The sequence below is a fragment of the Ruegeria sp. AG6 genome, from assembly GCF_056541565.1.
Map to the genome: position 1 here is coordinate 115344 of NZ_JBQFYQ010000002.1, position 112877 is coordinate 228220.

The window sequence follows — 112877 nt, forward strand, 5'->3', positions numbered from 1 at the left end:
GTCAAAAACACGTCAGAAGTTGGAAGAAGAAGCCGAAAGGCGCGGTATCACGTTGAATCCTGCAATCGTTGCGGAAGGACGCGAGGCCGTGCGCGAGCTTGTGGCCTCGGGGGCAGGCATCGGGTTTGTCTCTCAGGCAGAGTATGGGCATGATGATCGGTTGCGACAAATCAAGCTCAAGGACGTGAAGTTGCAAATGGGTGAAAGCATGATTTCGCTGTCGCAACGGCGCAACGTAAAGATCATCCGGGCCTTCATGGACTTTGCCCAGCGCGCGCTGGAAGAAAAAAGCCCCCCCGCCGATACCTGACCGGCGGGGGCACGGTTCCTTTGGCTACCGGCTTCGCCAAGCCTGAGTGCGCTTCAGGATGCCTTTTGAAGCAATCAGGTGAACGATCCGGGCAGCGGCGTTGGTGTAAAAGATCATCATGCCCATCGCCGCCGCAGGCGCGATATCCCCGGCATCATCCATGTTCAGCACCGCGATGGACGCAAGCGTCGTTTTGGGAGAATAGAGGAATACCACTGCCGACACGGTCGTCATCGCATTGACGAACAGATAGATTGAGATGTCCAACACCGCTGGCAGACAAACCGGAACCGTTACCCGTGCAAACAGCTTCATTGTCGGCTGTTTGAGCGAGGCAGACACTGACTCAAATTCTCTGTCCATTTGCTTGAGCGCGGTGACGGCCGTCAGGTGCGATACGGTGTAGAAATGCGTCACAGTGCAAATCACCAAAATCGCCATCGTGCCGTAAATCCCGTTCAGCGGATTGGACGGGTTGTTGAAGAAGAAGATGTAGGACAGCCCCAATACCATTCCCGGGATCGCCATGGGTAGCATCGCGAACATCTGGAAAATCGACCGGCCGGTTCTGAACCCGTTTGATTTTTCAACCAGATAGGCCCCGAAGAACACAACCGTCGTGCCGATGACTGCCGTCAGCAACGCCAGTTTGATCGAGTTGAAATACGACCCCCAGCCGCCGCCGTCCATTCTGTTGAACTGATAGTTCTTGAAGCTCAGACTCAGGTCGTAGGGCCAGAACTTGATCAGCGCCGCAAACTGACACACAGCCAGAAGACCAACGATGAACAGGCCGATCAGGCTGCAATAGATCAGGAATATGCGGTCAGCTTTCGGGTTTGGCGTCGCCTGATATGGCACGGAACGCGCCGAAAGCAGCGCAACCTGCTTGGACTGAACCATCCGGTCAATGGCAAAAGCCAGAATGGCCGGAATGACCAGAACCACAGAGACCACGGCGCCCATTTCAAAGTTCTGCTGGCCGATCACCTGTTTGTAGATATCCACAGCAAGCACGTTGAATTGACCACCGATGACCTTTGGCAATCCGAAATCAGTGATCACCAGGTTGAACACGACAAAGGCCGCCGAGATCAGGCCATAGCGGGCCCCGGGGATGGTTACGGTCCAGAAGGTCCGCCATGGCGTCGACCGCAAGCTGGCCGCAGCTTCATACAGGCGCGCGTCAGATATCGCGAGCGCGGTCGATATGATCAGAAACGCGTGCGGAAAGGTAAAGAAAACCGATCCGATCACGATGCCTATGGGGCCGTAAATGCTGGCACCGAACAGCAACTCCTTGATCATGCCCTGATTGCCGAACAGATAGACCAACGCGATGCCCGGCAAGAGCGACGGAACCAGGATCGGTGCCATCGCGATAAGGCGAAAAACACCCTTGAACCGCATGCAGCTTCGGTTCAGCGCATAGGCGAACCAAAACGCCAGTGTCACCGTCACAATGGTGCTGACGACCGAGATCCAAAGCGAGTTCTTGATCGAATTGAACAGTGCCGGTGTCGAGAAGTAGTTGATGAAATTGTCCAACCCTCGCGACTGGACCGGCCGCATTTGCACCCGGCGGAACGTGTTGGAATCAAGCTCGACCCAATCGGCGCCTTCATTCAATGTCGATCCGACCAGAAAGCGCCCGGTATCCGTCGTGTTGCGGATCTTGTACATCACCGGGCTGCGAAAGCTGAAATCAGGAAAAAATCCGGTTACCGGCAAGCGCCCGTCCGAACCCGTCACCAGGTCAGAGTCGGAATAGACCCCCAATTGCCTGTTCAACTCGTCTGCCGACAGGATCGTTCCGTCGAAGACGCCTGCGTCGTCACTTACCTGAAACTCGTACTGGGACAGCTCGACCCGATAGGTCGAAAACGACTTGGACAGCATCGTGTAAAGCGGCAACGCCAATGTCACGACCAGATACAGCGCGATCACCATCATACTGCCGCGCATCAGGATATCATCACGGCTGAGCTTGGGCTTGATGTCCGGCCCGACAGGCAGGCTGTCCTGATTGGTAGAAACCGAGCTCATGCCTTGGCCTCCGGCGCTTCAAACGCCATAAGGCGGTTCTCGGGAAGCTCAATCACCACGCTGCGCCCCTCTTCCAGTTCCAGACGACGCACGGCATTGATCGAGAAATCCGCGATCAGTTCCGATGATCCGAACTTCTCGTTGTTCAAGCGGCAGCGCCAGAACGAACCCAGGAACTCCATCTCATCCAGCGTCACCTCTATGCAGTTCCGATTGCCGCCCGTGTCGAGATAACCAGCTTCATGAGGGATGATGTCTTCGGGTCGAATGGCCGCGATGATCGGGGTTCCATCGTTGAACTTGTGGCTGAGGCAGGCAAAGGTCTTTTCACCGACGCTCAAACGTCCGCCTTTGGTGACCTGCGACCGGATCTGGTTCATTTCACCGATAAAGTCGGCAACGAACAGATTGGCCGGATCCCGGTAGATTTCGGTAGGAGGCCCCACCTGTTCGATCACACCATGATTCATGACCACGATGCGGTCTGCCATCGCCAGCGCTTCTTCCTGATCGTGGGTCACCATCACGGTGGTCACACCCAGCTTGCGCTGCAACTCCTTGATCTCGTGCCGCAGATGAACACGCACTTTGGCGTCCAGCGCCGACAGGGGTTCGTCCAGCAGCAAAAGTCCGGGGTTGGTCGCAATGGCACGCGCCAGCGCAATTCGTTGCTGCTGACCACCTGACAATTGCGCCGGATATTTCTTGCCCTGATCCGGCAGACCAACCAGGGTCAAGAGTTCGTTTACGCGAACAGCGATATCCGATTTGCTGCGGCCGGTGTTTTCAAGGCCAAAAGCGATGTTCTTTTCAATCGTCAGATTTGGGAACAACGCGTAGGACTGAAACACGATCCCGAAATCACGCTCGGACGGGGGCAGATTGGACACGTCCTTGCCATCCTGCATGACCGTACCCTTGGTCTGCAAATCCAATCCGGCGATTGCCCGCAAAAGAGTGGTCTTGCCGCACCCGGACGGGCCGAGGAAACAGACAAACTCGCCCTCGTTGATTTCCAAAGAGATGTCCTTGAGCGCCAGAAAGCTTCCGAACGCTTTCCACAAATTCTGGATGCTGAGATACAGTTCACCGGGTGGTGTTTTCTGAAGCACGGGAGAAGTCCTCACATCTGCACCTCGGGCGCGGCCGGTCCTGGCCGGTTGAAACCGGGTGAGTAAGTTGTTTTTCGGGGAACAAGAGACTGGTGTGCAGGAGAGGCACGAAAGCCTCTCCTGCCAATGGGGTTACTTCGCTTCCGACTTTCCGTCATAGCGAGACTGCCATTCCTTCAGGATTGCCGCGCGATTGTTGGCGGCAAACTCAAAATCATTTTCGATCATTGCATCCAGAAGACCCTCTGGGAAGTGCTCAACCGGTTTTGCAACGCCCGGATAGGCGACAACTGCATAGCCGGTGTTGTACATCTCGTTGGCTTCTTTGGTGACGGTGAAATCCACCAGCTTTTGCGCGGCCTCCAAATTGGCGGTGCCAGCAACAATTGCGGTGGCTTCCATGTCCCATCCGACGCCCTCGGAAGGCACGATGATCTCAAGCGGCGCGCCGTCGGCTTTGGACTTTGCCCCGCGGAACGCAAAGGAAATGCCAATCGGGATTTCGCCTGCTGCGGCCAGTTTGCAGGGTTTTGAACCTGAATGGGTGTACCGCGCGATATTCTCGTGCAGCGCATCCATGTATTCCCAACCACCTTCTTCACCGAACATCTGCAACCAGCTGGACACGTCAAGGAAACCGGTGCCCGATGAGTTCGGATTGGGCATGATCACCTGATCTTTGTACATCGGATCGGTGAGATCCTTCCAGGATGTCGGCGGGGTCAACCCGGCCTTTTCGGCCTCGACGGTATTGTAGCAGACGGATGCAACCCAGGCGTCCATGCCGACCCAGGCAGGGGGGTTGTCGCCATCAACAAATTTTTTGTCCAGCTTCTCCACACCGGCCGGCGCATAAGGCTCCAACATACCTTCTGATTTCAGCAGCAGCAGCGACGTGGCGGCCAGGCCCCAAACAACGTCTGCCTGCGGATTATCACGTTCTGCCAGCAATTTCGCCGTAATGATCCCGGTCGAGTCGCGAACCCAATTGATCTTGATATCAGGGTGGCTTTGATTGAACGTCTCGGCATACCGGGCCAAGTCTTCCGCCTCGACTGCGGTATAAACTGTAAGTTCCGTTTCCGATGCCGCCGCCGTCGCCGTCAGCGCACCGATAGTCAGAGCTGCGAGAAGTGATGCTTTGTGTTTCATTGTGATCCTCTGTTGGTAATTATGTTGTTTTCGCCATTCTTGCGCGGCGTTAGAACTCGATTATTGTGCACCGATTGTTTGACAGCAGTTTGACAGATAAAAACGCCAATAAAAATCGATTATATCTTCGATGTCATAAGCATCTCCTATAGATGAAATCCGCTCGCCCCGGAAGATCAGCGCGGAACCGGCCATGACGATCAACAGATCATCAAGGCATGTCAAAGGAGCTTAATTCTCAAAACTTTCCCGCGGCGGCGCAAGAACGCTCAACGTGTCATCGCAAGGAGTCCGATCCCGATCGCGACAATAGTCGCTGCAAGAAGCCTGTTGGATTTCGGCCCTTCGCCGAACCACATCACACCAATAAGCGATGCAAAGATAACCGAACTTTCCCTAAGCGCGGATACAACGCCCAAGGGCGCGACCGTCTTCGCATACAGCACCAGCCCATACGCCACGCCAGAGATGACGCCGCCTGTCAGACCCGCCCACACATAACGCCTGGGCAGTGCGACGAAACGCTGCCATCTGGTTGCGAAGATAAATCCGGCGACAAAAATTTCCGCAACGAACAATGCCGCAATGTATCCCAGTATATTCCCGGACAGCCGGATACCAATGCCGTCCACAATCGAATAGGACGCTATCATCAGGCCCGTGCCAAACGACGCCGCCACGGCGACCCAGCTTGTGTTTCGGCCCAGCCCGACCAGGGACAGGCACCCAATCCCAGCCGAGATGCAGACAATGCCGACCCACGCGATCGGCGGCAGAAACTCACCCGCGAAAAGAATGGCACCCACCGTGACCAGGATTGGCGTCATCCCGCGTGAGATCGGGTACACCACCGACAGATCCCCATGTTTGTAGGCGGTGTTGAGAAACCAATAGTACCCCCAGTGGATCAGGGTCGAACCGATGATGAAGGGGAACGCCGCCCAAACCGGCAAGCCGATAAAAGGCAACGCAATCAGCGCAGGCACGGCGTGGCCAAGCGCCACCAACCCCAAAACAACCGCTTTGTCGGGCGCGCCTTTGACAACCGCATTCCAGAGCGCGTGCAACACGGCTGCGGTCAATACGATGAGAACTGCCTGTAGTGTCATTGTGGCCCGACGATATGAGCTGAATATTTGTCTTGCGTCAGATTTCGACTTTCAGCGCGCTTGTTTGCGCGCGCATGCAGTGACTTGACCAAATCTTGATCTGTATCGCGGCAGCAACGGTTTAGGGGGCTCAATCCCGCTGGGCAATGCGACCCCGGCGAGGGGCGGATCAGGTTGGTCATCGCGGGTTGGTTGCACAACGGACCAACCAGACCAGCCACATGCCATGTGGTGCCACGGCTTGGTTGCCCCTGCTCAATAAGCACCACTTCACGTTGCCACTTTCCGGTCAGATGATACGCAACCGTGCAGCCAATGATGATGCCTCCGACAATAACATGCTGCGCTGTGCGAAAGTTTGGTGTCAGCCATCGGGTCGCTCCGTACTCAGGGATTCGGATTTCCCTTCACCCTATTTGTACTTTGCAAAATTTGGCAATTGCTTTCCTGTATTTGCGTTATGCTTTCACAATATCCACGGGTTGGCTTTGCAGCGCGCCAGCTATGCTGTTTGGCAACTCCTCATCCACAACCAGAGTCGCTTTCACCGGCAGAGGTTTCATCACAATCGGACCAACCACGTCGAACTTGCTGCTATCAGCCAGGATCAGCGGCCGCTGCGCACGTTGCATCATCATATGACGCAGGTTGGCGCCTTCCAGTGAGAAATCCGTAAACAATGCCCGAGAGCTCACACCGCCGACCCCGATCAACGCATATTCCGTATTGTATCGCGACAGGTGGTCGAGCGTGTCCAAACCCAATGTGACATTCTCTGAAAAATCCAGCCGTCCGCCCAGCAGCGTGACTTCGGCGGCTGCCGACGCCAGCACAGATGCAATCGTCAAATCATTGGTATATATTGTAAGGTTTTGTCGCACAGCAGCCAGAGCCTGCGCCGCCGCCACTGTCGTTGACCCGCTGTCGATTATCACGCTGGCCCCGTCCGGAATCACGCTTGCCACATAGACTCCAATCCGTTCCTTGCCTTGCGGGTTGGTTTGAGCCCGGTCGGCCATCGGAGGTTCCCGCCTGCGAACACTGGTCGCGCCGCCCCGCACCTGATGAAGCTTGTTCTCCAGTGCCAACTGTTCAATATCCTTGCGCACGGTTTCCCGTGACACACCAAGCCGTTCCGTCAGCGAACGGATCGAGACCGCTGGCTGGCGCGAGACTTCTTCCAGTATGATGGCGTGGCGTTCAGGTGCGAGCATTGGCCGGCCCTTTGGTTTTGGACTGCACGAATATGCCAAAATTTGCAAACATGGTACAGCCCAAACACCCAATCAGGCATGCGTTGCCATGGCGCAGCGGTGACGCGCTCACACCAATGGTCCAGAGCGGTCAATGGACCCTGCCACCGGGCACGCAGTGACTACGCTGGATAGATGGGGAACGATTTGCACAACGTTGCGACCGAGGCTTTGCAGCGCGGAATTGTCGCGTCGGTATCACCCGTGGCCTCAGCTTCGATCAAATCCGCAATCACGTTTGCCAACTGGTCGAACGCGGCCTCTTTCATGCCGCGGGTCGTTGCCGCGCTCACGCCCAGGCGCAATCCAACCCATTCTGACGGTCGCGTGCTGTCATTGGGGATCGCGTTTTTGTTGGTCGTGATATTGGCCTTTTCCAGAACGGCCTCGGCGCGTTTGCCTGTGATACCCTTGGGGCTGAGATCCACGAGCACCAGATGCGTGTCAGTACCACCGGACACGATACGCAACCCCCGGGACTGCAAGGTTTCTGCAAGTTTGGCGGCGTTGGCTTTGACCTGCGCTCCGTAGTCCTTGAACTCATCCGTAAGCGCTTCGGCAAGGCAAACCGCTTTGGCCGCCAGAACCTGGCTGTGGATCGAACCCTGAACGCCGGGGAAAACCGCAGATTGCAGCCTCTTGAACCAGTCCTCGTTGTTGGTGAGGATCAGCCCGCCACGAGGACCACGCAGTGTTTTTGTCGTGGTGCACGTCACAATGTCCGCATGCGGAAAAGGCGAAGGATGCACGCCCGCGGCGACCAGCCCGGCAATATGGGCCATGTCCACATGAAAATGCGCACCAACCTTCCTGGCGATTTGCCCCATGCGCCCGAAGTCGATTTCCCGTGGATAGGCAGACCCACCCGCGATCAGCAGCTTTGGCCGGATTTCCTCGGCCAGTTTTTCCAGCGCATCGCAGTCAATGACCTCGGATTCGGCATCGACACCATAATGATGCGGTTCGAACCAGCGACCCGACAGGTTGGCCTTCAGGCCGTGACTCAGATGACCGCCGGCAGCCAGATCCAGCGACAAAACCCTGTCGCCAGGCTTAAGCAGCAGAAAGAAAACAGCAAGGTTCGCCTGGCTGCCGGAATGGGGCTGAACATTGGCATAGTCGCATCCGAACAGTTCCCTGGCGCGGTCGATTGCCGCCTGCTCGACGACGTCGACAAACTGACCGCCCCCGTGGAACCGGTTTCCCGGATACCCTTCAAGCGTCTTGTTGGTCATCTCATGCCCGAGAGCATCCAGCACCGCGCGGCTGACGATATTTTCGGACGCGATCAGCTCAATTTGGTCCTGCTGGCGCTTTTTCTCGTTTGCAAGAGCTTCTGCGACGACGGGGTCGGTCATCCCAACTGGGTTTTCAAAGTGCCGCGACATCCGGGCTCCTCCGATGCGATTGCGTTTTCTCCAAAATTCCAGAGTTCCACTGGCCGAAGCAAATCAGTATTGCTATTTATTTGCCGCAGAAAAACTAAGGCTTAAATGGATGTCACTTTCCCCTCGTCGCCCGAAAGGCCCACATCTCAATGCTTTACGAGCATTCGAAGCGGCGGCTCGGCTTGGAAGTTTTGCCGCAGCGGCAGACGAGCTATCCGTTACTCCGGGCGCGATAACTCAGCACGTCAAGGCCCTTGAAGCCTGGGCCGGCACCCAACTTTTTGTCCGAAATGCCCGCGGGGTCGAGATGACGGCGCTTGCCGAAGAGCTTTTGCCCGGGTTCACCCAGGCGTTTGATCAATTGGGAATGGCCGTGCAGGAACTTCGAACCAAGGCCCTGCCGCGCAAGGTCAAGGTCGCCGCGCTGCCGTCGATCGCGCAATTGTGGCTGGCGCCCAGACTTGGAACGCTCAGACAAATTGCCCCGGATTTGTCCGTGTCTGTTGTGGCCCTTGAAACGCCGCCAAACCTTACGCGTGAACCATTTGACATGACTTTGTTCTTTTCCGGTGAACCGATCGGAATCAACGAAATCAAAATAGCCGAAGATGTGATTTTCCCGGTTTGCGCCCCCTCGGTCGCGGATCGATTGAAATCTGTTTCAGATCTTTCGCAGGAAACCCTTCTCCATGACGGGGCATGGGCAAATGATTGGGACAATTGGCTGAACAGCCAACCAGATGGCGCACGTGTACCGAAGACGGGAACCGTGCACTCGTTGTATTCCGTCGCGCTGGAAGAGGCGCGTCATGGCGGTGGCGTGTTGATGGCGCACGAAGTTCTGGTTCAGAACTTGCTGGACAATGGCGATCTGGTTCGCCCGTTTTCGGCCTCGTTGAAGCTTCCTCGCGCAATGGTGGCCAAATTCACACCCTCTTTCAGCAGATCCCCCGTATTTAAAGAGTTCAGATCGTTTTTGCTGAACGCAAACTGAAAAGCGGTGCCCGCAAAACGGGGTGTTCGCGCCGATCAGGCCCGCCTTCCCCTGACAGTCTCGGCTGGCCAAATTTGGCGACGAATCCTTCGGGCGATACCATCAAATCCGTGAAGCTTCACATACTTAAGTCGTGGTCCGGCCTCGGACTGGAAGGTTGAGAAACGCGCCCCGACGATGCAAGCTGCTGTCAAGAACCATGGTTCGGGACGGAGGAAGAATGTCAGACGCGCGCCCCTCGGCGGAAACCGATCCTGGTCTCGCCGTACGCGACCTGAGCTTTCATTATGGCGCCAAGGCGGCTTTGGATGCTGTCTCTTTTGACGTGTCGGCGGGGATGTTCTGCGGTCTGCTCGGTCCGAATGGGGCCGGAAAATCTACACTGGTGTCGCTGCTCACGCGATTGCTTGTGGCGCCGGACGGTGAAATCACGGTCGCAGGCCATGATCTGCGCCAATCCCCGCGCAAGGCGCTTGCAAAGCTTGGCGTGGTCTTTCAGCTACCGACACTGGATCTGGGTTTGACGGTGCGCCAGAACATGACCTATTTCGCAGCTCTGCATGGGCTACCACGATCCGAAGTCCCTGGCCGTATCGACGCGGCGCTGGATCGACTGAACATGCGGGAACGTGCCGGGGAACGTGTTCGCGATCTCAATGGCGGTCATCGCCGCCGGATGGAGCTGGCGCGTGCCCTGCTGCACGACCCTTCGGTGTTGCTGTTGGACGAGCCGACCGTTGGGCTTGATGCCGCGGCTCGGCACGCGATAACCGACCATGTGCACGACCTGGCGGAACAGGGGCTGTGCATCCTGTGGGCCACGCACCTGACAGATGAAATGCGCGACGACGACCAGCTGCTGGTTCTTCATCGCGGTCAGATTCTTGCCAGTGGGCAGGTGGGCCGCCTGCGGGGGGATCAAACACTGTCCGATTGGTTCCTGTCCCGAACCGAGGTCCCGACATGAACGGATTCCTGGGAGTCGCCCGCGCCATCATCGGACGCGAGTTTCTGCGTTTCATCCATCAACGCGAACGATTTCTGGCAGCTCTGGTTCGGCCAATGGTTTGGCTTTTGATCTTCGCAGCAGGGTTTCGCGCGGCCCTCGGCCTGTCGATCATTCCACCCTACCAGACCTATATCACTTACGAGACCTATATCGTCCCCGGCCTGTGTGCGATGGTTCTGTTGTTCAATGGGATGCAAAGCTCGCTCAGCCTTGTCTACGACCGCGAGATGGGCTCGATGCGCCTTCTGCTGACCAGCTCGTTCCCGCGCTGGTGGCTTTTGTTCTGCCGTCTGCTGGGATCAACGGCGATATCCATCCTGCAAGTCTATACGTTTCTCGCATTGGCCGCTGTGTTCGGCATTGTACTGCCGTTACCCGGTTATGTCGCGGTTTTGCCGGGGCTGGTTCTGGGTGGTCTGATGCTGGGCGCGCTGGGGCTGGTGCTGTCCAGTTTCATCAAGCAGCTGGAGAATTTTGCCGGGGTGATGAACTTTGTCATCTTCCCGATGTTCTTCCTGTCCTCCGCCCTTTATCCGCTGTGGAAAATGGCTGAAAGCTCGCCATTGCTGCGGGATATCTGTGCGCTGAATCCTTTCACGCATGTGGTCGAGTTGATCCGGTTTCTGCTTTACTTGCAGATCAACTGGGGGGCCCTGCTGTGGGTTCTGGCGTCAACCGCGATACTGAGCGCGATCGCCGTTTGGGGGTACGACCCGGCCCGGGGCCTGATGAGGCGGAAATCATGACGGCCGCGCCACAAACCGCAAAGCGGAGTCTGCTTCTGAAAACACGCTTGGGCCTTGGGGCCGTCGTGCTTGGATCAGGCACCCTGCTGGCGGCCGCAATCCTTTACTTCGGGATGCAGACCGTCGCCAGCCGCCTGGAAACGGCACTGGCATCGGAGACCCGCATGGCACGATATGCTGCTCTGTCGACCCAGGCGGCCACATTTCTTGTGATCGCAACCGAGTCGATACAGACCGGCCAAACGGTCGAGTCTCGACTCGATCGCCTTTCGCCGATCCAAGACCAAATTGGGGCAACGTTTCTGAACCTTCGTTCCGATGTGGAAGATGCCGTTGCCGCGGTTCAATCCCTGGGGCTGGACGAACAATCGCGATACGGAACCCAATCCCTGGGTCTGGCCAGAATGGAGGCGCTGCTGGCCAGCACGCTGGAAGGGCTAGCCGACGCAGACGCCGATCAGGCCCAGCTCCGCGCCTATGTCGACTCGTTTGCGTCGGCGTTTGATCCCCTTCTCAGCCAGGCGGTGAATACCGAGGTACTGTTTCGAAACTCCGTCATGGCGGGAATCGAAAGGACCCGCTGGGTTCTGACCTGGGCGGCACTGGCACTGGCACTGTTCGCCTTGCTCAGCACGGCGTGGTTCTATTTTGGCCTGGTGCGACCGCAGTTCTCTCGTCTGGATCGGCTGCGCAACGCGGCGGTTCAGGTCGGCCGATCCGAATTCGCAATTTCGCTGCCTCAAACCCGCAATGATGAGATCGGCCAGTTATATGGCGAGACCAACCGCATGGCCGCTGCATTGAGAAAACGCCAGGCCGAGGTTGACGCAGAATGGGCCCGGTTGAACGAGACCATTGCCCAGCGAACCTGCGAACTGAGCGCTGCAAATGAGTCCCTGTCCAAGATCGACGAAAACCGGCGCCGCTTTTTTGCTGATGTCAGTCACGAACTGCGCACACCGCTGACGGTCATCATGATGGAAGCTCAGATAGGCCAGAGGGATAACCAGAACGCGCCAGAGGCGTTGGCAACAATCGAAAGCAGCGCGGCAAAACTGAACCAGAGAATCGATGATTTGCTGCGCGTCGCCCGTTCCGAAACCGGTGAGCTGGCTCTGGAACCAACCAACGTTGCACTATGCGATCTGATGCAAACAGTTGTGAGCGACATTCAACCTGAAATCGACGGCGCCGACATGCAGCTTGAAACGGGCGACTTCCCGGATTGTTCGTTGCACTGTGACCTGAACTGGATTCGTCAGGTCCTGCTCAGTCTGATACGCAATGCGATCCGACATGCGCGGGACGGGAAGGCGTTGTTGCTGTCCGGTCAATCGGTTGATGGTGGCGTTCAAATACAGCTGACCGATAACGGCCCCGGAATTCCCGACGGCGCCCAAACCCGGATCTTCGAGCGGTTTGTACAAGGAGGGGCAGCAAACAGTCAGGGTTTCGGTGTCGGGCTGGCACTGGCCAGGTGGGTTATAGAGGCCCATGAAGGAACCATTTCGGTGGCAAGCCCGGTTCCGCGTGAAGACGCCTTGGGATCAAATGCCGGTACAAATGTCTGCATTCGACTACCACTGGCGGAGGCATAGAAAAATGGTCTCCAGACTGCTGATCATAGATGACGACCCCAGAATCACGTCGGCCCTTGTCCGGGGCCTGTCGCTGCACGGCTACTCAGCCGAGGCTGAAAACCGCGCCGACCAAGGGTTGGAGCGGTTGAAAAGCGGTGTATTCTCGGGCGCGATTGTCGATGTCATGCTGGGAACCGACAGTGGTATCGAACTGGTCCGGGCCGCGCGTCTTGCCGGGGTCGGAATCCCGATATTGATGTTGTCTGCCCTTTCCGATGTCGATCATCGTGCCGCCGGGCTTGAAGCCGGGGCCGATGATTACGTCATTAAGCCGTTCAGCTTTGATGAGCTTGTCGCCCGGTTGCAGGTACAGGAACAACGCGTGCTGTCTCAGCGCCCGGACCCCGCGCGCCTGTCGTCGCGGGACAGAACACTTTCGATCCGCGAGACACGCATTGCGCTCACCGAACGTGAATTCGAACTGCTCACACTGCTCAACAGCAAGGCCGGATCGCCAATATCCCGAGGAGAACTGTTTGACACGCTCTGGTCACAGGACGGGTCCAGTAACGAAAACGTGGTGGACGTCTACATCGGATATCTGAGAAAGAAATTGGGGTCGGATGATTTTGGATTTGAAATCAAAACCATACGCAATCAAGGCTTCTGCCTTCAGGGAACTGCTCCACTGTCAGATGACGCCTGAGTACCGACCAAAGTCTAAATCCTTCTTATGAATTAAGAGTCGCACGGGCGCATGAGACCTGCCACATTGCTCGCAAGCACATTCTAGGAGGAGGACCCTGATATGGCTTGGAACAGACCTGTTATTCGCGAAATCGAATGCGGCATGGAAATCAACATGTACGGCCCCGATCACGACGATGAGCGCGGTGGCGGCCTGATTTGATCAGCTGCAAGCGCCAACATTAAATGACGTTGCGCGCAATAATACTTGGGGCCGCTGCTGGCGGCGGCCTTCCGCAATGGAATTGCGGATGTGAAAACTGCAATCTGGCCCGAAGCGGACATATCCCGGCGCAGACGCAATCATCACTCGCGGTCTCACCCGATGGCCAGAACTGGGCCATCCTGAACGCGTCTCCGGATATTCGAACGCAGATCGGCAATACGCCTGTCCTGTATCCGTCCGGGTTGCGAGAGGTGCCGATTCAATCGGTGCTGGTGACAAATGGTGACATCGACCATGTGGCCGGCTTGCTGACGCTGCGCGAGATGCAGTCATTCACGCTGTTTGCAACCCAGAGCATTCAGGACGTCATCGCGCAGAACCCGATTTTCGACGCCTTGAACGCCTCGGTCGTGACTCGCGCGCCTATCTCGTTGAATCAGACGTTCGATCTGGTTCCCGGCTTGCAGGCAACATTGTTTTCGGTGCCCGGCAAAGTGCCTCTGTATCTGGAAGGGGAACATGTCGAAACCGAATTGGTTGGCGAACAAACCGTCGGAGTGGCGCTGAGCGCGCAGGGGAAGACGGCATATTACATACCGGGCTGTGCCGCATTGACGCCCGAGCTGCGCGCCCGACTTGACGAGGCCGATCTTTTGTTTTTCGACGGCACGCTTTGGCACGACACGGAAATGGTGCAGGCCGGGTTGGGTCAGAAAACGGGCAAGCGCATGGGCCATATGTCGATGGACGGCCCCGATGGATCGATCGCTGGTTTCGCCGATATGAAAATCGGCCGGAAAGTGTTCATCCACATGAACAACACCAATCCGGTTCTGCGCCCCGACAGCGCCGAGAACGCCCGGGCAAGGGCGAAAGGCTGGACGATAGGCCAGGATGGCATGGAGATAACGCTATGACCCAAAGCCACAAAGAGTTCGAGGCCCGACTTCGTCAGATCGGAGCCGAGCGTTACCACGACCTTCATCCGTTTCATCATCGCCTGCACGGTGGTCAATGCACGCCTGACGAAGTGCGGGCTTGGGTGATCAACCGCTACTATTATCAGCATTCCATCCCGATGAAGGACGCCGCCTTCATGTCGCGTGTAGAAGATCCTGCGCTGCGCCGAGCCTGGCGGTCGCGGATCGAAGATCATGACGGCACGGAAGACAACGAAGGTGGTATCCGGCGCTGGTTGCGACTGGCCGAAGCCGTCGGTCTGGATCCGGACTATGTCGCCTCATGCGACGGCGTATTGCCTGCCACCAGATTTGCGGTGGACGCTTACGTGCGATACGTCCGCGAAAAATCGTTGCTGGAAGCGGTTGCGGCCTCACTCACTGAATTGTTTGCTCCCAAGATTCATGCCAACAGGATCGAAGGCCTGCTTCGGCATTACGATTTTGCGGATGACAGCTCGCTTGCCTATTTCCGCAACCGCCTGAAAGAAGCCCCCAAGGATGTGGCCTTTGGTCTGGCATGGGTATTGGATCATGCCGACACCGCTGAAAAACAGGACGCGGCAGCCAAGGCACTGATATTCAAAACCGATGTCCTCTGGTCGCAGCTGGATGCCCTGTGGGGCGCCTATGTCGAACCTGCCCGAATTCCTCCGGGGGCATGGAAGCCGGACACCGGTTTACGGATGCGGCAGGCGTCGTAATGTTGGCGCAGGAGGTCCCCTTGCTACCGCGTGGTGTCCGCATCCATTTCGATTCCGTGCGAGAACAATGGGTTCTGCTGGCACCTGAACGGGCCGTGACGTTGGATCAGATCGGACATGCGATTCTGAGCGAAGTTGACGGCCAACGCAGCTTTGGTCAGATCACCGCGAGACTGTCCAGGCAATACAACGCCCCGGAAGAACAGATTGTCGAAGACAGCTCGGGGTTTCTGGATGCCCTTCGGGCCCGTCGCTTTCTGGATGTCATCTGATGCAGGTAAAACCCCCTCCCCCCATTGCCATGCTGGCCGAGCTGACGCACAGATGTCCGTTGTCCTGCCCCTATTGCTCCAACCCAGTCGAAATGGCCAAACTCGACAATGAAATGGATACCGAAAGCTGGGCACGTGTTTTCAGAGAAGCGGCGGCACTTGGTGTCTTGCAATTGCATCTGTCCGGTGGCGAACCCGCATCCCGCCGCGATCTGGTTGCACTGGTCAATTCCGCGCGTGAGGCCGGGTTGTACACCAACCTGATCACGTCGGCGATCGGCCTGTCCGAGCGACGCCTGTATGAGCTGGACGAAGTCGGCCTGGACCATATCCAGCTTTCTCTTCAGGGCACCGACGCCGCGATGGCGGATAAGGTAGGCGGCTATCGCGGCGGGTTTGACCGCAAGATGAAAACGGTCGAATGGATCAAGAAGATCGGGTTTCCGCTGACCCTGAACTTCGTGCTGCACCGTCACAATGCCTACCAACTGCCGCGGGCGCTGGAACTGGCACAGGAGATGGGTGCCCGGCGGATCGAAGTTGCAACAGTGCAGTTCCACGGCTGGGCCTTGCGGAACAGGGATGCGTTGATGCCGACGCGGGAACAGGCGCAACAGGTGACGCGACAGGTGGCCGAGGCCAGGAAAGACCTCAAGGGGCAACTGGTCATCGATTATGTTCCAGCGGACTATCACGACGACTACCCCAAGCGATGCATGGGCGGCTGGGGGACAACCGGGCTGAACGTGGCGCCAGACGGTCAGGTTCTGCCCTGCCATGCGGCTCAGTCCATCCCGCATCTGACATTTGACCGGGTACAGGACAAACCGCTTGCGGATATCTGGTTCCATGGCAGCGCGTTCAATGCCTATCGCGGAACGGATTGGATGTCGGACCCGTGCAAAACCTGCGAACGCAAAACCATTGATTTTGGTGGCTGCCGCTGTCAGGCCATGGCCGTTATCGGAGACGCAAGCGCCACTGATCCGGTTTGCATCAAATCACCCCACCATCAGACCCTGCAAAACCAGGCAAACGAACATGCCGCCAAATCGGATGCACCTTTCACATATCGTACCGCACCCGGTGCGGCGAGAGAGCCTGCGGAATGACCCTAACCAAGAACCGCACCGCTGGGCCCGGGTACCAGGGTCAGGATCCGGTCGGAAAGCCGCCGTGCTTCGGGTTTGGAATGCGTCACGAACAGGGTCGCCGGGCGATGCCGCGTGATGAGGTCCTCGGTCAGAGTCAGCATCGTCTCGGCCGTTTCGGTATCCAGTGATACAAAAGGCTCGTCCATAATCAGAAATTCAGGCTGCCCGGCAAAGGCGCGCGCCAGAGAAAGCCGGCGCTGCTGACCCAATGACAATTGACCGGGAAACAAATCCCCCTTTCCGTCCAGGCCGACGTCTGACAGCGCGGCGTCAATGTCAGCCTTCGACAGGTCACCATGGATCAGGGCGAGATTATCGAAAGCCGAACGCCATGGCAGCAAAGTGGGTTCCTGAAACACAATGGCAAGCCGATCCGGCCGCACGATTTGGCCTTCGAAATCCGGGTCAATGCCTGCCACCAATCGCAGCAGCGTCGTCTTTCCGATGCCCGATGGTCCGGTCAGCGCGACCGTTTCCCCAGCGGCGATGTCAAATGCAATGGGGCCCAGAACGGCGTGGTGTTCAAAGCGCTTCCTTTGGATGTCAATTCGGATCATGCAGTTCTCCACCGTCGAGCATTGCGCTCCAAAGGTTGAAGAACCAGCCATTCGACAACCAGCATGACAGCAATGAACGAAAACGCGTAGACCAGCACCATTGCCACATCGAACAGCTGAAAATACAAATGGATCTGAAACCCGACACCGGATGAGCGCCCAAGAAACTCGACCACGAGGACGATTTTCCAGATCAGAGAAAGCCCGGACCGTGCGGCAGCTGCGATAAACGGGGCAAGCTGCGGCAGGATCACATGGCGCTGTCGCCTTTGCCACGGCATCCGGTAGACCCGTGCCAACGCATCCAGATCCGGGCTCAGCGCCCGGCCGCCCTCTCGGAGGATCGTTGCGACATTGGGGATTTTGTTCAGCGTAACCGCCGTGATCGCCGCAGCCTCGGTCAATCCGATCCAGAGGTAGCACAGCACGATCAGAACCAGCGCGGGCAGGTTCAGGAAGACAACCAGCCATGGATCAAGCCAGCGGTTCAGCGCATCCGACCGCCCCATGGCCAGGCCAATGATCGTTCCCAATGTCATCGCCAGCACGAAGGCCCAGATCACGCGGGACAGGGTCGCGCCAAGGCTGCGCAGCAACTCTCCTGACGCAAGCTCTTGATGAAACCTGGGGATCAGGTCCCAGGGTTGCGGCAGTATCTGAGGGTCTGCGGTCAGCGACGCCGCAACAATCCACAAGGCCACAAGGCCTGCGATAGACAAAAGCGGCGTGAGGCGCGCGTTTTGCATCTGATCCTATTCCACGTCAGCAAAAAGACCCTGTGGCACTGTCGTCGCAGCGCCCACCAGTTCAGCCCCGCCCAATTCGGCCATAAGTTCCAGCATCCTGTTGGCCGCGACCGCATCTACCGGGCGGCGATCGGGAATACCGGCGATCCAATCGAGCTTGAGTTGTTCAAACTGTGCATCGGACTTGACGTTCATCCGCGGTCTGATCGCCTCCCATGCCTTGGGCGAATTGGCCAGCAGGTCCTTGGCGTCGCGGCTGGCGGCAAACAGGCTTTGCGCAAGGTCGGGGTGTTCGTTCAGAAAACTCTCTTTCAGGTAATAGCCCAGCAAGGGCGTATTGGTGTCGAGCCCCAAGGCCTGCCCGGCATCCTCAACCGAGATCAGTTCTTTCATGCCGGACGCTTTCATCTTGGCCAGGAAATGCCAGAAATTGATCGCCCCGGCATAATCGCCGTTCAAAGCAGATTTGAAGATCAGAGGCGGCGCACCGAACACCTGTTCGGTGTCGGCTTTCAAGTCCATCCCGTATTTCTTTGCTGCATAGGCGCGCAGGATCAGCCAGGATTTATCCAGCGGTCCACCCGCGATGCCGATCTTGCCGCCCGACAGGTCCTTCAAACTGGTTGCCGGGCTGTCAGCGGGCACAACCACCCCGCCCACGGCTTTGGAATAAGGGATGAACACATAGTCCTTGCCGGCAGCCCTTTGACGCGCAACCCAAATCCAGTCGGCAACTGCCAAATCAGCCTCATCCCCCTCGACCGCGATACGCGTCGCGCCATTGTCGGCAAACGGTTGAACATCAAGGACAAAGCCATGTTTCCGATCCAGACCGTTCCGGCGAATGGTCTCAAGCTCCCAATTCACCGTTCCGATCTTGAGTACGGCCGCGCGAATGGTCGGCAGGGTCTCGGCGGCCAAAGCCCCCGAACTGAGTGCAAATGCAAGGCCCGCGGCAAGAAGTTTGAACATGACCCGATCCCGTTTAATCGCTATTCCGCCTTTCGGCTGATTTCATTCAAGTCTTTGTCCAGTTTGATGTCGAACTGGTTGCCGCCCTTGCAGATGACATCGTCCAGATCATAACCATCATCTTCAACCTCGATGTCATCCGGGTCCATCTGACACTCGACAGAGACAAGATAGGCCTCGATCTTTGCCACCGTTTCGGCGTCAATGTCGTCGGCGAAAGCCGGGGCCGCCAGAAGCCCGACGGTTATCAACATTCCAAATCTTTTCATGACGTTATCTCTCCGTTACTGAATACTCACCGTAATGCGTTGCGTGTCACCGGTGGAACCGGGGATGCGAATTTCATGACTGCCGGGTTTGATCGCGATAAACGACAATTCGGCGACGCCGGCCTTGTCAAACTCGATGCTGTCCACCGCCATAGGACGGATCTCGATCTTGTTGATCACGATCTCATTCATCCAGATCGCGCGAAAGAAAGACGGCCCCTCGATGGCCAATTCCGCCGAACCGTCAGCGGTGATCTCAAGCTTGTAATACGCGCCGGATTGCAGAACCACGTCCTCACCCAACGGTTGCCCCGAAGCAAGCGTCAGCTTGATGGTTTCCCCGCGGTTGCATTTCGCCAGAAGCCCGGCAAATCCCAGATCATCGCAAAGAGGTGCCGCCGATATCGGCCCACCGAGCGCCGCGACCATGGCCGCGATCATAAGTTTCTTCATTCCTGTCCCTCCCAGAACTTCAGTCAATGGTCACCACACCCCAGGGCTGTTGCCCGACCTGCACCGATTTGATCGCCTTTTCAGAGGCGACATCGATGATGGTGATGTCGTTTGAATTGCCATTCGTGGTCAGCAGATATTTTTCGTCCGGTGTGAAGTCCAACTGCCAGACCCGCTGCCCCACCAAGATATAGTCCAGCACTTCAAGACTTTGCGCGTCAACGACGGCAACCCGGTTTGCGGGCCCCAAAGCAACGAACAGGCGTTTGCCATCCGATGTCACCTCGGCACCGACAGGCTGCAACCATTCCGGCTGCACGCCCGCTACTTCGAAGCTGATCTTGCCGACAACCGTCGGCGTTCCGTCTTCTGCAATATCCATGACCGTGACGGTTCCGCCGATTTCCGATGTCACGAACAGGCGCTTTCCATCCGCTGTATACTGGGCATAGCGCGGGCGCTGGTCGACCAGGACATTATGCTTGATAGAATAATCCTCGGTGGAAATGAAATGCGCCATGTTGGTGGTCTCGGACGTATTGACCACGAACTTGGCGTCGGGGCTGATCCCCATGCCCTCGGGCTCGACGCCGACCGGAACCTCGGCCAGAATGGTGCGGGTTTCAGTGTCCGTGACCGTCACCAGGTTGTCGTCCTCATTGGCGATATAGAGCCGCTTGCCCGAGGGTTCGAGAATGAAAAGCTCGGGGTCCGGACCAGAGGGCAAACTGGGAAGTTCCTCATAGGTCTCTGTATCAAATACTCGGATAATATTGTCATCCGAGGCACAGACATACAGCGTGCCGCCATCCGGACTAACGGTGATCCCGCGCGGTCGGTTGCCGCCTGGAAATTCGGTGATCACCTCCCAGGTTTCGGTATCAACCACGGTAATCGTATTGCCCCGCTCGTTCGAGACAAAAGCCTTGCCCGCAAACACGGGACCCGCGGTCAGCGCAGCACAGGCAACAGTCAACAAAAGTCGTTTCATCAATACCTCCGGTTACTCAAATGCGTGACAGCTGGATTCCGCCCGATCCAATCCCATCGTATCGAGCGGTGAGACCTGGTGCAGAAACCCCTCTTGCGGACTGACGCTGACAGTGATCGACCCGTCATACAGAAGGATCGGCTGACGCAACTGCCCGTTCCATTCGCGGAATGTCACTTTCTGTCCTTTGAATGCGGCAAGCTCAAACTCGTCCGACAGAGCATAATCCCGAACACCTTCGGGCTCTGCCGTACTGGCGCGGGTCACGGCCTCGCCGATCACGCGCAGTGCAAGCCAAGTGTTGTAGTCTTCGGGGCGGACATAACGGCCTGTCAGATCCTCGAAACGGGTCTGGAACTGGGTCGCGCCCCATGCCTCATGCGCGCCGTGAAACGTCGTCGGACGCAAGCCGCTTGACCCCATCACCGGGCGCGGAGTCCAAAGGTGATAGGACAGATAGCGCGCGAAATAATCAGTTTCGTCTGCGGCAATCACAACGTCATGGTCTCGCGCATCTTGCGTGTCCAATGGCAATTGGCGCTGAACAAGGACATGACCGGAATCCGTTCTACGAGATCCCCCGGTATCCGCAAAGGTTCGATCTTCTGCAATCTTCGCGCCAAACTTTTTGGCTGCGCGGCGATACACGTCCGCAAGCTGGACATCCTCGGGGTTGGATCCCGCCAACAGGAACCAGTCGCCCCATTTCTTCCAGACGGCAAACTGTGCAACCGCATCGGCCTTCATGGCGCGGGACGGGGCGATATGAAGCAGGTTGCCCCGGCAGTTTGCGTCGCGAAGATCGACATCAGGTGCAGACACGTTGAAAACAAGCGCCCCGGACTCTGCCGCCTTGTCTGTCAGGCGCAACATGTCAGGCGCTTTGGCCAAAAGGACGATCAGGCGCACGCCTCCGGCAAGGATCTGGTCCATTGCGGCATCAGCTTCTTCCGGCGGAACGGCCATCGTGATGGTCTCGTAGGTATGTCCCAGAAATCCGCCCGTGGTTCCGTTATCCTCATCCCCAAGCGCGGCACCGGCAAACCCCAGGTCGTCCGGTTTCAGATCATATCGCGAGATCGGCAGAAGCGACGGATAGTCGATCCGCAGCACCGCAGCCTTCACATCCAGCGCCGCGGCGGTCATCGCGGATGCACACCAAAGAAGCGCCGCAAGCAGCGGCAGCAGGCGAGTATTCAAGATGTCCTCCCGTTGCCTGAAAGTCAGAGTTCAGATTGAAACACCCGGAGCATAGCGCCCCGAAAAACGGAACCGATACTTTTGGCCGTGTTGTAAAACAAAGCCTATCAGCTTCATCATTGAGCTCGATTCTTATTTTATAAGAATGCGCGTATACGTTTGATCTTGCTGCGGTTTCCCGCGACACCCGCCGATTTTTCAGGGGGTGTGACGGGTGACTGGCGAGGTGCGCCCGGCCGTCAGGTCTGACAGAAGAAACGCCGCGAGCGCGCAGCGTCTGCCAACGCTCTGCGCATTCAGGGAGGACATGGAATGCATCGACGATTTCTTCTTGCCGCAACCGCCGCTCTGCTGGTTCCGGGTCTGGTTTGGGCCCACGGGCCGACCCGGCAGAAAGTCACGCTGACTGCCGAGGTCGCAGCCTCACCAGAGGAAGTCTGGGCCGTTGTCGGGAACTTTGATGACATGTCGTGGCATCCGGCTGTGTTTGCGACCGAAGGAAACGGCGGCAACGAGGTCGATGCGACCCGATTGCTGACACTTGGCCAGGAAGGCGGTCCGACGATCAATGAAATTCTGTACAAGTACAGCGCGGAAAAAATGAGCTACTCCTACCGGATCACCGAGGTCGCGGTAGAGGTGCTGCCTGTCACCAACTATTCGTCGCATCTGACGGTAAAACCGCGCGACGGAGGTGGTTCGATCATCGAATGGCGCGGTGCCTTCTATCGCGGGTATCCAAACAACGATCCTCCGGCCGAGTTGAATGACGAAGCCGCCATTGCCGCCGTGACCGGCGTCTATCGGGCAGGTCTCGACGCGTTGATCGAGCGGTTCGGTGCGGCAAGTTAGCCAACTGCTGATGTTGTTTTTGGCGCTCTCTGGCAGCCCGACACTGGCACAGACAGCATTCATCACCTGTCAGAACGGTGAGGAACTAAGCCGGATGGATCTTGCGCGGATGCAGGAAACGGCCCGCTGGCCCCTTCCTGGCAAGCCTGCGGGTGTGGCGGTTGGTCTGGATGAGACGCTGTTCACCGTGTCCCCGGACAGCAAGATGGTCAGGCGTTTGTCTGCCGAGACCGGTGAAACGATCGCACAAGTTACGCTTGAAGGAGGGCCGATTGGAATCGCACTGGATCAGGATCGCGGGCGGGTTTTCGTCTCGGACTGGTACAACGCCCGACTGTGGGTGCTGGACAGTGAAACTCTGAAAGTTCAATCCGAGTTGCCCACCGGAGCCGCCCCGGCGGGTATTGCGATGTCGAAAGACGGGCGTTTTCTGGCGTCGGCCGACAAGGACGCGGACCAGGTGTCGGTTTTCGATGCCGACACTCTTCAGCCTCTGCACCGCAGCCCGGTTGGATCACGCCCCTTCGGGCTGCGTTTTGACCCGGATGGGCGTCTGTTCGTCGGCAATGTCGGCAGCAATGATGTCACCGTGGTCGATGCGGAAACCGGCGCCGTTCTCGCAACGGTCCCGGTCGGGGAACGCCCGTACGGTATCGCTTTCGCCCACGGCCGGGCGTTCGTCACGAACCAATATGCCAATACGCTCAGCGTCATATCTCTGGAGACGCTCGAACATGAGGGCGTGGTTGATGTTGGAGAATACCCCGAAGGCATTGATGCGACGGCGGGCGAAGATCTTCTGGTCATCGCAAACTGGTTCGACAACACCGTCAGCATCGTGGACCCGCAGGCACTGTCGGTGGTAGAAACTATGGAAACCTGTGATGGGCCCCGTGCCTTTGGCAGGTTCCTGCAAGGAGGACGACCATGAAAGTTTCTCATCTGATTGCAGTCCTGTTCTGTGTGCTGGCGGCTCCGGTTTGGGCATCCAACGAGGCATGGGAAAATGTCCGAGCGATGTTGTATGGCGACCGACTGATGCAAAACGGAGATGCGTTCATCGCGATTGATGCCCCCTATCGCACGCCCGATGATGCGCGGGCTCAACTGGCGGCTCAGGTTGCGGCCCCTCAGGGGACGAAAGTGGCCAAGGTGACGTTGGTGCTGGACGAAAACCCGATGCCGGTTTCTGCCGTGTTCGAGTTGGAAGAACCATTGCCGGGTTTCTACTTCGACGTGACCATGCGCGTGAACGGCCCGACCCCGATGCATGTCATCGCCGAAACCACGGATGGCCGCCTTTGGGTATCGGAAACTTTCGTCAAAACCTCGGGCCTTGGCGCTTGCGCGGCACCTCCCGGAACTGATCCGGAACTGGCGTTGGCAAACCTTGGAACGATGGAGGCCGAACTGGTGGGCCGCGTCCCTGCGTTGAACACGCGGGCACGATTGTCCAGCCTGGGGGCGAACCGGGCCAACAAGATGGATCTGAACATTGATCACCCGTCGCATTCCGGAATGCAGATGGATCAGATTTCCCTGCTGTTCATCCCGATGCGATATGTAGAGACCGTGGATATCGATCTTGATGGCGCGGGGTATGTCCAGATGACGGGGTCGATTTCACTGTCCGAAAACCCAAGGGTCGGCATTTCCGTTCCAAGCAGGGCGCAAGCGGTTGACGTGACCATGACGGATACGGACGGCACGGTCAGTCACTTACACAAAAAACTGGCGGGTTTTTAGATCAGCCGCCTCCGGCAACGGGCTGGCCCGGGGCTGGCTTTACCCGTTCCAGCGGATAGCCCCACAAGGCCCAGCCGTCGGTACCTTCCGGGAACCAATAGACTTTGGTGTATCCCCATTCGATTGCGCGTCGGGCGGCATTCCAGCTCATCCAGCAATCTTCTAGACAAAAGAACACGAGACCGTGGTTGATATCGCCATCGGTGCTGGCCTCTAGACCGGTACGAAAATAGTCTGTCGTAACATCGGCAATTGCGCCGTAGCCGACATTGGGCAACCACAGTGATCCCGGAATGCTGTCGCGCGGCTTGTCGCGCCAGATCGTGCCTTCAGGCAGATTGGCCGGTTTGGGAGGCTGCGGCAAAACGTCGATGAACGCGACGCTTTGTTCCTGCCATAGGCCGTACGCCTCTTCCGGGCCGATGACCGTCCCGCCGGTTATCTGATCCGGCACCGGCGCGCGGTAGTGGTCCATGCGATAATCACTTGGTTCGGGTACTGTCTGCGCTATTGCGGCAGTCGAGATCAACGCAATTGCCACCGTTGCCCGCATCATTGCGACAGGTCCAGAACCTCTGTCCCCAGATCATTCACCAAGGGAACACCGGCCTCGGCCAATAACGAATTGATCCCGCCCTGGTTACGCCGGATCAGGGAATTCAGCTGTCTTTGCCATACCTTCTCACCCTGCCGCACGCCCATGGTGATGCGATAGAACAGGCGCGGTGGCAGCTCTTCCTTGACCAGCGGGATCACCTTGAAATCAGGATAGTCTGCCTTGACCAGTGGTCCGCCCAGCGGACCCCAAAGAATGGCCGCATCGATCTCACCTGTTTGCAGGTCATCCAGCATGTCGATGGCCGGGCTTTCCACACGTCGGTCAACGAAGAGGTTATAAGGCTTGGCTTGCCCGATCAGCCCGTTCCGCGCCATATGAGCCGCGGGTGGTGTACCCGCCACGATCCCGATCCGTTTCCCTTTGAGCAGGGGATCTTTCAGCCTGTCCACCTGGGCCAGATCACTGTCCATCGGCACGATCAGCGCATAGGCGGACGTGTAGTAGTGGTTGGTGTTCTGCACCAGCTCATGACCTTGCGCATAACCGATCACCACATCGCAACGTTTGGCGGCCAGCGTGTTCCGTATGAAGCCCGTTGCCTGCGGAAACCAGACATATTGCACGGGCAATTCCAGCTTTGCGGCAATCAATTCGGCCAGTTTGTTTTCAAATCCCGATCCATCCTCGGATGACATGGGATAGTTGGCTGGATCCGCACAGACGCGAAAAGCCGTTCTTGAAACCAGGTCAGACGTCTGCGCCGACACGGGCACTGCCTGACAAAGCCAGACGCAAAGTCCGAAAATCGGCAGGTAGGCCTTAGCCCATACACGCATCTTCATCCTCGCGGATCACGTCGGATTTCGCCTCTTTCTTGGGCGGGCGGCCACGCGGGATCGCGCCCGATCCATGAGCCTTCAAGTATACATAGATGTCATCCAGAAAGCACATCACATTCGGGTTGTCGCCAAATCCCGGCATTACCGAGTTTTCAGCGGCGTTCACCACCTGGCGGCCATTGGTGACGACATCAACGAAGTCGTAATAATCCATTTCCAACGCAGACTCCTTCAGAGCCGGCGCATAGGTCGAGCCCTCGCCATCCGGGCCGTGACAGACATGGCATTCCGCGTGATAGCGCCGGAAGCCCGAAAATGTCATCCAGTCCACGGTTCCATCCTCGGCCACGTTGAATGTCGGGATATCGTCTTCGGTGTAATACCGTCCATCTTCGGAATACGCGACTGCCAGATTGTCAGCGATCGCGGCAACAGGAAGGCACAATGCAAGAATTGAAGCCAGAAGACGTACAGAATGGTTCATGGAACGCTCGTTTCTTTTCAAGTGAATACCGGCGCGGCCCGATTGAACCGCGCCGGCCAGATCTTTGGCTTAGTTCGGCAATGCGAACACGGTCAGCTGACCGCCCAGCGCGGTATAGTCGCTGAGTGCGGCATAGCCACCCACGGCGCCCAGACCGTCATTCGGGTTGGTCAAACCAGCCGCCAGACCGATACCGGCCCAGCCACCGACACCGGACAGGATGCCGATATACTGCTTGCCACCTTGCTCGTACGTCATCACGTTGCCGATGATGCCAGAGGGCGTTTTGAACTTGTACAGTTCTTCACCTGTTTCTGCATGAACAGCCTTCAGATACCCTTCGAGCGTTCCATAGAAGACAACGTCACCCGCTGTCGCCAGCGCACCCGACCAGACCGAGAACTGCTCTGGCAGTGACCACTTGATGCTTCCATCAGTGTTGTCCCAGGCAATGAAGTTGCCCATGCCACCATGGCTGTCTGGTGCCGGATACATCGCCAGAGTTGCACCCACATAGGGCTGACCAGCGGTATAGGACACGCGGAACGGCTCATAATCCATGCAGACATGGTTGGTTGGCACATACATCAACTGAGTCTTCGGCGAATAGGCCGCAGGCTGTTGGTCCTTGGTGCCCAAAGCCGCCGGGCAGATACCGGTCGAGTTCACGTCCTCGCCGTTCTGTTCCGTCGAATACTGCGCAACCACGGCCGGGCGGCCATAGGTTTCGCTGTTGGGATCCATGTCGACGCCAGTTGTCCAGTTCACAACCGGGTCGAATTTTTCGGCCACCAGCAGCTCGCCCGTCACGCGGTCCATGGTGTAACCAAGACCGTTGCGGTCGAAATGGGTCAGCAACTTGCGCTGCTCGCCATCAATTTCCTGTTCCGTAAGGATCATTTCATTGATGCCGTCATAGTCCCATTCATCATGCGGCGTCATCTGGTAGAACCATCTTGCAACGCCGGTGTCGATGTCACGCGCCATGATGGTCATCGACCAGCGGTTGTCGCCCGGACGCTGCGCCGGGTTCCAGGTCGACGGGTTCCCGGTGCCATAGTACATCAGGTTCTCGTCCAGATCCGCGGAATACCAGCCCCATGTGGTGCCGCCGCCGATCTTCCACTGATCGCCTTCCCAGGTGTTTGTACCCGAGTCCGCGCCAACCGGCTTACCCAGATGGGTGGTCTTTTCCGGATCAACAAGAATGTCCGAATCCGGCCCCATGGAATAGGCCCGCCAGACCTGCTCGCCCGAGTTCATATCATAGGCCGTAACAGACCCGCGCACACCGAATTCGCCCCCCGAGATACCGACGATGACCTTGTCCTTGATTGGCAACACCGTGGCCGTGTTGGTTTCACCAATCGCCGGGTCGCCATTCTGGACTTCCCAGACGACATCGCCGGACTTGGCATCAAGCGCCACAACCTTGGTGTCGGCCTGATGCAGGAAGATCTTGCCATCCGCATAAGCCACACCGCGGTTCACCGTGTCACAGCACATGACCGGAATCACGTCCGGATCTTGCTTGGGCTCATACTTCCAGACGATTTTGCCCTCATTTGCCAGATCCAGAGCATAGACAATGTTCGGGAACGGCGTGTGGACATACATCATGTCACCAATCACCAGCGGTGAACCCTCGTGCCCGCGCAGAACACCGGTCGAGAAGGTCCACGCCACTTGCAGATCACCTACATTGTCTGCGTTGATCTGATCCAGTTCGGAATAGCGCTGATTTTTGTAGTCACCCGTCTGGATCGCCCATTGTTTTGCGTTCTCCATCTGGGCAACCAGGTCGTCATTTGCATAGGCCGTGGTGGCCAGTGCAATGGCAATCCCGGAGGTCCAAAGCGATAGATTTTTCATTCAATCTCCTCCCTTTCGTGCAGCGATCTCTCTCTGCATTGCAACACCTCACCCAGGTCGGATTACGGTGTCTGTTGATGCTCGCCCCGACCGACGGTTTTCCGGTCGCTTAGGTGGGAGAGCAATGCGATCTCCTACGACCCGCTGTCCTCAAAGGTCGCAAGATATGCTATGATGTTGGCCCGATCGTCCTCTTTTCGCAGCCCGGCGAAGGTCATCTTGATCCCCTTCGCGTAGTCGCGCGGTTTCGTCAGAAACGCGTCCAGTTCTTCGGGTGTCCAAACCAGCCCTTCTTCGGACAGCGAAATCAACACCGGTGAATAGCCAAATCCTTCTACGGTTGCGGCCTGACGTCCAACAATGCCGTTCAGCATCGGCCCCACCTTGTTTTCAGCCCCCTCGCCCACCGCATGGCAGGCCTTGCACTTGCGAAAGACTTTCTCACCCGCTTCGGGGTCGCCTTCGGCACTTGCGAAGGCGGGGGAAAACATGAGGCAGGTTGCTGCGAATACCGTTCTGATCACTATCAATCTTTCCTTGCTATTTTCATTGGCTGAGACGTTCCGCGTGCCATTCGACATGGTCGCGCGCAAAACTGTTCACGAAGAAATACGAATGGTCATACCCTTCCTGAATTCTGATCTGTCCGGGCTGGCGGCGCTTTGCCATCATGTTGGCCAACGCTTCGGGTTTGAGCAGATCAAGGAACTGATCATCCGCGCCCTGATCGATCAGCAGGTCACCTTTCCAGCCGTGCTCTTCCAGCAGCAGGGTGGCGTCATGCGCGACCCAGGTGTTTTCGTCGTCACCCAGATAGCTGCTGAGCTGTTTACGGCCCCAATCCGACCGCGTCGGGTGCGCAATCGGCGCAAATGCCGAAAGAGACCCGAATTTGTCGGAGTTGCGTATCGCGATCGTAATCGCACCGTGCCCACCCATGGAATGGCCCGTGATCCCGTGACGATCCTGCACAGGGAAATTCTTTAGTACGATGTCGCGCAGTTCGTCGACGATGTAGTCATACATCCTGAAATGGGCCCGCCACGGGTCCCGGGTGGCGTTCACGTAAAACCCGGCCCCCTGCCCCAGATCATAGGCGTCATCATCGGCAACATTGTCACCACGCGGGGACGTATCGGGAAACACAACCGCAACACCGTAATCCGCGGCCGCCTCCTGAAATCCGCCTTTGGTCATCGCGTTTTCATGGGTGCAGGTCAGGCCGGACAAGTACCACAACACCGGCACCGGGCCGGATTTGGCCTGAGGCGGCAGGTAGACGGCAAAGGTCATCTCGCAATCACAGGTCTCGGACGCGTGGGAGTACACGGTCTGCTCCCCTCCGAAACTGCGGTTTTGCGAGATGGTTTTCAAACCCATGTCAGTACTCCACGACCGCGCGGATCGATTTACCCTGGTGCATCAGGTCAAAGCCGTGGTTGATTTCATCAAGCGTCAGCTTGTGCGTGATCATTGGGTCGATCTCGATCTTCCCGGCCATGTACCAATCCACGATCTTCGGAACATCCGTCCGGCCCTTGGCACCGCCGAACGCGGTTCCGCGCCATGACCGGCCGGTGACCAGCTGGAACGGACGCGTTGAAATCTCGGCGCCAGCGGGTGCCACACCGATGATGATGCTTTCACCCCAACCTTTGTGTGCGCATTCCAAAGCGGTCCGCATCACGCCGACATTGCCGGTCGCATCAAAGCTATAATCCGCACCGCCGCCGGTCAGTTCGACCAGATGCGCCACGATATCACCGCTGACGTTCGAGGGGTTCACGAAATCGGTCATACCGAAATGAGTCGCCATTTCGGCCTTGCCGTCATTCAGATCGACACCAACGATCTGATCACAGCCCGCCATGCGACAGCCCTGAATGACGTTCAGGCCGATCCCGCCCAGACCAAAGACCACGCAACGCGAACCAATTTCGACCTTGGCGGTGTTGATAACGGCCCCGATGCCGGTGGTCACGCCGCAGCCGATGTAACAAATCTTGTCAAACGGCGCATCCTTGCGCACCTTGGCCAGCGCAATCTCGGGCACCACGGTGTGATTGGCAAAAGTCGAACAGCCCATGTAGTGGTGGATCGGTGTGCCATCCAACATGCTGAACCGGGTCGTTCCATCCGGCAACAGACCGGCACCCTGAGTCGCCCGCACTTTCTGACACAGGTTTGTCTTGGGGTTCAGGCAATATTCGCATTCGCGGCACTCGGGTGTGTACAGCGGTATCACGTGATCGCCGACGGTTAGGCTGGTAACGCCTTCCCCGATCTCCAGAACAACCCCGGCACCCTCATGGCCCAAAATTGCAGGGAAAATCCCTTCGGGGTCATCTCCGGAACGGGTAAACTCATCCGTATGACATAGACCGGTCGCCTTGACCTCGATCAGGACTTCACCTGCTTTCGGGCCGTCCAGCTCAACCTCCATGATTTCCAGAGGTTGGCCTGCCGCCACAGCAACCGCCGCGCGTGTTCTCATCTCCGTCTGTCCTCCCATGGCACCGGAATCAACCGCAGTCCGGCAGCTTGGGTCAAGTATGGGGGCGAGCACCACGTGCAAACAATTAAGACAATGGTGTGTATTGGGTTGAATGGACTTCGCGCGCACATTTCATGCATGATGTCCGCGTGGAGGAAAGCTGTGATGTCAAACGGCAAGCTGATTGTTTTGGCGCTGGCCTGTCTGGGTGCGGCTGGCCCTGGCTTGGCTGCGGATTTCTCCGATCCAACATGGCCGTGCATTCAGCGCAAGGTCGAGGACCTGTCGCTGGGCCTCATGTGGCCGTATCAGGTTGTTGACGGCGAAACCGCTAAAAACACTGCCGACATCGACGAAATCGCCGGGCTGTTGGCCCTGAGGCGGATCGAACTGGAAGACCTTCGGCCCCAGGTTGCAGAGTTCGCCGCGCGGTACAATGGGGATCCGGATATTCTGGGTCAGGTGTTCCAGCGCGTCTTTGACACCTTGTCCAAAAGGCGCAAGCACATCATCGCGGGGATCGGAGAGTTTTCGCTCAAGCAGATCGATCTGGCAGAAAAGATTGATCTGGCCAGGGTGGAAATGGACCAAGCCCTGTCTTCCGACCCGCCCGACCATGACCGCGTTGACGCCCTGGAAGAGCAGCTGGATTGGGATCAGCTTATCTATTCTGACCGTCAACGCTCGATCACCTATCTGTGTGAAACGCCGCAAATCATCGAGCGGCGCCTGTTCGCGATTTCGCAAATGCTGCAACAATTGACCTCAGACCAGGGTTGACGCAGCGCCCTCGGGGGCAAGGAGGGACACATGAAACACGTATTGATCATCTTTCTGACGCTGTCGCCCCTCTCGGCCCTGGGCCAGTCCCCGCTCAGCGGCGTTGACATGACCCTGCCCAAAATGACCCAAGCGCAAATGACCCGCGTCGATGTCGTGGCCCAGCTTGCGGCTGCAACGGCCGACGCCCCTGCCGATTTCACCCGGGTCTGGCTGAACAATCTCGACTTGTCCGGGTTGGATTTCAGCAACGCAATCCTGCGGGCGACGTCATTGAACGGCACCAATTTGTCGGGATCCACTCTGGACGGCGCGATTCTCAGCCAATCCTGGATGATCGGCGCCAACCTTTCAGGCGCATCGCTTGTCGGGGCCGAGCTGTTCCAGACCCAGCTCAGCCGGGCGGATCTGAGCGATACGGATTTCACAAATGCCAGAACAGCCGCCGATTTTACCAAGGCCAATCTGAACCGGGCAGTATTCAAAGGGGCGGATTTTTCGGCCGACATGCGCAACCAATCCATGGGGCTTATGCGCGGTGTTCTGTCCTCGGCTCGTGGATCGGACGTGGATTTCACTGATGCGCAAATGTCCCGCGCCGATCTGGAATTTGCCAAATTGCCTAACGCCAATTTCACCAATGCCGATTTGTCGATGGCCACATTGGGCGGGGCTGACCTGTCAGGGGCCACTTTGTCCGGTGCCGATTTTACGAACGCCGATTTGACGGCGACGCGGCTGACTGATGTTCAGGGCGCAGATCAGGCCAATCTGAACGAAGCGAAAAACGTGGATCGGGCCATTCGCTGACCGGGCTATTCCCATTCGAGTTCGGTGAATGCGACCGTTGCATTGCGCGGGTTGTAGGTGTCAAACAAGTCCCAGTGCACTGCTTCTTCCTGAGCGATCGTTTCAACCGCATCCCCCAACCGCTGGCCACTGTCGATTGCTTTGCGTGTGTCGCTTTCCAGCACGTTCAAATAGCGCATCATATCCTCGGCCCCTTCAGGCCACGCCAGGATCGGCCCACCATGGCCCGGTACGATTTGGGTGACCTCAAGCCCGGTCATCTGTTTCAAGACGCGTTGCCAGCCTATCAGTTGACCATCCAATGCCGGGGTGTGCCGGTGAAATACAAGATCGCCGGTGAACATGACGCCGGTGTTTGCATCCATCACGGTCAAGTCATTCCCGGTATGTGCCCGGGGCCAGGCCCGCAGGATCAGTTTGCGCCCACCCAGATCAATCTCGTGCGTGGTTTCGACGGCGATGTCGACGGAAATCGGCCCGATGCCCACATAGGCGCTTTCGCCGATCGCGGCGCTCAGGCTTTCGACATAGTTGCCCAACCGGTCCAGCAACGCTCTCTCCAGCCCCACATGGCCAACAACCTGCGCACCTGAAAGGACCAAAGGCTCTGTACCCAATGTGTGATCGGGATGCATGTGAGTCAAAATTACGTGACTGACTGGCTTGTCCGTCTCGGCCCGAATGGCCCGCCAGACAGCCTCGCCTATCCATGGTGCCGTTCCCGTGTCAATCACTGCGACACTCTCCTGGCCAATGACAAACCCGATATTGGACACGTCGCCCAGATTGTCCGCGTCGGGTTCCGCTATCAAGCCGCGATGCACGAACAGACCCGGCGCAGCTTCTTCAAATTCCAGAGCCAGGCCAATGGGTTGGCAATAAGGCGCGCCGCTGCGCCGATCGGACAGCGGCGGAGGAGTTGATTTCAGCTTCTGCTCGCATTCAGCCTGGGATCGGGCTTCGTAACCCGGCAAAAGTTGTTCTCTGCAAGGCTCTGCCGCGACCTGCGCGCATAGCAAAATTACGGCTTCAAACATGGCAGCCCTCCGACCGGAACATTGGCACAGATCTCTGCCCGAACCACCGCGCCTTTCGTCGGCATGTATTTTCCCCGCATTTTGTGGCACATTCTTGGCCACCGGTTGCCGGAGGAGACACCATGGCCAGAGCACTAGCACCCGCAGCGATCCTTTCTCTTGCGCTGTCCCTGCCTGCATGGGCACAGCAGCCGATCAAAAATCCGCTGGTCGACAGCGAAACCTGGAAGGACCTGCAATACGATGTCGTGGGCGACGCCCAGATCGGGAACGCGGACACGCTGCTTTCGCTGGACGCCCCATACCGGGCGCATGATGCCGCAACGGTGCCGATCGTTTTGAAACAGCTTGATCCCGATGCCCAGATTTCTGCTGCCACCGTCGTGATCGACGAAAACCCGGCCCCGATCGCCGGCGTCTTCAGCTTTTCACCGGCCATGGGTCAGTTGGATTTCGAGATGCGCGTTCGCGTGAACCAATATTCAAATGTACGCGTGATCGCTGAAACGCCGGACGGGCTTCATATGACAGGCCGGTTTGTCAAAGCATCGGGCGGCTGTTCGGCACCGGCCAGCAAAGACCCAGAGGTCGCATTGGCGTCCATGGGCAAGATGAAGCTGCGCAGCTTTGGGGAAGAGGCGCAGATTTCCACATCACGCCGAGAAGCTCAGATCATGATCCGCCATCCGAACTATTCCGGCCTGCAACGCGATCAGGTGACGCAACTGTTCATCCCCGCGCATTTCATCGACCATATCGAAGTCTGGCAGGGCGATGAGTTGCTGTTCACGATGGATGGCGGCATCTCGATCTCGGAAAACCCGGCTTTCCGTTTTGCCTACAATGACAACGGCTCGACCATGTTGACGGTCAAGGCAACGGATACCGAGGGCAACACGTTCGAAAAAGACCTGCCCAAAGCAGCGGCCAGCTGACGGACGGGCCTGCGTTTATCGGAAACAGACAACCTCGGCTTCTGCCTGCGCCCGGCGCAGGTCAGCCACCATGTTTTCGGCCAGTACCGCGCTTTTGAAAAACGCCATACGCTCTCCCCCGACCCGACGCATAGACAGAACAGTTTCCGCCTGTTCATAATGCTCATACGGCAGGATCGAAGCGATCAAATCGATCGAGCATGAACACCTATCCAGCATCTCGCGGGTTTGACCGTTGGTGACCATACATGCAAACACGTAATCCGCGCGCGCCGCGGTCGGGTAGTCATTGAGCCGATCCGCAACGCTTTGTGCTGACGCTGCAATGGGCGCGGCCAGAATGCCCGCGACCAGGGCCGTAAAGGTCATGCGGCTGCGTTCCCGAATTTGGCCTGACGTTTTCATTCGCGACCCTCCTGCATTCCTTCAAACCGCATTTCCGATCGATAAACGGCCGTGCCGTCACGTTCGGAAACAGCTTCCGCCACAAGGCTCAGATACCAGCCCGGAACCTCTTCTGACACCGTGACGCGAAGAACTAGGTCTCCGAACCCTTGCATCCGGTCGCGGTTCGGATCCTCGGCGAAAGGACGCATGAAAATGGTCCGAACGGGGATGGTTCTGCCACCAATCGCCGCCTCGCCTTCGACGATCTCGGCAGGTTGAACCAGCGCATCCTTGATACGGTTTCGGATGTAAAACGGGCTGCCTCCGGCGGACTCGGCCATATCCCGGATGGCGCTTTCATAGAAAACCATGATCATCGGATTGCCGACGCTGGCCGGAAAAACACCCATGGCGCGGTGTTTGTCATCTTGGCGAAATTCCAGATGGGCCATCTCGTTCCCGTCATCCAAAAAACTGACAGAGATAAGACCGGTATCGCGTTCCGCCGCATCGGGTCTTAGCCGGTTTGTGACGGTACGCTGATAGATTAATTCCTTGTCACGTTCGATTGTGTCCAGAACGCCATTTTGGAACAGCAAATCATAGGCTTGCTCGGCATCAACCGATGCCGCGGAAACGGCTTTCAAACTCAGAAACAAAACGGCGATGCCGCAAAGAATCCTTCTCATAACCTGGCCCTCCCAAGGATGAGAGTATGGGCAAATCGCCCCATGTCATCGCCGACTTTTGTCGGTGTTGAGCGTTTGCGCGTGCAGGGCATTCTGTATCTTCCAAAAGATCAAGGACCGCAGCCGAGGCAGCTTGACCGGTTTCGCCATAACCGAAATTTCATGCCGCAATCCGTCTTTGCGCAACGCTTCGCTGCGATCAGCCGTGATCAGAATCGCCGGAACTTGAGTCTGCGTCATCTCTCGGATCCGGTGAATGGCCATCACGCCAGTTTCCCCATCATCCAATTGATAGTCGGCCAGAATGATATCCGGGGGCATTCCTATGTCTTTTATGAATTGCAGCGCTTCCTTCGGCGACCGAGCCGGCAGAACACTGGCGCCGTTCTGTTCCAGCCACTGGGTTGTTCCAAAAAGAACATCGCGGTCATTTTCAATCACCAGAATGATGAAATCCAACGGCACGTCGCCCGTATTGGCCAGAAGATCCAAGGGTTCGATGGTGCTTGGCCCACTTTCGACCCTGTCCATTTCTATGCTGAACACTGAACCAATGCCAGGTTTGGACCGCAGCGACAGCTTGTGACCCAACAGCCGGCAGGCGCGGTCCACGACGGACAAACCCAGTCCCATGCCGGACCCCAATGGCACGTTTTCGGCCCGAGTGAATTCCTCGAACACGCGTTCCTGGTCTTTGCGTGCGATACCGATACCCGTATCCCAGACCTGCAAAATGACCTTGTCGCCGCGCCTGCGGCACCCCACCAGAACCCGACCACCCGGTTCGGTATACTGGATGGCATTCACGACCAAATTCTGGATCGAGCGCAACAGATAGACCGGGTCGGATTTCACGATTTCCGAACACGGAACCACATCAAGCGTCACATTCTTGCTCTCGGCCACCAGCGTTTGGTCGCCCTGTATCCCTGCAATCATCGTAGCAAGGCTAACTTCTGTGGGTGAGACCGTGTCCGGGTCAGCGGTTTCAAGCCGCGATATATCCAGCAATGAGTGCAACAGTTGTTCAGCAGATCCAAACGCACCGTCCAACCGCTCCATCATCTCATGAAGCTCTGTCTCACGCGTGATCTCCAGCAGGGTCGAGATCATGAGTTTTGCGGCATTGATCGGTTGAAGCAGGTCGTGGCTGGCGGCCGCAAGAAATCGTGTCTTGGAAGAAACCGCAGCTTCGGCGCGTTCCTTTGCGATCCGCAGCGCCTCTTCCACCCGCGCTTTTTCTTCGTATTCCTGAACCAGCTTGGCGTTGGCATGGGTCAACTCTGCCGTGCGTTCCATAACCCGGTTTTCCAGGGTTTCGGTCGCGCGTGCTTCGAACGTTACGTCTTTCAGCTCGACCAGAAAACCACCATCCGGCAGCTGGTTGACCTGAATGTCCAATACGCGGTCTGATCCGTCGCGCACACGTTTGCGCAACCAGCCACGGCTTTTCAGCTCGTGTTGCCACTTGCCGATCCTGAGTTCATCATCGGCCTTGATCAGCCCACGCGCCCGCATCAGATCCAAAAGCGTTTGCACTGGCATATTTGCCTGCAAGACGGATAGCGGCAGGTTCAGTATTTCCCGGAACCGCGCATTGTGCATCATGATCTTCGTATCTGACGAAAACGTGCAAACGCCTGAGCTCATGTTTTGGAAAACCGCCTTAAGGTAGTCCTCCTGACGGTCAATAAGGGTTTCTTTCTCATCACGGTTTCTGCGAACAACGGATGTGATATCGGTCAACAGAATGACCACATTCTGAGGCGACGTGTATTGTGCGCTGAGTTGATACCAACGATCCCCACGCAGTTCGATCACGTCGCTGGACACCATCCCGGTATGGCAATTGCGCTCAAGCGCATCCAGCATTTTCGATATGCCATTATCGGACGATACGAATTCAGGACTGTTCTGCACCAACAGAAAAAACCGACCCAGGCTGAGGCCGGGCCCGACAACATCAGACATATCCGGGAAGATCGCCTGAAACAGCTCGTTGCACAGGTTCAAATCACCATCCGTGAACAGCGCAAACCCTTCTTCCATGGAAGACAGGGCCTTGACGAGGCTCTTGCGGGTTTGTTCGCGTTCGTATCTGGCGCTTTCAAGTTCGGTGGTCGCGCGTTCCAGATCGCGACTCTGCTTCATCACCTGCTGCTGCAACTCTATCGCCGATTGAAACGCCAGAAAGGCGGACGGGCCTACATCTTTCTGACGGTTGGCGCGCCGCATCAGCGCATCAATGATCTTGGCCTGTTTGGATATCTGGATCTCTGGCGGGTCGTCAGGATTAAGCATGATCAGCTCAGTTCCCGCTTTTCGGGTTCAAAGAAAGCGACCCCTACAAAGGTCTGGTTCATGTGAACGCCGGATTGCTGTTCGCCGTAGGTGTTGAAGCCAACCACCCGGTGGGATTGCAAAACATCCGAAACCTGTTTGCTCAACTGCTTCTGTTCGATTTCGAGTTTCCGCAGAATACAGTCGAATCCAAGAATGAAATCCGGGGCCGTCCCGGTGTTGTCGCGCACATTCAACCCAGCTTCGAGCGTTTCAATAATCTCCTTCCCGCGCCCCAGTGTCATGATAAGGCCGTCATCGATCGCCGCTAGAAAAGACAGGGATCCCCCCTCCATCGGTTCACGAATGGCACGTACATAGTAATTGAGGTTCTGTCTGAGAAGCAGCGGGTTTTCCGCGAATACCAGTGGCGAAAGATCTTCGGCCGCGCACCCGACCAGTCGTGCATATTCCTGCGCTGCCGGCGCCCCGTTGATCTCATACACCACCCGTTCTTCCGGGTTGGCGTCGGTGATGATGATCTCTGACCCGATGGGCAGGAAATGATCAAAACCGATACCCTGAAAACCAAGGTTGGTTTCAATCAACAACAGGACGGCAGCATTGTTGTGCGCGCTGCCACCGTGAAAAACGAACGTCTCTTCATATTGAAGGCCATCCCCGGCAGAGCCGCCAAATATCGGCAATCCATCCAGAACGGTTTCCAGCGTTGAAACCAGCAAGTCTTCCTGCTTGGACAATCCATCCGTAAACACCAGAGCCAGCCTGTTCCACCCCGCCGTGTGGCGGAATCTTTCGGCCAACCGCTGCGCTGCGGCAGCGATCTCCATTGAATTGAGCGGCCTGAGCGACTCGAACAAAATGGACGAACACCGAAAGTTGGACTTTGGAAAGGCCAACAGCAAAAGCGCATGGGATTCATAACCCGATCGCGTGATTTGACCTGCGGTAGTGCAGCCAAATACTGGAACACCCGCAAGTCTTCTGTTCAGGCAACGTGACACCTCTGCCGGGTCAAGAGTGCTGGGAATAAAGGCCAGGACAAAGCAGGACGACAGACTGTCGATTTCCGCGCAGGCTTCTTCAACGGCGGTCGTCGGGTCCAAATCATCGGAACGGCCAATCGCAATGAAATTTGGTTCATGCTCCAGATCCCGCATGTGTCCCCCCTAGTGTTGAAGAAAGGATTTGACCTCCGGTTCGTGTCGCGACTGTCTGGCGACAACCGAGTCGACCAGAACAGCGGCCTGGGTCCGGTTGCGCACCCCAAGGCGGCGCAGCAAAGCGGTGATATGTGCCTTGACCGTCGCCTCGGCCAACGACAGCTCATATGCAATCTGTTTGTTGGATTGGCCCACGCAGATAAGCTTGAGAATTTTAACCTGCTGCGGCGTCAGTGATGAAAGCTCGGGGCTGGATTGGTAGACGGTGCTTTCGGAGGGCTTCAGCTCTTCGACGCGGTTGTATTCGGTGGGTACGTATCTCCGCCCAGAGGTGATCTCCTGAATGGCGTGTTTCAGGGTTTGCGCCGGCGTATCTTTCGGCAGAAATCCCATCGCACCGTGGTCCAGCAAAGATCTTACCAACTCTCCGGATGCCAGTGACGATATCACCAGAACCGGCGCATTCGGACAGCGCTGCCGTAGCTGCTGAAAACCCGAGATACCCGTTACGTCCGGCAATTTCAGATCGAACATGATCAGATCGGGCTTGAAGCCTGCGCCAAGTATTTCAAGTGTCTGCTTCAGCGTGTTGGCTTTTTCAATTCGGCAGTTCTCGAAGCTCAGCTGCAACGCCGCGGCCAAGGCATCGCTGAACAGCGGATGATCATCCACGATAAGCACGCTGGACACCTGGTCCACCGGTTTAGGGCATCCCGCAATGTGCATTGCTTCTCCTCCGACAGGAAAGGTACAGCATTTCCCGATCAGTTCAACTGTTTCATTTTGAGACACGCGAAAGATACCATAGATAACAAATGCTTGATGACTCAGCCGGTCTGGTTCCCGAGGAAGACCCTGGCAAACGCCTTCAAATCGGGCGCCGCAGCATTGGGATCAAAATACTGCCTGTCAAAGTCTTGCATGTGCTTGAGTCGACTGGATGAAGGGCCGTCGCGGCGCAGAATGGCAGAAGCCGCTTGCCGCAGCCTGTCTGCGCGGCCAGCCCTAGCACTGCGTCGCAATTCCCGGGCCAACGGATCAAAAACCCCAAAGCGACGCAGTGCCCTTGAAACGGCCAGTTTGTGACCGGACATTCCAAACCCCAAACCGGCCAGAAAAACGACAATGGCGGTTGCGGCCATTGGCCAACCCAACAGCGTTGCTGGTGGCGCATCTGCCTCTGCGCCGCCAAGGTTTACGTCTTCGATGGCCGTGCCATAGGCAATGCGTTGCGGTGAGATGACAACCTCTCGGGTTTCACGGGCCACGGTATCAAAGTAACTGAATTGCAAGGGTTCAACGATGCCGGATGTGTCGTTTGAAGGGCGTATGGTCCAGCGCCAGAACGCATGGGTGACCGGCCCTTCCGGGGTCAGTTCGACAAGCCGTTTCTCAGGATGCGGGAAGATCAGGGCCGAAGGCGAAGTCAACTCGGGCATGGGCGGGATCATCTCGGGCGTCGCGCCCAGAGCTTCCAGTCGAATGACGCGCAAGACCCCCTCACCCGGTGCAAGTTGATCCGGCGCATTCGACCACTGATCCGAAATCTGCAATTTGCGAACCGGAAACCACCACTCCTTGGTGGCCGGGGCTTGCGCCACCTGAATGGTCAGCGGCTCTGATTGAATCTCGTGTTCGAACCAGTCGTCATTTTCGTCTGTCAGGGTCAACCTGTGCACAAACGGACCAATTGTAAGCTTGCCTGCCTCGACAGGATAGATCGCCATCCGTCGGGTGAACACTTTGTATTTCCGGCCATTGATCCTTTGCTCCGACCAGCTGTCCGGGCCCAGTTGCGCCCAGCTGAACCCATCCAGGCGGGGTTGGATCAGCTCTTCGCGCGTGATGTGCCGACGATAGACACCCCGGATCGTCAACAGCACCATCTCTTGGGTGAAGGGAACCGGGGCATTGTCTTCGATGGCAACTTCGATCAACGCCTCGGAGGGCAGCACTGTTTTCGACTGCGCCAAAACCTGCATCGGAAGTGCAATAAGAAGCAGAAACAGCCACTTCATTCCGGGTTCTCCGCTTCCGGAGGCGAAAGACCAAGCTTTTCCCGGCGCTTATGTTCGTGTGCGATCCGTGCCGCCATGAACTCACCCGGAACATCGGAAAGCTGATTGAGCCAGCGCAGATCGGCAACCATGAACTTGTCATCAAAGATGCGGCGCACGCCCAGTTGCCCGCGACTGTCCAATTCCGCCAGTCCCAGCATCGTGTTCGCGTTCGTGACCTCACTGCCGGTTCCCGCCGCCCGCGCATTCCCGCGCGCGACAAAACTGTCGGCCTTGGGGCCGGATTTCCGTTCGGGGAAAAGGCTCAACGCCTCTGGGGTGATCTGCTGCCCTGCGTAATAGGCGGCCAGCACATCGAAATTCGCCTGGGCATCCAGGTTTCCCCTGGCCATGGCCTGATCATAGGCTTCCAGCGCAGCGGCCAATTGGCCGGTCCGGGCGTAAGCATTGCCGAGGTTGTACTGGTTCCCGGCGTGCTCGAAAGCACTGGCTGCTTTGTCAAAAACGCCCGCACGGTAGAAGGCAACACCTTGCCAGTCAGGGTCGGAAAACAGCTTTGCAGCCATTGGATACAGACCGATTGCCAATGCGACGCGGCCAAAAGGGGCAGCGCCGCCCAGCGCAAAGGCAACGGCAATACAAGTGGCACCTGCAATCGCGAACCACCTCATGCCCCTTCCCTCCAGAACAAAAACAGCAGGGGGAGCAATGCGAAATACAGAAAGTACCGCCCCAGATCATGCCAGAACAGCACCGGATAGTCCGCCCGTATCAAGCGGGTTGCGGCATCATCTGCCAGCCAATTGGCCAGATCATCTGACTGGTCCAAAGTGAAGACAGCGCCACCGCCGAGCGCGGCGTGGGTTTGGATTTGCGCAGTCGTGCGGTGAGCCGACACCAAGGACACGCGCACCCCTCGTGCAGCAAGCAATGCGACCCGCTGCAATGAGGGTGATCCCAGCCCGTCCCCGTCAGTGAACAGGACGACGTCCCCGGCCAGGATGCCCGCCCCTTCCATCCGCTGCAAAGCCAAAGCCAGCGCGCGTTCGGGTCGCGATCCCTTGTCCGGAACGGTCTGTCCATCGATGAGCGACAGCGTTTGACCCAATTGGCGGTGATCGGTGGTCATATCCGTGGCGACATAGGCATCGCCCGCGTAAACGATGATGCCGCCGGGGCGGGACCCAAGCGCACTGACACCCAAACGCCCCATGCTCAGCAGTTGCGGCCAGCGGTCGCCTTCCGCCACGCTGTCAGATGCATCCACAAGGAACAATACGCCATCCAGATTGCGATAGGTCTGCGCGTCGCGCCGTTCGATTGCCGGGCCGGTCAGGGCAATCGCGACGATCCCGGCGGTCAGAAGCAAGGCGGCGGGTTTGAGCGGGAAGGAGCCGCCTTCGATCCGGCCGATCGCGGCCATCGCCTGGACAAGCTGCGGGTCGGTGATCTTGTCCCAGGCTCCGAACCCTCCGGCACGGGAAAGCAACCACCACCCTGCCCCGCAGATGACAGGCAGCAAAAGCCCCCAGACCGGTCTGAGTAAAGTGACATCCAGCTCAATCATCACGCTTGCCTCCACGCCGCCAACAGGGCAAGTGCGGCCGCCATTGCTGCGGGCCAGGTCCAGAATGATCGGTAGACCTCGGCCGTAAGGCCCGCGCTGTCCGTCGCTTCCAGCCGATCCAAGGCCTGAGTCACGTCGACAAGATCATCGGTGGTTTTGACGCGAAACGCTTCGCCGCCTGAAATTTCGGCAATGGCGCGCAGGGTTGTCGCATCGACGACGCCGCGCTCACCAGGTTCGGCGCTTTGCAGGTCTTTCGGGCCCAGAGCAATCGTATGGACCCGCACCCCCATCTCGGCCGCCAGTTCGGCCACGCCACCGGGGTTCGTGGCGCCCGCGTTGTTCACTCCATCCGACAACAGAATGACGACCCGCGACGCCGCCTGGCTGTTGGCCAGGCGCTTCAAAGCAAGGCCCAGACCATCGGATATGTTTGTCGCACGGCCCGAGATACCGATCGTGGCCTCTTGGATCCGTCGCGCGACGGCCTCGGTATCGAAAGTGAAAGGCGTGGCGAAATAGGCTTCGGACCCGAAAACAATCAAGGCCACCCGGTCGCCGGCGCGGCGTCGGGCGAACTCGGATCCAACGCGTGTCACCGCCTGCAAACGGGTGATCTGGCGCCCATCGAGATAAAAATCCTCCCGCACCATCGATCCCGAAAGATCCAGAACAATCGCAAGGTCCCGTCCGGACACTTTCAGGGCGCTGACGGGTTGCAGTTGGCGCGGACCGGACAGTGCAAAAATCATGAGCCCCCAAATGATCCACAAAATCAGGAGGTCCGCCAAAGTCCGGGTCCTGGCCTGAGCCTGCGGGCTGGCCGCCATAAGCATTCCGCCTATGCGGTCCGGAACTGGGAACCCCCGCTCGAAAACCGGCCGCGGCTTGACCAAACGTGTGATGACAAGAGGCAATGGCAGCGCCAACAAGATCCAGGGGTCAGCAAGCTCAAACACGACTAGCGACCTCCTTTTGCAGGGTCGCCAGATCCGGTTCACCACCGGGTCGATAAAGATCACCCGTCAACTCTGCATAACGCGTCGGATTCTGAGCGCGCAGTTTGTGCAATAGAGCCACCCTGCGGCGATCCACGGACCACCCCGGTTGTTCAACAGATCGATCCGGTGGATCCGGCCGCCTGTTTGCTGCGGTCTTAACACTCAGCAACCGCAAGATGGCGACACAGCCGACCGAAGCCAGCGCCGCGATACCAAGAACAGCCGCGAATTCCGCAACCGCCCCACCTGCGGCCTCGGCGGGCAAATGGATATCCCGCAGGCTGGCCAGCATCGTGGCTTCAGAGAGTGCTTTCTCACTCATGCCACATATCTTGCCGCGAAAACCGACGAAATGCGACGAGAGGTTTGTTCGACCGGGTCACTGGCATTCAGGACAAGCGCAGGATGTGTTGCCACCTTCTGAAACGCAAGTTCGCCGGCAGGCTCTGCCCGGGCCAGATAGACCCGCTTTTGCCGCCCATCTGAAAGGCGGATCGGATACCAGCCTCTTGGCATCTCATGCGCTTTGCTTTCAGTCACAAGCAGCAGTCTGGGGGTGCGGCGATGATTGAGCCGGTCCAGCACGTCCGAAAAGCCCTCTCCCTGCTGATCAAAGCCAGACGCGATGATAATCTCGGCGCCCGTCGGCGTCAGGCGCTCAACGCCGGCAAGTGCCTGTTCCAGCGTCCAGCTTTCATCCTCACCTTTTTGCAGCGCGGTCAGACTGCGCGCATGAGCCTGAACCAGGCCACCGATCACATCCAGCATTCCGCGCGTTTTCCCTCGCAACGGGACGATGACGGGTGCGCCGGGGGTAAGCGCCAATAGACCGACACGCCCGCCGCTTTCAACTATGAACCATCCGATCAGGGTCAAGGCTTCGGCGGCAGCGACTGACAGAAACGCCCGCTGGATGCCCCAGAACATCGGTGCACGAAAATCCGCAACCAACAGGGCGACGCGGTCCTGTTCCTCCTGAAACTGCCGGATATGCATACGCCCCGTGCGGGCGGTCGTTCCGCGATCCAAATGACGAATGTCATCCCCGTCCACATATTCGCGTACATCAGCAACCTCGACGCCCTGCCCGCGCTTTCGGGTCAGAAATCCTCCGGGCAGGGCCGCCATTGTCGGGTTGCCGCGGTCGGTCAATGCGATATGACGCAATGCAATCAAGGCCTCGGTCGTCAGGCGAACCCCCGCATGTGCCAGCACGCCCGTCACAGCGGCTCGACCGCATTCAGAATGTCGGCCACCAACTCGCGCGGCTTTTTCCCATCTGCAACGGCTCTCCAGGTCAGCACCATGCGGTGGGCCAGCGCATCGGGCGCAACAGCGGCGACATCTTCAGGCAGGGCGAAATCCCGGCCCCGCAGATAGGCGCGCGCGCGCGATGCCGAGGCCAGGGCCAATGACCCGCGCGGCGAGACTGCGTGTTCGATATATTCGGAAAACGGACCTTCACGGGTGGCAAGCACAAGCCGTACGATATAGTCCCGCAATTCTGGCGCGACGTGAACCGACTGCGCTTCGGTGCGGGCAATCTTCAGCTCTTCAAGCGTCATCCGCTGCGCGTCCGGAGGCCCATTCCGGGTTTCGGCGATGACCAGATCAAGAATCTCACGTTCCGTTTCCAGATCCGGCAATGTCAGTACGACATGCAGCAGAAACCTGTCCAATTGCGCCTCGGGCAAGGGAAAGGTCCCGTCATGTTCAATGGGGTTCTGGGTCGCCACGACCAGAAAGGGATCCGGCAGAGCGTATGTTTCATTGCCAACCGTAACCTGGTGTTCTGCCATGGCCTCCAACAAGGCAGACTGCACCTTTGGCGGCGCGCGGTTGATCTCGTCAACCAGCACCAGAGTGTGAAACACCGGCCCCGGAACAAACTCAAAGCGGCCTTCCTGAGGCTGGTAAACCGGTGTTCCGGTCAGATCAGAGGGCATCAGGTCAGGTGTGCATTGAATACGGGCAAAGCCGCCCTCGACAGCGTTTGACAGCCATTTGACCGCCCGTGTCTTCGCCAGCCCGGGCGGACCTTCTACAAGAAGATGACCACCTTCCAGCAGCGCGATCAAAAGAGAGTCCACCAGATGCGCGTGACCGATAAGCCCCTGCGACAGATACGCGGACAATCCCGCAATGGCGCGTGGCGGGTTTTCAGGCCTCGTATCCATATGTCCTCCCATAGCCTCTGAGGGCGCATTGCCTGCGCTCAGGCTACCCGGAGTCACCCGCCCGATAAAACACGTCAGATGGTATTACCTGGGCACACGAACCGAATTGGTGCAGCCTTCATCAAAAAGGGCTGCAAATCTGGGATTGGCCAGGGTTTCGTCCGCCTGCGCCCATAGCCGGTCATATTGGGCATCAATGTATTCGATAAAGCCGGGGTCTATGGTTTGATCCACCGGGGATTGCGCGACAGCATGCATCATGAAGATGTCAAACGCACAAAGACCGCTTGGGTTCGAATCCAGCAATGCGCGCATGAAGTCGTGCGAACTCCAAGGCAGGCGCTGCAAGTTTACCGGCGTTTCCTGCAATTTCGACAAGAACCCTGACGATTTGTCATATAGCAGGATGTCCATGCCAAAGGTGAAGGACTGAAACAGCTCTTCCAGCAGGATCGATTTGTGAAAATCCCTTTCCAGCTTGCTGGTTTGATCATGCGCCGGTTGTTTGACCACAATATGGGTCCCCTGCCCCCGATAACCAAAAAAGGTCTGTGCCATCGCCGGTGATGTCACCACATAGTTTCGACCCGCAGGCAAACCAAGCTGGTGGAGTTCACTGAGCCAGTCGATATCTGACGAAAGGTCCCGATTGGGAGGGTACCCGGAATACAATCGCAAAACCACGGTTCGACCGGTTCCACAATCGCGCGCAGATGGGCCTGCGTAGCGCATGGGTGTCGGGTGGCCGAAGCTGTGTTTCAGCAACGCCCGAAAAGTATCAAGAACGACAAGCGTTTGCGGATGCGGTTTTTCGCCAACCAGGCACAGGGCTGCACCGGCCTGATCGCGGCCATTGATGTGAACGGGGATCGCCATGTCGCGTCCCAGCATCGTGGACCGCAGCTCATACCCCCATCCTCTCTGTGCAAGTTCGATATAATCGCTCTTTTCTGCACAAAGCGCGCCTGCAAAAGCGACAATCGCCAATACTTGCAACAACAGATACCGCATTCAGCCCCTTTCAAAGTGACGCGCATTCTATCCGGGATACGGGACTCTCGCAAAATTCTTTTAAATCCGCCTGGATGGGAATAACGATCCTTTAAGCCCACCAGCTGAGCAACCTGCTGAACCGGGCAGGTTCCGGGCGTGAATTGATCCTTGGGGATCATGTTAACCAGTTCGATGCCGGCTAGGGCAGATGCAGCTGAAGAGAAAGACCTGAAACCCAACATGGGCCTGATGCGACGTTTGATGACTCGATGGTCCTGTTCCAAGATGTTATTCAAACACTTCCGCCTGATCATCTCGATTGGGATCGGGCAGCCAAAACCTTTTCAGCATTTTGTTGATTGCTTTGAGACCGGCAGTGTTGGCCGGCTTTTGTCGATGACAATCTTCCGTGGCAAACCGTTCACCTCAAGCGCCCAAGAGAAAAACTCTGTCGCAGCGGTCTTATTGCGGCGCTTAGATAGCATGAGGTCCAGGGTCTTGCCGTGTTTGTTGATGGCCCGATAGAGATAAACCCACTCACCCTTCGCTTTCACATAGGTTTCATCCATGCGCCATGAACGATCAGCGGCGCTTTTTGTACCGCGACGCATCCGCTACAAGACCGGCATATTGGTTCACCCATCGGTTCAGAGGTGCGTGATCCAGTTCAACGCCACGTTCCGCCATGATTTCTTCCAGATCCCGGTATGAACACCGTATCAGAGATAGAAGAAAACAGCATACAAAATCCCCTCTTTCGGAAAATGCGCGCCCTTGAATGAGATCGTCATGGTTTGCTCCTGTCATTTTGAGCACGCGCTACCAAAACGACGCTTGATCTGACAGGTGGGAACAGTGTTTGCGAAAGAGCCGAGCTAGACTGCAAATGTCCAGGACGGTTGACTAAACCCTTTTAATTGCAGTTTCGATTTGACCACAAAACTTATCAATATCGCGCTCCAGCATATCGCTTTCTCGGGTCTCATCTCTGACTGCGGATAGTTCATCTACAACAGCCCGCGCTTTCTTTTCTGGAGCCGCTTCAGCAATGCGCACCAAAGCTCGAATAAGGGCGGCCGTCACGAGGCCATTGCCCCGAGCGGCGCGTCTTAGAGCTGGCATCGAGTCGTTAAACAACGACTCTGCCGTGATGGATGGGTAAACCACCCGCACGGCTCCGTCGTCATCTCGATACACACCCGTGCAGAGCTTGGACGACCACGCACGGGCCAGAGAGGCCGACAGACGGTCGATGCAGACTATTGCGGTGAACGTGTCGTTGACACCCGGCGACAATGCCCGAAGTGCGATTTCAACGAGAAGATGGACAGAAAAACGGATATCTCCGTTAGGGTCTCGCGCGGGGATCAACGGAGCTGCCGCCGGCACCAGATCATTGAGATTCTCATCAATATCACCATAAACATTGGCCAAAATGTCCGATGGAACCATAAAGTCACCAGGCTGCACATCAAAAACGACGACTGCTCCTGCTTGTTTGGCCGCATGCACCAGTTCTTCGGTGTTGATCGAGTTCACATATCCGGTGCCCGAAGCCGGGACCGGGCGCTTGTCTCCCTCCTCAGGAATTGCCTCTGAGGATGGAATATCTGCACTGTTTTCGATCGCGGTGCTCACTTGGCGATCCAAGGCTTCAGAAATCCGCGCCGCCTCCTGATCAATGGTTACGCGCGTCGATACTGTATGGACGAAGAGCAGCAGCAATAGAACTGAGACGATCGAATAGATTATGCCAACCACCACGGCTAGGTTCACTGATGTGTCATCGCGTACCAACCACAAGATCATCAAGCTGTATAAAAACGTTGCTCCAAGTGAACCAACTGCAACCTGGTTTACCCTGTCTTCGCCAAAACGCTGCAAGAGCCTGGGGCCAATAGATCCTGCTGCCAAAGTGTAGACCAGCAGAACAATAGAATAGACCATGACCAACGCGGACATGGATGCTGCCGAGATTGCGCTCAGTACATCGCTCGCAGTGCGATTGGAAACGCTGAGCCAATCGGAAGCGGACCAACCCCAACGTACGAGCGCTTGCTCGGTCTTGAAGACAATCCCAGCCACCAAAAGCCCTGAAAGACTTATGGCAGCAGGGATGGTTAGGAACCCGCGAAAGTATCTCACTAATTCTCTGGGTGTTTGCATTCCAGTCCCCATTCACAACACGCGCTTTCTTGACGAACCCTGCTTTACGCGAACCGGTCGGCCGCTTTTTTCAAAGCACTCTGCATGTCATTCCATGCAGCCTCGTAGCCCTCTTTGACATCTTCCCAGGCCTCGTCGCTGGTCGACTTCAACTCTTTCAGCTGAGCTTCTGCGTCAGACCTTACCTTGTAGAGCATGCTGAGTTGTTCCTCGAGCTCGATCTTGGCATCCGCTTCCGCCACTTTCAGCTTGGCTTCAAGAACATCAATCTGGGCATTCCAACTATCCAGTTGCAGCTGTGCCTTTTTCTCGTACCCAACGCGTGTCATCGTTTTTCCTTTCTTCGCAAACTGTGGTTCAGATCGACGGGAGCCGCCCACTAGGCCGCAACAATCGCCTTGAGCATCCAGACTGCTTCTTCATGCTTCGCCATCCTGGCGTTCATCAGATCCTCTGTAGCCCCATCGCCATAACGGGCGGCGGTCGCGGCAGTCTCACGCAGGTTCCGGGCAATTGCTTCGTGGTCTGCAACCAATTGTTTGATCATGCCCTCCGCATCTTTGACCGTCTCTTCTTCGGTCAATTTTGCCTGACTAACCATGTCAGTGAACGAAATCGGTGCCACCTGACCCAACGCGCGCACACGCTCGGCCAATTCATCAGCGGCCTCGAACAGGTCACGATACTGACGCTCTGTCAGCTCATGGATCGGCAGGAATAGTGGGCCCACAACGTTCCAATGTGTGCCTTGGGTTTTCACCATCAGGATCATTGTATCGGCCAGTATTTCCGTCACCGCGTTGGCGATCCACGCATTTTTGTCGATGCCTGTATCGTTCGTTTCTTCCTGAACTTCAGACTTCAATACTTGCTGTATCATATTCACTCCGTTTCGTTGCTTATGGAGTAAAAACTAATGGGGACACAAAAAATTACAAATAAAAACATATACTTATTATGGGTATCCGACGCATCATGGGGTGCTTCATGATCCTGGGTATCCTGCCCCACATGCCAATATTGATGTAGACACGCAGGCCCAATGCCATACATGCTTGGAGTAACTGACGTAAGCTACTGAGGTCATGCCAGTGTCTGATCAAAATCGACCACCAAAGCGCACCGAAAAACTGCAACTGATGCTCGACCTCGAAGAGCTTAAAGTCATCGATGATTGGCGGTTCGAGAACAGACTGCCCTCCAGAGCGGCCGCCATTCGAGAACTCATCCGTCGCGGTCTGATTTCCAATGAGTTTGAAGAACCACCGACTGATGCGCCTTCCGGCGAGTTTCGTGTTGTGGATGAATGACAGGAACATTCACAGAGCCCCGCGCGAAAACCATTTTTGATTAAGGTGATGTTCAATTCTCACCTTCGCGCCGGTAGTTGACCAGCCTAGCGCGCCGCGAACACATTGGGGACGACTAGGAAGGGCTGTCTTCAGAATTAGTTCTTGGCGCCAGACTATCCTTCACATCGGGGCTGGCGCCCAGCCCGCTCTCGGCGTCAGCAAGCGAAATTGCCTCATCTTCACCGACAGCAAGGACGGCAGTTTCAGGCGTAACCACCCTTGCCGGAGCGCTGACGCGAAATGCGGTTTTGTCACTTTCAGGTACGGCTGACTTGGCCATAATCCGCCAGAACGTAAATACAATCATCAGGCAATGCGCTGCCACAGTTGTCATGAACAGGCCCTGTGGCCCTAATCCAGTCATTGCTACACCTGCTATCAGCGGCCCGACAATCGATCCCAGCCCGTAGACCATCAGCAACCCACCTGAAACCTGAATCGAGGTGCCCGGCGTAGCATGGTCGTTCGCGTGCGCAACGATGATTGGATACATCGCAAAAATTGCAGCGCCGAACATCCCGACCAAAGCAAGGTTCATGACGCGCGACTCCGGCGCAAGAAGGACGAAAGCCAGGTCCGAAGCGAGAGCCACACCCGCTGTAAACAGCAAGACTTTACGCCGGTCCATTCGATCACTTGCAAAACCAATCGGGACTTGCGCAAAGGCTCCGGCTAAAACCGGAATACTCGCGAACAAAGCAATTGCAGTAAGTGATAGCCCGACGCGATCCGCATACACCGCAGCAAGCGTCCCAAATGCTGCATTTGAAATGCCAACAAGAAAGACCGCGGCAACCGCAACTGGTGAGTTTCGCCACAACGCCGGCAGGTCGAGACGCACAGATGTCAGGGGTGCGGGCGACTCAGAGGTTGACAGGGCTGTTGGTATAAGCGCCAAACAATAGACCATCGCACCAATGGCAAAGAAGATGAAACCTGTTGCATCTCCCAGTGAGATAGCCATCTGACCGGCTGTCACCGCACCCAGGTTAACCATCGTGTAGACGCCAAAGACTGTACCACGCGTATTGGGTTCAACCTTATCGTTGAGCCAGGACTCGACGATCATTGCCGCGCCAGCAAAACAAAATCCTGAAACTGCGCGCGACGGTATCCAAGCCCACGATTCTACTACCACAGCCTGGAAAAGGATCGTTACGGCGGCAAGAGCACACATTACGCCGAAGGTTCGAATATGTCCTACTGCTCCAACAAGCCTTGGTGCAACAAGGCATCCTGCGACATAGCCAACTGCCCACCCCGTTCCCAAAAGGCCCAGAGAGCTGGCGGAAAAACCCTCGAAAGAGCCACGAACGGGAAGTATCAGACCATGGACACCACCTGCGAACAGAAGAAGCCCCGAACCAAGAAGTAACGCTGATATCGGTAAGAGCTGTCGGAACATCGGGTCCAGCCTAATGTCAAACTGAGAAATGAGAAGCTATTTTGCTCGCAATAGCGATTTGGCGAAGGTGATCAAGGCTTTCTGTACAGCAGTTTGGTCAACCTTTGGCAATCTACTTTCGCTACAACCACTTCGAGAGTTTGAATACGACGTAAAGTGCAATTCCGATGGCAACCGACGCCAGTGTCAGCGCCCAAAACGCAAAGGGCGCACTCAAGCCGGGCATGCCAGCAACATTCACGCCAAATAGACCAGTCAGAAATCCAAGTGGCAGAAAGATCGCGGCCACGACAGACAAGAGATAGCCGTTTCGAGCAAGCGCATTCGCGTGTTCGGCGTCCATTTGCTCCTGAAGGGCAGTCAAGCGATCCCGACTTGCGTCCAGTTCCTCAAGTGTACGGCGAGTGCGGTTCGCGGTTTCATTGACCAATACGGATGCGTCGCTGTGAATTACGCTACTTTTCAATGAGGACAAAGCGTCGAGCGCATCGCGTTGCGGGCTGATATAGCGCCGAAGTTTGATCACCGTTTGCCGCAATCGCGCAATGCTCTCTGGTTTGATTTCATTTCCTGAAAGTCCAACCTCTTCGAGAGAGTCTGTCTCGTCTTCAAGTTCAAGGGAAACAGCCTCAATCCGCTTTGTGAGCCCCGCAGCAAGTTCTGCCAAAAATGCACCGACACTTTCCGGCCCCGAACCGCTTTCGGCTCTTAGACGAAAATTGTCTGCTGCCCAGACTTTGCGCACACGGGCAGATACGATAGTTCTTTCTGTGGCCCAGAGCCTTAGTGAAACCATATCCTCCGGAGACGCGTCAGGGTTCAAGTTAACGCCGCGTAGGTTCAGGATGATGCCATCCTCGTGCAGATCACATCGTGGTCGCGTTTCGGATTGAAGCAATGCTTGCGCGGCTATGTTTGGCAGTTGTTCGGATGCCCATTGCCTCAAGCCGCTGTCGGCGAGGTCGAAATGAATCCAGCGGTAGCCGTTTTGCTGCCTTGCGAAGGGTTCTGGCCAATCTGAAGAGACAGGGACTGCTTGGCCCGCTACTATATCAAACGCACAGATGGGAGTGACTGTTTGTGTGTTCATTGGCGATCCTATTTTGCGTCGATTGGGAAGCCAATGCATGCCAAAGACTGCGCGCGGACAATTCCCTTAACTGGACGGACCATAAATGGTTTAGCGACCTATGCCACTATTGGTTACGGGCAGAACAAGGCGCATTGAACACTGAGAATTCCAAAACGCGTTCATCTTATGAAAGGTATCAGGTGAGCGATCAATCCGATGTGTGATGGGTCATTTCCCTCTGCGCTTCCAGTTCAGATTTATCATCGTCGTGAATACGCGCGAGGATTTGCACCGAGTGCACATTGGAAAAGGCCAGAACAAGTTTGATGTGTGTCCCAAGCCCTCTTCAAAAACTCTAAAGCTGAGAACCGATGGGCAGAATACCTAGAAAGCCGGCGACTATGTGATCCCAGGCAGAACCCGTCGGTTCTGAGCTATATTCGAGGACTTTGCCATTTGCGTCCCGTGTGCTCCATTTTAGCTGCCCTGCCTCCTCCAGCGTCACGCGATAGGTATATGCCGACAGTGCTTCGTCCAAAGCGCCTAAGGTTTGAATGGTCAGAGCTGGCGAGTCGATCAAAATGCCCATTTCTGTATTGATGTTGACCGAGCGAGGGTCCCAATTGAACGAACCGATGAACAGATACCGGTCGTCCACAGCAAACGCTTTAGAATGCAGGCCAGACCGAGACTGAGCCCAGTTAATACCACGACGTTGGACCTGATAGGCGTCCGGCCGCAATTCATAAAGCTCAACCCCGCTACGCAGCAATGCTCGGCGTTTCTTTGCGTAGTGCGCGTAGACTGGTGCGACATCGTTTGAAGCCAGTGAGTTGGTTACGACTTTGACGTCGACACCGCGGTTTTCTAGTTCGTTCAACCACCTCACGCCATTGTTGCGTGGCACGAAGTAAGCAGAAACGATATTCACCTCACTTTCAGCGCTTTCGAAATACGGCAACAGTTGCGACGCAAGAATTGGACCTGAGTTCTCAAGCCCCGCGGCCTTGGAAGGTGGATCGACGTAGAGTTTTGCGGGCACCCAATCTAGTGACAGCGCGCCGTCTGCAAAGTTTTCCCTCGCCGATTTTCTCAGGGCCGCGCCGTACCGGGTTTGTTTTGCTTCCTCTACCAATTCACTCAACCTGTTTCTCGCTTCGCTAAGTGTGAAGTCTTCGGGTTCCCCGACAACCACGCGGGCCGGAACAGCGAATTCACTGTTCCAGTATGCGTCAAAGCTCTGCGATACTTCATTCACGACGGGACCGACGGCTAATACGTCCAAATCTGCATAGTTCATTTCTTCCCGTGCCAGAAAGTATTCGGCCCCGATATTGCGACCGCCTACAATCGTGAACACGTTGTCTGCGGTCATCGACTTGTTATGCATTCTGCGATTGATGCGTTTGAAATCCGTTAGTCCGGCAACGACTAGGCCTTGGTCACGCCAGAAAGGATTGAACAGGCGGATTTCAATATTCTCATGGTGATCCAACGCGGCTGTCATCGCGTCATAACCGGATGTATCTATGTCATCCAACAGCAGCCGCACCCGCACGCCTCGATCCGCAGCCTGCAAAAGGCTAGCCGCAAAAAGGTGACCTGTCGGGTCGTTGTGCAAAAGGTAGTATTGAGCGTCAATCGTTCGCTCAGCCGCAGCAGCCAACAAAAGTCGTGACACCAGAGCTTGCTCACCGTCACTGATTAATTTGACGCCTGAACGGCCGTCTTTGGGATCTCCCAGCCGATTGGCTGCTAGAGCCAATTCAGTGGTTGTGGCGGCAGGTAACGAAGTCGTTACCGTTTTTTCATAAATGCGAACTTTAGGAGCGCAAGCGACGAGAACAAGCGTGCAGCAGGCACAAAGAACTATAGTCCATGACTTCATCGGTTTCCTCCAGCAGTCACTCTTAGGTGACTACGCTTGAGGTCACGATTGCAAGTTTGTTCTATAAAACTTCAGGAGGTTTCATCGCATAGTGAGGATTTAACGAAACCTTGGTCGTCATCCTGTCCATTGGGGTCAGGACCCATTGATTTCAGCGGGGTTGCGTGTTTCACGGTTCGAAAAACGAGCGGTGAACATGTCTGATCTGTTTTGGCTGACCGACGCCCAGATGGCGCGTCTTGAGCCCTTCTTGCCAAAGTCTCATGGCAAACTCCGCGTCGATGACCGGCGGGTGTTGAGCGGGATAGTCTTCATTAATCGCAATGGTTTGCGCTGGCGCGATGCGCCGAAGGAATACGGCCCGCATAAGACGCTCTACAACCGCTGGAAACGTTGGAGCCACAAGGGCATCTTTGCGCGGATGATGGCCGGATTGGCCGCTGAGCACGGAGAAGATAAGACCGTGATGATCCCCTCTCATCGAAACTGCGTTTCGACTGCCGGGCAGTGGACGCGACCTACCTGAAGGCGCACCGCACAGCGACCAGCATGAGCGTCAAAAAGGGGGGCGTGGACACCTGATTCACTGCCTGGCAGGCGCATCCGAAGGATGCTGCCGAGAGGGGCCGAACCAAGGCGGCATGACCACCAAACGGCGTGTCATCCGCGACAGCAGGGGGCGCCCACTCAACATGTTTGTGACGCCTGGGCAGATGAGTGATTACATCGGCGCACGAGCATTGTTGAGCAGCCTGCCAGATGTCGAATGGCTGCTCGGAGATCGCGGATATGACGCTGATTGGTTCCGGGAAACGTTGAAAGACAAAGGGATACGCATGTGCATCCCAAGCCGGAAGCAGCCAAAAAAAGCGGTGAAGTACGACAAGCGTCGCTACATAGTCGCACCCCCCCTCTCGTGACATTGCCGTGCAATGCACTGTCGGGCAGTGATACGAGATCATGTTCGGAAGGTTGAAAGATTGGCGACGTGTGGCAACCCGATACGACAGGTGCCCAAAGGTCTTCCTCTCAGCCATCGCACAGGCGGCTACCGTCATCTTTTTGGCTTTGAATTCTGACCCTAGGTTATCGGCTAGGCGGATTGCGCCTGTCATCATCTTGCACGTCAAAATCCTCGCCTGAAATGACTGTCAAACTCATCAGGCGTTGGTCCATCCAATGCAGTGAGGTTTCGTTGCAATGACCGCGCGCTAGCTGTTCCCAACAGGACAGAGGCTGCCAACTCATGCCGTTTGGCAAAGTGAAGCGCCGCAGTTGCCAGTTGCAGCCCAAGCACCTCGGCTCTTGTTTGAAGGTTTTTAACCTGCTCGATGACTTCCGGTGATGCCGGGACATAATCATAGGTTGCTCCTTCGACCGGGCCGGTAGCGAGGATGCCCGAATTGAACACGCCGCCCAGTACCAGGCTGGTACCTAGCGCTCGGCATTTGGCGGTGAGCTCCTGTTCTGCCGATCGGTCCAGAAGTGTTAGCCGACCAGCCAACAGGATCACGTCGATGGGGCCATGGTCCATTACGTCGAGACAAATCTGGTTTTCGTTCACGCCCAGCCCGAAAGCCCGGATTTTGCCCTGCTCCTTCAACCTTACCAGCCGTTCATATCCCGACCCGAGGAAGGCTTCCATATGGGCGCTATTGTCCTGTCCGTGAGTGTATTCACCGATATCGTGGACATAGACGATATCTGCGTAGTTGGTATTCAGAAGGCCAAAACTGTGTTCCAGCGAAGCTTCAATCCCGTCGCCTGAATAGTCATAGCGCACCGCGTTGGGCAGCGGATCGACAAAGCCATCGGCCTCGACCATCGCTGATCCGGGTGACAGCACCCGCCCAACCTTGGTTGAAATGACGTATTCGTCGCGGGGATACCGCGTAAGGAAGCGGCCCAGTCGCATTTCGGACAGGCCGCGACCATAATGCGGTGCGGTATCGAAATAACGGATTCCCGCGTCCCAAGCGCATTGCAGCACCTCATCCACCTGCGCGTCGGTCGCTGGGCGGTACAGGTTTCCGATACTCGCACAGCCAAACGATGCCTCGGTCACGCGCACACCGGTATTCCCAATGAGGTTCTGTCGCATCAGGCCGCTCCTTGCTCGGCGGTTTGCGTTGCAGATGGTTGATGTTGATAATCGGCGATCGAGCTTGCCTTCATCTCGATGGAAAACCCCGGCGCCACAGGTGCCTGATAGGCACCGTTCTCCACGATGCAGGGGTCGACAAAATGCTCGTGCAGGTGATCGACAAATTCGATGCGTTTGTCGTCTTTTTCACCGGTGATCGCCACATAATCGATCATCGACAGATGCTGCACATACTCGCACAGGCCCACGCCGCCGGCATGGGGCCAGACCGGCAAGCCAAATTTTGCTGCCATCAGCTGTACCGCAAGCACTTCGTTCAAACCGCCCAGACGACAGCTGTCGATTTGCACGAAATCAATAGCCTCGTTGGCAATGAACTGTTTGAACAGAATGCGGTTCTGGCACATTTCACCCGTCGCCACCTTGATCGGGGCAATTGCCTGACGGATTTTTCTGTGCCCAACCACATCGTCGGGGCTGGTGGGTTCCTCGATGAACAAAGGTCGCGCAAATGATAGTTCCTTGACCCAGTCGATAGCCTGATCGACCTCCCATACCTGATTGGCGTCGATCATGATGTTCATGCCCTCGCCCAGTTCCTCGCGGGCGATAGTCAGGCGGCGGATGTCGTCGGCCAGTTCGCGGCCCACCTTGAACTTGGTATGGGTAAATCCGGCCTCGCGCGCTTCGCGGCACAAGCGGCGCAGCTTATCGTCGGAATAGCCCAGCCATCCTGCCGAGGTGGTATAGCAGGGATAACCTTCGGCCCTCAGCTTTGCGATCCTGTCCGCCTTGCCCGGTTCGGCCCTGCGCAGAATGTCCAGCGCCTCGTCCCTGGTCAGAACATCGGTCATGTAGCGGAAATCGACAAGTTGCACGATTTCCTCGGGCGTCATTTCCCCGACCAGTTGCCAGACGGGCTTGCCGGCCTCTTTCGCCAGCAGATCCCAGACCGCATTGACCACCGCACCGGTGGCCAGATGGATTGCACCCTTGTCCGGCCCGATCCAGCGCAACTGGCTGTCGCCGGTGACATAGCGCCAGAACCGTCCCATGTCTTCGCGCGCCCAATCCAGATCGAGACCGACCAGCAGGTGCCGCATCGCCTCAATAGCGGTAATGCAAATCTCATTCCCTCGCCCGATCGTGAAGGTCAGGCCATGGCCCTGATACGCGCCATCGGTTTCCAGCACCACATAGGCGGCGGAATAGTCCGGGTCGGGGTTCATTGCGTCTGACCCGTCCAGCGAGTCTGAGGTCGGGAACCGCAGGTCGAAGGTTTTCAGGTCGGTAATGGTAACCATCAGCCCGCCACCACGTTCTGACGTTGAACACCCAGCCCTTCGATGCCAAGTTCAACAACGTCGCCAGGCTTCAGATAGGTCTGAGGGTTCTGCCCCATACCGACACCCGGAGGCGTACCGGTCGAGATTACATCGCCGGGCTGCAGCGACATGAATTGCGACAGGTGCGAGATAACGGTTGCCACGTCGAAATGCATGGTCCGGGTCGAGCCGTCCTGATAGCGGTGGCCGTTGACCTTTAGGTACATGGGCAGGTTCTGCGGGTCGGCAACCTCGTCCCGTGTCACCAGCCAGGGACCGATCGGGCCGAACGTGTCCGCCGACTTGCCCTTGACCCATTGGCCCGAGCGGTGCAGCTGGAAATCACGCTCGGACAGGTCGTTTATGACGCAATAACCTGCCACATGGTCCAGCGCCTCTTCGACATTGACGTATTTGGTGTGCTTGCCGATCACCACGCCCAACTCGACCTCCCAATCGGTCTTGACCGAGCTGCGCGGGATTTCGGTGTCGTCGTTCGGCCCGCAGATCGAGGAAGTGGCCTTGAAGAAGATCACCGGCTCCTGCGGCAGTTCCATGCCGCTTTCGGCGGCGTGGTCAGCATAGTTCAAGCCGATACAGATGAATTTTCCCACCTGGCCCACGCAGGCGCCGATACGCGGGTCGCCATCGACCAACGGCAATGAGTCAGGGTCGATGCCACGCAACTTGTCCAGCGCGGCGTCGCTTAGAGTGTCGCCCGAAACATCATCAACAACACCCGACAGGTCGCGAATGTTCCCTTCGGCATCCAGCAAACCCGGTTTTTCGGACCCGACCGGGCCATAGCGCAACAGTTTCATCTCTCAATTCTCCTGCAAATCAAATGGACCAGCCGCCGTCGATGGCGTGGTTCTGTCCTGTGGTGAAGGCGCTGTCGTCGCTGGCGAGGTACAGTGCCAATGCCGCGATTTCTTCGGCGGTTCCGATGCGGCCCATCGGCTGACGTGCGATGAAGTCCTTCAGTGCCTGTTCATAGTTGCCGGTGGCGCGCAAACGTCCGTGCATCGAGGGGCTGTCAACGGTGCCCGGGCAGATCGCGTTGCAGCGAATGCCACGGGTGACATAGTCAGCGGCCACTGCCTTGGTGATACCGATCACCGCCGCCTTGGACGCGCAATAGGCAAACCGGTTCGGCACGCCCTTGATCGAGGACGCGACCGAGGACATGTTGATGATCGATCCGCCACCGTTGTCCAGCATTCCCGGCAGGGTCAGACGGATCAGCCGATACATCGCCTTGACGTTCAGATCAAAGCTGAAATCCCAGTCCTTTTCGTCACATTCCAGAATGGTGCCGTTCGCCACATAGCCCGCGCAGTTGAACAGAACGTCCAGCGGGCCGATATCTGTAACGGCGGCCTCTACTGCGGCGCCATCGGTCACATCCAGCTTCAGCGCAGTGACACGCGGGTTGTTAGCCAATTCCGCCAGCGCATCCTCGTTGATGTCGCTGGCGATGACCTCGCCCCCTTCGGCGGCGAACAGCTCGGCCGTCGCCCGTCCGATGCCCTGGCCTGCGGCGGTGATGAGTGTCTTTTTTCCGGCCAGACGGCCCGTTGTGTCAGTCATAGCTTTTAATCCGTGTGAAATACTTCTTGCATCATCGACCATTGCTCGCCCTCGGCGCAGCTGGCCAGAGGCGACTGGCAGGGGTCGGTATGGGTCCACCATTCCTGAGTCACCGGGTCCTTGGCCATCTTGGCCATATCCGCAGTGAAATCCTCGCCGTGATATTCCCAGTACCCGAACAACAGGTTTTCCGGCTCGCGCAGGAAAATGGTATAGTTGCGAATGTTGCTGTTTCTGATCTGCTTAAGAACCTGCGGCCAGACGGCGGCGTGCAGGCGCTTATATTCTTCGATCATCTCGGGTTTGACCCCGATTACCATGCCCATGCGCTGCATCATGCACCTTCCTTGACGGTTTTGACCTCGGAAAGCCGCGAAATCGCATCCCAATCCCAATCGATACCCAAACCGGGTTCATCAGAAGGGATGGCGTGACCGTCCTCAATCCGGATTGGGCCGTTGGTCACGGTGTCCAATTGCGGGATGTATTCCAGCCATTTTGCGTTAGGGATAGCGCAAACCAGCGGCAGGTGCAGCTCCATCAGGAAATGCGGGCAAACCATGACGTTGAACGCCTCGGCCATGTGCGCCACCTTCAGCCACGGGGTGATGCCACCAATCCGGGCCACATCCACCTGCACGATCGAGGCCGCGCCCATTTGCAGGTAATCCTTGAACTGGCTCAGCGAATACATACTTTCGCCCACCGCAATCGGCACGCTGGTGTGTTGCGCTAGTTGCACATGGCCTGCCACATCATCGGCGGGCAGCGGTTCTTCGAACCAGCCTATCCCGTGCTCCTCGAGAACCCGCGCCCGGCGGATCGCTTCGGACAGAGTAAAGCCCTGATTGCCATCGGTCAAAATCTCGTACCCGCCACCCAGGGCAGACCGGACCGCCCCCAGACGCGCGTCATCTTCGCTCAGGTGATCGCGGCCGATCTTGATTTTTGAGCCGCGAAAGCCCTGTGCCTGCATCGCCAGCGCGTCATCGACCAGCGCCTGCGTTTCCAAATGCAGCCAGCCGCCCTCGGTGGAATAGAGCGGTACTTTTTCGCGCGATCCCCCGGCGGCTTTCCACAGCGGCAGACCTTGCTTGCGGCAACGCAGATCCCAAAGCGCGGTGTCGATGGCGGCCAGCGCTAGCGAGGTGATTGCGCCCACCGCTGTCGCATGAGTGGCAAACAGCAGGTCGCGCCAGATGCCTTCGATCCGGTCCGCGTCGCGCCCGATCAGCATCGGGGCCAGCGTGTGTTCCAGCAGCGCCATGACAGATGGCCCACCCGTGCCAATGGTATAGCAATAGCCCGTACCACTGACGCCGTCGCTGTCATAGACAGTAAGGATCGGGGTTTCTTGACTGACAAAGGTCTGAATGGCGTCGACCCGTTTCACCTTGGGCACCAGATCGATCATGCGCAGTTCAATATGAGTGATTGTCGCCATGCTTACCCCCGGATCGCCTTCCCCGATGCCGCGTCAAAGACATGGGTCTTGTCCAGCATCAGGCGGAACTTCATAGCCTCGCCCGGAGCGACGGGGCGCGGGTTGAACATCTTGGCCTGAACCTCGACCCCTGCCAGTTCGGCGAACAGCAGCGTCTCGGTGCCAAGCGGTTCGGTCAGCGTGACGGACAGGTCCAGCTCTGTGATCTCGCCTTCTTCCTCGACCGAGTGGCCGACTGGCATCAGGTTGTCGGCGCGGAAACCGAACCGCACCTTTTGCCTGTCGCGCACAAGCGACCGCGCCGATGCGGGAACAGGCAGCTCGATACCACCCTGCAGCTGCAGGGTGCCGCCGGATACCTCACCATCGACAAGGTTCATCGGCGGCGAGCCGATAAAGGTCGCCACGAAGGTATCTACCGGCGTGTTGAACAGTTCCAGTGGGGTGCCAACCTGCACGATATTGCCGTCGCGCATCAGAACGATACGATCCGCCAGCGTCATCGCCTCGATCTGATCGTGTGTCACGTAGATGATGGTGTTGCCGACCTTCTGGTGCAGCTTCTTGATCTCGACCCGCATCTGGGTGCGCAGCTTGGCGTCAAGGTTCGACAGCGGCTCGTCAAACAGGAACACGTCGGGGTGCCGCACGATGGCGCGGCCCATTGCGACGCGCTGGCGCTGACCGCCCGACAGTTCGGCGGGCTTGCGTTCCATCAGCTCGTCCAGCCCCAGAATGCCCGCTGCCTCGGTCACGGATTTGGCGATTTCATCCTCGGGACGCTTGGCGATCTTCAGGGAAAAACCCAGATTTTCGCGCACGGTCATATGCGGATACAGAGCATAGTTCTGGAACACCATCGAGATGTTACGTTCGCGCGGGGGCAGGTCATTGACGACACGGCCGCCGATGGCGATCTCGCCGCCGGAGATTTCTTCGAGTCCGGCAATCATCCGCAGCGTCGTCGACTTGCCGCAGCCCGAAGGGCCGACCAGCACGACGAACTCTCCGTCATGGATGCCCAGGTCAATGCCGTGCACAGCCTGATGCTTGCCATATTTCTTGACGACATTGGAAAGGGTAACTTCAGTCATTTTCTTATCCTTTGACGCCGCCGAAGGTCAGGCCGGCAATCAGGTGTTTCTGGACGATGAAGGTCAGGACCAGCGCGGGCACGATCATGAGAACCGCAAGCGCGCACATTCCCCCCCAGTTGATGGTAAATTCGGCGGTAAAATCCAAAAGACCCACAGGCATCGTCTTGGACCCGACCGAGCGGGTCAGCTGCGACGCCAGCGCGAATTCGTTCCACGAGGTGAGGAAGGCAAAGATCGCCGCCGAGGCAACGCCCGAGCGCGCCACCGGAAATTCCACCCTCCAGAATGCCTGCCAGCGGGTGCAGCCGTCAATTTCTGCCGCTTCGTGCAGCTCTTTCGGGATCTGGCGGAAGAACCCGTCGGTCAACCAGATGGTGAACGGCACGTTCATCGCCACATAGGCCAGGATCAGGCCGAAATGGGTGTCGATGATGCCGACCCGGGCAAACACGATGAACAGGGGCAGCGACAACGCCACACCGGGAACCGCGCGGAACAGCATCAGCCCGACAAAATAGCCCGATTTGCCCTTGAAGCGATAGCGGGCAAAGGCATAGCCGCCCGACATGCCGATCAGGATCGCGATAAAGGTTGAGACGACCGAAACGATCAGCGAGTTGCGGAAATAGCTGAACACTGGCACACCGCCCTCGCCCGCGCCGCCGAACATGGCGCGGTAGTGGTCTAGCGTAAAGCTGGGGGTCCAAACCGGCGGTTTGGCCATAATCTCGACCGCTGGACGGAACGAGTTGAGAACAATCCAGAGCCCGGGAATGCAAATGATCGACATAATCAGGAACAGCCCGATGAAGTGCGCAGTTTTCAGGGCGCGGCGGCGATTGCGATGTGCTAGATTGCGGTCCATTGGCCCTACCCCGCCATTCCCAGTTCAGCACGTGCGGCGCTGAGCTTGCGGAAGAAATAGATGGTGAAGAGGATCGACAGCAGGATCGAGATATAACCCATCGCGTTCGCCAGCCCCATGCGGGCATCGACATAGCCGGTGCGGCTCATCAACGTCCACAACAGTTCCGTGCGACGGGCAGGGCCGCCGCCTGTCATGATCTGCACGATGTCATAGGCCCGTGCGACGTCCAGCGAGCGGATGGTCATGGCAATAAAAATGAATGGCATCAGGAACGGCAGAGTGATGTGGCGGAAGGTCTGCCAGGCGGTGCAGCCATCGACCTTGGCGGCCTCGAGCGGGTCACGCGGCATGGCGAACAGACCGGCCAGGATCAGAATGGCGAAGACGGATGTGCTCATCCAGATTTCCGCGAACATGATCGAGAACATCGCAAGGTTGCCGTCCACCAGCCACGGCAGCGAGGCATTTTGGAAGCCCACCGATTGCAACACGTTGTTCACCAGCCCGATATTGTCGTTGAAGATGAACTTGAACTGAAAGCCAACAAGAATGGGCGAGAACATCATCGGGAACATCAGGATCGTGCGCAGCGTACGCTGCCCCCATGTGACCTTGTTCATCATCAACGCAATGCCCAGTCCCAACAGCAGTTCCAGATTCAGAACGATGGTCAGGAACAGCACCGTGCGCCCGAACGCCGCCCAGAATTTCGCATCGGTCAGGATTTTTTCGTAATTGAAGAACCCCACCCATTTCCACAGCGTCGAAGGCCGCGTCAGCTTGTACGACGTGAAGCTGGAATAGAGCGAGAAGATGAGAGGGATCAGAACAACTGCGGCAATCACGATGATCGCAGGCAACAGAAGGACTAACCACTCGGGCAAGCGGCGGCGGGTCATGGTGCACCTTTTGGGGGTCTTGGGGGTTCACCCGCAGCGGAACACCCGCCGCGGATACTTGTGGGTCCGGGTTCAGTAGTAACCAGATTCCCGCATCAGCTCGTCCACCGCAGCCGCGGCATCGTCCAGCGCCTGCTGCACAGTCTTGTCGCCAACGATGGCGGCCTGCAGTTCCGGAAAGACCAGGTTTGTGGTCTCGCCCCATTCCGGGATTGGCGGCACCGCAAAGGCGTATTTCGCACCTTCGGCAAACGCGGCCAGAGCTTCGGCGCGGAATGCGTCATCACCAGCTTGCGCCGCAGCGACGTTGGCCTCCCAAACGGCTGTCCGTGTCGGCAGCGAGCCACCAGCGCTTTCGGCCAACTGGCTTTCCTCGCTGGTCAGGAACTGAACAAGCGATACTGCGGCGTCTTTGTTTGCACAGTCACTGGTGACCGAGAACCCGTGATGCCCGGACCAACCGGTCCGCGTCGCCGAACCCATGGGTTGCACAGCAACGCCGACGTTGCCAGCAGCCTTGGACGATTCCGGATCGTTGAAGAACCCGGCCCAGCCCGGCCAGTCCAGGTTCAGCGCCACGGTTCCACTGGCAAAGCCCTGCCCCAGATCGTCCCACACATAGGACGTCGTGCCAGCCGGAACCGCCTTGGCCTCGTACAGGTCTACGAACCACTGCAGCGCGCGCTGACCTGCCTCGGAATTGAAGATTGGTTTCTTGTTTTCGTCCAGATAGTTGCCGCCCTCGGCGACAACCATCTCATAGAACCGACCCACGATGGCCTCATCCTTGCCTGCATACTGAGTGCCGTAGAAATTCGGAGGGTCGGCAAAAAAGATCGCCTGATCTTTGACCTGCTCCCACGTCTCGGGAACAGCCAGATCATAGCCGTATTTTTCCTTGAACGCGGCGGCCTTGTCGGCGTCTTCATAGTTCGACTTCAGGTAATAAAGCACTGAAACGTCAAACTGCGCGCGCGGCAGCATCAAAAGCTGGCCGTCGACCGTCGAGGCGCCAATGTTGCCCGGAACGAATTCGGCAATGGTTTCCGCTGGAACCAGCTCGTTCAGATCAACATAGAGCCCTTCATACTGGGGCGCAAAGGAAGAGTGGTTTGAACCCACGCACCAGCTGGTGGTCCCAGCGGCCATGTCCGACTTGATTTCCTTGTCGATCTCGAAGTGGCTTTTTTTCGAAATAATGTCGACCTTGGCGCCGGTCGCAGCTTCCCATTCGGCAATACGGCCATAGAGACCTTCGTATTGTTGACCGCCGATCAGTTTCGCCTCGATGGTCGCGCCATCAAAGCTCCCCCAATCCGACGCACTTGCCGATTCGACGGCCGCGACTATCGCTGTTCCGACCATCAAACCCATTAAAATGCTGGATTTTTTCATCATGTCCTCCCTGATGCAATCAAGCGATGCTTGTTGTTTGTTCGTATTTAAAACATTTATTCATCTATAAATCAATGTTGACTTAGCCTTCCCAATGACTGAAAATCAATCAGGAATATTGCGCGACAGGGCACTGTATGGACGACATCACCGACAAATACCGTGCACCCGCGCTGGAAAAAGGCCTGGATATCATCGAGCTTTTGGCTGACCACGGTGAGGGACTGACCCAGGGAGAGGTCGCAAAGGCGCTGGAACGGTCCCCGTCTGAGATTTACCGGATGCTCTCGACACTGGTACGGCGCGGGTATGTCATCCGGTCCCTGTCAGGCGATCGATATTCACTTGGCCTGAAGATGTTCGCTATTTCGCAGCGACACCCGCCGATTGGACGGGTAATCGAAAGTGCCCTGCCCCGTATGCGCGCGATAACACGAAAAACTTGGCAATCCTGCCATATGGGAATGGAAAGCAACGGTGATATCGTGATCGTGGCCTCAGCGGAGTCTCCGGGCAATTGGGGCCTTGCGCTGAAAACCGGAACCGTCGTGGGGCTGGGGAATACAGGCTCTGGCCGGGTGCTGGCGGCCTTCCGTTCAAATGAAGAAGTCGAGGACCTGATCGAGCAGCACCGCCTTGCCGTAGGTGAACCCCCGCTGGACCGTAGCGAGTTCATGGAGCATATCGCCCGCATCCGACGCTTGGGCTATGAAAAAATGCCGTCTGCAACTGCGATCGGTGTAACCAATGTGGCTTTCCCGATTTTTGGCCCGGGCGGCAGGGCCGCAGCGGTGCTGAGCTGCCCCTATCTGGAACGTGTCGACGATCTGAAAGTCCCCTCTCTGGACGAAATCGTGAATATGCACCGGGAACTGGCCCGGGAACTGACGTTGCTTCACGGTGGATCAACACCGGAATTCGGAGCCGCTTAAGGCGGCTTAACAAAAAACATGATCAGAGGTTTTAGCATGGTCATCGACACGCATCAGCATTTCTGGAAGCTCGATCGAGGCGATTACGGCTGGCTGACACCCGAGCTTAAAACGCTATATCGCGATTTTCTGCCCAAGAATTTGAAACCTTTGCTGGACGAGGCGGGTATCAGTGGAACCATCGCGGTTCAGGCCGCCGATACCGAGGCCGAGACTGAATACCTGCTGTCTCTTGCAGACACGCATGACTGGATACGAGGGGTTGTCGGGTGGGTGGACCTTGCCGCCGAAACGGCACCAGCCTCGATCGCGCGATTGGCGGCCCATCCAAAGCTTCTTGGACTACGCCCGATGATACAGGACATTCCCGATGACGCTTGGATGCTGCGCGATGATCTGCGTCCGGCTATCGCTGCCATGGTCGAAAATGATCTGACATTCGATGCTCTGGTATTGCCCCACCATCTACACCATCTCAAAGCGTTTCTGGCAAAATACCCCGATTTGCGAGTCGTCATTGACCATTGCGCCAAGCCCGAAATCCGCAATGGGGCCTATGAGGGCTGGGCGCAGGACATGGCTGACATTGCCGAAAACACGCAGGTGTTTTGTAAACTGTCGGGCATTGTGACCGAAGCCTCGACCGATTGGAAGCCAAGCAGCCTTGAGCCTTACATTGCCCACATTCTTGGCATTTATGCCCCAGAGAGGCTGCTGTTCGGCAGCGACTGGCCGGTTCTTAACCTCGCCTCGGACTACAAATCGTGGCACGAGATCGCCATGGGTGCCATGGGTGACGCAGCAAAAAGTATCCTCTCGCAAAGTCCGAAAGCGGCCTACCCTCGTTTGTCCAGCTAAAACATAGAAGACAACCCGATTGAGCGGGCCTCAATTGATGTTGACAAAAAGGGCTCAAATCCGCCGACAAACATGCTTCAAGCTTGTATCTGAGAGGGAGACCAGCTTCGGCAAATGCACTTTTCACATCCGTCCTGTGTCTTGCGCCGTGCGTGGCATACCGTTGGAAAGGCTGGGTAGAAAACGACTGGAGCTTTGGTCGCCAAGGGCCAGGCCATCTGCTTTAGCCTTGATGTGCAAAAGAGCAGCCTGATGTGTCGAAAAATTTACCCACTTTCAAGCAGCTTCCAATTCCCATGTCGCCCATCCAATAAAGTGGCAAAGTCGTTGGTCGGCATTCTCTCTCTGCAACCCTGCGGTTGAACTTTTTGCATTCTGCTGAAACTGTGCGCAGAAGAAGAAGGATGGGGCCTGCGCCGTGTATATTCTCAGATCTCTCGGGCCGGCCGTTTCCCGCGTTTCACCGATTGAAGCGGCTCGTGCGGGTCTGGGCGCTCTTGTCGGTCTTGGGCTGACGGGACTGTTCCTTCTGACTCCGGGTTCCGATCTGGATTTGGGTCTTTATCTTGTAGCACCCTTCGGAGCGACCTCTGTCTTGCTCTTTGCTGTCCCAAATAGCCCGCTCGCGCAGCCTTGGTCCGCCGTTGTCGGCAATACGGTGGCAGCCCTTGTCGGCGTGGCTGTTTGCATGACAATCGCAGACTCGGCGCTACGCGTTGCGCTTGCAGTTGGGCTTGCCATTACCGCAACAATCCTGTGCCGGGCGCTTCATCCGCCGGCAGGAGCCGTCGCCATGACGGCCGCTTTGAATCCCGAGGCCATCGCGCAATTGGGGTTCTGGTTTGCGCTTGCACCGATTGCGGTCGGAACCTGTGTCCTTGTCATCCTTGCGACAGTCTATGCCCGGATCACCGGACGTCGCTATCCATTCCGGCAATTCGACGATCCGAGCAATAATCAATCGGAAGAAAAGAACCCCTCAGAGCGCCTCGGCCTGTCCGAAGAAGAACTTGCAGGTATTCTGGAGCGCTACCGACACTCCTTCAATCTGGGGGTCGAGGATCTGGCACGCCTGATCAGCGCGGCGGAACTGCAGGCGGCAACACACGTGACCGCACCTTTGACGGCAAAAGATGTCATGTCCTCCAGTCTGATCACAGTGGGTCCCGAAACGGCGCTCGGGGAGGTTGCCGAGCTGTTCAAAAGGCACAGGTTCATTTCTCTTCCTGTCGTCGGAAACGACGAAAAGTTTCTGGGCGTCATTTTTCAGATGCATCTGATCAGACAGGCCCGTGAAGACGCGATCAGGTTGAAGCGCGGATATTTTTCGACACTCAATCGTTTATTGGATCGCAAAAGGGAGATGCCTGTGACAGCGGGTGACATCATGGAGGTGGCAGGCCTGCGCGTGACGACAAATTCACCCCTCGGGGTGCTGCTTCCGATGATGGCGGTTGAGGATGTCGACGCCGTCCCTGTCCTCGAATACGATCGCATCGTAGGGATTGTCACGCGGACCGACCTGATCGCCGCATTGGCACGAGCCGCTGTTCGCAGCGGTTAATCCGCAGGCAATCGGCGACGTCAAGTTCTTTGCGCATAGATCGGATGTTCAGATTTCTTCGAGTAAGACCCGATTGACGGAAGGACAATGCCTGAGAAGCCGGGGCGGAAAACCCAGCCCTGACCCCAATATCTGCGCCCTACTCCAGTATTTCGAGTTTTCGGTTCAAACAATCACGGCCATCTGCGCGCGAACGCGATCTGCTGTTTGGACAAGCGCTGCGGTCCCAGGATTTGGGGGCAGTAAGTACTGAGCCTCCCCAACTAAACTGGTCCACCGTTATGTTTAGGAAACAGAGGACCACGAATAGCAAACAAGCGACCGAAGCCCGAAGAGATTGTCTCGAAGTTACGGCAGGTTGAAGTTCTGATGGGGCAAGGCATGTCCCGTCTCGATGCGATCAGACAGATTGGCGTTGTTGAACAAACCTATTACCGCTGGCGAAAGAAGTACGGCGGAATGGGCGTAGACCAGTTGAAAGAACTGAAACGGCTTCAGAAAGAGAACGAGCGACTGAGACGCGCGGTTTCAGATCTGACGTTGGACAAACTGATCCTGACGGAAGCCACAAAGGATGAAGGCCGTAAAGTAAATCATCCAGTGGATGATTTGCAGGCCTGAACGCGAAGCCCTACTGAGCCCCGCTCGTCGTCGTGCCTGCATCGATCATGTCCGCAGCCAGCTCAAAGTATCTGAGCGACGCGCCTGCCGCGTGCTGGGGCAACACCGGTCTACGCAGCGGCGGGTCCCACAAGGTCGCGAAGACGAAGACCGGCTGGTGGCCGACATGATTGAGCTGACCCGTCAATACGGGCGATATGGCTATCGCAGGAACACAGCGCTGCTGAGAAAGGCTGGATGGTCTGTCAGTGATGGGCGGATTGAACGGCTCTGGCGGCGAGAGGGGCTGAAAGTGGTTCTGTCGCAAACTTTTTTAATGGCAGAGCATCGGTGGAATTGGTGAGCAGTTTATCCTGCCAGTTGGATGAACTGCTGAAACGGACGGATTCCGGGCGTGAATTGACCTTTGCGGATCATGTTGACCAGTTCTATGCCTGCCAGGACAGAAGCGGCTGAAGCGAAAGATTTGAATCCCAGCATGGGTCTGATCCTTCGTTTGATGAAACGGTGATCCTGTTCAATGATGTTATTGAGGTATTTGCGCCTGACCATGTCGATCGGGATCGGGCAACCAAAGCTCTTGAGCATCTTGTTGATCGCTTTGATCCCGGCGGTATTGGCACCACTTTTGTCGATGACAATCTTTCGCGGCAACCCGTTCACCTCAAGCGCGCGTGCAAAAAACTTCGTCGCAGCAGCCTTATTCCGGCGCTCGGACAACATGAAATCCAGGGTTTTGCCATGTTTGTCGATCGCTCGGTAAAGATAAACCCATTCGCCTTTCACTTTCACATAGGTTTCATCCATGCGCCACGAACGGTCTGCGGGACGCTTTCTATACCGCGCTGCTTCAGCAACGACGCCTGCATATCGGCTGACCCAGCGGTTTAGCGTTGCATGATCCAGATCGACGCCGCGTTCCGCCATGATTTCTTCCAAATCCCGGTATGAAACACCGTAGCGCAGGTAGAAGAAAACCGCGTGCAAGATCACGTCTTTCGGAAAATGCGCGCCTTTGAATGAGATTGTCACAGTCTGCTCCTGTCATTTAGAGCATGCGCTACCAAAACTAAGCTTGACCTGACAGGTGGGAACAAAGTTTGCGACAGAACCCCGAGAACGTCAATGGCTAAAAGTTGCAACAGATCCTCAGAAGGCCCGCCAGATTAGGGGTGCTACCATTATTACGCTCATTATCTTTTGATTTTGTTTACTTGTTGTTCGAGCCAAATATCTTTCTTTCATACCCAATAAGTACCCCTTATCAAATGTGATTGATTTCCCGCCGATTTGCGCGCAGAGTGGCCGCCATGTCACCCGTGTTCTCGCGTCACATATTGCAAATTGCAATCTCGAGCCAGAATCGAGGCTCCTACCGTGACCTGAACGTACGAACCCGGACAAGACGCCGTGATGTTAGGCCCCGACAGCACTCCGCGAAACCGACTGTTCCAGAACCAACGTTAATGGCTGACTCCACATGCCTCGACCTCAAGCCCCTGCCCCGCCGGTTTCAGGTCACAGCTTCAAGGCAAGAAGACATATGGCAGGAATCCACTGCTGAGAACGCCCTGGCTTTTGCGACAAGACAAAGGCGCCGGATTCGACCGGCGCCTTTTCTCAGACCTTCAAACCAAACCTTACCCGTGGGTAAGATCGTCTTCCTCGGGAAGAGCATCGATGAAAGCAGCTATTGCCGCCTCAAGTTTGCTGCGATCAACACGCGTAAAGTCCAAATCGTATCTCAACTCAATTCGACCACTGGATGCCGAGCACTTGGCGATCCCTGCCCGCCCTGATACCTGAAACGTGGTCTTTGCACGTCGTGGTTTATCGGCGCTTTCAACCGGGGCCTTCTTCGCCACGCTTGTTTCCGGCGCGCCCAGAAATGACCTGAGGATAGCAACCTCCCGCGCTCCGTCACGGTCCGGCTCGCTCATGACCGCGGCACTCACCTGGCGCACCAAACCGGGCGTTGCATCCAGTTTGCGCTTCAGCTCTACGCCTACGTTGCGCGGAATGTCGTTCGGATGTTTCAGAACCTTGTCCAACATCATCAGCAAACTGGCAAATGACCTAATGTAACTCCGCTTTGTGTAACTGGCGGATTTGAACAGCGTGGACACCGCCTTGTCTACATCCGGGCAATCATTTGCCGGGTCCTCGGCATACGCGCGTGCCAAAGCACCCATTTCCGCAAACGAGATATCCTTGCGGATCAGGTTCTCATCCACCATGCGCCGGTAGCTGCTGTCGAGATCGCCCGCCTCTGAAATTCCCGCTGGAATTCCGGCATAGGACTCATCGCCCGTTTCTTCATATAACGCCCGATAGGCAGACAGGCGCCGCATCCCCTGGATCAGTTCAAATCGTCCATCTGAGCGTCGCTCAAGTCGGATGGGGTTGGACAATCCGATTTCCTGAATTGACGCTTTTAGCTCGTCCAGTTCCGGATCCGGCCCTGGTTTGCGATCCCGCGTCAGCTTTTCAAACAGAATGTCATCCAGTGCTACGCGTTCGGTCACAAGACCTTCGGAACGCAGGCGCACAAGTTCATGCGCAAGACGATCGTTTTCTGCTCGAATGGTTTCTTCCGTCGATTGCTGGTCGCGCAGCGCATCGGCATTTTCCGAAATGGCCGCAGCCATCGGGCCCCGCCGCTTTTCACGAACCTTGTCCGGAACCTTGCCGACAGGAATGTCATCCATTGCAGGCAGGTCGATATCAAACATTCTGCGCTTGCGGCTCATGCGTCATCCTCCAGCTTGTCCCAAGCAGACAGCATCACTCCCCGGAATTCTTCGTAAACATTGTCGAATGTCGAGCGGGCCCGACGCCAGGTTTCACGGGTCATCTCTCGGTAATCCATCTCGTAAACCGAGCTCAGAAAACGGCCGGATTGTTCGACCGCGCGGGTCATTTCAACAGGGTGCTGGGCGACGTGGTCTCCGAAAACCTTCTGAAACGCGTCGAACATCGCCAGATGCAACGCGTTTCCGGGCTCGTACCTTGTAAGCAGGAATCGCAGCTCGCAGAAGGTTTTAGGAAGACCAATCTTACCCGTGGGTAAGGTTTTGTCGAACCCGTAGGCCAGGTCCTCCAAAGCTTCTGCCAGCTGACCTATAAAGGACGTGGTCGAGTCGTATTCCCAGTATCCCGGTCCGGACGGGATGTACAACATGTCTGCCGCGAACACCGCGTTCATGGACTGATACCCAATGGCCGGCGGGCAATCGAACAGAATCAGGTCATAGGCGTCGTCGGGAATTTGATCCAGATACCGGGACACTGCGGCAAAGAAAGACCATTCAGGGTTCAAGTGGCGATACTGTGCCGAGGCAAATTCGACGAAGGCTGCGTTCGCGCAGGAAGGTATCGCATCGATGGTGGACCAAGACGTCCGTCTGATGAAATCGCTGATCCGCAGATCTCCAAGCCCCATATCGGTGATCGCCGGGGGCAATTCCCGGCGGGGCAGGGCGGTGCCGGACTCGGCCGCGGCAGGCCGGTTGTTCATGCGCTCGGTCTCGCGGATCAGGTCACGCGCCATGATCCCCCAGACAGTGTAATCCTCGGCGACATCGGTCAGGCCCATTGAATGGCTCAGCGTGGCCTGCGGGTCGAAGTCAACGACAAGAACACGGTACCCATCAAGCGCGGCGGCATGCGCAAGATGCAATGCCACCGTTGACTTGCCCGCCCCGCCCTTGAAGTTCGCCACGGCTGCACGAATAGCCCGCTTGCCCTCGGGACGCGGCGGCATGAGGGACTTGCGGTTCACCTTGAGCCGCCGCCGCAACTCATTCACCTCTTCCAGGCTGAACCAGCGCTGCCGCCCCTCGGGCTCAACCTCGCCTCCGGGCAGAGACGGATCAGCGGCCAGCTTTCCGCGAAAGGTTGACTGGTTGACCCGGAAGATCAGCTCGGACACTTCCCAGCTCGAAAACCGGCGGAGTGTCTTCTCCATCTCCGGGCTAAAGGTCTGCTGACGAATCCACCCCTGGAGTTTGAGAGATTGATTGCGCAATGCATTCAGGTCTTCGTGCGTGTACATGCCTCATGTCTCTTTGTTTGGAACGTAAATTTATGTTCGTTTCTTATTTACGCCCGATTTGCGCTTTACGCAAAAGAAAATATGATGAAACTCAAATCTTACCCACGGGTAAGAAAACAAGGCCCTGCAAGGCCATCGCCGATTCGGCGGTCCAGAAGAAGAAGGGTGACGATTCGCAACACGTCCTCAACCGTATTTAGGGGGGCATTCTTCCAGGACTGGCGACATATAGGGGGACATAACAGGCAAATAAGGGGTCATACAGAATGTCCCCCATCACCAATACTTCACCAGATTTCTTTTATTTTTTGATCTGGATTGGCGCAATTTTCTGACCTGTTTCAGACTCTTCTTGACAGAATCGAAGCTTTGGACGCTAATTAGGCCAAGATGACGAAAAGCGTTGGCAAACAGCGCAAGAACGGCGGGACACACCCGTCTGAGGCAGACAGAGCGGTGAGAACGGGTATGCAGCTGGCTAAACCGGTCGGGCGAAATGCGGCGGCCTTAAAATACGATATACTTTCTGCGCTCACCATATATGCGTTGTCAGGCGACAAGCATCGGCAACGCAGCGTACTTCGTATCATCGCATTGATTACGACACGATATAACTGGCGAAACAACGAAGTATCGATTGGGCGCGAAGAAATTTCGCGCCTTTGGTCAGTGAATGAAAGGACTGTAAAGCGCGAAATGGCCAGATTTCGCGCATTAGGTTGGGTAACGGTCAAACGGCCTGCTGCACGGGGTCGGGTCGCGGTCTATGAAATCGACCTCAAACAGATCATGATCGATACACAGGAGGTCTGGCCGATCATAGGTTCCGATTTCCAGGCCCGGATGACCGAGGATTCTGAGCCCGTTACAAATGTCGTGCCTTTCGCGGCAAAACCCCAAGGGCCAGAAATCGACACCCCCGAAGCCAAGCCCGAGGATGTCTGGTCGCAGGTGCAGTCAATCCTTCACGGGCGCGATCCCGAGTTGTGGGCAAGTTGGTTCCAGCATCTGTCCGAGTCGGAAAGGGCAGGGGGGCGCGTCATTTTGGTTGCCCCCTCGCGGTTCATGGCTGATTACATTGCACAGAAGTGGACGGCACGTTTGCTGGCCGCCTATAGCCGCGTCGATCCCAGTATCAGAACGGTTCATGTAAACGCAGCCGATTGAGGCTGTCAGGTGCGCAGCACGGCCCAGCAAAGGATGCATCATGATCAACCGAAATTTTCAACCATTTCGGGTCGAACAGTTCCTGTCCGAGACGGAACACGGGGTGGTCTTCAATTTCTCGGAAAGCGGCGTTCATCCCATGTCGTTGCAGGGATTGGTAGAACTGGCCGGGATTGATCTCGGCGCTCTGCTGAAGACGATGATCGACTATCCGCAAGTCAATGGAAAGCAATCCCTGCGCGACACCGTCGCAGGCTTGTATCCGGGGGCCTCGGCAGATGGGGTATTGGTCACGGTCGGCGCAACCGAAGCGAACACTCTGGTGGCCAACACCTTGTTGGAGCCCGGCGACAATGTTGTGTGTTTCCGACCGACCTATGAACAGATTTCAGGAAACGCCGCCAATCTAGGCAACGAAGTGCGTTGGGTAGATCTGATCGAATCCGAAGAGTGGGCCATAGACGCAGAGGCGCTTGAGCGGGCGGTCGATGACAGGACCCGCATCATCCATGTGGTGAACCCGAACAATCCAACGGGCCGTATTCTGACCGAAGCGGATCGCGCCCGTATCGTATCGGCTGCCGAGCGCGTTGGCGCCTGGATCGTTTCAGACGAGGTTTATGCCGGAACCGAGCGGGAAGGTGACACAGAAACCCCTTCGTTCTGGGGAAGTACGGACAGGGTTCTTGTGGTGAATTCCATGTCCAAGGCCTATGGGCTTCCGGGGCTGAGGCTGGGATGGCTGGTTGGGCCCGAAGACATCATTCAGCACTGTTGGCGGCGGCACGAATATGCCTCGATCGCGGCATCCATGTTGTCGATGGAGCTGGCGGACAAGGCGCTTGCCGAACCGGCACGGTCCAAGTTGAAGGCCCGCGCGCGCCGTCTGATCCGCACGGGGTTCGACGTTCTGACGGAAGAACTGGCGCGGCATCAGGGGGTGTTTTCCGTTGTACCACCTCAGGCGTCGGCCATGTCGTTCGTGCGGTTCAATCTACCGATCGCATCCGAGGCGTTCAGCATGCGCCTGTTGCGCGAAAAAGATGTGCTGGTCATTCCGGGGTCACGGTTCGGGGTCGAGAACCATTTTCGGTTCAGCTCGGCCCTGCCCGAAGATCATCTGCGCAACGGGTTGGCAAAGTTGAATGATCTTACAGGAGACATCCTGAACGGACGCTGAGAGTTTGCCGCCGAACTGGTGCGAGTGGTTCGGTGACATTTCTTTTGCCTTTTTCACACGTGTCGATAGGCTTCGCAAATGGAAGATTCACCTGTGCTTTCCGCCGAAAAACCGCCGCTGGATCACCTGGTCGGGGCCGCAGTGAAAACGCATCGCGCGCTGGCCGGATTGACTCTGGCCGAACTGTCTCAGCGGTCCGGCGTGTCCACGGCGATGATTTCCAAGATCGAGCGCGGTCAGGTGTCAGCCTCACTGGCGACACTTGAGGCCCTGGCCGGCGGAATCGGCGTTCCGCTGATCAACTTCTTTGCCGGCACGGTCGAACGCACGGATGTGTCATTTGTGGCTGCGGGTGAAGGTGTAACCGTGCAACGGTTGGGCACCGGTTTCGGGCACAGTTATAAGCTGATCGGTCGGGCGGAAGCGAAACATGTCAGTTTCGAGAGTTTCAGCGTTACATTGGAAGGTCCGCTGGACGAACGCCCGCTTTACCAACATCAGGGTGTAGAATTCATCCACGTCACCGCCGGCGAGATGGTCTATGGCTGCGGTGAAGCCGCTTATCACATGCGGCCGGGCGACAGTCTGAGTTTTGATTCAAACGCCACTCATGGGCCGTTGGAGTTGAAAACTGACACGGTCAGCTTTGTCACCGTGGTTGCCAAGGCCGTGTCGGGCGACAACTGAAAAACGCCCGGCGACCGGGCCGGGCGTTTGGGAATCAAGGTGATCCGAGAAGAGTCAGAGACCCCATTTCTTGCGGTTTTCCTCGAAGAACCCTTGCGCCTTTTTGACTTCGATCCAGTTGTTTACATAGTTGATCCACACCTGATCGGCCTGTGGCAGGATCATCGCGATGGGTGACGGCGAACGCGGGCCTGCGTTCTTCACGCGTACCACCGGAAATTTCGCCTCGAGGGTCGAACCTTCGATGTTCGACGTAATGAAGACATCCGCGCGTCCTGCGATTACTTCCTGAAAACCGCGGGCCGGGGCCTCGACCACCTTGATTTCTGCGTTCGGGAACCATTCGCGGACGCGCTTTTCGAACGTTGTGCCCAGGGTGGTCGCGACTTTTACTCCGGGCTGGTTGATCGAGTCATAACCGTCGAATTGGTCGGCCTTGTCCTTGGTCGTATAGGGGAAGAGTTCCACCGAAATATAGCTGTCGGAAAAGCCCGCGACCTTCATGCGCGGTGGCGAAATCGATGCCGATCCGGTCAGGTGATACTTGCCTGCCACCACACCGTTGACCAGTGTTTTCCAGTCGGTGGGGACATATTCGACCTCGACCCCCAGATCGGCGGCCAACTCGTTCATGATGTCGATGTCGTACCCTTTGTAGCTGTTGGTTGCAGGGTCGCGGAGCGACATGGGATTCCAATCGCCCGTGGTGCCCACCTTGAGCACGCCGGAATCCAGCACCTCGTTCAGTGCAGATTGCGCCTGCGCAGCGCCTGACAAGACAAGTCCAAGCGCAGCAGCTGCCGCAGCTTTCCAAAATGTGTTCATCGGTTTCTCCCGTTGGTGGCATTTCTACCTTGTGGCCGTATTCTTCATTGATTTAAGCCCAAAGGGAAAGATAACCTCAAGAAAATATTATACTGGGACTAAAAACAGGGGCAGTTCATCTTATGCCAGACGCCGCAATCGAACTTGTGGGCGTGAACAAGTGGTTCGACACGTTTCACGTTCTCAAGGACATCAATCTGACGGTCAACAGCGGCGAAAAGGTGGTGATTTGCGGGCCTTCCGGGTCAGGAAAATCCACCGTTGTGCGATGTATCAACCAGTTGGAAAAACATCAGAAAGGAACCATCCGCGTAGACGGGATCGAGTTGACGGATGACGAGAAATCCGTGGCCAGGATCCGGTCCGAGGTTGGAATGGTGTTCCAGCAGTTCAACCTGTTCCCGCATCTGACCGTTTTGGAAAACCTGACTTTGGGCCCGATCAAGGCGCGCGGTCTCGGCCGCAAAGAGGCAGAGGAAAAAGCACGTCACTATCTGGACCGGGTGCACATTCCCGATCAGGCCGACAAAAAGCCCATTCAGTTGTCGGGTGGTCAGCAGCAACGCGTCGCCATTGCCCGGTCGCTGTGCATGGAGCCGCGTGTGCTGCTGTTTGACGAGCCGACCTCGGCACTGGACCCCGAGATGATCTCGGAAGTGTTGGACGTGATGGTCGAGTTGGCCAATGAGGGGATGACCATGGTGGTTGTCACGCATGAGATGGGGTTTGCCCGAAAGGTGGCCGACAAGATGATCTTCATGGATGCCGGTGAAATCGTCGAAGAAGGCAACCCCGAACATTTCTTCACCAATCCTCAGTCCGATCGGTGTCGCAAATTCCTGTCCCAGATCCTGCAACACTGAGAGCGGCCGATGAAAAAACTTCTTCTCATATTGCCTCTGCTTCTGCTGGCAGGCTGTTCGTCGTCACAGACCTGGGGCTGGTACGTTATCGATCCGACCACGGTCTCGGGGTGGACCAATGTGAAATTCCTGATCTCGGGGATGGGCGCGACGATCCAGATTTCCCTGATCGCCGCCATTCTGTCGATCGTCATCGGATTGCTGGTCGCCCTGCCGGGATTGTCCGAAAAACGTGGCTGGCGGGTTGTGAACCGGGTTTACGTGGAGTTCATCCGCGCCATTCCCCTGTTGCCGATGCTGTTCTGGGTATTTTACGGCTTGCCCATCGTGTTTCAGTCGATGGGTCTGAACATCCCCATCGATCCCTTCTGGGGGGCAATCATAACGCTGGCGATTTCAGACAGCGCCTTTACGGCCGAGATCTATCGCGCAGGTATTCAATCCATTGCGCGTGGACAACGCGAGGCGGCGCAGACCATCGGGCTGAACTATGTGCAGACCATGCGTTATGTGATCCTGCCGCAGGCGATCCGGCGCATTCTGCCGCCTTTGGCAAACCAGTTCATCTACATCGTCAAGATGAGCGCCTTTGCCAGCGTCATCGGGATGCAGGAACTGACCCGCCGCGCGAATGAACTGGTGGTGACGGAATACCGCCCGCTGGAAATCTATACCCTGCTGATTTTCGAATACCTGATCCTGGTTTTGATCATCTCAGCCGGAGTGCGCTGGCTGGAGCGTCGCATGGGCGCGGACGAGCGCGGATAAGGAGTGAAGAAATGAGCTGGAAAGATTTCATGGCCGAGACCGAGGCCAATATCGGAACCTTCTCGAAAGAAGTGCCGGAAACCGTGCGCGGCTTTGGCATCATGGGCAAGGCGGCCAAGACTGACGGGGCGCTGAGCGAGAAAACCAAAGAGTTCATGGCGCTCGGCATTGCGATCGCGACCCGCTGCGACAGCTGCATCGGATTCCACGTGCGTTCGCTGGTTCGGCTGGGCGCCACCCGCGAAGAAATGTGCGAGGCGTTGGCCATGGCCACCTATATGGGCGGGGGGCCGTCCTATGCCTACAGCGCCAAGGCGCTCAAGGCTTTTGATGAGTTTTCGGAGTAAGAAACATGCGTCCTGATCTGGCCGGAGCAGAGGGGTTTATTCGCAACAGCTGGTACGTCGCCGGACGGTCCGAGGATTTTGGCCGCAGCCTGAGCGCCGTGCGAATGCTGGGCGATGAGATCGTAATCTATCGTGACACAGCGGGCAAAGCGATCGCGTTGGAGGATGCTTGCCCGCATAGAAAGCTGCCGCTGTCTCGGGGCACCATCGAAGGGGATCATGTGGTTTGCGGCTATCACGGTCTGACATTCGGCTGCGGCGGTGAATGTGTCAGCGCCCCGACACAGCTGGACAATCCTCCGCGCCGCGCCGCCGTGCATGCATACCCGGCCGAAGACCGCTGGGGATTTCTTTGGCTCTGGATGGGGGATTCGGACAAAGCCAGCACAGACGATATCATCGACATCCCTAATTTCGACAGCCCGTCTTGGGGCAAGACCCGGACCGGTGCGATGGAGATGGCGTGCCACTACCTTTACATTATCGATAACCTGCTGGATCCAAGCCATGTGGCCTGGGTGCATCTGACCTCGTTTGCCGGGGCGGGAACCGACAACCGCCCGCTGGATCTTGAAGAAACCGAAAGCGGCGTCATTGTTTCGCGCTGGATCGCGGATGAACCCGCGCCGCCCTACTATGCGCCGATACTGCCGTTCGGGCCAAGCTGCGACCGCAAGCAGCATTACGAATGCCGTCTGCCGTCCACTGCGATCAACATGTCCATTTACACTCCGGCCGGAGAAGGAGGGGCGGACCGGCCGATGTCGCCCAATGCCTTTGTCAATATTTCGTACAACTTCATCACACCGGTCGATGCGGAAACATCGCGGTATTTCTGGTTCCAGCACCGCAACATGCACGCGGATGACACAGCCATGTCGCAGCGCATGTTCGAAGGCGCGGTCATGGCTTTCAACGAGGACAAAGAGGTTCTGGAACACGTTCAAACCGGCATGGCGCGGCGCAAGACCGGCTATATCAACCTCGGGCTGGACGCAGGCGCGATGCGGTTTCGCGCACGGGTTGCAAAGCTGATCGCGCAGCAGGCCGGCTGATCATCAGGCCGACAAGCGCCCGTTCGCGCCCTGGCCCACGTGTCGGGCCGGGGCGTCGAACACCGCTTTGATACAGGGATACCGATCGAGAATTTCAGCCCCACCGGGCAACAGATCGGCCCGGAGAACACCGGCATCCCAGATCGCAACGCCATCCACCCGGATCGTCGGGTCCAGAACGTTCAGCGAAATCTCACCCGGCGCGTAATGCCCGCATGTGTGAAAGTGCAGCAGACGCGGATTGCCAAAGGCCGACCCGCTCCAACGTTCAAAATTGCTTCGGGCCGGGGTCGTGTAGGCGCAGCCCGGGTGGATGCCTGCGTGCCAAGAATGCATGGTCAGGGGGTCAAGGTCGAACATCTTGCCGACTTTTTCGTAATGCATCTGTGCGCAATGCACATCCATGGGATGGCCCTCAAAGCCGGTCAGACGGTTGTTTTCGAACCGTATGGTCAGCGGTTCGCGCAGATCACAGCCGTATGGTTCGTAGAATTTCGAACCGGTGCCGACCAGAAACCCGTCCTGAACCAGCACTCCGGAAAACCCCTGCACGGGAACCGGGGCAAAGACCGACATCGGAAAACGCGCCACGCTGACATCCGCGGCACCTGCTGGGGGGAAGGCGGCGCCGGGGCCAGCGAAGTCGGTGCCCAATGGACAGGTTACGTGGATGTGCCCGGCACTGGCCAGCAGCCGGTTGACCGCGTTTTTCAGTTCAACGAACCCGGTGTAGTTGGCGCGCCCAAAACCCGAGGCCAGCATTCCGGCGTCCAGCGCATATGACATGATGGGTCGAACGTCCCTCATTCCCGCGTCGAAACGAATCTGATCGCCGGTGCGGGACAGAAACAAGGTGCGATCCGCCGTTTCCATCGCCGTTTTCAGATCCGCTGGCAGCGATGACCCCATGGGATCAAATGCAAGGGTTCGAACTGCGGTCTTGATCCGGTTTTCCCGGGCGCAGTCCACGATAGCCTCGGTGATCTCGGCATCGTAATACCCGTTGGCCGCATCTTCGCAGACCACAAGCAACTGGTCGCCCGCCGTCAGGCCACCGCATCTGAACAACAGATTTTCGGCACCCGCCATAAGCTCTGGACTGTGCATTCGCGTCGATCCTCAACAAATCCCTCGCGCTGATATTTTACATCTTTCACGTTTCTGTGATCCAGAAAAATTTCACCTTAAGAAAAAAATTAACTGACATGCCTGTGGGCTTTGTACATAAGCTGAGCCCGAACAGGACAGGAGACACAGCAATGAGCGCTTGGATCGAGATGATCTCGGACGACAAGGCCAACGGCCGCCTGAAAGAGCTGCTGGACAAGGCCCGCACCCCTCATGGCACCGTGGACACGGTTATGCGTGTGCATTCATTGCGGCCCGAAACGATGAACGGGCATGTGACGCTGTACCGTTCGGTCCTGCATTCTGATGACAACCGGTTGCCATTCTGGTTTCTCGAGGTTGTCGCCAGCTATACCTCGATCCTGAACGATTGCACCTATTCACTGACCCATCACTTCATGAACGTGCGCAACCTGCTGAAGGACCAGCCGCGCAGCGACCGGATTTTCGTCGCGCTCAAGGCGCATCGGCCCGAGGATGAATTCGAGGGCAAGGAACTGGCGCTGCTGCGCTATGCCGCCAAGCTGACGACGGATGTTGGCAAAATGGTCAAGTCCGACTTCGAAGCGCTCAAGATTGCAGGCTGTGAGGATGGCGAGATCCTGGAGGTCAATCAGGTCTGCGCCTATTTTAATTATTCAAACCGGTTGCTGAACGGGTTGGGTGCAACGACCGAGAATGATGTGATCGGCTATTACAAAGGTGACGACTGACGGGTTGCGCCGGGTCTGGCCTTCGTGCCGAGGAACATCGTTTCGGGCGGGTCAGCCTGTTGTTTCAGGCTGAGGCGGTTTCACGCCCCACGTGTTTTCTTCGGCTGTTTTGCGGATGATCGCACCGATCTTCAACAAGTTTTCGCTGAGCGGGTTGGTCTTTCGCCAGATCAGACCAATCGTCCGTGTCGGCGGCGTGTCCTGAAACCGGGCAATGGACACATCCGCGGATCGGGTTTCCAGCCCGACCGCCATTTCCGGTATCAGGGTCACACCGATGCCGGCGCCGACCATCTGAACCAGTGTGGAAAGCGAACTGCCCTCCATGATGTGCTGCGGTTCGATGTTGCGGATCGAACAGAAGGACAGGGCCTGATCCCTGAAGCAATGCCCTTCTTCCAGCAACAGCAGGCGCATGGTTCTGAGCTGCGAGGAACTTGGCATCGGCAGGTTGGCATCCTGCGCCGGGCGAACCAGCAGAAAATCTTCGTTGAACAGCGAGAACTCTCGGAGGTTGGGTTCCGAGACGGGCAGGGCAACGACGCCGAAATCCAGTTTCGAATCCAGAATTTCACCGATCAATGTCTTGGTTATCGTTTCCTTGGGTTCAATGGTCAGTTGTGGGAATCGCTGCGACAGAGCTTTGATGATCGAGGGCAGCAGATAAGGTGCAACCGTGGGAATGACCCCGATTCTGATGCGGCCGGACAGGGCGCCCGAGGGAGATTGCACCAATTTCCCCAAGTCCTCTACCCGGGTCAGGATTTCGCGGCCATGTTTCAGCACGTCTTCGCCAAGTGCTGTCAGGCGGGTTTGCCGGGCCGCGCGTTCGACCAGCGGCCCACCCATGATTGCCTCCAGCTCTTTGATTTGTATGGAAAGCGCGGGCTGCGATATTGCACTGGCCGCGGCGGCCTTGCCAAAGTGGCCGTGCGTGGCGAGCGCCTCGAAATAGCGCAGATGTTTGAGGGTGAGTGCCTTCATATGAAAAACTAATCACAACGATAGTAATTACAAATTTCCAATTATCGAAGCCGTGGGGTACGAGTCAAGATATCTGAACCCCTAGGTAAATACTCAGGAGATTTACAATGGACGGTACCCCCCACAATCATCAATCCGGCGGCTGCCCTGTCATGCATGGCGGCAATACTGGTACGGGCAATTCCGTCACCAAGTGGTGGCCGGATGCGCTGAACTTGGACATTCTGAGCCAGCACGACACGCGCACCAACCCGATGGATGCGGATTACAATCACCGAGAAGCGGTCAAGGGGCTGGACTTCAAGGCGGTTCGTGCCGATGTCGAGGCGTTGCTGACCGACAGCCAGGACTGGTGGCCGGCTGACTGGGGTCACTATGGCGGGCTGATGATCCGTCTGGCGTGGCACTCGGCCGGGTCTTACCGTCTGGGGGATGGTCGAGGCGGCGCCGGTTCGGGCAACATTCGGTTCGCGCCGCTGAATTCATGGCCGGACAATGCAAGCCTGGACAAAGCCCGCCGTCTGCTGTGGCCGGTGAAAAAGAAATACGGCAACGCGCTGTCCTGGGCCGATCTGATCGTTCTGTCGGGCACGGTGGCCTATGAATCCATGGGATTGAAGACCTTTGGTTTCGGTTTTGGTCGCGAAGACATCTGGGGTCCCGAGAAAGATGTTTACTGGGGTTCTGAAAACCAGTGGCTGGCCCCGTCCGAGAATCGCTATGGCGATCTGGAAACCCCCGGCACGCTGGAAAACCCTCTGGGTGCGGTGCATATGGGCCTGATCTACGTGAACCCCGAAGGCGTGAACGGCAATCCGGATCCGGCCAAAACCGCGCTGCATATCCGTGAAACCTTTGCGCGTATGGCGATGAATGACGAAGAGACCGCAGCATTGACCTGCGGGGGTCATACCGTCGGCAAAGCCCATGGTGCGATGCCCGGCGACAATATCGGCGCCGAGCCCGAAGCCTGCCCGGTGTCCAGCCAGGGTATGGGATGGGAAAACCCTGATCAGAACGGTAAAGCGGCCAACGCCTTTACCTCGGGGATCGAAGGGGCGTGGACGAAAGAGCCGTTGAAATTTGACATGGGCTATTTCGACTACCTGTTCGGTTACGAGTGGGAACTGGGAAAATCACCCGCAGGTGCCCATCAGTGGCAGCCCGTCGACATGCCCGAAGACGAAAAGCCGGTCGACCCGACCGACCCCACTGTTCGTCGCATGCCGATGATGACCGATGCGGATATGGCGATGAAGGTCGACCCGACCTACAACGCGATCTGTCAGAAATTCATGGCGGATCCGGACTATTTTGCCGATACATTTGCACGTGCCTGGTTCAAGTTGACTCACCGCGACATGGGTCCGCGCGTCAACTATTATGGCCCGGACGTGCCGTCAGAAGATCTGATCTGGCAGGATCCGATCCCGGCTGGTTCGACAGATTACGACATAGATGCCGTCAAGGCCAAGATCGCAGACAGCGGTCTGACCATCGCCGAGATGATCACCACCGCCTGGGACAGTGCCCGAACCTTCCGCGGTTCGGACAAGCGTGGCGGCGCAAATGGGGCGCGCATCCGACTGGCGCCGCAAAAGGACTGGGCGGGCAACGAACCCGAACGTCTGGCGAAAGTGCTGGGTGTGCTGGAGCCGATCGCGGCGGAAACCGGCGCCTCGGTTGCCGACGTGATCGTTCTGGCGGGCAATGTCGGGCTTGAGCGGGCGATCAAGGCCGCAGGCTTTGACGTGGCGGTTCCGTTCTCGGCCGGTCGCGGCGACGCGTCGATCGAGCAGACCGATGTGGACAGCTTCTCGGTACTTGAGCCGCTGGCGGACGGGTTCCGCAACTGGCAGCTGAAGGAATACGCGGTCTCGCCAGAGGCGATGATGCTGGATCGCGCGCAACTGCTGGGTCTGACCGCGGCCGAGTTGACCGTTCTGGTCGGTGGTCTGCGTGTGCTGGGTGCCAACCATGGCGGATCGCCGCATGGCGTCTTCACCGACCGGTTGGGCCAACTGACAAACGACTTTTTCGTCAACCTGACGGATATGTCGCTGAGCTGGCATCCGGTTGACGGAGGCACCTTTGAACTGCGCGACCGCGCCTCGGGTGAGGTCAAGTTCACCGCAACCAGCGCAGATCTGGTCTTCGGTTCGAACTCGATCCTGCGCAGCTATGCTGAGGTCTACGCCCAGGACGACAACGCCGAGAAGTTCGTGCGCGACTTTGTGGCGGCATGGACCAAGATCATGAACAACGACCGGTTCGATCTGGTTGCCTGAATCATGTAGTAAATCAGGCGGGGACACCCTCGCCTGATTTTCTTTTCAGGGGGCTGCATCCGCTGATCCCCGCTTTGCCGAGACTCGCTCACACGGTCATGAAGAGATCTTTGTATCGGTCACGCAGAATGTTCTTTTGAACCTTGCCCATCGTGTTGCGGGGCAGTTCATCCAGAACGATCAGCTTGCGCGGATGCTTGAACCGGGCCAGACCTTCGCGGACCGCGCCCGATATCGCCTCCGGATCAGGGGTCTGGCCGGGCTCTGCCACGATGACACCAACAACCGTTTCACCGAAATCGGGATGTGGCACGCCGATCACGGCGCTTTCCAGAACACCGGGTTGATCATCGAGAACCATCTCGATCTCTTTTGGATAAATGTTGTATCCGCCCGAAATGATCAGATCCTTGTTGCGACCGACGATATGGACGTACCCATCCTCGTCGATGCGGCCCAGATCACCGGTGATAAAAAAGCCGTTGTCGCGCAGTTCGGCAGCGGTTTTTTCAGGCATCTGCCAATACCCTTTGAAGACGTTGGGCCCGCGCACTTCAATTATGCCGATCTCGCCCGCAGGCAGGGTATTGCCGTCTGAATCACTGATCTTCAGTTCGACCCCGGGCAGCGGGTGCCCGACCGTTCCGGCGCGCCGCTCGCCGTCATATGGGTTTGACGTGTTCATGTTGGTTTCAGTCATGCCATAGCGTTCAAGGATGCGATGACCCGTTCGTTCTTCGAACTGCACATGGGTTTCCGCCCGCAGCGGTGCCGATCCGGAAACGAAAAGGCGCATATGGGTGGCCAGTTCCCTGGTAAAACGCGGGTCGTCCAACAGGCGCGTATAGAAGGTTGGGACGCCCATCATCGACGTGGCACTGGGCAATTTGTCGATGATCTGGTCCAGATCGAATTTCGGCAGCCAGATCATGCATCCACCTGCGGCCAGCATGATATTGGTCGCGACGAACAGCCCGTGCGTGTGAAAGATCGGCAGGGCATGCAGCAGCACATCCTGCGAGGTGAAGCGCCATTCCTTGACCAGTGTCCGTGCGTTCGACAGCAGATTGTTCTGGGTCAGCATGGCGCCCTTGGACCGGCCTGTGGTTCCCGACGTGTAAAGGAACGCTGCCAGATCCTCGCCATCGCGGGCGACGGTTTCGAAACGTGTCGGCATGGTCGCGGCCAAATCTGTCAGAGACCCGGTGCCATCCGCGTTCAGAGTCTCAACCCGGGCGCCCAGCTGCGCGCCGACAGGGGTGAGTTTTCCTTCTCTTTCGGTGTCGCAGATAATCAGCGAGGCCGCGCTGTTTTCGATGAAATAGGTCAATTCATCGACCGTGTAGGCGGTATTCAGCGGCAGGAACACCAGACCGGCCTGGGCGCAGGCAGCATAAAGCGCCAGCGCCTCGGGGGTTTTTTCAACCTGCGCCGCAACGCGGTCACCGGGATTCAGGCCCAGATGCGTGGCCACATGCGCAATCTGCGCCGCTTTGGCGAGGAAATCCTGGTGAGAGATCGTTGTCCCGTCCAGCAACTGCAAAAAAGGTGTGCCTTTGCCGGCGTGGATGCCGAACAGGCCTTCATACAGAGGGTTAGCCATCAGGTTTACCTTTCTTGAGATATGAAAAGAGAGGTGGATGCAGCGAGGAAATTGATCTCGAACGAGGCGATCATCTCATGGGTCGTGGCGAATTGGTCTTGGTACTGGGCAACACGGGTCATTTCATACAGGCAGTTCGCCAAAGTGCCAACGGATGGGGCCGTGATTGCGTTGCCCTGAACAGAATGAACAAAAGCACTGTTACCCAAATGAAACTGTGCAATTGAATCCAGAGGCGTGTGCCTCATTCCCCTGAGGCTCGGCAGTTACACCCGCCGACACCCTGCTGCGCATCGTGCTTTTAGAGTATCGGCGCGTGTCGACTGATTTCCCTATGAGAAGTGTTCTGGCAGCAATGCATCCGGCAGATTCTGATAGCAGACAGGACGCAAGAAACGCCGGATCGACAATGTGCCCACGGATGTGGCTCCGAAATTGGTCGAAGCCGGGTAGGGGCCGCCATGGACCATGCTGTCACATACCTCGACCCCTGTGGGGAAGCCATTGGCCAACACGCGCCCGGCTTTGCGTTCAAGGATCGGCAACAGGGACCGCGCCATGCCCATGTCGGCCTCGTCCATATGCAGGGTGCAGGTCAACTGCCCGTGCAATCCGCGCGCGACGTCGTACATTTCGTCGGGTGTCTCGGCGGTCACGATGATGCCCAGCGGGCCGAACACCTCTTCCGCGAGGGACGTGTTGGCCAGCCAGGTTGCGGCGCTTGTTCGGTAAAGGAAAGGGGTCGCATTGCGCTGATCGCATCTCGAAGCCAGAACCTCGTGAACGCCAGCGGTTTCAGCAACACGGGTCTGACCGTTGCGATAGGCTTTGGCGATGCCGTCGGTCAGCATGGTCTGCGCCGGAACTTCGGTCAATGCGGTCTGTGTGATCTCGGCGAAACGGTCCGTTGCTTCACCTGCCGGCATCACAACGACGCCCGGGTTGGTGCAGAACTGACCAGCACCCATCGTCAGCGAGCCGGCCCAGCCTTTGGCGATATCTTCACCCCGGTTTGCCAGTGCCGCGTCCAGAATGAACATGGGGTTTACCGATCCAAGCTCACCAAAAAACGGAATCGGTTCGGGGCGCGCGGCGCACAGGTCGAACAGGGCGCGGCCGCCCGCAAGCGATCCGGTGAACCCGACCGCCTTGATCAGAGGGTGCTGCACCAAGGCAGAACCCACAGCCAAGCCGCCGTCCTGGATCAGGCTGAAAACGCTGGGATGAATGTTGCAATGGCGAATGGCCGCAAGGATGGCTTCGGCGATGATCTCGCCGGTGCCCGGATGGGCGCCGTGGCCTTTGACGACGACCGGGCAGCCGGCAGCCAGTGCGGCGGCCGTGTCCCCCCCGGCGGTGGAAAATGCCAGCGGGAAATTTGATGCGCCGAACACAGCGACCGGGCCGATCGGGCGCTGGATCATTTTCAGATCGGGCCGGGGCAGGGGTGCACGGTTCGGCAACGCGCTGTCGTGGCGCCGGTCCAGATAATCGCCGCTGAGGATATGCGTTGCGAACAGCCTCAGCTGCCCCGACGTGCGGCCCCGTTCACCTTGCAGCCGAGCCTCGGGCAGGCCGGTTTCCTGAGTGCCAATCTCGGTGATTTCATCGGCGCGCGCTTCGATCTCGTCGGCAATGGCGTTCAGAAAGACGGCGCGTTCTTCCCGAGTGGAATAGCCATAGCTCCAAAACGCCTCTTCCGCGGCCTGCGCAGCGGCGTCGACGTCTGAAATTCGACCTTTCGAAAAGTCATGCGATGGCCCATGTGCGGGTTGTGATGCAAAGAAATCGTCACCGGCAAGCCAGTTGCCGGCGATCAGATGTTTGCCATGCGGAGTAAAGGTCATTTGGGCCTCGTATTTCGGGATGTCCAGATTAATGGATAATGTATCCAAAATGACAGGACATGCAAGACCGCCCTAGGGTTCGTCTGTCCCGCGCTTCGAGGCGATCATTTCCAGAAGCTGTTCCTTGGTCCGGCGAATATGCTGCGCCAAGACCTCGCAGGCTTTGTCCACATTGCCTTCCCGGGCTAGCCGCAACAGATCACGATGTTCCTTTTTTGCGGGTTCGCGCTGTTTCATCACGCTCAGGTGCATCCTGACATAGCGATCCGATTGCAGGTTGACGCGGTCCAGCAATTCGTTGGTCAGCTTCCGCTGTGACGCCGCATAAAGCGCCGAGTGATACTGATAGTTCAATATCCCCCACTTGCCGACGTCATTTTCATCATATGACGCTTCCATCTGCTTGAGGATTTCGTCGCAACGCGCAAATTCCCTTGGGCCCATATTCGGGATGGCCCGGCGGAACAGATCGACTTCGATCAGGATGCGAAGATCGAAAATTTCACCGATTTCGTCGAGGGAATGCTTGGTCACCGAGCCGCCGCGATTGTTGGCCCATTGCACCAGACCTTCGGCATTCAGGCGTTTCAGCGCCTCGCGGATCGGCATGCGAGAGACATCATATTCCTCGGCCAGTGCTTCCTGCCGGATCGTTTCACCCTCGGCGAGTTCGCCGCTCAGGATACGTTCACGCAGATCATTTGCGATGACGTCCGGTAGGCTTTGTTTCGTGATCGCGCGTTTTCCTGCCATTTCCAATATCCCGCCACGGTTTTTTGGATACAATTACCCGTAATCACCAACTTTTCCAAGCCGAACTTGGATTTCGACCCATGTTCGAATCCTGTCCGAGATTTGGAAAAAGCCTGAATCTGATGATGAAACCGTAACGAGGACGCGTATCTTCAGACTTCTCCGTTTTTGAGAAACGTGCCTGCTGACATCAAACACCCCAGGTGTCAGACAGGCGATATCCACCGGGCCATGGATCGTCAGGGTCCAACATGTGCTGATGAATTCCGGTGATCCAACCGCGACCGCTGATTTCAGGAACGATCGCCGCGCGGCCACCGACCTGCGCAGTGTCAATGATCCGCCCGGTGAATCGTGATCCGATGATCGAGACAGCCTCGAAGGTCTGGCCGGGTTTCATCAGCCCCTTGGCCGCCATCAGCGCCATGCGCGCGGACACTGCGGTGCCCGTCGGCGAACGGTCGACCTTACCCGGCTGGATTGCCACGGCGGACTTGCCGCTCAGACCGGTTTCCGTTTCATTCAACGGGCCGCAAAAGGCGCAGAACGATATATGATCCCAGTCCGGGTTCTCGGGATGCGAGAATCCAAGCTGCTCATTGGCGGCGTTTGTGATCTTTACCCCCAGCCGGGCTATGTCGCGGGCCTCGTGGTCGAGGATTGTGAACCCAAGCGCCTGCGCATCGACGACCACGAAACTGTCACCGCCATAGGCGGTGTCTACCGTGATCGTGCCCAGTCCGGATACCTCAAGCGGGACGGACAGCTTGTCGGCGAAGCTGGGCAGGTTCTGGACAAAGATGCGTTGTGCCTTGCCATCGCGGCATTCCGCACGTACCCGGACCAGCCCACCCGGTGCCTCGAGCACCATGTGGGTTTCCGGCTCGTGCATTGGAATGATCCCGCCATCCAGCAACACGGTTGAGACACAGATCGAGTTGGACCCCGACATGGGCGGCGTGTCTTCGGGTTCCATGATGATCCAGGCGGCGTCTGCCTCGGGGTGTTTTGGCGGAACCAGAAGGTTGACATGCCGGAACACACCGCCGCGTGGTTCGTTCAGAACAAAGTTGCGCAGGGTCTGGTCCCGCGCAATGAAGCTTCGCTGTTCCCAGAGAGTGTCGCCCGGCGGTGGGGCGACACCCCCAACGATGACATCTCCAACCTCACCTTCGGCATGGGCCGAGATCACATGTACGGTTTTTCTGCTGCGCATGTTTACCTCAGCTATATTGCGCGACGGGGGCACCCAGCGCGTCGAAGATCGGTGTCACGCCCAGACCCGGACGATCTGCTGCGGTCATCTGGCCATTGACACGCTTTGGCGCGCCTTCGGCGATGTTCACGGTACCATAGGAATTGAAATCGGTGGCCGAGAACGTAAACTCGGACGGTGTCGACCGCGCCAGATGAGCGATGGCGGCGGTGGTGATATCGCCCCCCCAGGTGTCTTCGATGGTCATCGGGATACCATGCGCGACGCACAGATCGCGCATCAGCCTTGCTTTGCTCAAACCTCCTACCTTGGAGATTTTCAGGTTGATCACGTCCATGGCGTCTTCGGCTATGCCGCGGACCAATGTGTTGGGCGTGTCGATGACCTCATCCATCACGAAGGGCAGCGCGGTGCGCCGGCGGATCGACACGCATTCCTCATAGGTCAAACAGGGTTGTTCCACATAGACATCCATGCCCGCGATGGCGCCTACGACACGCGCGGCCTCGTGCCGGGTCCAGCCAGTGTTGGCATCCGCCACCAGCAGGTCGGTCTTTTTCAGAACCGCGCGGGTGGCGTGAATGCGGTCGATGTCGTCATTGGCGTCGCCGCCCACTTTCAGTTGAAACTTCGTATAGCCTTCGGCCGCATAACCTTCGATCTTTTGCGCCATGATTTCCGGTGCTTCCTGGCTGATCGCGCGATACAGCACCACGTCCTGTTGCGCGTCGCCGCCCAACAGGGTGTAAAGGGGTTGCCCGGTCGCCTTGCCCAGCAGATCCCAGCAGGCAATATCAACAGGCGCCTTGGCATAAGGGTGGCCACGCAGGGCTGCATCCATGGTGCGATTGATCTGGCCGATATTCAGCGGATCCTGCCCGATCAGATGTGGCGACAATTCCGCCAGCCCGGCCCTGACGCCCAGGGCAAAGGACGGAAGATAAGCCGATCCCAGCGGGCAGCATTCGGCATACCCCTTGAGACCTTCATCCGTGATGATCTCGAGAACGGTGCTGTCGAAGACCTCGACATAGTTGCCATTGGACCAGCTGTAGCGGCCTTCCTTCAGCGGCAGATCCACCTGATATACGTTCAGTGCAGTGATTTTCATAAGGTGTTCTCCTGATCAGAAGCGTGTGGATGCGAAAGGCTTCATGTCGAGCGCGGGCTTTGTGTCCGTGACCAGATCCGCGACCAGTTCCGCCGTGCCTGCGGATTGCGTCAGACCCAGATGGCCATGTCCGAAGGCGTAAAATACCTGTGGCGCACGCGCCGAGCGGTCGATCAGCGGCAAACTGTCGGGCAGTGACGGCCGAAAGCCCATCCATTGCGTGCCGCCTTCCAAGTTCAGGCCAGGCATGAAGCGCCCGGCCTTTGCCAGAAGCGCGTCGGCGCGTTTGTAATTGGGTGGCAGTTCCAGCCCGCCCAACTCGACCGCGCCACCGATGCGCACGCCGCCGTTGATCCGCGTCACCACAAAGCCGTGGCCACCGAATGTTAGATGGGTGCGCAGATCAAAGGCCCCTTGGGGCAGGGTCGTGTTGTACCCGCGCTCGGTTTCCAGAGGGATGCGATCGCCCAGGGTTTTCGCCAAGTGATGAGACCACGCCCCGGCAGCCACGGTCACCTGTCTTGCATCAATTTCACCGATCGAAGTCGTCAGGCGAACGCCCGCATCCATGGGCGTGAGCGCGCTGATTGTCGCGATTTCGACCTGACCGCCACGGGCGGTGAACCGGGTGGCCAAATGTCTTGTCCAGCTGGCCGGATCGACCGTGTTCATCCAGGTGGGCGTAAAACCCGCATGGGTAAATCGTCGGTCAAGCCCGGGCTGGATTTCCGCAATCGCGTCGGGGCTGTCCAGCAGGTCAAAGGGGATGCCGTGATCCTTGCGCCTGTCCCATGTGGGCAGACTGGCGCGGAATTCACCTTCACCCTCGAACACCTGCAACTGGCCGTCGCGTTGCATCAGCGCTTGGCCGTCGACATCCGCGATCTGGCGTTCCAGCGCCGTGCGGCTGTGATCCATCAAAGCAGCCTGCGCAGACAAGGCCGCAGCATAGCGATCCTGCCAACTGGCCCGCCAGAACCGCAGCATCCACGGCGCGATGTTCAAAGCGTAGGAGGGTGGAATTGAAAGCGGACCCAGCGGATCAAACAGCCATTTCGGAGCCTTGCGCATGATCCCGGGGGTGGCCAATGGCACGATGTCGGTAAAGGCAAAGGCTCCGGCGTTGCCCTTTGACGCCCCGGCTGCAACGCCTTCGCGATCCAGCACCAGCACGCGCCGGCCGCGTTTTTGCAATTCAAGTGCGGTGCTGATGCCGATGATACCGGCACCGATCACAACGATATCCGTCGGGTTGTCTTGCAGCATGGCCAGATCTTCTCAAACTGTGGCTCGGTTCCGGGGGCTGGATTGCGCCAGTCCCCGATAATTTTGTCAAAGAAGGATCCCACCGCGAAACGGATCGTTCTGCGCGAAAATCAATGTGCCCTCGACCATGATATGCGCCTGCCCGGTCAGGGTCGGAATGACGCCGCCGTTGGGACCGGGCTGATAGCTCAGCCGGTAAGAGCTGCCGATCACGCTTTCCTGCACGATCTCTTGCCCCGGAACCAGAACCCCATCCGCCGCCAGACAGGCCAGACGCGCCGAACTGCCGGTCCCGCACGGCGATCGGTCATATTGATCGTCCGGGCACAGGACGAAATTCCTGCTGTGAACGTCTTTGTCCGGGGATTTGTCCTGCAAGATCACGTGGTCCACCGGTTCCCCGTTCTCGCCACGCACGTACTGGTCGATGCAGGCTTTGCGAATTGCAATGGTCAGATCGGTGAGGGCACGGATGTTGCCGGGCGTCACGTCCATCGGGCTGGGATCGACAATGAAGAACCAGTTGCCACCATAGGCCAGATCGCCGGTCACTTTTCCATGGCCTTCGACGTCAACCGACACCGAAGCCTTGACCCGGCGGCTTTCGATATTGGTGACGCGCACCGTATTGGCGTCCAACAGGTCAACCGAGATGACGCCGGCCGGCGTTTCGACCCTGTGCGTCCCAAGACCGATCCGGCCCAGATGGGCCAGAGTGACCCCAAGGCCGATGGTGCCATGACCGCACATGCCCAGAACGGCGTCGGCATCGAAATAGATCACGCCGGTTTCGCAGCCAGACGTTTCCGGGGCGACCAGAAGCGCCCCGACCATGCCGGGTTGACCGCGTGGTTCCAGAAGGACCGATTTGTAGAAAGCCTTGTGCTCGGTGGCCAGGCGTTGCGCGCGCTCGGCCAGCGGTCCCGACCCCAGATCGGGGCCGCCGTTCAGGATGACCCGCGTGGGCATGCCTCCGGTGTGGCTGTCGATCACATGCATTCAGCGATGACCCCGCCCTGGCTGGACCAGTCGGCAAACCAGGTGCGGAACAGTTTGTATTGCTGTTCGCAATAGTTGCGCTGGGCATCCGTCAGCTCGTCGGTTTCGTTGAAGTGCAAGCGGTATTCCTCTTCACCGTTCAAGACCAGCAGGTGCTTGTAGTACAGCACCAGATCGGTGCCTTCGTCAAAGCTGGCCAGCACGCCAAAGGCTTCTTCAAGCTCGCGCGCGCGCAGGCGCGCTTCGGCGTGGCCCGCCGCCGCTTTCTGACACAGGGCGGCCAGCAGCAATGCTTCTTTGGGCAGGGCGGTGCCGATACCTGTAATCGAGCCCGTGGCGCCGCAGTTGACGAAGCCATGATAAACCTCGGTGTCCACGCCCACCATCAGCGTGACCTGATCATCTTTCGAGGTGATGTGTTCCGCGGCGTAGCGCAGGTCGCCTTTGCCTCCGAATTCCTTGAACCCGACAAGGTTCGGATGATCTGCACGCAATTCCAGGAACAAATCAGCGCGGGTGGCGAAGCCGTAGACGGGGCTGTTGTATATGATGGCCGGGATATCCGGCGCGGCTGACAGGATTGCCTTGAAGTGGTTGCGCTGTGCCGGGATGGACGATCCGCGCGACAGCACACGTGGGATGACCATAAGCCCTGCCGCGCCGACCTTTTGCGCATGTGCGGCCAGCGCTACGGCAGATTTCGAGTTTATCGCACCAGTGCCGACGACGACAGGAAGGCCGGCGTCGATCAGGCGTTCGACACCTTGCATACGTTCGGCATCCGACAGCAACGGCCAGTCGCCCATCGAACCGCAATACACCACGGCCGACATGCCGGCCTCGATCATTTCCTTGCCCTTTTTCACCAGGGCATCGAAGTCCGGGGTCCGGTCGGCTTTGCACGGGGTCATCAGGGCTGGCATGGTGCCGGTGAAGATATTCTTGGACATGAAGGTGATCTTCCTCGTTGTTTCTGGGGGCCAGTGCACTCAGCGCACGTTGGCCAGGAATTTACGGGTGTGTTCGGATTGCGCAGCACCGAATATCTGCCCGGGCGGGCCGATCTCTTCCATCACGCCCTGATGGAAGAAAGCAACCCGGTCCGACACATCGCGTGCGAAACCCATCTCGTGCGTGACACAGATCATGGTCATCCCTTCTTCGGCCAAAAGGCGCATCGTGTCGAGAACCTCGCCCACCAGTTCGGGATCCAACGCTGACGTCGCCTCATCAAACAGCATGTATTCCGGCTCCATCGCCAGCGCGCGGGCGATGGCCAGACGCTGTTGCTGGCCACCCGAAAGGGCAGATGGGTAGACGCCCAGCTTTTCGCCCAGGCCAACATGGGTCAGTTGGCGGGCGGCGATATCGCGGGCTTCTGATTTTGACAGTCCTTTGACGATCTTGGGGGCCAGCGCGACGTTTTCCAATGCGGTCAGGTGAGGAAAGCTGTTCCATTGCTGAAACACCATTCCCAGCTTTGTGCGCAGCTTGTTGATATCGGTGCCTTTGGCATGAACATCTGTGCCATCGACCCTGACCGAGCCTTGCTGGATCGGTTCCAGCCCGTTGATGCAATACAGCAGGGTCGATTTGCCGGAGCCCGATGCGCCGATCACCGACAGGACCTCTCCTTTCTGCACATCCAGATCGATGCCCTTCAGCACATGCAGCGCGCCGAAATACTTGTGCAGGTCGCGAATTTCGATCATTGGGCCCACCTTTTTTCAAGAGACGCGGAATAGCGCGAAATCGGATAGCTGAGCGCGAAATAGAACGCGCCCGCGATTGTCAGGATCAGGAAAGGTTCCTGCGTCCGGGTGATCAGGATCTGACTGGCCTTGAGCAGTTCGACATAGCCCAGCACCGAAACCAACGCGCTGTCCTTCATCACTCCCAGTGCGACACCGACCCAGGCCGGGAACACCGCGCGTCCGCCAATCGGGAAGACGACATAGCGCAGATCCTGCCAATAGGTCATGCCCAGACTGCGCGCGGCACGGCGCATCGGCGCACCGACGGCCTCGATCCCTCCGCGTGCGACATTCGCAACCAAAGCGGCCGTGTAGATCGACAGGATCACCACGCCCGAGGCGAAGGGGTCCAGATTGAGCCCGACGATGGGCGCAAAGTTGTAGAACAGCACCAGTTGGATGATCAGCGGGACGGATCGGAAGACATCCAGAAACGGGGCCACTGTCAGGGCTGCGGCCAGCTTGCCCTCGTACAGGATCCACCCGCATACCACGCCAAGAAGCGTTCCGATGGATATCGACAGAACCGAAATCCAGAGTGTCCGCAGGGCAGCTTCGCCCAGGAACCACAGATCATTGATGGTGAAGCCGCTGAAAAAGCTGACAGTGGGTTGCATCTGTGCCTCCTTCAATAGCGGAAAAGCCGGGACGCCAGCAGGCGCGAGGCAAGAAGGATGATTTTGACGATCACGTAATAAATGACCGCGGTGACGGCGAAATATTCAAAGATGCGGAAGGTGCGCGAGGCAAAGAACTGCGTCTCGCCGGACAGCTCGCGGAAACCGACCAGCATGCCCAGCGAGGACATGAGCACGGCCCAGACCATCTGATTGGTGATCGGGTGATAGACGATGCGAAACACCTGCGGGATCACCACGCGTGTGTAAGCCTGCCACGCAGTCATGCCCAGAGAGCGAGAGGCCCGCAACTGCGTCTCGGGGACGGCCTGAAAACCTCCGCGAAAGTTTTCGGCCAGATAGCCGGCGCAATTGAAGGTCAAACCTGCAAGCACGATGAAGTAAGGCGACAGGTGCAGGCCGAATGCGCCAAGCCCGAAGCCGAAAAAGAACAGCTGAAACAGGGCGGGCGTGTTTCGGGCCAGTTCGACCCAGGCCGAGGCGAACCAGCACAGCGGCCCTTTCAGGTGCAGCCGCGTCAGCGCAAGACACAGGCCGATAAGGATGCCCAGGATCATCGCCAGAACCGCGACTTGCAGAGTCAGCAGCGATGCCTCAAGCAAGTCCGGCAGGCTTTTCATGACCGGCCGCCAGTGGAAGTTGTAATCGAACACAGGTTTTTTCCGAATTGACCGGCTCTTTCGCCCGGCCGAAACCCGACGAAAGAGCACTGGGGGGTGAAATCAGTACATCACGCCGGGGATGCGCAGCTCGGGTGCTTCGCCTCCGACATATTTGCCCCACAGTTCCTGGTACCGGCCCGAGCGCACCTGATGGGTGACAAACAGGTTCAGGAAATTCAGCCAGGTGACGTCCTGTCGTTTGCCCACCACCGAGGTATAGTCGGTCGTCCAGGGCATACGGGGGCCGGCCAGCACCGTTTCATACTGCTGGGTGATCGGCAGAACAGCGGTGTTGGTGGTGATGCCGATATCGGCCTTGCCCTGCGCGACCGCCAGAAACACCTCGTTTTCCGACTGATAGCCCTGATAATTGCCTTCCTCACCCCATTCGGCGGCAATCTTCAGCCATTCCTGTTCCGGCACGGTGCCAATCGCGGCGGCGACGCGTTTGCCGCGGATGTCTTCGAAGGTTTCGATTCCGCTGTCCGCGTTTACGACGCCCTGCGCATAGTAGATTGCATAAGGAATGGTAAAGCCCACGGTCCGCGCCCGTTCAAGGCTGTCCGAGGTTGCGCCAAACACGACGTCGGCGCGCCCGGTCACGATGACTGGCAGGCGTTCGGCCCAGGTCAAAGGCAGGATTTCCGCCTCGACTTCAAGCGCCGCGGCCAGATCATTGCAGTAATCCACGTCAAAACCCGCCGGTTCGTTGTTGGCGTCGCGATACCCGATCGGCGGAAAGTCCAGAACAACGCCGCAGCGAAGAGTACCGCGATCCACGACATCGTCGAGCGTGTCCGCCATCGCAGGACCTGTTGTGAAAGTGGTGAAGGCCGCCAAAGCGACGAGTTTCTTGAGCATGTGATCCTCCCTGAATCAAAGATGCGATCACGAATAAAGGATATTGGATCCAACATCCATAATAAAATTCCACCGGCAACCGATACGGGCCCGTACCCGGCTAAAGCATGGATCAATTGTTCAAGAAACGCCCTTGGCTGATTGATCGTCTTGGGGGTGGCGGTAAGCCGATGATCCAATCGTTCAAAACGTTGTGGAGACGCATTTTACGCAACATCCGCATGAAGAACCGGTCATTCTGATCCGGTCCGCGTGGCGCAGCTTGCACCGGGCCAGGATGGATGAAGACAACCCCAACACGTTCTGGAACCGTCCGCCAGAAGACTGGGTGCCCGAGGTTCACGGAACCGACCTGCACAAATCCGGACAGGTGCCACAATTCGCTGTCAGACAAAGCGCAGGGAGATTTTCCGTTTCCCGATGCTGCCAATGGCGTTCAGTCTGTTCGGATGACGCCGGTTTCCACCCACGTGTCAAATCGCGACAGAACAGCTTGACAGAAAGCCGCGTCGTTGATGTGAACATCCAGCTCGGTCATCGGCACCCGGCAGGGCATGACCTTGCGCGCCTCGTCCACCATTTCGGCCAGAGCCTCTGGATCATGCGCCTCTTCGCCTTCCCTGTCCCAGGCCTCGACACCCTGAACGGGCAAAAAGAAATGCACCGGCCCGGTTGCGGCTTCCAGCCGGTTGGCGAGTTCCCGAATCCAGGCGCGCCGTTCGGCGCCGTTGAAGACCGAGCTTTTGATCAGGCGGTTGTGTTCGTGGAACGGGCGATCGGCATATTGTTCGGGGATGTCCTGCCAACCCGCAAAATCCAATAGATCCAGCGCACCGGGTGCCACCATCTGGGGCGTCCCAACGCGCCCGGCATTTGTGACCCGGTCATCGCCGCTGGATACGACAGAGCCCGCCATCAGGTTGCCAAATTCCTGCATGCAGAAGTCCATCACGCAGGCAAACGCGCCTTCGCCCGCCAGTTTTTCATAGGCCATGCCGCCCATGCCGGTAGAGTGGAACACGGCCACTTCAAAGCCGCGGTCTTCTAGTGCCGGTTTCAGAATTTTCATGTAGCGCAGGCAGGACGAACCAAGGCTGGTCATCCCGATCAGAGGTTTGCTGCGATCGGGGGCGGTCGCCGCCCTGGCTGCGCCCACGACGGCCCCGGCAGCCTGGCTGAGCGACGATTTGCAGATCGAATTCATGCCATACAGGCCGCCGGCCCACAGGATCATCTGAACATCCGGCGCCAACCGGTGCGGAGGGATCAGAGGCGAGAAGCTGACCGTTGACACGATATATTTGGGGACCCCCATCGGCAAAGCCTGTGCACAATCAAGTGCAAGGTCTGTGCCCATGGTCCCGCCCGTGGCCAGCACCCCGTCAAATCGACCTTCTGAATAGGCCTGTGCAACAACTTTTGCGGCCCCTGCGGACATCACGCGAAAGGCTTTGTTCTCGTCTCCTTGCGCGATGACCTGTTCTATTGTCATGCCACCGGCAGCGGCAACGTCGTGTTTCGAGATATCCGTCGGTTCGGACGGATCACCCAGAACCGATACATCCATGGTCAGCACGTCAGCGCCCTGCGCTCTGACCGCCTTTTCGATGAACCGCATTTCGGGCTCTTTCGTATCATACGTACCAATCAGCAGGATTGTCTTTTCGGCCATCGGTGCCTCCTGTCTAGATGTGCTGTTGAAGGTATTGGGACATCAACGCCCGGGCGGTTTCAATGAACCGCTCATTGCGTAAGCCCGATCCATCTTCGTTCAGTCGGGATGCAACCCATCCCACATAGGTTACGGCGCGCAGTGCCATGAACAGGTCGAGTTGTTGGGTACAGATCGGTCGTTCAGATCGATACCCCGCCAGCAAAGCACCGCGCAGCCGGTTGAAATCAGGTTCGTGCAGGTTCTTGAGAAGCGTCGTTGCGATATCAAACAGGCGAAAACCGAACCCGGCATCGTCGAAGTCAATCAGCCACAGTTTGTCACCGTCAACCATGACGTTTTCGCGGACAAGATCGGCGTGGATCAGCCCGTAATCCAACTGATTTTCCACGCGCCGAAGGTCACGATCTGCGATATCCCGAAACGCCTGGAAAAGGGCCCGGTCCGTTTTTCCAAGCGTTGGGTTTTCCCAGAAACGACCCCAGACAGGGGCGGCTCCAAGCAGCCCGCTGCGATCCCATGACCAACGCACGAAGCCCTGAGGGGGTGCCCATTGGTCGCTGATGTGGTGCAGCCGTGCCATTTCCCGGCCAATTAAACAAAAGACGCCTGTCCGGTCCTGATGCGTCAAAGCCTTTTCGGTCGCACCCAGAGGGCGGCCCGGCAGCCAGTCGAGCATGTCGACCTGAAAGCCGTCCACCAGATGCAGATAGCGCCCATCCGCGGCCGCGACGGGCGTTGGAACCCGGACCCCGTTTTTGCCGAGAACGGCCATCCACTGTAGCTCTGACCGGAGTTCGGCATCCGTTCGCAAGCCCTTGCGATGCAGTCTGAGGGCATAGACGGTCTGGCCTGCCTGAACGCGATAGACACGGTTTTCCCGAGCCGCCACGAGAGACGCCTGGCCATCAGCCAGCCCCCAAAGGGACAGCGCATGTTCCACGATCTGCTTCATGCGACCCGTGGCGTTTCCGCCAACACGTCGTCCAGCGTGTCGAAAAGAAGATCCGCGTTTTCGACAGAGAATGTCATGGGCGGGCGAATTTTCAGAGTATTCTTGTGACGCCCAAGCTTGGAGTGAATGATCCCGCGCTGGCGCATGGCGTTGATGATACGGTCAGTGAATTCACCGGCGGGTTCCTTGGTGTCGTGATCAAGGACCATTTCAGCCCCGAATATCAGCCCCGAGCCGCGTATGTCTCCGATGACGTCATACTTTTCTTTCAAAATATTCAGCCGTTTTCGCGCGTGGTCGCCAACGGATCTGGCATGTGCGACCAGGCTCTGGTCTTCGATCTCTTCCAAAACCGCCATCGCAGCGGCACAGGAGACAGGGTTTCCGCCAAACGTGTTGAAGTACCTATATCCCTTGCGGAATGCCGAAATGATCTCGGAACCCGTGACCACGCCGCCCACTGGATGGCCGTTGGCCATGGGTTTGCCCAAGGTCATGACATCCGGCACAACGCCCAACTTCTGATGCGCCCACATGTGGGTGCCGGTTCGGCCAAAGCCTGATTGCACCTCGTCGCAGATCAACAGGCCCCCGGCCTGGCGGACGACCTTGGCCGTGGGTGCCAGCCAACCGTCCGGGTTGTCGGGAAACCCCTCGTTCAGAAAGTAAGGGCAGAGGATCAATGCGGCAAAACCAATGCCGGCCTTTTCGTGTTCCGCAATCTGTTCCGCCACCGCATCGGCGAATTTTGACCCGTCCGGGTCGGGATGGCGATAGCTGTCGGGCGCGCTGACAAAGCGGAAGTACCGGCCCAGACCGAAGCCGACTGTCGGGATGTTCGATCTGCTCAACTGGCTGACCAGCGCGGTATTGCCGTGATAGGTGGCGTCGGTGCCAATGATCCCTCGTTTTCCGGTCATCGCCTCGGCCATTCGCAGAGCAATGTCATTTGCCTCGGAGCCGGTACAGGTGAGGATGGCCGAATCCAGGGATTCGCCCATCGTTCCGGTCAGTTTTTCCACATAGTCCAGAATCCCGTCATGCAGATACCGGGTGTGCGTGTTGAGCGTGCGCGCCTGACGACAGATCGCCTCGACCACGCGCGGGTTGCAATGCCCCACATGAGGCACGTTGTTGTAGCAATCCAGATACTTGCGCCCGTCCGCATCCCACAGCCAGACGCCTTCCCCTTTCACGAAATGAACGGGCTCGTCATAGAAGGTCGACACATTGGGGCCCAGCAACCGGGCCCTGCGTTCAATGAGTTCCGCAGATTTCGTTGAAAGGGTCATGCGGGCGGCCTTTTCTCAGAGTTTTATCCATGCGGTTTTCAGATCGAAGTATTTCTCGATCGCGTGCAGCGATTTGTCGTGCCCGTTTCCGGATTGGCGAACGCCGCCCAGCGGAACGGTCAGGTCGGCACCGCCATATGTATTGACATGCACAACGCCGGCGCGAACGCCGCCCACCATGCGATGCGCGCGGCTGAGGTTCGAGGTCCAGACACCACCGGCCAGCCCATAAACGGTGGCATTGGCAAGGCGCAGCGCTTCGTCTTCGTCCGCAAAGGGTGTGACGGCCAGAACAGGGCCAAAGACCTCATTTTGGAACAGGGTGTCGGTCTCTTTCACGTTGGCCATTACGGTTGGTGCCATGTAATAGCCTCCGGTCTTTGTCAGGATGCGGTTTCCGCCGGTCCGGCGCTCGGCGCCTTCGGCCTCGGCCTTGGTGACGAAATCCAGATTGGCCTGAAGCTCTGGCAGGCTGTGGACCGCACCGATCTGGCTGTTCAGATCCAGCGGGTCGCCGACGCGAAAGCCTTCGGCGTGGCGGCTGATCTCGGTCACGAAGTCCTCGTAGATCTCTTGCTGGACCAACAGGCGCGATCCGGCGACGCAGACCTGACCAGAGTTGCGGAAGATGCCCGCCGCGGAAACCTTGGCCGCTTCGGCCAGATCAGGGGCGTCGGCAAAAACGATGTTCGGGGATTTGCCGCCCAGTTCAAGATAGCAGCGTTTCAGGTTCGACCGCGCCGAATACTCCAGCAGCCGCCGCCCGGTTGTACCCGACCCGGTAAACACCATGATGTCGACATCCATCGACAGGGCCAGCGCCTCACCCACGACCGAGCCACGCCCGGTCACGACGTTGAACACCCCATCGGGCACTCCGGCTTCTGCGGCAAGCTCGGCAATCTTGAGCAGGCTGAGTGAGGCGCTTTCGGCAGGTTTCAGCACGACGGAATTGCCTGCGGCCAGTGCCGGTGCAATTTTCCAGCTGCCGATCATCAGTGGAAAGTTCCAGGGCACGATGGCCCCGACAACCCCGACCGGAGCGTGATGCACAAGACCCAGAACGTCACCGCTTGTCGGGGCGATTTGTCCGTAGATCTTGTCGATCGCCTCGGCATAATACCGGAAAGTGGCCGCCGCCGAGAGCGCCTCGGCTTTGTAGGCCATGGTGATTTCGGTTCCGTTGTCGCGCACGCCCAGCACGGCCAGTTCAAGCGCGCGGGCTTCGATCAGGTCGGCCAGCTTCAGAAGCACTTTCTTGCGGCCGGCAGGGGCCATGCGCGACCATCGCCCGTCCTCGAAAGCACCGCGCGCCGCGCGCACGGCCATGTCGACATCGGCCGGTGTGCCTTCGGCGATCAGCGCCAGAGGTTGGCCGTTGATCGGAGACAGAACCTGATGCCGGGCCCTGGTTTCGCCATCCTGACTGCGGCCGTTTATGAAATGCCCGCGCGGAGCAATGTCCTGCGCACGCAGCGCATCAATCGAGGATTGGTCCATGGGGTTATCCTTGCTGAGTTGAGTCTTCGTCGAGAACCGGCTGCGGTCTGATACGTTCCTTGTGTTCCTTGATCAGTGAGCGAACGTGCAGCAGAAGGATCCCGAGGATCATGATGAAAAGTATTGCTGCAATCGGTCGGTCGATGAAATCAAGTGGCGACTTCACCCGCGCCATGGCGCTGCGCAGTTTGACTTCCATGATCCCGCCCAGAACCATGCCCAGAATGATCGGAACAATGGGCAGGTTCAGGCGCTTCAGGATCAGCCCGAACACGCCGAACCCGGCGGCAATAGCGCAGTCCGTGACTGAGTTGCGCAGGCTGAATACCCCGACAAAGGACAGCGTCAGGATCATGATCCCCAGAAAGCGCGTCGGGATCTGAATGATCTTCAGCAGCAGGTTGGTCGAGAACAAAAGAAAGACCAGAACGATCACGTTGAGCAGGATCAGCGACATGTACAGCGCCATGACAAAATCCATCTGATCGGCAAAAAGCTGCGGTCCGGGGATCACGTTGTGAACGTAGAAGACGGACAGCATCATCGCGGTCAGCGCCTCGCCCGGAATACCCAGCGCCAGCAGTGGAATCATCGCGGCCCCGGGAACGGCATTGTTGGCCGCCTCGGACGCCACCAGACCTTCGGGTGATCCATCGCCGAATTTGTCCGGGTCCTCAGAGGTTTTCTGTGCGTATGTGTATGACAGGAACTGTGATGTGAATTCGCCTGTGCCCGGTATCATGCCCATGAGCACACCCAGCGATGACGAAACCGTCGCGATGCGTTTCAGGCCCAGCAGCTCTTTGAGGCCCGCGAAGATGCTGCCGCGCACATGGGCTTCACCCGGCGCGTGTTCTTTGTCGACCAGCAACAGCAGCGCCTGACTGATGGCGAACAGCCCAAGAACGACCACGATCAGATCGACACCTGACGAAAGCCAGGTTTGGTCAAAGGTAAAACGTTTGGTGTATTTGACGGGTTCCAGACCGACGGTGCTGAGGAAGATGCCGAAGAACGCCAGCATCGCGGCCGAGAAGGTTTGCCCGCGATGGGCCAGGATCACCAGAAGGATGCCCATGAGTGCGGCCAGAAAAATCTCGCGGCTGCCGAAATGCGGGGCAACCCAGGCCAATACGGGCGACAGGATGATCAGACAGAGGATCGAGAAGATGCCGCCGAAAAACGACGCTGAATAGGCCAGCGACAGGGCTCGGTGGCCCTCCCCGCGCTTGGTCATGGGATAGCCGTCATAGGTGGTCAGTGCGTTGACGGCCGTACCGGGCGTGTTGATCAGGATGGCGGGGATTGCGCCGCCATACATGGACGACCCGTAGATGCCCAACAGAAGGGTCAGGCCGACGATGGGCTCGAACGCGAAGGTGGCGGGCAGCAGGATGGCAATTGCGACAGCGGCGCCGACGCCGGGCAACGCGCCGATGATGACCCCGCCCACCGATCCGATGATCAGTGCCACGACGACCTGCCACTGTGCCAGAATTGCAAAGCCGGAAATCAGATTGTCCATCTTGGCCTCACAAGTAGGTCAGCGCAAAGGCGCGCAGCCCGTCGGGCAGATATTCGTATATCCGACCCGCAGGAATGTTCACCTGAAGCAACGCGCGGAAAACGACTGCCACGACCGCGCCGAAGCCAAGTGCAACGCAAAAAGCCCCGGGCAATCGAAACCCCAATCGTATCGTCAGCAGGGCTGCAAAAAGCATGGTCGATGGCAGGTATCCAAGCCACGGAACCGCCACGACATAGATCAGGAAGTAGGCAACGTATTCGAGGGACATCAACCAGAACGTCACCTCTCGCAACCGTCCGGGAATGCGTGGGGACAGGAAGGAGCCCAGCAAGTGGAGGCCGCTGAACAAAACCATGCCCCAGATCGCGATCTTGGGCCAAAGGGCGGGCTGGGCAAACCACTTGGTTCGTTTGACGGCCTGAGTCTCAGCGCCGATCTGGCTGAGAAGGAACAGGGAGAAGCCGAAGAAAAGGAAGGCAAAGACAATATCGCCAGGACGTCGATACCGTCGGAACATGTCTTGCAGCGTCTTTGCTATCATCTTGGCCTCCTGTTTGAATCAAACAGACCCGGCGTTGTTCGATCTGGCCGGGCCTGTTTCGGATTATTCGCCCAGAATCTCTTCGATCTTGGCGAAAGAGGCTTTGTCCTGCTCGATCTGAGCATTCGAAGCGTCCGGGTCCTGCCAGTAGATCAGGGCGCCCGTTTCCTCAGCCAGCTTTTTGGCCTTGTCCGAGGACAACGCTTTCTGCGCGGCAGCCGAGATCTTTTCACGCGCGTCGGCGGGCGTGTCCTTGTGCACGAACAGCCCGTTCCAAAGGGCCAATGGCAGATCCGGATTGAGTTCCACGATCGTCGGCGTATCCGGAACCAGTGAAATCCGCTCGCCGCCGATGCTGGCAAGGACGTTCACCTGATCAAGGCAGGGAAGGATAAGCTGTAGCGTCGTATTGATGACATCCACGTCGCCTGAGGCCAGCGTGTTGCAATCCAGGGCGTCGAAAGCCGCTTCGCTGGCAAAGTCGAACCCGCTGCTGACCGCAGCTGCAAATGTGACCTGAGTGGGGGGCAGAACCGATCCGAAATGGCCAAGCGCTACGTCATTTTCCTTGCCGTGTTCGGCCAGTTCTTCCCAGCTTGAAAACGGCGCGTCTTTGCTGGCCGCGATGACGAAGGGATAGGTCAGGAAGATACCAATTGGATCAAAAGGATTCGGGTTGAGTTCGGGAATTCCGATTTCGGGGCCGATGACAGGTACGCCGATGACGAATGAGCCGATGGTGTAGCCATCCGCCGGAGCGGTTGCCACCTCGACCGCGCCGGGGAATGGGCCGCCTCCGCCGCCGGGTTTGTTCACGACAGCGGCAGGCACACCGTACATGGCCTGGAATTCGTCGGCGATCATCCGGGTAAGGACATCTTCCAGATCACCCGGAGGCCAGGGGACGACAAAACTTACCGGCTTTTCAGGGTATTCAGCCAGTGCGGCAGTGGCCGAAGCCGCAAAAGCGGCGGCTGTTAGAAATTTCTTCATTGACACCTCCCGATACTGGTTCATTAATTGAACCGCGTTAACAATAATAATGTTGCTTTGTTAAGTTAGTTCTGTCAAGTAATACCTGAGCAAGAGGACCACACGCACATGGGTACAGCCCTTAACGCCTTAAAAATGCTGGACTACTTTTCCAATGCCCGCCCAGAGATCGGGTTGAGTCACCTTGCGCGGTTGTCCGGGCTGAACAAAGCAACGGCATTGCGTCACCTGCGCGCGCTTGAGGAGTTCGGGTTGATCGAACAGAATCCGATGACGAAATCCTATGCGATCGGGCCGGCGGCTTTGCGTTTGGCCGCGCTGCGAGAGATCGCCAGGCCCGGCATTGAGGGCGCGCGCCAAAAGATGCAGGCCGCTATGCAGGTGGTCGGTGAATCCCTGCATCTGTCTTTGCTTGAGAAAACGGGGTTGCAGACGGCGCTTGTGGTGGAAACAACGCAGCACAGTGTCCGCGTCAGTCTTGATCCCAGCGAGATGCTTCCGCTCAATGCAACGGCATCAGGTCTTTGCATGCTCAGTTTCGGGCCGGCTCACCTTTTGGAGCAGTTGGATCAGCACGTGCAGGCACGGTTTACGCAAGCGACGCTTACTGATCCGAAGCTTATCAGGGAACGGGTCGCAAAGATCAGAGTTTCAGGCTGGGCCGACAGCCGTGGCAGTTACGAAGAAGGTGTTTTTGGATATGCCGCGCCGATCTTCGGCATCGATCAGGTCGCATTGGGAACCATCGCGATAGCTGTCCCGGAAACCCGGGCAACCAGCGACCGCCTTCCGGCAATACTGTCCACGTTGCATTCACTTTCGGTTGATCTGACTGCTGGTTTTGGCGGCCAGTTGCCCGACTCCTTTCCAACCGGATTCCACCCGTGACCCCGGGCGGATTCAATACTCGGAGACCCGCGACATGAAAGACTCCAACTTTCTGAAGGAAAACAACGCCCGGTATTTCTGGCACCCGATGGCGCACCCCGCCGACAGCCGGAAGAACCCGCCGACCATTCTCAGCGGTGGTGAAGGGGTCAACATCACTGATGTCGATGGTCACACGGCGCTGGACGCCGTAGGGGGGCTGTGGAACGTCAATCTGGGCTATTCCTGTGAACCGGTGAAACAGGCCATAGCGGATCAGCTGAACGCGCTGCCCTATTACTCGACCTTTCGCGGCACCAGCAACGACAAGGCGATCGAGCTGTCCTATGAGCTGGCCCAGTTCTTCGAGGCCGACGGGCTGACCCGTTCATTCTTTACGTCGGGCGGGTCGGATTCCGTCGAAACTGCGCTGAAGCTTGCGCGTCAATATCACAAGGTTCGGGGTGAAGCAGGGCGCACCAAGTTCATCAGCCTGAAGCAGGGTTATCACGGCACCCATTTTGCCGCCGCTTCCGTCAACGGCAACCAGAAATTCCGCGCGGTGTATGAGCCGATGATGCCCGGCTGTTTTCACGTGCCGGCGCCGTGGACCTATCGCAACCCGTTTGACGAAACCGACCCCGAGCGTCTGGCGCAGCTTTGCGTCAAGGCGCTTGAGGCCGAGATCGCTTTTCAAGGTGCAAACACTGTTGCCGCCTTCATCATGGAGCCGGTGTTGGGCGCGGGCGGTGTGATCCCGCCACACAAGAGCTTCATGCCCATGGTGGGCGAGGTCTGTTCGAAACATGGCATCCTGCTGATCTCGGACGAGATCATCACCGCTTTTGGTCGCACCGGCAGCGAAAGCGGTGCGCGGCACTGGGGTGTTCAGCCCGATATCATGACGACGGCCAAGGCGATCACCAACGGGTATTTCCCTTTTGGCGCGGCCATGATTTCCGGTGCGGTCGCAGAGGTATTTGAAAGCGATACCACGGGCCTGGCATCCGTGGATCAGGGGTACACCTATTCTGGCCATCCGGTCGGGGCGGCCGCGGCCTTGGCCGCCCTGTCCGAGATCAACCGGCTGAGGATCTGGGAAAACGCTGCTGCGCGTGGGGATGAGTTGTTTGACGGCTTGCAAAAGCTGGCCGACAAGCATGACGCTATCGGGGACGTGCGGGGCGGCGAGGGACTGATGTGCGCATTGGAACTGGTTTCGGACCGGGCGACCAAGGCGCCTGTCGCAAAACACCTGCCGCTTCAGGTTCAGAAAGCCGCATATGAAGATGGCGTGATGGTGCGTGTGTCTGGCAACAACATCATTCTGTCGCCGCCGCTGATCGTCACTTCGGAAGACGTGGCCAAAATTCTGTCGGCGCTGGATACCGGTCTTGCCACTTTGTAGGCGGTCAACCGACCCCTTCGGAACCTGGCGGGGTCAGACTTTGATAGCTTGCAGATCCTCGAGCAGGTCCAGCAACTGATCCAGTTTCTCCTTGCCCATCTGCGCTTCGATATTGCTGGAGATCGCAAGTGAAGTGGCCAGGTTTTCCCTGAGGATGGTGCGGCCTGCTTCGGTGATCTTGACCATGGTGCGGCGTTTGTCTTCGCTATCCTGACGGCGGGTAATCTGGCCGTCAGCCTCCATCGTGCGCAAAATGCGGGTCACGCTGGGCAGCAACAGGCACGCCTCGTGCGCGATGGTGCTTTGCTCCACTTCGCCCAACTCGTCCAGAACGCGCAGGATGCGCCATTTCTGCTCGGTCAGTTGAATGCCTTGCAGCATATCCCGGATCGGAGCCATGACGGTTTCGCGGGCACGCAGCAACGCGATCGGAAGGGACCGGGCAGTGCTTTTGGAGTGGCTTTGAGTGTTCATGCGGCCTTCTAGAACGCCGTTTTGGGAATTGCAAAGATTAACAAAGCAATCTCTTGACAGGGGGCGCATTAAAAACTAAACATGTTAACTAATAAAGGAGAGACCATGCCACACTTCCACGTCGAATATTCCGGCAATCTTGAAGACAGGATCGACATGGATGGCCTGTGCGAGTGCATTCGGTCAACGGCGGCCGGGATCGAGACCTTTCCCATGCCCGGCATTCGTGTGCGCGCGACACGGGTCGATCATTACGCCATAGCGGACGGCAACCCGGCGCATGGGTTCATTGATATCTCGATCCGCCTGCGGGCAGGCCGATCCGCGGATGTCAAGGAAGATGCGACACAGCGCATATTCGAGGCGGTCAAAACATATCTGGCGCCGGTTTTTTCACAGCATTCCATCGCGCTCTCGCTTGAGATGCGTGACATCGACCCCAAGCTGTCGCCCAAGGCCGGTACGATCCGCGACCACCTGTCGGCGACCACGCAGGAGACCTGACGCATGAGCGCACTGGACACAAACATCGAAAAGCTGAACGGCTTTCTGGACCGGTTCCGGGAAACGGGCATCCACAACCGTATAGCGGGTGAAGACCGGGACGGATCCGCCGGAGTGTTTCAGTCGGTCTCACCCGTCGACAAATCCGTGATCTGTGATGTTGCCCATGGCACGGCAGATGACATCGACGCGGCAGCCAAGGCCGCCCACGCAGCCTTTGCAGAGTGGCGAGACATGCCCGCCACCCAACGCCGTCGCATCTTGTTGAATGTGGCTGATGCCATTGAAGCGCGCGCCGAGGAAATTGCACTGTGCGAGTGCTGGGACACGGGGCAGACCCTGCGTTTCATGTCAAAGGCAGCTTTGCGCGGGGCAGAGAACTTCCGGTATTTCGCGGATCAGGTGATTCAGGCGCGGGATGGGCAGCACCTGAAGTCTCCGACGCTGATGAATGTGACGACCCGTGTGCCGATTGGCCCGGTTGGCGTGATTACCCCGTGGAACACGCCGTTCATGCTGTCGACCTGGAAGATAGCACCGGCCCTGGCTGCGGGTTGCACGGTGGTTCACAAACCCGCCGAGGATTCCCCTCTGACGGCCCGTCTTCTGGTGGAAATCGCCGAGCAGGCAGGGCTGCCCAAAGGTGTGCTGAATACGGTCAACGGGTTTGGCCCCGACGCTGGCAAGGCTTTGTGCGAGCATGCGCTGATCAAGGCCATTGCCTTTGTGGGCGAAAGCCGTACCGGCAGTCTGATCGTCAAGCAAGGCGCAGATTCCCATAAGCGCAACCATTTGGAACTGGGTGGAAAAAACCCGGTTGTCGTGTTTGATGATGCGGATCTGGACCGTGCTTTGGATGCCGTGATCTTCATGATCTATTCGATCAATGGCGAGCGCTGCACCTCGTCTTCGCGGCTTTTGGTGCAGGACACGATCAAGGAAGACTTCGAAGCCAGATTGATTGAGCGCGTCAACAACATCAAGGTGGGGCACCCCTTGGACCCCGAGACCGAGATCGGGCCGTTGGTGACCGAAGAACACTACACCAAGGTCACGAGCTATTTCGACATCGCCAAGGAAGATGGCGCAACTGTCGCCGCTGGCGGCGTCACGGTGGGGGATGCGGGCTATTTCGTCCGGCCGACCCTGTTCACCAATGCCACCAACCAGATGCGCATTGCGCGTGAAGAGATATTTGGCCCTGTCCTGACCTCGATCCCGTTCTCGACCGAGGATGAGGCGCTGGAGATCGCCAACGACACGCCATATGGCCTGACCGGCTATGTCTGGACCAATGATCTGACCCGCGCGCTTCGGTTTACAGACAGGCTGGAGGCTGGAATGATCTGGGTGAATTCCGAGAACGTGCGTCACCTGCCCACGCCGTTCGGTGGGGTCAAGGCGTCCGGCATTGGCCGGGATGGCGGCGACTGGAGCTTTGAATTCTATATGGAACAGAAACATATCGGCTTTGCCACCGGTCAGCACAAGATCATGCAGTTGGGTAAATAGATCACGCGGGCCGACCCCGGCCGGGGCAAGCCCATTACACGAGGAGGAATTGCCATGGGAAAGATAGTACAGGCCGCAAAGATCACGCATGTACCCAGCATCTGGATGTCCCACACGATGCAAAAGTACAAGGGCATCCGGCAATCCGCCATTGATGGATATGCACGCCTGCGTCAGGACGCGATCGACCGCGGGGTCGAGACGTTCATCGTGTTCGACACCCATTGGATCACCAATCAAGGGTTTCACCTGAACACGAAGGAACATCACAAGGGCCGGTTCATAAGTCACGAACTGCCGCATATGTTGGCGGATATGGAGTTCGACTATCGCGGCGATCATGAACTTGGGGAAACCATCCTTGACGTTCTGCGCGAACGGGGAGAGCGGGCGCTGGGCCATTCGCACCCCGACATGGGCATGGAATACGGCACCCTGCTGCCGATGCATTTCATCAATGATGGCGTGAATGCCCGGGTTTTGCCGGTGGCGGTCAATCAATTCTCGTCGATTGCGGAAAACCGGGCCTGGGGCGAAGCCATTGCCGAGGGTATCCGACGTTCGGACCGCAATGTATCCATTCTGGCGTCCGGCTCGCTCAGCCACGACTTTACACCGAATGAACGCTCGGTCGACGGGCTGAATGCCGTGAATGGCGAGTTCAACCGCCAGATGGACATGCGCGTTCTGGAGCTGTGGCAGCAGGGCCGATTTGAAGAGTTTCTGGAAATGCTGCCGGACTATGCAAAAAAATGCACCGGTGAATGCGCCATGAATGACACTGCCTTGCTGTTTGGTGCGTTGGGGTGGGGAAGCTACAAGGGTGAGATCGACATTTACACCCCGTATTTCGGCAGCTCTGGCACCGGTCAGGCCAATGTCAGCTTTTCGGTGTGACGCACGCAACGGAACAAAAGGGTTTGGCGGTGATCCCGTCACAAAGGAAAGTCAGTAGATGAACTGGGACGCGTTTTCGTATTGGGGTCAGCACATCTCGAAATGGGCGGCGGATTATCACAAGACACTTGCTGAGCGTCCCGTGCGGGCGCAGACCGCGCCGGGGGAAATCGCGGCCCAGCTTGTTGCAACTCCACCCGAGACAGGCGAGCCGATGGACGCCATCATGGCCGATTTCGAACGGATCGTGATGCCGGGCATCACCCATTGGCAGCATCCGCGCTTTTTTGCGTATTTCCCGGCCAACGCTGCACCCCCGTCCATGTTGGCCGAGATGCTGGTGACGACCATCGCGGCCCAATGCATGTTGTGGCAGACCTCGCCTGCCGCGACCGAGGTCGAGGGCGTCATGGTCGACTGGCTGCGGCAGGCCGTCGGATTGCCCGAGGGTATGACCGGCGTCATACAGGACAGCGCCTCTTCGGCCACCTTGTCGGCGGTACTGACCATGCGGGAACGGGCCACCGGCTTTACCGGCAACCGGGAAGGCCTGAACGCCAAGGGGGCGCTGCGGATCTATTGTTCCGATCAGGTGCATTCGTCGATTGACCGGGCATGCTGGGTTGCCGGGATCGGTCAGGACAATCTGGTCAAGTTGCCCACGCAGGGGCCGAATTTCGGGATTGTTCCCTCGGCGCTTGAGGCCGCCATTATGAATGACGTCGCCGCCGGACATATCCCGGCCGGGATTGTTGCAATTACCGGTGGCACAGGTGTGGGGGCCTGCGATGA

Annotated in this window: 113 protein-coding genes and 3 pseudogenes (2 of these 116 cut by a window edge); 38 read left to right on the forward strand and 78 right to left on the reverse strand. The window is 57.6% G+C overall.

Annotation, left to right across the window (positions count from 1 at the left end; translation table 11 throughout):
• On the forward strand, positions 1–310 hold the end of the coding sequence (locus tag ACR0I0_RS07745) for a LysR substrate-binding domain-containing protein (RefSeq protein ID WP_171118368.1). Its footprint begins 581 nt before the window's first position; the window shows 310 of its 891 coding nt (coding positions 582–891); the start codon falls outside the window, past its left edge; it ends in the stop codon at positions 308–310.
• A 24-nt stretch (positions 311–334) separates the two neighbouring features.
• Here ACR0I0_RS07745 and ACR0I0_RS07750 read toward each other — a convergent pair whose 3' ends face one another.
• The 7 genes from ACR0I0_RS07750 to ACR0I0_RS07780 form a co-directional block, all read right to left on the reverse strand.
• Positions 335–2356: a putative 2-aminoethylphosphonate ABC transporter permease subunit gene (locus ACR0I0_RS07750; RefSeq protein WP_480490851.1), complete on the reverse strand. Its 2022-nt coding sequence runs from the start codon at positions 2354–2356 to the stop codon at positions 335–337.
• Positions 2353–3468 (reverse strand): putative 2-aminoethylphosphonate ABC transporter ATP-binding protein, encoded by a 1116-nt coding sequence (locus ACR0I0_RS07755; RefSeq protein WP_371732276.1) that lies wholly within the window; start codon positions 3466–3468, stop codon positions 2353–2355. Before ACR0I0_RS07755 ends, ACR0I0_RS07750 begins: the two co-directional genes overlap by 4 nt.
• Before the next feature lie 132 nt (positions 3469–3600).
• Positions 3601–4620, reverse strand: coding sequence for a putative 2-aminoethylphosphonate ABC transporter substrate-binding protein (locus ACR0I0_RS07760; RefSeq protein ID WP_171118362.1), 1020 nt, complete (start codon positions 4618–4620; stop codon positions 3601–3603).
• 269 nt (positions 4621–4889) lie between these two features.
• The gene (locus ACR0I0_RS07765; RefSeq protein ID WP_171637153.1) at positions 4890–5729 is read right to left on the reverse strand and encodes an EamA family transporter; all 840 of its coding nucleotides are present in this window, start codon (positions 5727–5729) and stop codon (positions 4890–4892) included.
• Positions 5726–6130, reverse strand: a complete 405-nt coding sequence (locus ACR0I0_RS07770; RefSeq protein WP_371807751.1) for an FAD-dependent oxidoreductase — start codon at positions 6128–6130, stop codon at positions 5726–5728. The genes ACR0I0_RS07765 and ACR0I0_RS07770 overlap by 4 nt, the downstream gene beginning before the upstream one ends.
• A 57-nt stretch (positions 6131–6187) precedes the next feature.
• On the reverse strand, positions 6188–6943 hold the full coding sequence (locus ACR0I0_RS07775; RefSeq protein WP_171637155.1) for a DeoR/GlpR family DNA-binding transcription regulator: 756 nt from the start codon (positions 6941–6943) through the stop codon (positions 6188–6190).
• A 161-nt stretch (positions 6944–7104) separates the two neighbouring features.
• Positions 7105–8370 (reverse strand): serine hydroxymethyltransferase, encoded by a 1266-nt coding sequence (locus tag ACR0I0_RS07780; protein ID WP_480488503.1) that lies wholly within the window; start codon positions 8368–8370, stop codon positions 7105–7107.
• A 109-nt stretch (positions 8371–8479) separates the two neighbouring features.
• Here ACR0I0_RS07780 and ACR0I0_RS07785 point away from each other — a divergent pair, with 109 nt between their 5' ends.
• From ACR0I0_RS07785 to pqqE, 10 genes are all read left to right on the forward strand, one after another.
• A complete protein-coding gene (locus tag ACR0I0_RS07785) occupies positions 8480–9364 on the forward strand; it encodes a LysR family transcriptional regulator (protein ID WP_210093063.1) in 885 nt (294 codons plus the stop codon).
• A gap of 220 nt (positions 9365–9584) precedes the next feature.
• On the forward strand, positions 9585–10331 hold the full coding sequence (locus tag ACR0I0_RS07790; protein WP_480490854.1) for an ABC transporter ATP-binding protein: 747 nt from the start codon (positions 9585–9587) through the stop codon (positions 10329–10331).
• A complete protein-coding gene (locus ACR0I0_RS07795) occupies positions 10328–11119 on the forward strand; it encodes an ABC transporter permease (RefSeq protein ID WP_171363233.1) in 792 nt (263 codons plus the stop codon). The genes ACR0I0_RS07790 and ACR0I0_RS07795 overlap by 4 nt, the downstream gene beginning before the upstream one ends.
• Positions 11116–12717 (forward strand): sensor histidine kinase, encoded by a 1602-nt coding sequence (locus ACR0I0_RS07800; RefSeq protein WP_480488509.1) that lies wholly within the window; start codon positions 11116–11118, stop codon positions 12715–12717. Before ACR0I0_RS07795 ends, ACR0I0_RS07800 begins: the two co-directional genes overlap by 4 nt.
• A 4-nt stretch (positions 12718–12721) precedes the next feature.
• Positions 12722–13405, forward strand: a complete 684-nt coding sequence (locus ACR0I0_RS07805) for a response regulator transcription factor (RefSeq protein ID WP_171637164.1) — start codon at positions 12722–12724, stop codon at positions 13403–13405.
• Positions 13406–13507: 102 nt separating this feature from the next.
• Positions 13508–13609, forward strand: a complete 102-nt coding sequence (pqqA, locus tag ACR0I0_RS07810) for a pyrroloquinoline quinone precursor peptide PqqA (protein WP_117873022.1) — start codon at positions 13508–13510, stop codon at positions 13607–13609.
• Positions 13610–13632: 23 nt separating this feature from the next.
• A complete protein-coding gene (pqqB, locus tag ACR0I0_RS07815; RefSeq protein WP_171723911.1) occupies positions 13633–14529 on the forward strand; it encodes a pyrroloquinoline quinone biosynthesis protein PqqB in 897 nt (298 codons plus the stop codon).
• Complete coding sequence (gene pqqC / locus ACR0I0_RS07820; RefSeq protein ID WP_171723912.1) at positions 14526–15275, forward strand: pyrroloquinoline-quinone synthase PqqC; 750 nt, start codon at positions 14526–14528, stop codon at positions 15273–15275. The genes pqqB and pqqC overlap by 4 nt, the downstream gene beginning before the upstream one ends.
• On the forward strand, positions 15275–15547 hold the full coding sequence (pqqD, locus tag ACR0I0_RS07825; RefSeq protein WP_171723951.1) for a pyrroloquinoline quinone biosynthesis peptide chaperone PqqD: 273 nt from the start codon (positions 15275–15277) through the stop codon (positions 15545–15547). The genes pqqC and pqqD overlap by 1 nt, the downstream gene beginning before the upstream one ends.
• Positions 15547–16659 (forward strand): pyrroloquinoline quinone biosynthesis protein PqqE, encoded by a 1113-nt coding sequence (gene pqqE, locus ACR0I0_RS07830; protein WP_480488514.1) that lies wholly within the window; start codon positions 15547–15549, stop codon positions 16657–16659. Before pqqD ends, pqqE begins: the two co-directional genes overlap by 1 nt.
• 2 nt (positions 16660–16661) lie before the next feature.
• Here pqqE and ACR0I0_RS07835 read toward each other — a convergent pair whose 3' ends face one another.
• From ACR0I0_RS07835 to ACR0I0_RS07865, 7 genes are read right to left on the reverse strand one after another with little or no spacing between them, the layout of a single operon-like run.
• Positions 16662–17258 carry an ABC transporter ATP-binding protein gene (locus ACR0I0_RS07835; RefSeq protein WP_171637170.1) on the reverse strand — a complete coding sequence of 199 codons (597 nt, stop codon included), beginning with the start codon at positions 17256–17258 and terminating at the stop codon, positions 16662–16664.
• Positions 17255–18004 carry an ABC transporter permease gene (locus ACR0I0_RS07840; protein WP_171637172.1) on the reverse strand — a complete coding sequence of 250 codons (750 nt, stop codon included), beginning with the start codon at positions 18002–18004 and terminating at the stop codon, positions 17255–17257. Before ACR0I0_RS07840 ends, ACR0I0_RS07835 begins: the two co-directional genes overlap by 4 nt.
• 6 nt (positions 18005–18010) lie before the next feature.
• Complete coding sequence (locus tag ACR0I0_RS07845) at positions 18011–18976, reverse strand: ABC transporter substrate-binding protein (protein WP_480490858.1); 966 nt, start codon at positions 18974–18976, stop codon at positions 18011–18013.
• A gap of 20 nt (positions 18977–18996) precedes the next feature.
• Positions 18997–19245 carry a PepSY domain-containing protein gene (locus ACR0I0_RS07850; protein WP_171637177.1) on the reverse strand — a complete coding sequence of 83 codons (249 nt, stop codon included), beginning with the start codon at positions 19243–19245 and terminating at the stop codon, positions 18997–18999.
• A 15-nt stretch (positions 19246–19260) separates the two neighbouring features.
• Positions 19261–19698: a cupredoxin domain-containing protein gene (locus ACR0I0_RS07855; protein ID WP_171170174.1), complete on the reverse strand. Its 438-nt coding sequence runs from the start codon at positions 19696–19698 to the stop codon at positions 19261–19263.
• Between the two features lie 19 nt (positions 19699–19717).
• The gene (locus ACR0I0_RS07860) at positions 19718–20689 is read right to left on the reverse strand and encodes a YVTN family beta-propeller repeat protein (protein WP_480490860.1); all 972 of its coding nucleotides are present in this window, start codon (positions 20687–20689) and stop codon (positions 19718–19720) included.
• A 12-nt stretch (positions 20690–20701) separates the two neighbouring features.
• Entirely contained in the window at positions 20702–21835 is a 1134-nt protein-coding gene (locus ACR0I0_RS07865; RefSeq protein ID WP_480491066.1) for an ABC transporter substrate-binding protein, read from the reverse strand.
• Positions 21836–22201: 366 nt separating this feature from the next.
• Here ACR0I0_RS07865 and ACR0I0_RS07870 point away from each other — a divergent pair, with 366 nt between their 5' ends.
• Genes ACR0I0_RS07870 through ACR0I0_RS07880 form a run of 3 tightly spaced genes read left to right on the forward strand, consistent with a single transcriptional unit; the run spans position 22202 to position 24487 of the window.
• Positions 22202–22741 carry an SRPBCC family protein gene (locus tag ACR0I0_RS07870; protein ID WP_480490862.1) on the forward strand — a complete coding sequence of 180 codons (540 nt, stop codon included), beginning with the start codon at positions 22202–22204 and terminating at the stop codon, positions 22739–22741.
• Complete coding sequence (locus tag ACR0I0_RS07875) at positions 22728–23672, forward strand: YncE family protein (RefSeq protein WP_480490864.1); 945 nt, start codon at positions 22728–22730, stop codon at positions 23670–23672. Before ACR0I0_RS07870 ends, ACR0I0_RS07875 begins: the two co-directional genes overlap by 14 nt.
• Positions 23669–24487, forward strand: coding sequence for a quinoprotein dehydrogenase-associated SoxYZ-like carrier (locus ACR0I0_RS07880; protein ID WP_171637180.1), 819 nt, complete (start codon positions 23669–23671; stop codon positions 24485–24487). The genes ACR0I0_RS07875 and ACR0I0_RS07880 overlap by 4 nt, the downstream gene beginning before the upstream one ends.
• Before the next feature lies 1 nt (position 24488).
• On the opposite strand, the gene ACR0I0_RS07885 is transcribed toward ACR0I0_RS07880, so the two are convergent.
• The 7 genes from ACR0I0_RS07885 to ACR0I0_RS07915 all read right to left on the reverse strand — a co-directional run bounded on the left by ACR0I0_RS07885 (position 24489) and on the right by ACR0I0_RS07915 (position 30735).
• A complete protein-coding gene (locus tag ACR0I0_RS07885) occupies positions 24489–25043 on the reverse strand; it encodes a PQQ-dependent catabolism-associated CXXCW motif protein (protein WP_480490866.1) in 555 nt (184 codons plus the stop codon).
• Positions 25040–25882, reverse strand: a complete 843-nt coding sequence (locus ACR0I0_RS07890; RefSeq protein ID WP_480490867.1) for a substrate-binding domain-containing protein — start codon at positions 25880–25882, stop codon at positions 25040–25042. Before ACR0I0_RS07890 ends, ACR0I0_RS07885 begins: the two co-directional genes overlap by 4 nt.
• Positions 25866–26369 carry a c-type cytochrome, methanol metabolism-related gene (locus tag ACR0I0_RS07895; RefSeq protein WP_171637183.1) on the reverse strand — a complete coding sequence of 168 codons (504 nt, stop codon included), beginning with the start codon at positions 26367–26369 and terminating at the stop codon, positions 25866–25868. Before ACR0I0_RS07895 ends, ACR0I0_RS07890 begins: the two co-directional genes overlap by 17 nt.
• Before the next feature lie 69 nt (positions 26370–26438).
• Positions 26439–28241: a lanthanide-dependent methanol dehydrogenase XoxF5 gene (xoxF5, locus tag ACR0I0_RS07900; protein WP_171637184.1), complete on the reverse strand. Its 1803-nt coding sequence runs from the start codon at positions 28239–28241 to the stop codon at positions 26439–26441.
• A gap of 134 nt (positions 28242–28375) precedes the next feature.
• Positions 28376–28765, reverse strand: coding sequence for a c-type cytochrome (locus ACR0I0_RS07905; protein WP_480490869.1), 390 nt, complete (start codon positions 28763–28765; stop codon positions 28376–28378).
• A 22-nt stretch (positions 28766–28787) separates the two neighbouring features.
• Positions 28788–29621, reverse strand: a complete 834-nt coding sequence (fghA, locus tag ACR0I0_RS07910) for an S-formylglutathione hydrolase (RefSeq protein ID WP_216598307.1) — start codon at positions 29619–29621, stop codon at positions 28788–28790.
• A gap of 1 nt (position 29622) precedes the next feature.
• Positions 29623–30735, reverse strand: a complete 1113-nt coding sequence (locus ACR0I0_RS07915) for an S-(hydroxymethyl)glutathione dehydrogenase/class III alcohol dehydrogenase (RefSeq protein WP_171637187.1) — start codon at positions 30733–30735, stop codon at positions 29623–29625.
• Positions 30736–30900: 165 nt separating this feature from the next.
• On the opposite strand from ACR0I0_RS07915, the gene ACR0I0_RS07920 reads away from it, so the two are divergent.
• Positions 30901–31515: a hypothetical protein gene (locus tag ACR0I0_RS07920; protein WP_171637189.1), complete on the forward strand. Its 615-nt coding sequence runs from the start codon at positions 30901–30903 to the stop codon at positions 31513–31515.
• A gap of 30 nt (positions 31516–31545) precedes the next feature.
• The gene (locus ACR0I0_RS07925; RefSeq protein ID WP_480490870.1) at positions 31546–32325 is read left to right on the forward strand and encodes a pentapeptide repeat-containing protein; all 780 of its coding nucleotides are present in this window, start codon (positions 31546–31548) and stop codon (positions 32323–32325) included.
• 5 nt (positions 32326–32330) lie between these two features.
• On the opposite strand, the gene ACR0I0_RS07930 is transcribed toward ACR0I0_RS07925, so the two are convergent.
• Complete coding sequence (locus tag ACR0I0_RS07930; RefSeq protein ID WP_480490871.1) at positions 32331–33362, reverse strand: quinoprotein relay system zinc metallohydrolase 2; 1032 nt, start codon at positions 33360–33362, stop codon at positions 32331–32333.
• 122 nt (positions 33363–33484) lie between these two features.
• Here ACR0I0_RS07930 and ACR0I0_RS07935 point away from each other — a divergent pair, with 122 nt between their 5' ends.
• Positions 33485–34297, forward strand: a complete 813-nt coding sequence (locus tag ACR0I0_RS07935) for a quinoprotein dehydrogenase-associated SoxYZ-like carrier (RefSeq protein WP_171637193.1) — start codon at positions 33485–33487, stop codon at positions 34295–34297.
• 15 nt (positions 34298–34312) lie between these two features.
• Here the strand turns inward: ACR0I0_RS07935 and ACR0I0_RS07940 are convergent, their stop codons facing one another.
• From ACR0I0_RS07940 to ACR0I0_RS08020, 17 genes and pseudogenes are all read right to left on the reverse strand, one after another.
• A complete protein-coding gene (locus ACR0I0_RS07940) occupies positions 34313–34666 on the reverse strand; it encodes a hypothetical protein (RefSeq protein ID WP_171637237.1) in 354 nt (117 codons plus the stop codon).
• A 32-nt stretch (positions 34667–34698) separates the two neighbouring features.
• Complete coding sequence (locus tag ACR0I0_RS07945; protein ID WP_480490873.1) at positions 34699–35373, reverse strand: hypothetical protein; 675 nt, start codon at positions 35371–35373, stop codon at positions 34699–34701.
• A 45-nt stretch (positions 35374–35418) separates the two neighbouring features.
• Positions 35419–37674 (reverse strand): hybrid sensor histidine kinase/response regulator, encoded by a 2256-nt coding sequence (locus tag ACR0I0_RS07950; protein ID WP_171723922.1) that lies wholly within the window; start codon positions 37672–37674, stop codon positions 35419–35421.
• Between the two features lie 2 nt (positions 37675–37676).
• The gene (locus ACR0I0_RS07955; RefSeq protein WP_171723923.1) at positions 37677–38834 is read right to left on the reverse strand and encodes an FIST N-terminal domain-containing protein; all 1158 of its coding nucleotides are present in this window, start codon (positions 38832–38834) and stop codon (positions 37677–37679) included.
• A gap of 9 nt (positions 38835–38843) precedes the next feature.
• A complete protein-coding gene (locus ACR0I0_RS07960) occupies positions 38844–39563 on the reverse strand; it encodes a response regulator (RefSeq protein ID WP_171118293.1) in 720 nt (239 codons plus the stop codon).
• 101 nt (positions 39564–39664) lie between these two features.
• Complete coding sequence (locus tag ACR0I0_RS07965; RefSeq protein WP_480490875.1) at positions 39665–40855, reverse strand: hypothetical protein; 1191 nt, start codon at positions 40853–40855, stop codon at positions 39665–39667.
• Positions 40852–41526, reverse strand: a complete 675-nt coding sequence (locus ACR0I0_RS07970; RefSeq protein ID WP_171637199.1) for a tetratricopeptide repeat protein — start codon at positions 41524–41526, stop codon at positions 40852–40854. The genes ACR0I0_RS07965 and ACR0I0_RS07970 overlap by 4 nt, the downstream gene beginning before the upstream one ends.
• Positions 41523–42422 carry a vWA domain-containing protein gene (locus ACR0I0_RS07975; RefSeq protein ID WP_480491068.1) on the reverse strand — a complete coding sequence of 300 codons (900 nt, stop codon included), beginning with the start codon at positions 42420–42422 and terminating at the stop codon, positions 41523–41525. Before ACR0I0_RS07975 ends, ACR0I0_RS07970 begins: the two co-directional genes overlap by 4 nt.
• On the reverse strand, positions 42422–43381 hold the full coding sequence (locus ACR0I0_RS07980; RefSeq protein WP_210093080.1) for a VWA domain-containing protein: 960 nt from the start codon (positions 43379–43381) through the stop codon (positions 42422–42424). Before ACR0I0_RS07980 ends, ACR0I0_RS07975 begins: the two co-directional genes overlap by 1 nt.
• Positions 43374–43745: a hypothetical protein gene (locus ACR0I0_RS07985; protein WP_171637203.1), complete on the reverse strand. Its 372-nt coding sequence runs from the start codon at positions 43743–43745 to the stop codon at positions 43374–43376. The genes ACR0I0_RS07980 and ACR0I0_RS07985 overlap by 8 nt, the downstream gene beginning before the upstream one ends.
• Positions 43742–44638 (reverse strand): DUF58 domain-containing protein, encoded by an 897-nt coding sequence (locus tag ACR0I0_RS07990; protein ID WP_480490878.1) that lies wholly within the window; start codon positions 44636–44638, stop codon positions 43742–43744. The genes ACR0I0_RS07985 and ACR0I0_RS07990 overlap by 4 nt, the downstream gene beginning before the upstream one ends.
• A 5-nt stretch (positions 44639–44643) precedes the next feature.
• Positions 44644–45600 carry an AAA family ATPase gene (locus tag ACR0I0_RS07995; protein ID WP_171205901.1) on the reverse strand — a complete coding sequence of 319 codons (957 nt, stop codon included), beginning with the start codon at positions 45598–45600 and terminating at the stop codon, positions 44644–44646.
• Positions 45601–45684: 84 nt separating this feature from the next.
• Positions 45685–46611, reverse strand: a complete 927-nt coding sequence (locus ACR0I0_RS08000; protein ID WP_171723928.1) for a hypothetical protein — start codon at positions 46609–46611, stop codon at positions 45685–45687.
• Positions 46612–46769: 158 nt separating this feature from the next.
• A pseudogene (locus tag ACR0I0_RS08005) lies at positions 46770–47204 on the reverse strand (IS6 family transposase); the annotation flags it as partial.
• Positions 47205–47496: 292 nt separating this feature from the next.
• The gene (locus tag ACR0I0_RS08010) at positions 47497–48759 is read right to left on the reverse strand and encodes a DUF2254 domain-containing protein (protein ID WP_480490880.1); all 1263 of its coding nucleotides are present in this window, start codon (positions 48757–48759) and stop codon (positions 47497–47499) included.
• Positions 48760–48803: 44 nt separating this feature from the next.
• A complete protein-coding gene (locus ACR0I0_RS08015; protein ID WP_171637212.1) occupies positions 48804–49088 on the reverse strand; it encodes a sll1863 family stress response protein in 285 nt (94 codons plus the stop codon).
• Between the two features lie 50 nt (positions 49089–49138).
• Entirely contained in the window at positions 49139–49639 is a 501-nt protein-coding gene (locus ACR0I0_RS08020; RefSeq protein ID WP_171171700.1) for a Dps family protein, read from the reverse strand.
• A 211-nt stretch (positions 49640–49850) separates the two neighbouring features.
• Here ACR0I0_RS08020 and ACR0I0_RS08025 point away from each other — a divergent pair, with 211 nt between their 5' ends.
• The gene (locus ACR0I0_RS08025) at positions 49851–50069 is read left to right on the forward strand and encodes a hypothetical protein (protein ID WP_171636968.1); all 219 of its coding nucleotides are present in this window, start codon (positions 49851–49853) and stop codon (positions 50067–50069) included.
• A 115-nt stretch (positions 50070–50184) separates the two neighbouring features.
• Here ACR0I0_RS08025 and ACR0I0_RS08030 read toward each other — a convergent pair whose 3' ends face one another.
• From ACR0I0_RS08030 to ACR0I0_RS08040, 3 genes are all read right to left on the reverse strand, one after another.
• Entirely contained in the window at positions 50185–51516 is a 1332-nt protein-coding gene (locus ACR0I0_RS08030) for an MFS transporter (RefSeq protein WP_171637216.1), read from the reverse strand.
• 121 nt (positions 51517–51637) lie between these two features.
• On the reverse strand, positions 51638–52606 hold the full coding sequence (locus ACR0I0_RS08035; RefSeq protein ID WP_171637219.1) for a zinc transporter ZntB: 969 nt from the start codon (positions 52604–52606) through the stop codon (positions 51638–51640).
• A gap of 337 nt (positions 52607–52943) precedes the next feature.
• On the reverse strand, positions 52944–54476 hold the full coding sequence (locus ACR0I0_RS08040) for a phospholipase D family protein (protein WP_171723932.1): 1533 nt from the start codon (positions 54474–54476) through the stop codon (positions 52944–52946).
• A 196-nt stretch (positions 54477–54672) separates the two neighbouring features.
• Here ACR0I0_RS08040 and ACR0I0_RS08045 point away from each other — a divergent pair.
• Positions 54673–55538, forward strand: a pseudogene (locus tag ACR0I0_RS08045) (IS5 family transposase); the annotation flags it as partial.
• A 64-nt stretch (positions 55539–55602) separates the two neighbouring features.
• On the opposite strand, the gene ACR0I0_RS08050 reads toward ACR0I0_RS08045, so the two are convergent.
• The 10 genes from ACR0I0_RS08050 to ACR0I0_RS08095 form a co-directional block, all read right to left on the reverse strand.
• Entirely contained in the window at positions 55603–56577 is a 975-nt protein-coding gene (locus tag ACR0I0_RS08050; RefSeq protein WP_171725144.1) for an aldo/keto reductase, read from the reverse strand.
• On the reverse strand, positions 56577–57884 hold the full coding sequence (locus ACR0I0_RS08055) for an L-fuconate dehydratase (protein ID WP_171725143.1): 1308 nt from the start codon (positions 57882–57884) through the stop codon (positions 56577–56579). The genes ACR0I0_RS08050 and ACR0I0_RS08055 overlap by 1 nt, the downstream gene beginning before the upstream one ends.
• A complete protein-coding gene (locus ACR0I0_RS08060) occupies positions 57884–58726 on the reverse strand; it encodes a fumarylacetoacetate hydrolase family protein (protein ID WP_480490883.1) in 843 nt (280 codons plus the stop codon). Before ACR0I0_RS08060 ends, ACR0I0_RS08055 begins: the two co-directional genes overlap by 1 nt.
• Before the next feature lie 19 nt (positions 58727–58745).
• Positions 58746–59495, reverse strand: a complete 750-nt coding sequence (locus ACR0I0_RS08065) for an SDR family oxidoreductase (protein ID WP_171630705.1) — start codon at positions 59493–59495, stop codon at positions 58746–58748.
• A 5-nt stretch (positions 59496–59500) separates the two neighbouring features.
• Entirely contained in the window at positions 59501–59833 is a 333-nt protein-coding gene (locus ACR0I0_RS08070; protein WP_480490885.1) for an L-rhamnose mutarotase, read from the reverse strand.
• On the reverse strand, positions 59830–60939 hold the full coding sequence (locus ACR0I0_RS08075; protein WP_480490887.1) for a mandelate racemase/muconate lactonizing enzyme family protein: 1110 nt from the start codon (positions 60937–60939) through the stop codon (positions 59830–59832). Before ACR0I0_RS08075 ends, ACR0I0_RS08070 begins: the two co-directional genes overlap by 4 nt.
• 2 nt (positions 60940–60941) lie before the next feature.
• Positions 60942–62033: an ABC transporter ATP-binding protein gene (locus ACR0I0_RS08080; RefSeq protein ID WP_480490889.1), complete on the reverse strand. Its 1092-nt coding sequence runs from the start codon at positions 62031–62033 to the stop codon at positions 60942–60944.
• A gap of 4 nt (positions 62034–62037) precedes the next feature.
• Positions 62038–62901, reverse strand: coding sequence for a carbohydrate ABC transporter permease (locus tag ACR0I0_RS08085; protein ID WP_480490891.1), 864 nt, complete (start codon positions 62899–62901; stop codon positions 62038–62040).
• Positions 62902–62906: 5 nt separating this feature from the next.
• Entirely contained in the window at positions 62907–63803 is an 897-nt protein-coding gene (locus ACR0I0_RS08090) for a carbohydrate ABC transporter permease (protein WP_171630712.1), read from the reverse strand.
• A 72-nt stretch (positions 63804–63875) separates the two neighbouring features.
• The gene (locus ACR0I0_RS08095; protein WP_209835589.1) at positions 63876–65198 is read right to left on the reverse strand and encodes an ABC transporter substrate-binding protein; all 1323 of its coding nucleotides are present in this window, start codon (positions 65196–65198) and stop codon (positions 63876–63878) included.
• 137 nt (positions 65199–65335) lie between these two features.
• On the opposite strand from ACR0I0_RS08095, the gene ACR0I0_RS08100 reads away from it, so the two are divergent.
• From ACR0I0_RS08100 to ACR0I0_RS08115, 4 genes and pseudogenes are all read left to right on the forward strand, one after another.
• The gene (locus tag ACR0I0_RS08100; protein WP_171630722.1) at positions 65336–66130 is read left to right on the forward strand and encodes an IclR family transcriptional regulator; all 795 of its coding nucleotides are present in this window, start codon (positions 65336–65338) and stop codon (positions 66128–66130) included.
• A 36-nt stretch (positions 66131–66166) separates the two neighbouring features.
• On the forward strand, positions 66167–66988 hold the full coding sequence (locus ACR0I0_RS08105) for an amidohydrolase family protein (protein WP_480490893.1): 822 nt from the start codon (positions 66167–66169) through the stop codon (positions 66986–66988).
• Positions 66989–67406: 418 nt separating this feature from the next.
• Positions 67407–68552 (forward strand): HPP family protein, encoded by a 1146-nt coding sequence (locus ACR0I0_RS08110; RefSeq protein ID WP_480490895.1) that lies wholly within the window; start codon positions 67407–67409, stop codon positions 68550–68552.
• A gap of 306 nt (positions 68553–68858) precedes the next feature.
• Positions 68859–69480 (forward strand): annotated as a pseudogene (locus tag ACR0I0_RS08115) (transposase); the annotation flags it as partial.
• Between the two features lie 41 nt (positions 69481–69521).
• On the opposite strand, the gene ACR0I0_RS08120 reads toward ACR0I0_RS08115, so the two are convergent.
• The 3 genes from ACR0I0_RS08120 to ACR0I0_RS08130 form a co-directional block, all read right to left on the reverse strand.
• Positions 69522–70205 carry an IS6 family transposase gene (locus ACR0I0_RS08120; RefSeq protein WP_480490897.1) on the reverse strand — a complete coding sequence of 228 codons (684 nt, stop codon included), beginning with the start codon at positions 70203–70205 and terminating at the stop codon, positions 69522–69524.
• Positions 70206–70813: 608 nt separating this feature from the next.
• Positions 70814–71923 (reverse strand): ParB/RepB/Spo0J family partition protein, encoded by a 1110-nt coding sequence (locus tag ACR0I0_RS08125; protein WP_480490898.1) that lies wholly within the window; start codon positions 71921–71923, stop codon positions 70814–70816.
• On the reverse strand, positions 71920–73227 hold the full coding sequence (locus tag ACR0I0_RS08130; RefSeq protein WP_171118234.1) for an AAA family ATPase: 1308 nt from the start codon (positions 73225–73227) through the stop codon (positions 71920–71922). The genes ACR0I0_RS08125 and ACR0I0_RS08130 overlap by 4 nt, the downstream gene beginning before the upstream one ends.
• A 696-nt stretch (positions 73228–73923) precedes the next feature.
• Between ACR0I0_RS08130 and ACR0I0_RS08135 the strand changes: the two genes are divergently transcribed.
• The 3 genes from ACR0I0_RS08135 (at position 73924) to ACR0I0_RS08145 (ending at position 76261) form a co-directional block, all read left to right on the forward strand.
• Positions 73924–74394 carry a DnaA N-terminal domain-containing protein gene (locus ACR0I0_RS08135; RefSeq protein WP_480490900.1) on the forward strand — a complete coding sequence of 157 codons (471 nt, stop codon included), beginning with the start codon at positions 73924–73926 and terminating at the stop codon, positions 74392–74394.
• Between the two features lie 40 nt (positions 74395–74434).
• Positions 74435–75574 (forward strand): aminotransferase class I/II-fold pyridoxal phosphate-dependent enzyme, encoded by a 1140-nt coding sequence (locus tag ACR0I0_RS08140; protein WP_480490902.1) that lies wholly within the window; start codon positions 74435–74437, stop codon positions 75572–75574.
• A 78-nt stretch (positions 75575–75652) separates the two neighbouring features.
• Positions 75653–76261, forward strand: a complete 609-nt coding sequence (locus ACR0I0_RS08145) for a helix-turn-helix domain-containing protein (protein WP_171636584.1) — start codon at positions 75653–75655, stop codon at positions 76259–76261.
• 54 nt (positions 76262–76315) lie between these two features.
• Here ACR0I0_RS08145 and ACR0I0_RS08150 read toward each other — a convergent pair whose 3' ends face one another.
• Entirely contained in the window at positions 76316–77086 is a 771-nt protein-coding gene (locus ACR0I0_RS08150; RefSeq protein ID WP_171636582.1) for a transporter substrate-binding domain-containing protein, read from the reverse strand.
• A gap of 122 nt (positions 77087–77208) precedes the next feature.
• Between ACR0I0_RS08150 and ACR0I0_RS08155 the strand changes: the two genes are divergently transcribed.
• The 4 genes from ACR0I0_RS08155 to ACR0I0_RS08170 are packed head-to-tail and all read left to right on the forward strand — an operon-like array spanning position 77209 to position 80119.
• On the forward strand, positions 77209–77949 hold the full coding sequence (locus ACR0I0_RS08155; protein ID WP_171614720.1) for an amino acid ABC transporter ATP-binding protein: 741 nt from the start codon (positions 77209–77211) through the stop codon (positions 77947–77949).
• A 9-nt stretch (positions 77950–77958) separates the two neighbouring features.
• Entirely contained in the window at positions 77959–78717 is a 759-nt protein-coding gene (locus ACR0I0_RS08160) for an amino acid ABC transporter permease (RefSeq protein WP_480490905.1), read from the forward strand.
• An 11-nt stretch (positions 78718–78728) separates the two neighbouring features.
• Entirely contained in the window at positions 78729–79064 is a 336-nt protein-coding gene (locus tag ACR0I0_RS08165) for a carboxymuconolactone decarboxylase family protein (protein WP_480490906.1), read from the forward strand.
• A 5-nt stretch (positions 79065–79069) separates the two neighbouring features.
• Complete coding sequence (locus ACR0I0_RS08170) at positions 79070–80119, forward strand: aromatic ring-hydroxylating dioxygenase subunit alpha (protein WP_171636578.1); 1050 nt, start codon at positions 79070–79072, stop codon at positions 80117–80119.
• Positions 80120–80122: 3 nt separating this feature from the next.
• Here the strand turns inward: ACR0I0_RS08170 and ACR0I0_RS08175 are convergent, their stop codons facing one another.
• Complete coding sequence (locus ACR0I0_RS08175) at positions 80123–81226, reverse strand: hypothetical protein (RefSeq protein ID WP_480490908.1); 1104 nt, start codon at positions 81224–81226, stop codon at positions 80123–80125.
• Positions 81227–81378: 152 nt separating this feature from the next.
• On the opposite strand from ACR0I0_RS08175, the gene ACR0I0_RS08180 reads away from it, so the two are divergent.
• On the forward strand, positions 81379–81960 hold the full coding sequence (locus ACR0I0_RS08180) for a carboxymuconolactone decarboxylase family protein (protein ID WP_171636574.1): 582 nt from the start codon (positions 81379–81381) through the stop codon (positions 81958–81960).
• Between the two features lie 51 nt (positions 81961–82011).
• Here the strand turns inward: ACR0I0_RS08180 and ACR0I0_RS08185 are convergent, their stop codons facing one another.
• Complete coding sequence (locus ACR0I0_RS08185; protein WP_480490910.1) at positions 82012–82944, reverse strand: hydrogen peroxide-inducible genes activator; 933 nt, start codon at positions 82942–82944, stop codon at positions 82012–82014.
• 107 nt (positions 82945–83051) lie between these two features.
• Here ACR0I0_RS08185 and katG point away from each other — a divergent pair, with 107 nt between their 5' ends.
• Positions 83052–85232: a catalase/peroxidase HPI gene (gene katG / locus ACR0I0_RS08190; RefSeq protein WP_171636570.1), complete on the forward strand. Its 2181-nt coding sequence runs from the start codon at positions 83052–83054 to the stop codon at positions 85230–85232.
• Between the two features lie 88 nt (positions 85233–85320).
• Here the strand turns inward: katG and ACR0I0_RS08195 are convergent, their stop codons facing one another.
• The 19 genes from ACR0I0_RS08195 to ACR0I0_RS08285 all read right to left on the reverse strand — a co-directional run bounded on the left by ACR0I0_RS08195 (position 85321) and on the right by ACR0I0_RS08285 (position 106423).
• Positions 85321–86835: a malonate--CoA ligase gene (locus tag ACR0I0_RS08195; RefSeq protein WP_480490912.1), complete on the reverse strand. Its 1515-nt coding sequence runs from the start codon at positions 86833–86835 to the stop codon at positions 85321–85323.
• A gap of 332 nt (positions 86836–87167) precedes the next feature.
• Positions 87168–88682, reverse strand: a complete 1515-nt coding sequence (locus tag ACR0I0_RS08200; RefSeq protein WP_480490914.1) for an aldehyde dehydrogenase (NADP(+)) — start codon at positions 88680–88682, stop codon at positions 87168–87170.
• A gap of 72 nt (positions 88683–88754) precedes the next feature.
• Complete coding sequence (locus ACR0I0_RS08205) at positions 88755–89435, reverse strand: GntR family transcriptional regulator (RefSeq protein WP_171636564.1); 681 nt, start codon at positions 89433–89435, stop codon at positions 88755–88757.
• Between the two features lie 190 nt (positions 89436–89625).
• Positions 89626–90651: a trans-3-hydroxy-L-proline dehydratase gene (locus ACR0I0_RS08210; RefSeq protein WP_480490916.1), complete on the reverse strand. Its 1026-nt coding sequence runs from the start codon at positions 90649–90651 to the stop codon at positions 89626–89628.
• Between the two features lie 7 nt (positions 90652–90658).
• Positions 90659–91762 (reverse strand): cis-3-hydroxy-L-proline dehydratase, encoded by a 1104-nt coding sequence (locus ACR0I0_RS08215; protein WP_480490917.1) that lies wholly within the window; start codon positions 91760–91762, stop codon positions 90659–90661.
• Positions 91763–91777: 15 nt separating this feature from the next.
• The gene (locus ACR0I0_RS08220) at positions 91778–93028 is read right to left on the reverse strand and encodes an NAD(P)/FAD-dependent oxidoreductase (protein WP_480490919.1); all 1251 of its coding nucleotides are present in this window, start codon (positions 93026–93028) and stop codon (positions 91778–91780) included.
• 66 nt (positions 93029–93094) lie between these two features.
• Positions 93095–94027 carry a 4-hydroxyproline epimerase gene (locus tag ACR0I0_RS08225; protein ID WP_480490921.1) on the reverse strand — a complete coding sequence of 311 codons (933 nt, stop codon included), beginning with the start codon at positions 94025–94027 and terminating at the stop codon, positions 93095–93097.
• Positions 94018–94977, reverse strand: a complete 960-nt coding sequence (locus tag ACR0I0_RS08230) for a dihydrodipicolinate synthase family protein (protein WP_171118193.1) — start codon at positions 94975–94977, stop codon at positions 94018–94020. The genes ACR0I0_RS08225 and ACR0I0_RS08230 overlap by 10 nt, the downstream gene beginning before the upstream one ends.
• Positions 94978–95016: 39 nt before the next feature.
• On the reverse strand, positions 95017–95739 hold the full coding sequence (locus ACR0I0_RS08235) for an amino acid ABC transporter ATP-binding protein (RefSeq protein ID WP_209835111.1): 723 nt from the start codon (positions 95737–95739) through the stop codon (positions 95017–95019).
• Entirely contained in the window at positions 95736–96398 is a 663-nt protein-coding gene (locus ACR0I0_RS08240) for an amino acid ABC transporter permease (protein ID WP_171636552.1), read from the reverse strand. The genes ACR0I0_RS08235 and ACR0I0_RS08240 overlap by 4 nt, the downstream gene beginning before the upstream one ends.
• Positions 96399–96409: 11 nt before the next feature.
• The gene (locus ACR0I0_RS08245) at positions 96410–97072 is read right to left on the reverse strand and encodes an amino acid ABC transporter permease (protein WP_171724631.1); all 663 of its coding nucleotides are present in this window, start codon (positions 97070–97072) and stop codon (positions 96410–96412) included.
• A 69-nt stretch (positions 97073–97141) separates the two neighbouring features.
• Positions 97142–97942 (reverse strand): transporter substrate-binding domain-containing protein, encoded by an 801-nt coding sequence (locus tag ACR0I0_RS08250; RefSeq protein WP_480490923.1) that lies wholly within the window; start codon positions 97940–97942, stop codon positions 97142–97144.
• A 436-nt stretch (positions 97943–98378) separates the two neighbouring features.
• Positions 98379–99614 carry a Tm-1-like ATP-binding domain-containing protein gene (locus ACR0I0_RS08255; RefSeq protein ID WP_480490925.1) on the reverse strand — a complete coding sequence of 412 codons (1236 nt, stop codon included), beginning with the start codon at positions 99612–99614 and terminating at the stop codon, positions 98379–98381.
• A 13-nt stretch (positions 99615–99627) separates the two neighbouring features.
• Positions 99628–100569, reverse strand: coding sequence for a phosphotransferase enzyme family protein (locus tag ACR0I0_RS08260; protein WP_480490927.1), 942 nt, complete (start codon positions 100567–100569; stop codon positions 99628–99630).
• Positions 100566–101861, reverse strand: coding sequence for an aspartate aminotransferase family protein (locus ACR0I0_RS08265; RefSeq protein ID WP_480490929.1), 1296 nt, complete (start codon positions 101859–101861; stop codon positions 100566–100568). The genes ACR0I0_RS08260 and ACR0I0_RS08265 overlap by 4 nt, the downstream gene beginning before the upstream one ends.
• A gap of 15 nt (positions 101862–101876) precedes the next feature.
• Positions 101877–103361: an aldehyde dehydrogenase gene (locus tag ACR0I0_RS08270; RefSeq protein ID WP_480490930.1), complete on the reverse strand. Its 1485-nt coding sequence runs from the start codon at positions 103359–103361 to the stop codon at positions 101877–101879.
• Positions 103362–103365: 4 nt separating this feature from the next.
• Positions 103366–104886, reverse strand: coding sequence for a tripartite tricarboxylate transporter permease (locus ACR0I0_RS08275; protein WP_480490931.1), 1521 nt, complete (start codon positions 104884–104886; stop codon positions 103366–103368).
• 7 nt (positions 104887–104893) lie between these two features.
• Positions 104894–105430, reverse strand: coding sequence for a tripartite tricarboxylate transporter TctB family protein (locus ACR0I0_RS08280; RefSeq protein ID WP_152460588.1), 537 nt, complete (start codon positions 105428–105430; stop codon positions 104894–104896).
• A 63-nt stretch (positions 105431–105493) separates the two neighbouring features.
• Positions 105494–106423: a tripartite tricarboxylate transporter substrate binding protein gene (locus ACR0I0_RS08285; RefSeq protein ID WP_171724625.1), complete on the reverse strand. Its 930-nt coding sequence runs from the start codon at positions 106421–106423 to the stop codon at positions 105494–105496.
• A 108-nt stretch (positions 106424–106531) separates the two neighbouring features.
• Here ACR0I0_RS08285 and ACR0I0_RS08290 point away from each other — a divergent pair, with 108 nt between their 5' ends.
• Both ACR0I0_RS08290 and ACR0I0_RS08295 read left to right on the forward strand, forming a co-directional pair.
• Complete coding sequence (locus tag ACR0I0_RS08290) at positions 106532–107311, forward strand: IclR family transcriptional regulator (protein ID WP_171636532.1); 780 nt, start codon at positions 106532–106534, stop codon at positions 107309–107311.
• A 34-nt stretch (positions 107312–107345) separates the two neighbouring features.
• Positions 107346–108698: an aminotransferase class III-fold pyridoxal phosphate-dependent enzyme gene (locus ACR0I0_RS08295; RefSeq protein ID WP_171636530.1), complete on the forward strand. Its 1353-nt coding sequence runs from the start codon at positions 107346–107348 to the stop codon at positions 108696–108698.
• 33 nt (positions 108699–108731) lie between these two features.
• Here ACR0I0_RS08295 and hpaR read toward each other — a convergent pair whose 3' ends face one another.
• On the reverse strand, positions 108732–109172 hold the full coding sequence (gene hpaR, locus ACR0I0_RS08300) for a homoprotocatechuate degradation operon regulator HpaR (protein ID WP_171724623.1): 441 nt from the start codon (positions 109170–109172) through the stop codon (positions 108732–108734).
• A 105-nt stretch (positions 109173–109277) separates the two neighbouring features.
• Between hpaR and ACR0I0_RS08305 the strand changes: the two genes are divergently transcribed.
• The 4 genes in view from ACR0I0_RS08305 to ACR0I0_RS08320 are tightly spaced (at most 58 nt apart) and all read left to right on the forward strand, a layout consistent with a single transcriptional unit that may run on beyond the window.
• The gene (locus tag ACR0I0_RS08305) at positions 109278–109676 is read left to right on the forward strand and encodes a 5-carboxymethyl-2-hydroxymuconate Delta-isomerase (RefSeq protein WP_171229363.1); all 399 of its coding nucleotides are present in this window, start codon (positions 109278–109280) and stop codon (positions 109674–109676) included.
• Between the two features lie 3 nt (positions 109677–109679).
• Positions 109680–111188: a 5-carboxymethyl-2-hydroxymuconate semialdehyde dehydrogenase gene (gene hpaE / locus ACR0I0_RS08310; protein WP_171636526.1), complete on the forward strand. Its 1509-nt coding sequence runs from the start codon at positions 109680–109682 to the stop codon at positions 111186–111188.
• Between the two features lie 54 nt (positions 111189–111242).
• Entirely contained in the window at positions 111243–112085 is an 843-nt protein-coding gene (gene hpaD / locus ACR0I0_RS08315) for a 3,4-dihydroxyphenylacetate 2,3-dioxygenase (protein WP_171636524.1), read from the forward strand.
• Positions 112086–112143: 58 nt separating this feature from the next.
• Positions 112144–112877, forward strand: partial view of a pyridoxal phosphate-dependent decarboxylase family protein gene (locus tag ACR0I0_RS08320; RefSeq protein WP_480490933.1) — the 5' portion only. Its footprint extends 664 nt past the window's final position; the window shows 734 of its 1398 coding nt (coding positions 1–734); it begins with the start codon at positions 112144–112146; the stop codon falls past the right edge of the window.

Coding starts and splice junctions, on each gene's coding strand:
- ACR0I0_RS07750 (WP_480490851.1), bottom strand. CDS start 2,356: ATGAGCTCGGTTTCTACCAATCAGGACAGCCTGCCTGTCGGGCCGGAC.
- ACR0I0_RS07760 (WP_171118362.1), bottom strand. CDS start 4,620: ATGAAACACAAAGCATCACTTCTCGCAGCTCTGACTATCGGTGCGCTG.
- ACR0I0_RS07765 (WP_171637153.1), bottom strand. CDS start 5,729: ATGACACTACAGGCAGTTCTCATCGTATTGACCGCAGCCGTGTTGCAC.
- ACR0I0_RS07775 (WP_171637155.1), bottom strand. CDS start 6,943: ATGCTCGCACCTGAACGCCACGCCATCATACTGGAAGAAGTCTCGCGC.
- ACR0I0_RS07780 (WP_480488503.1), bottom strand. CDS start 8,370: ATGTCGCGGCACTTTGAAAACCCAGTTGGGATGACCGACCCCGTCGTC.
- ACR0I0_RS07785 (WP_210093063.1), top strand. CDS start 8,480: ATGTCACTTTCCCCTCGTCGCCCGAAAGGCCCACATCTCAATGCTTTA.
- ACR0I0_RS07790 (WP_480490854.1), top strand. CDS start 9,585: ATGTCAGACGCGCGCCCCTCGGCGGAAACCGATCCTGGTCTCGCCGTA.
- ACR0I0_RS07795 (WP_171363233.1), top strand. CDS start 10,328: ATGAACGGATTCCTGGGAGTCGCCCGCGCCATCATCGGACGCGAGTTT.
- ACR0I0_RS07800 (WP_480488509.1), top strand. CDS start 11,116: ATGACGGCCGCGCCACAAACCGCAAAGCGGAGTCTGCTTCTGAAAACA.
- ACR0I0_RS07805 (WP_171637164.1), top strand. CDS start 12,722: ATGGTCTCCAGACTGCTGATCATAGATGACGACCCCAGAATCACGTCG.
- pqqA (WP_117873022.1), top strand. CDS start 13,508: ATGGCTTGGAACAGACCTGTTATTCGCGAAATCGAATGCGGCATGGAA.
- pqqB (WP_171723911.1), top strand. CDS start 13,633: ATGACGTTGCGCGCAATAATACTTGGGGCCGCTGCTGGCGGCGGCCTT.
- pqqC (WP_171723912.1), top strand. CDS start 14,526: ATGACCCAAAGCCACAAAGAGTTCGAGGCCCGACTTCGTCAGATCGGA.
- pqqD (WP_171723951.1), top strand. CDS start 15,275: ATGTTGGCGCAGGAGGTCCCCTTGCTACCGCGTGGTGTCCGCATCCAT.
- pqqE (WP_480488514.1), top strand. CDS start 15,547: ATGCAGGTAAAACCCCCTCCCCCCATTGCCATGCTGGCCGAGCTGACG.
- ACR0I0_RS07835 (WP_171637170.1), bottom strand. CDS start 17,258: ATGATCCGAATTGACATCCAAAGGAAGCGCTTTGAACACCACGCCGTT.
- ACR0I0_RS07840 (WP_171637172.1), bottom strand. CDS start 18,004: ATGCAAAACGCGCGCCTCACGCCGCTTTTGTCTATCGCAGGCCTTGTG.
- ACR0I0_RS07845 (WP_480490858.1), bottom strand. CDS start 18,976: ATGTTCAAACTTCTTGCCGCGGGCCTTGCATTTGCACTCAGTTCGGGG.
- ACR0I0_RS07850 (WP_171637177.1), bottom strand. CDS start 19,245: ATGAAAAGATTTGGAATGTTGATAACCGTCGGGCTTCTGGCGGCCCCG.
- ACR0I0_RS07855 (WP_171170174.1), bottom strand. CDS start 19,698: ATGAAGAAACTTATGATCGCGGCCATGGTCGCGGCGCTCGGTGGGCCG.
- ACR0I0_RS07860 (WP_480490860.1), bottom strand. CDS start 20,689: ATGAAACGACTTTTGTTGACTGTTGCCTGTGCTGCGCTGACCGCGGGT.
- ACR0I0_RS07865 (WP_480491066.1), bottom strand. CDS start 21,835: ATGACCGCCGCGGCGCTGGATGTGAAGGCTGCGGTGCTGCGGATCGAC.
- ACR0I0_RS07870 (WP_480490862.1), top strand. CDS start 22,202: ATGCATCGACGATTTCTTCTTGCCGCAACCGCCGCTCTGCTGGTTCCG.
- ACR0I0_RS07880 (WP_171637180.1), top strand. CDS start 23,669: ATGAAAGTTTCTCATCTGATTGCAGTCCTGTTCTGTGTGCTGGCGGCT.
- ACR0I0_RS07885 (WP_480490866.1), bottom strand. CDS start 25,043: ATGATGCGGGCAACGGTGGCAATTGCGTTGATCTCGACTGCCGCAATA.
- ACR0I0_RS07890 (WP_480490867.1), bottom strand. CDS start 25,882: ATGCGTGTATGGGCTAAGGCCTACCTGCCGATTTTCGGACTTTGCGTC.
- ACR0I0_RS07895 (WP_171637183.1), bottom strand. CDS start 26,369: ATGAACCATTCTGTACGTCTTCTGGCTTCAATTCTTGCATTGTGCCTT.
- xoxF5 (WP_171637184.1), bottom strand. CDS start 28,241: ATGAAAAATCTATCGCTTTGGACCTCCGGGATTGCCATTGCACTGGCC.
- fghA (WP_216598307.1), bottom strand. CDS start 29,621: ATGGGTTTGAAAACCATCTCGCAAAACCGCAGTTTCGGAGGGGAGCAG.
- ACR0I0_RS07915 (WP_171637187.1), bottom strand. CDS start 30,735: ATGAGAACACGCGCGGCGGTTGCTGTGGCGGCAGGCCAACCTCTGGAA.
- ACR0I0_RS07920 (WP_171637189.1), top strand. CDS start 30,901: ATGTCAAACGGCAAGCTGATTGTTTTGGCGCTGGCCTGTCTGGGTGCG.
- ACR0I0_RS07925 (WP_480490870.1), top strand. CDS start 31,546: ATGAAACACGTATTGATCATCTTTCTGACGCTGTCGCCCCTCTCGGCC.
- ACR0I0_RS07930 (WP_480490871.1), bottom strand. CDS start 33,362: ATGTTTGAAGCCGTAATTTTGCTATGCGCGCAGGTCGCGGCAGAGCCT.
- ACR0I0_RS07935 (WP_171637193.1), top strand. CDS start 33,485: ATGGCCAGAGCACTAGCACCCGCAGCGATCCTTTCTCTTGCGCTGTCC.
- ACR0I0_RS07940 (WP_171637237.1), bottom strand. CDS start 34,666: ATGACCTTTACGGCCCTGGTCGCGGGCATTCTGGCCGCGCCCATTGCA.
- ACR0I0_RS07945 (WP_480490873.1), bottom strand. CDS start 35,373: ATGAGAAGGATTCTTTGCGGCATCGCCGTTTTGTTTCTGAGTTTGAAA.
- ACR0I0_RS07950 (WP_171723922.1), bottom strand. CDS start 37,674: ATGCTTAATCCTGACGACCCGCCAGAGATCCAGATATCCAAACAGGCC.
- ACR0I0_RS07955 (WP_171723923.1), bottom strand. CDS start 38,834: ATGCGGGATCTGGAGCATGAACCAAATTTCATTGCGATTGGCCGTTCC.
- ACR0I0_RS07960 (WP_171118293.1), bottom strand. CDS start 39,563: ATGCACATTGCGGGATGCCCTAAACCGGTGGACCAGGTGTCCAGCGTG.
- ACR0I0_RS07965 (WP_480490875.1), bottom strand. CDS start 40,855: ATGAAGTGGCTGTTTCTGCTTCTTATTGCACTTCCGATGCAGGTTTTG.
- ACR0I0_RS07970 (WP_171637199.1), bottom strand. CDS start 41,526: ATGAGGTGGTTCGCGATTGCAGGTGCCACTTGTATTGCCGTTGCCTTT.
- ACR0I0_RS07975 (WP_480491068.1), bottom strand. CDS start 42,422: ATGATTGAGCTGGATGTCACTTTACTCAGACCGGTCTGGGGGCTTTTG.
- ACR0I0_RS07985 (WP_171637203.1), bottom strand. CDS start 43,745: ATGAGTGAGAAAGCACTCTCTGAAGCCACGATGCTGGCCAGCCTGCGG.
- ACR0I0_RS07995 (WP_171205901.1), bottom strand. CDS start 45,600: ATGGATACGAGGCCTGAAAACCCGCCACGCGCCATTGCGGGATTGTCC.
- ACR0I0_RS08000 (WP_171723928.1), bottom strand. CDS start 46,611: ATGCGGTATCTGTTGTTGCAAGTATTGGCGATTGTCGCTTTTGCAGGC.
- ACR0I0_RS08010 (WP_480490880.1), bottom strand. CDS start 48,759: ATGCAAACACCCAGAGAATTAGTGAGATACTTTCGCGGGTTCCTAACC.
- ACR0I0_RS08015 (WP_171637212.1), bottom strand. CDS start 49,088: ATGACACGCGTTGGGTACGAGAAAAAGGCACAGCTGCAACTGGATAGT.
- ACR0I0_RS08020 (WP_171171700.1), bottom strand. CDS start 49,639: ATGATACAGCAAGTATTGAAGTCTGAAGTTCAGGAAGAAACGAACGAT.
- ACR0I0_RS08030 (WP_171637216.1), bottom strand. CDS start 51,516: ATGTTCCGACAGCTCTTACCGATATCAGCGTTACTTCTTGGTTCGGGG.
- ACR0I0_RS08035 (WP_171637219.1), bottom strand. CDS start 52,606: ATGAACACACAAACAGTCACTCCCATCTGTGCGTTTGATATAGTAGCG.
- ACR0I0_RS08040 (WP_171723932.1), bottom strand. CDS start 54,476: ATGAAGTCATGGACTATAGTTCTTTGTGCCTGCTGCACGCTTGTTCTC.
- ACR0I0_RS08050 (WP_171725144.1), bottom strand. CDS start 56,577: ATGCGACAGAACCTCATTGGGAATACCGGTGTGCGCGTGACCGAGGCA.
- ACR0I0_RS08055 (WP_171725143.1), bottom strand. CDS start 57,884: ATGGTTACCATTACCGACCTGAAAACCTTCGACCTGCGGTTCCCGACC.
- ACR0I0_RS08060 (WP_480490883.1), bottom strand. CDS start 58,726: ATGAAACTGTTGCGCTATGGCCCGGTCGGGTCCGAAAAACCGGGTTTG.
- ACR0I0_RS08065 (WP_171630705.1), bottom strand. CDS start 59,495: ATGACTGACACAACGGGCCGTCTGGCCGGAAAAAAGACACTCATCACC.
- ACR0I0_RS08070 (WP_480490885.1), bottom strand. CDS start 59,833: ATGATGCAGCGCATGGGCATGGTAATCGGGGTCAAACCCGAGATGATC.
- ACR0I0_RS08075 (WP_480490887.1), bottom strand. CDS start 60,939: ATGGCGACAATCACTCATATTGAACTGCGCATGATCGATCTGGTGCCC.
- ACR0I0_RS08080 (WP_480490889.1), bottom strand. CDS start 62,033: ATGACTGAAGTTACCCTTTCCAATGTCGTCAAGAAATATGGCAAGCAT.
- ACR0I0_RS08085 (WP_480490891.1), bottom strand. CDS start 62,901: ATGGACCGCAATCTAGCACATCGCAATCGCCGCCGCGCCCTGAAAACT.
- ACR0I0_RS08090 (WP_171630712.1), bottom strand. CDS start 63,803: ATGACCCGCCGCCGCTTGCCCGAGTGGTTAGTCCTTCTGTTGCCTGCG.
- ACR0I0_RS08095 (WP_209835589.1), bottom strand. CDS start 65,198: ATGAAAAAATCCAGCATTTTAATGGGTTTGATGGTCGGAACAGCGATA.
- ACR0I0_RS08100 (WP_171630722.1), top strand. CDS start 65,336: ATGGACGACATCACCGACAAATACCGTGCACCCGCGCTGGAAAAAGGC.
- ACR0I0_RS08105 (WP_480490893.1), top strand. CDS start 66,167: ATGGTCATCGACACGCATCAGCATTTCTGGAAGCTCGATCGAGGCGAT.
- ACR0I0_RS08125 (WP_480490898.1), bottom strand. CDS start 71,923: ATGAGCCGCAAGCGCAGAATGTTTGATATCGACCTGCCTGCAATGGAT.
- ACR0I0_RS08130 (WP_171118234.1), bottom strand. CDS start 73,227: ATGTACACGCACGAAGACCTGAATGCATTGCGCAATCAATCTCTCAAA.
- ACR0I0_RS08135 (WP_480490900.1), top strand. CDS start 73,924: ATGGCCAGATTTCGCGCATTAGGTTGGGTAACGGTCAAACGGCCTGCT.
- ACR0I0_RS08140 (WP_480490902.1), top strand. CDS start 74,435: ATGATCAACCGAAATTTTCAACCATTTCGGGTCGAACAGTTCCTGTCC.
- ACR0I0_RS08145 (WP_171636584.1), top strand. CDS start 75,653: ATGGAAGATTCACCTGTGCTTTCCGCCGAAAAACCGCCGCTGGATCAC.
- ACR0I0_RS08150 (WP_171636582.1), bottom strand. CDS start 77,086: ATGAACACATTTTGGAAAGCTGCGGCAGCTGCTGCGCTTGGACTTGTC.
- ACR0I0_RS08155 (WP_171614720.1), top strand. CDS start 77,209: ATGCCAGACGCCGCAATCGAACTTGTGGGCGTGAACAAGTGGTTCGAC.
- ACR0I0_RS08160 (WP_480490905.1), top strand. CDS start 77,959: ATGAAAAAACTTCTTCTCATATTGCCTCTGCTTCTGCTGGCAGGCTGT.
- ACR0I0_RS08165 (WP_480490906.1), top strand. CDS start 78,729: ATGAGCTGGAAAGATTTCATGGCCGAGACCGAGGCCAATATCGGAACC.
- ACR0I0_RS08170 (WP_171636578.1), top strand. CDS start 79,070: ATGCGTCCTGATCTGGCCGGAGCAGAGGGGTTTATTCGCAACAGCTGG.
- ACR0I0_RS08175 (WP_480490908.1), bottom strand. CDS start 81,226: ATGCACAGTCCAGAGCTTATGGCGGGTGCCGAAAATCTGTTGTTCAGA.
- ACR0I0_RS08180 (WP_171636574.1), top strand. CDS start 81,379: ATGAGCGCTTGGATCGAGATGATCTCGGACGACAAGGCCAACGGCCGC.
- ACR0I0_RS08185 (WP_480490910.1), bottom strand. CDS start 82,944: ATGAAGGCACTCACCCTCAAACATCTGCGCTATTTCGAGGCGCTCGCC.
- katG (WP_171636570.1), top strand. CDS start 83,052: ATGGACGGTACCCCCCACAATCATCAATCCGGCGGCTGCCCTGTCATG.
- ACR0I0_RS08195 (WP_480490912.1), bottom strand. CDS start 86,835: ATGGCTAACCCTCTGTATGAAGGCCTGTTCGGCATCCACGCCGGCAAA.
- ACR0I0_RS08200 (WP_480490914.1), bottom strand. CDS start 88,682: ATGACCTTTACTCCGCATGGCAAACATCTGATCGCCGGCAACTGGCTT.
- ACR0I0_RS08205 (WP_171636564.1), bottom strand. CDS start 89,435: ATGGCAGGAAAACGCGCGATCACGAAACAAAGCCTACCGGACGTCATC.
- ACR0I0_RS08210 (WP_480490916.1), bottom strand. CDS start 90,651: ATGCGCAGCAGAAAAACCGTACATGTGATCTCGGCCCATGCCGAAGGT.
- ACR0I0_RS08215 (WP_480490917.1), bottom strand. CDS start 91,762: ATGAAAATCACTGCACTGAACGTATATCAGGTGGATCTGCCGCTGAAG.
- ACR0I0_RS08220 (WP_480490919.1), bottom strand. CDS start 93,028: ATGCTGCAAGACAACCCGACGGATATCGTTGTGATCGGTGCCGGTATC.
- ACR0I0_RS08225 (WP_480490921.1), bottom strand. CDS start 94,027: ATGCATGTGATCGACAGCCACACCGGAGGCATGCCCACGCGGGTCATC.
- ACR0I0_RS08230 (WP_171118193.1), bottom strand. CDS start 94,977: ATGTCCAAGAATATCTTCACCGGCACCATGCCAGCCCTGATGACCCCG.
- ACR0I0_RS08235 (WP_209835111.1), bottom strand. CDS start 95,739: ATGATCGAAATTCGCGACCTGCACAAGTATTTCGGCGCGCTGCATGTG.
- ACR0I0_RS08240 (WP_171636552.1), bottom strand. CDS start 96,398: ATGCAACCCACTGTCAGCTTTTTCAGCGGCTTCACCATCAATGATCTG.
- ACR0I0_RS08250 (WP_480490923.1), bottom strand. CDS start 97,942: ATGCTCAAGAAACTCGTCGCTTTGGCGGCCTTCACCACTTTCACAACA.
- ACR0I0_RS08255 (WP_480490925.1), bottom strand. CDS start 99,614: ATGGCCGAAAAGACAATCCTGCTGATTGGTACGTATGATACGAAAGAG.
- ACR0I0_RS08260 (WP_480490927.1), bottom strand. CDS start 100,569: ATGAAGCAGATCGTGGAACATGCGCTGTCCCTTTGGGGGCTGGCTGAT.
- ACR0I0_RS08265 (WP_480490929.1), bottom strand. CDS start 101,861: ATGACCCTTTCAACGAAATCTGCGGAACTCATTGAACGCAGGGCCCGG.
- ACR0I0_RS08270 (WP_480490930.1), bottom strand. CDS start 103,361: ATGGACCAATCCTCGATTGATGCGCTGCGTGCGCAGGACATTGCTCCG.
- ACR0I0_RS08275 (WP_480490931.1), bottom strand. CDS start 104,886: ATGGACAATCTGATTTCCGGCTTTGCAATTCTGGCACAGTGGCAGGTC.
- ACR0I0_RS08280 (WP_152460588.1), bottom strand. CDS start 105,430: ATGATAGCAAAGACGCTGCAAGACATGTTCCGACGGTATCGACGTCCT.
- ACR0I0_RS08285 (WP_171724625.1), bottom strand. CDS start 106,423: ATGAAGAAATTTCTAACAGCCGCCGCTTTTGCGGCTTCGGCCACTGCC.
- ACR0I0_RS08290 (WP_171636532.1), top strand. CDS start 106,532: ATGGGTACAGCCCTTAACGCCTTAAAAATGCTGGACTACTTTTCCAAT.
- ACR0I0_RS08295 (WP_171636530.1), top strand. CDS start 107,346: ATGAAAGACTCCAACTTTCTGAAGGAAAACAACGCCCGGTATTTCTGG.
- hpaR (WP_171724623.1), bottom strand. CDS start 109,172: ATGAACACTCAAAGCCACTCCAAAAGCACTGCCCGGTCCCTTCCGATC.
- ACR0I0_RS08305 (WP_171229363.1), top strand. CDS start 109,278: ATGCCACACTTCCACGTCGAATATTCCGGCAATCTTGAAGACAGGATC.
- hpaE (WP_171636526.1), top strand. CDS start 109,680: ATGAGCGCACTGGACACAAACATCGAAAAGCTGAACGGCTTTCTGGAC.
- hpaD (WP_171636524.1), top strand. CDS start 111,243: ATGGGAAAGATAGTACAGGCCGCAAAGATCACGCATGTACCCAGCATC.